Source organism: Methylorubrum rhodinum, assembly GCF_014199935.1.
In the GTDB taxonomy this organism is placed as follows: Bacteria; Pseudomonadota; Alphaproteobacteria; order Rhizobiales; family Beijerinckiaceae; genus Methylobacterium; species Methylobacterium rhodinum.
Genome location: NZ_JACHOP010000003.1, coordinates 1 through 112562, shown reverse-complemented (window position 1 = coordinate 112562; position 112562 = coordinate 1). Strand labels below are relative to the sequence as shown.

The following is a 112562-nucleotide window of genomic DNA, read 5'->3' as shown; positions in this document are numbered from 1 at the left end:
TCCTTGAGCCAGCCCTTGTCGATGGCGACCTGCCACGCCACCCAGCCGGGCCAGTCGCTGTAGCCGATGCGCAGCGGCTCGGCGGCCAATGCCGGGCCTGCGAGCAGGCCTGCGGCGAGCGCCAGGGCGGACAGGCCGCGCCGGGCGCCTGCGAGACAGCCGGTGATCAGGGTCGGGATGCGCATCTCTCGTCTCCACAAGGAACGGGGGGGCGGGCAGGCGCGCGCTCGGAGCCCGGTCGAGAGACCGGGACGCGACAGGCCTGAATGCGAAGGGATCGAGGGCGGCCTAGACGGCGCAGCCCGAGGCCGGGCGCCGGCGCACGCGGCTCTTGGAAGAAGGCAAGATCGAGGACAGCATAGATTCCCTTCCTGAATGAAGGGATTGCACAAGACCACCGCCTGCCAATCCCTTGGCCAGTGAGGTCTCCCGGGCTTTTATCCCGCCGTGCATCCGGGCGGATGTCTCCCGCCGCGGCGACCGCTCTCGGACCGTTCGCATCGCACTCGATGCAGGAACCCTAGCGATCAACTCGGCGTCATTGATAATCTTTCGATAAAGATCAGGTCAATTCGCTTCTGTTTCGCGACTGCATCATTTTTGACATCAGCTGCGCAAATTTTTACCCTTATGCGATCTCGGGCAGCAGAGAGCTTCCGCGCCGCGACGATGCCCGGTTCCGGTGGGCATGAACGGGAATCGCGGCACGATCGGAGGGTTTGCAGCGCAATTGCATTCGCCCTGATCGTAACGGCCTGCAGTTGAACGACAATGTTTCTCCTGATAGTACTATTATTTTTGATTGTGGCCAATGAAATTTGGAGCATAATATTATTCAATTCGGCAAGCCCGGAGCGGTCCTGAATAAAAATTGATGATCGAGCATTGATATGTCGAGATGCTATCTCAGATTATGTTTGACTTGACCTTCAGAGATCGAGCCTTGTTGAAGGGGGCGCGCTCCAAGCCTCACCGTCATCCTGAGGTGCGTAGCCGAAGGGGGCCTTTCGTTCGAAGTGCCCCCGGTGCCAGGGGCGACCACCGCCGCATCTGGCCCGGGACTTGCCCCGTTCCCGCGACTGCATGCAGACCGTGCGCGGAAGGGTCGGGTCGATAGGGCAGGTCACCATGGTCTGCCGCCCCGTCGGCCGGATTCTCGCGGGCCGAGGCATCGAGCACCTGCCAGCGGGGAGGCGGAACGCATCCGTGGACGTCGTATCCGGCCCGACCGCATCGAAGCCGGCGGCTCCAGATCTTTGATTTCCCGCGCAGTCCTGCCACGAATCGAACAGCCGCGTCGTCGGATTGCACTCCCTCGGGCCTGCCCATGGACCTCGACACCATCACCGCCGTCCTGACGCCGCGCGGGCCGGACGAATGGCCCGAATGGCGCGCGGGCGATGCGTGGCTTGCGGGCGGGACCTGGCTGTTCTCCGAGCCGCAGCCGGGGCTAACCCGGCTGATCGACATCGCGGGCCTCGGCTGGCCGGCGATCGAGCGGGACGAGACGGGCCTGCGCTTGTCGGCGACCTGCACCATCGCCGAACTCGACCGGCACGAATGGCCGGCCGCGTGGATCGCCGCGCCGCTCGTCGGGCAATGCTGCCGGGCGCTGCTCGGCTCGTTCAAGATCTGGAACCGGGCGACCGTCGGGGGCAATCTCTGCATGGCGTTGCCCGCCGGGCCGATGATCGCGCTCACGGTCGCCCTCGACGGCACGTGCGTGATCCGGGGCCCGGACGGCGCCGAACGGCGCCTGCCCGTCCTCGATTTCGTGCGCGGGCCGCAAACGACCGCCCTGCGGCCCGGCGAGCTGCTACGCCGCATCGACATGCCGGCGGCGGCGCTGCGGCGCCGCACGGCGTTCCGGCGCCTCTCGCTCTCGCCCAACGGCCGCTCCGGCGCCCTCGTGATCGGCACGCGCGATGCGGACGGCTTCGCCCTGACCGTGACGGCCTCGACGCCGCGGCCCTATCGATGGCGCTTCCCCGGCCTGCCGGAGGCGGCCGGCCTGCGGGCGGCGCTCGCCGCGATTCCCCATGACGGCTGGTACGACGACGTGCACGGCGCGCCGGACTGGCGGGCCCACGTCACCGGGCTCCTCGCCGAGGAGATCAGGCAGGAGCTGTCACGGTGAGGCTGACGGTCAACGGACAGACGCAGGACGCACCATTCCGGCCGGGGCAGTGCCTGCGCACGCTCTTGCGCGATCTCGGCTGGTTCGGGGTCAAGAAGGGATGCGACGCGGGCGATTGCGGTGCCTGCACGGTCCATCTCGACGGCGAGCCGATTCATTCCTGCCTGCTGCCGGCCCACCGGGCGGACGGGCGCAGCGTCACCACCATCGAGGGGCTCGCCGGCCCCTGCGCACCGGGCGCGCCGCCGCCGGAGACGCTGCATCCGATGCAGGCGGCCTTCGTCGCGGCCCAGGGCTTCCAGTGCGGCTTCTGCACGCCGGGCATGGTCATGACGGCCGCCGCCCTCGACCAGGGCCAGCGGCAGGACCTCGCGACCGCGCTCAAGGGCAATCTCTGCCGCTGCACCGGCTACCGGGCGATCCGCGACGCGGTGGCCGGGATCGGCCATGTCGAGACGCAGGGGGATGCGCGCGGGGAAGGGATGGGGCCGGTCGGGTGCAGCCTGCCCGCGCCCGCGAGCCTCGGCGTCGTCTCGGGCCGCGCCGCCTACACCCTCGATCTCGCCTTGGCCGGCCTGCTGCACCTGAAGGTGCTGCGCTCGCCCCATGCCCATGCCGAGATCCAGTCGATCGACCGCGCGGCGGCGCTGGCGGTGCCGGGCGTCGTCGCCGTGTTCACCCACGAGGACGCGCCGAAGACCCGGTTCTCCACCGGGCGCCACGAGGACCCGCGGGACGACGCCGCCGACACGCGGGTGCTCGATTCCGTGATCCGCTTCGTCGGTCAGCGCGTCGCCGCCGTGGTGGCCGAGAGCGAGGCCGCCGCGCAAGCCGGCGTGCGGGCGCTCGTCGTCGAATACCGCCCGCGCCCGGCGGTGTTCGACCCGGAGGAGGCGCTGCGGCCCGGCGCGCCCCTCGTCCACGATCCGGCCGACCACGGCCCGCCTTCCCCCGGCGCCGACGCGCCGCCGCTCCGCGCGCATCCGAACCTCGCGGCGGAGGCGCATGGCGAGGTCGGCGACGTCGAGGCGGGCTTCGCCGCGGCCGACCACGTCTACGAGGCGGACTACGTCTCGCAGCGGGTCCAGCACGCCCATCTCGAGACCCACGGGGCGCTGGGCTGGCGCGACGAGGCCGGGCGCCTCGTCATCCGCGCCTCGACCCAGGTGCCGTTCCTGACCCGCGACGCGCTCTGTGCGCTGTTCGCGCTGCCGCGGGATCGGGTCCGCGTCGTCTGCGGCCGGGTCGGCGGCGGCTTCGGCGGCAAGCAGGAGATGCTGGTCGAGGATCTGGTGGCCCTCGCCGTCCTGAAGATCGGCCGCCCGGTGAAGTACGAGACGACCCGTTCCGAGAATTTCTCCGCCGCCACCACGCGCCATCCGATGCGGGTGCGGGTGAAGATCGGCGCCCGCGCCGACGGCCGGCTCACGGCGATGTCGCTGAACGTTCTCTCGAACACCGGCGCCTACGGCAACCATGCCGGCGGCGTGCTGCATCACGGCTGCAACGAGAGCATCGCCGCCTATGCCTGCCCCAACAAGCGGGTGGAGGGCTATGCGGCCTACACCCACACCCTGCCGGCCGGCGCCTTCCGCGGCTACGGGCTGAGCCAGACGATCTTCGCCGTCGAGTCGGCAGTCGACGAATTGGCCCGCGCCTTGCGGATCGATCCGTTCGCGATGCGCCGCATCAACGCGGTGCGGCCGGGCGATCCCGTGGTCTCGACGAGCCTCGAACCGCACGACGTGCATTACGGCTCCTACGGGCTCGACCAGTGCCTCGACCGGGCGCAGGACGCGCTCTCCGCCGATCCGGGCGCGCCGCCCCCCGGCCCCGACTGGCGCGTCGGCGAGGGCATGGCGATGGCGATGATCGACACGATCCCCCCGCGCGGCCACTTCGCCGACGCCCGCATCCGGCTGGAGCCGGACGGGCATTACGCGCTCGCCGTCGGTACGGCGGAGTTCGGCAACGGCACCAGCACAGTGCACGGGCAGATCGCCGCCCAGGCGCTCGCCACCACGCCGGACCGCATCCGCCTGATCCAGGCCGACACCGACGCCGTGCCCCACGACACCGGCGCCTACGGCAGCACCGGGATCGTCGTGGCCGGACAGGCCAATCTCTTCGCGAGCACGGCGCTCGCGGTCAGGCTCCGGGAGGCGGCCGCGGCGAAGGTCGGGGCCGATCCCGCCGCCTGCCACCTGACCCGCGACGGCGTCGAGACGCCCGCGGGCCGCGTTCCGCTCGCCGCCTTGGCGGAAGGCGGGCCGATCGAGGCCGAGGGCCGCGCCGACGGCACGCCGCGCTCGGTCGCCTTCAACGTCCAGGCGTTCCGCGTGGCCGTGCATCCGCGGACCGGCGAGGTGCGCATCCTCAAGAGCGTCCAGGCGGCGGATGCCGGCGCCGTGATGAATCCGGTGCAGTGCCGCGGTCAGGTCGAGGGCGGCGTCGCCCAGGCGCTCGGCGCCGCGCTCTACGAGGAGGTCCGCCTGGACGACGGCGGCGGCGTCCTGACCCAGACCTTCCGCAACTACCACATTCCGGCCTGCGCCGACGTGCCGGTCACCGAGGTGATCTTCGCCGACACCCACGACGCGGTCGGGCCGCTCGGCGCCAAGTCGATGAGCGAGTCGCCCTACAACCCCGTCGCCGCCGCGCTCGGCAACGCCATCCGCGACGCCACCGGCGCGCGCCTGACCGCGACGCCGTTCGCACCGGATCGGATCTTTCGCGCCGTCATGGCGGCGGGGGCGGGCGCAGGGGACTGAATCGGACGGAGGGTGGCATGGACATGAAGCGGGACGAGATCGCGGCGCCGGGCTCTCCGACCCCGAGCCCTGCGGCGCCGCACCTGCTGGAGCGCCTGTTCAAGCTCTCCGAGCACGGCACGACCGTCCGCACCGAGGTGCTGGCGGGGCTGACCACCTTCCTGACGATGGCCTACATCGTCTTCATCAACCCCAACATCCTGGCGGATGCCGGGATGCCGAAGGGCTCGGTCTTCGTCGCGACCTGCCTCGTCGCGGCGCTCGGCTCGATGGTGATGGCGCTCTACGCCAACTACCCGATCGCGCTGGCGCCGGGCATGGGGCTCAACGCCTACTTCACCTACGTCGTCGTGCTGGGCATGGGCTACACGTGGCAGGCGGCGCTCGGCGCGGTGTTCATCTCCGGCTGCCTGTTCCTGCTCGTCACCCTGACGGGCCTGCGCTCGGTCATCGTCGACGGCATCCCCCGCTCGATGCGCATCGCCATCACGGTCGGCATCGGGCTGTTCCTGGCGATCATCGCGCTCAGGAACGCGGGCGTCGTCGCGGCGAGCCCGGCGACCTTCATCACCATCGGCGACCTGCACAAGCCGTCCACGGTGCTCGCCGTCATCGGCTTCCTGATGGTCGCCACGCTCTCGGTCCGCAAGGTCAAGGGCGCGCTCCTCGCCTCGATCCTGACCATCACGACCTTAAGCTTCCTGTTCGCCGACAACACCTTCCAGGGGATCGTGTCGCTGCCGCCCTCGATCGAGCCGACGCTGTTTTCCCTCGACATCAAGGGCGCGCTCACCGGCGGCATCCTCAACGTCGTGCTGGTGTTCTTTCTCGTCGAGCTGTTCGACGCCACCGGCACGCTGATGGGCGTCGCCAGCCGGGCAGGCCTGCTGACCGAGGGCAAGATGGACCGGCTCAACAAGGCGCTGATGGCCGATTCCTCCTCGATCTTCGCCGGTGCGCTGCTCGGCACGTCGAGCACCACCGCCTATCTGGAGAGCGCGTCGGGCGTCGAGGAGGGCGGGCGCACCGGGCTCACCGCGGCGACCGTGGCCGTGCTGTTCCTGGCGTGCCTGTTCTTTTCGCCGCTCGCCGGCTCGGTGCCGGCCTACGCCACCGCGCCGGCCCTGTTCTACGTCGCCTGCCTGATGCTGCACGAACTGGTCGATCTCGACTGGGACGACCTCACCGAGGTGATCCCGGCCTGCGTGACGGCACTCCTGATGCCGTTCACCTACTCGATCGCCAACGGCGTCTCCTTCGGCTTCATCACCTACGCGGTCCTCAAGCTCCTGACCGGCCGCGCCCGCGACGTGAAGCCGGTCGTCTGGGTCATCGCCGCGGTGTTCCTGTTCAAGTTCGTCGAGAGCGGCGGCGCGCATTGACGGCCATGAGCAGCCGACCTCCCGAATCCGTCCGGGCCCTGCGCGGGCAGGCCGCGAGCCTCACCGGCAACCCGTTCCTGGCCGAGGGCTGCCTGCAGCACATCGCCGACGCGCTGATCCTGATCGAGGACGGGCGCATCGCGGCCGTCGGCGATTTTTCGGAATCCGCCCACCGCATCCCGGCCGGCACCGAGATCGTCGCCTACGAGAACGCCCTGATCCTGCCGGGGCTGATCGACACCCACGTCCACTATCCGCAGCTCCAGATGATCGCCTCCTACGGCGAGCAGCTTCTGGCGTGGCTGGAGAAGTACACGTTTCCCGCCGAGCTGCAGTTCGCCGACCGGGCCCATGCCGAGCGGGTCGCGAAACTGTTCTTCCGCGAGATCCTGGGGGCGGGCACGACCACCGCGATGGTCTATTGCACGGTCCATCCCGGCTCGGTCGAGGCGTTCTTCGCCGAGTCCGAGCGGTTCAACACCCGCATGATCGCCGGCAAGGTTCTGATGGACCGCAACGCCCCGGCGGCGCTCCTCGACACGGCGCAGCGCGGCTACGACGAGAGCAAGGCCCTGATCGCGCGCTGGCACGGGCACGGGCGCCAGCATTACGCCGTCACCCCGCGCTTCGCGCCGAGCTGCACGCAAGCCCAATTGGAGGCCGCCGGCACGCTCCTGAAGGAGCACGAGAACCTCTTCCTGCAGACGCATCTGTGCGAGAACACGGACGAAATCGCCTGGGTGCGCGAACTCTTCCCCGAGCGGAACAGCTACCTCGACGTCTACGCCCAGGCCGGCCTCGTCGGCCCGCGCTCGGTGCTCGGCCACGCGATCCACGTGTCGGAGGAGGATTTCTGCACCTGCCACGCCACCGGCGCGGCGATCGCCCATTGCCCGACCTCGAACGGCTTCCTCGGCAGCGGCCTGTTCCAGCTGTTCGACGCCCTCGATCCGAGACGCCCGGTCCGGGTCGGGCTCGGCACCGATGTGGGGGCCGGCACCACGCTCTCGCTGCTGAAGACGCTCGGCGACGCCTACAAGGTCGCGGCGCTCCGCGGGACAAAGCTCGACGGCACCAAGGCGCTCTGGCTCGCGACGCTCGGCGGGGCCGAGGCCCTGCGCCTCGACGACCGCATCGGGCGGATCGCGCCGGGCTACGACGCCGACCTCTGCGTGCTCGATCTCGCGGCGAGCCCGCTGCTCGGCTTCCGCACCGGCACCTGCACGAGCATCGAGGAATTGCTGTTCGTGCTCCAGACGCTGGGCGACCACCGCACGGTGCGGGCCACCTGGGTCGCGGGCGAGCCGGTCTACGACAACCGGCGCGCAGGCGACCCGCTGCGCTATCCAGAGGCGGCCGCCTGAGCCGGTCGCCGCAGCCTCACGCGGTGCGCTCCGAAAAAATCGCCTTCTTGACGATGGCGTGGACGCCCCAGTTGCCGTCGACGACCTGGGTGATGCCGAAATCGACGGCGATCGACATCAGCGAGACCGCCTCGTCCTCGGTCAGGCCCTTCGCGTGCATCAGGAACTGGCGCATCTTGCGGAAGGCGTCGCGCATGGCGAGGTCGATCGACGACTTCTGGAAGATCGCGCTCTGCGCGTCCGGCCCGAGGTCCTTGAGGTAGTTCGGGTAGCTGAAGCCCGAGAGCACCCAATCGTCCTTGGTCTCGATCATTGGGAAGTCGAGCGCCTCCAGCGAGGTGCCGGCGAGGTCCGTCTTCTTGTGCAGGATGAACTGGAAGGTGCCGGTGAGCGAGCACTCGATGGCGGTGCCGCACAACTCGGAATCGCCCTGGCTGGCATGGGGATCGCCGACCGAGAACAGGGCGCCGGGCACCGCCACGGGGTAGTAGAGCGTCGCCCCCTTGCCGATGCGCCAGTTGTCGATGTTGCCGCCGGTGTAGCTCGGCGGGATCGAGTTGACCCGCTCGGCTTCCGACGGCGCCAGCCCCATCGTGCCGAAATGCGGGCGGATCGGCACGCGGATGCCCTTGAGCACGTCGTAGGTGCGCGTCGTCCGGGTGTGATCGACCGGAAGGCCCGGATAGTCGATCGTCGGATGGTCGAGCCCGTCGGGGTCGGTCACGCCGGGCCAGGGGAAGCTGTAGACCGCCTTGGCCCAGTCGCGCCCTCCCGTGGCGTCGACCTCGTAGATGGTGACGACCTCGCGCTTCTTGCCGCCGAGCATGTCGTTGTAGTGATAGCCCCACCACGCCGCCGCGTTGCTGCCGAAGGTCAGGCCCTTGAACTTCGGGTTGGCGGAAGGCCGCGGCGTCACGTCGAGGATGCGGACCTCCAGCACGTCGCCGGGCTCGGCTCCGCGGATCGCCACCGGGCCGGTGCAGATATGGACGCCCAGTCCTCCGCCGGGGCCGAACTTGGCATCGTCCGGCCCGGCACCGCGGCGGGCGACGCCCTTCCTCTCCTTGGTCCAGAGGAAGACGCTCTCTGCGCCGGGATCGCCCGTCACCATCCGCTCGGCGTCGTCGTTGGCGTGGTGCGTCAGCGTCTCGATGGTGACGAAGTCGCCGGACGCAATCTCGACCTGCGGCTTGAGGCTCTTCGAGAAGTAGCCCCAATGCACGGTCTCGGCGGTGGCCGGCAGGTGGTAGTGGGCGGCCTTCGCGGCGCCCATCCTGGCACCGGCCTCGGCCAGGGCCGGGCTCACCAGCGACAGCCCGCCCGCCGCCATCGCCGCCGCGCCGCCGGTGGCGAAAAAGCCGCTCTTGAGGAAGGCGCGCCGCTCGGGCTCCATGTCGCGCCGGTAGCGCAGCCGGTGCTCGGCGAAGGCGGCGCAATGCGGATCGTCACCCAGACACATGGTTCGTCTCGTTTCCCGACCGAGGAGGCGGGCGGGCGGCATGCAAGGGCACGGCCAAGCCTCACGCCGCCGTGAGCGGCGGCGCGCCCTGCCGCGTCCGTGCGACGCATGGCACGATGCATGCCCGAACCTGCCGAGGACCGAGGGGCACCCGATGACCGACGCGACGCCGCTGAACCGCTTCTCCGTCGAGCCGCTGGCCCGCATGACCCGCCGCCTCGCCGCCGTGGCCGCGGGCCGCGCGGAACCCGACCTCGTGCTGACCGGGGCGCGGGTGCTCTCGACCTATTCCGAGCGCATCCTGACCGAGCGCGAGATCCGCATCGCGGGCGGGCGCATCGCGGCGGTGCTGCCCGCGGGCTCCTACAGGGGCGCCGCGCCCGTCCGCGACGTGGCGGGCGGGCTGATCGCGCCGGGGCTGGTCGATCCGCACCTGCATATCGAGAGCAGCATGGTGACGGCCTGCGCCTATGCGGAAGCGGCGCTGATCAACGGCACCACGACGATCGTCTGCGACAGCCACGAGATCGGCAACGTGCTCGACCGCGACGGCGTCGCATGGATGCTGGAGGATGCGCGCGAGGCCCCGCTCAACATCTACCTCACCGTGCCGAGCACCGTGCCGGCGACGAGCCCCACGATCGAGACCGCGGGCGGCGACCTGACGCCGGAAAAAATCGCGGCCCTGTTCGATGCCTGGCCCGAGGCGCTCGGGCTCGGCGAGAAGATGGATTTCGTCGCGGTGGCCGAGGGCGATCCCCGCGCGCACGCCATCATCGCCGCCGCCCTGGAGCGCGGGCGCCCGGTCTCGGGCCACATCTACGGGCGCGGTTTCGTGGCCGCTTACGCGGCGAGCGGCGTCACCGACACCCACGAGGCGATCGACCGCGACATCGCCGACGACCTCTTGGAGGCCGGCCTCTGGATCTTCCTGCGCGGCGGCCCGCCGACCACGCCCTGGCACTCGCTGCCCGCGGCCATCGGCACGATCACCGATTACGGCGCCGCCTGGAAGCGCGTCTGCGCCTGCACCGACGACCGCGACGCCGACGACCTCCTGGCCTTCGGTCTCGACTGGGTGGTGCGCGAGGCTTTGCGGATGGGCATCCCGAAACCGGCGGCGTGGGCGATGGGCTCGCTGCACCCGGCCACCCGCTACGGCCTCGACGGCGAGATCGGCGGCCTCGGCGGCGGGCGCCGGGCCGACCTCGTGCTGCTCGACGACGACCTCGTCCCGCAGGCGACGTGGTACGGCGGCGAACTCGTCGTCGAGGACCGCAAGCCCACGCCGCGGCTGGAGGCGGCCCTGGCGCGGCCCTACCGCTATCCGGCGCCGGCCTACGCGACCGTGCGCCTGCCCGATCCGCTGCCCGCCCTGGTGCCGCCGCTGCCCACAAGCCCGTGCACGGTCAACGCGATCCGCACGACCTTGCCCGGCATCGAGCTGGTCCACGAGCGCGTCGCGCTTCGTTCCGGACCGGACTGGGCCGCGACGCTGTCCGCACACGATCTCTGCCACGTCGCGGTGGTCGAGCGGCACGGGCGCGGCGGCGGGGTGGCGCACGGGCTGCTCTCCGCCTTCGGCCTCCGGCGCGGGGCGGTGGCGAGCAGCGTCGGCCACGATTCGCACAACCTGATCGTCGCGGGGCTGAACGAGGCCGACATGCGGGTGGCCGTCGCGGCGCTCGCCGAGGCGCAGGGCGGCGTCTGCGTGGTGGAGGACGGAACCGTCGTCGCGATGGTGAAGCTGCCCGTCGCCGGGCTGCTCTCGGACGAGCGGGTGGGCGTGGTCGCCGAGGCGATGCGGGGGCTCAAGGCGGCCTGGGCGGAGGCCGGCTGCGCGATCCCCTATATGGGTTTCAACCTGATCCCGCTCTCGGTCATCCCGCAGATCCGCATCACCGACAAGGGTCTCGTGCTGGTGCCGGAGATGCGGCAGGTGCCGCTGTTCGAGGCGGCGTAGGGCGGGTTTCAGCCCGTGCGCGCCGCGGCCTCGCCCTCGGCCTGCTCGGCGAAGCGGCGGATCAGCCATCGCCCGGCCGGGCCCGGCGGCCGGTCGGTGCGGTAGATCACGGTCAGCGGCAGCCGGCGGCGCTTGGCCTCCGGGATGCGCAGCTCGACGAGCCGGCCGGCGGCGAGATCGGTCTCCACCATGTGGGCCGGCATGCTGCCCCAGCCGATCCCGGCGAGCAGCAGCGTGTGCTTGGCGCTGAGGTCCGACAGCCGCCACGTGCGGGTCGCGACGACGCCGAACTCCTGGCCCTGCGTCAGCGGCGAGCGGTCGGCGATGACGAGCTGGACATGCTCGCGGGCGAGTCCCGGCGGGGCGGTCCCGGCCAAGGCCAGCGGATGCGCGGGCGCCGCCACGGGCAGCATCTCGACCTCGCCGACGGCGATCGTCTCCAGCGGGTCGCTCGCCCGGTTCCAGAGCTCGACGGTGATGCCGATCTCCGCCGTCCCGCCGACGACGAGCTGCTGGACCGCCCCCAGCGCCTCGACGTTGAGCCGCAGGCCCACGGTCGGAAACGCCACCTGAAAGGCGGTCAGCGCGTCGATGAGCCGGGCGCCGGGCATCAGGACGCTCGCCGCGAGCCCGACCTCGGCCTCCAGGCCGCCGAGCATCCCGCCGACTTTGGCGCGCAGCGCGTCGATGCCGTGGGCCACGGTGCGCGCCTCGGCCAGGACCGCGCGCCCGGCCTCGGTGAGCTGGGGCTTGCGGGTCGTCTCGCGGTCGAACAGCGGCAGGCCGAGCTGCGCTTCGAGGTTGGCGATGGTGTAGCTGACGACGGAGGTGGCGCGGTTCAGCCGACGCCCGGCCCCGGCGAAGCTGCCGGCCTCGACGACCGTCAGGAAGACGCGAAGCTGGTCGAGCGTCGGTGTCCCGGGGCCCTGCATGCCGATTTCCTCGAACGGGGCGCCGCGGGGCGCAAGCGCGGTCGATCGACAAGCAAGGGCGGAGCCGTCCGGGCGCTTCACGCGACGAGGCCGGCCCCGCGGCGGCGGGACCGGCCTTCGATCCGGCGAACATGCGCTCCGGGACGGCGCTCAGCGCGCGCGGCGGATCGAACCCGTGGTCTCGACGCGGTCGATCCGGATCGGGCCGACCGTGGCGCGACCCAGGCGCTGCTCGTAGCGCTGCAGGTTGCCGGCGGCGGCGGTGCCTTCGAGGCCGCCGGGCGCGGTGACGGCGGGAATGCCGGCCGGGGCGTTGTAGCTCTGCGCGGAGGCGGTGGAGGACAGCCCGCCGACCAGCGAGAGGGCGAGGGCGGAGGCGGTGACGAGGCGGGACACGAGACGAGACATGGGAAACTCCATCCGGTTCGGGGCGATGCGGCCGGGGGCCGTCATCCGATGGAGAGAAGATGGACCCACTCCACTCTTCTGAAAACCGGAATAATATCGAACGAAACGTTCGATATTATTGAAAAGAAGCCTGCTCGGGACCGAGGCTGAAGCGGTGTCGGAACATGCGAAGGGCCGGCGCCCGTGACGGGCGCCGGCCCTTCGCTGTCATGGACGGTCGCGCAAGCGACGGGTCAGCGCAGGCGCTCGCCGCGCACCGAGCCGGTCGTGAGCGTGCGCTCGTCGACCGGGGCCGGGGCGCCGTAGCGCTCCACGTAGCGCTGGACGTTGCCGGGGGCGGCGGTGCCGGTCAGGCCGCCCGCGGCGGTTGCGGCGGGGATGCCGGCCGGCGCGTTGTAGCTCTGCGCGAGGGCGGCGGTGGAGAGGGTGGCGCCGAGGACGGCGCCGAGAACGATGCGCGTGATCATGACTCGATCCTCAAGTCTCGGAGGACGGAGCCGCAGACGAGCGTGAGCGGACATCCGAGTTCACGAAAATTGAGCACCTGTGCCTGCGAAGACAACAGCATGTGCCGCGAATACGTGCACAATCTGGGTGCAGCGGCGGACGGAGACACCCCGCCGCGACCGGGCCGCGTCGGAAATCATGCTGTTGCGTCAGTCATTTACCGGAGAGGTGCGCCATTTTTCGACGACGCCTCGAACCTGGCACGGTTCTTCCGCGGGGCGTGCCGTTTCGCACGGCCGGGCCTGTCCGAAACGGCCCGCCGAGGCGATCCGGAGGACCGGCGCGCCGGCCGGATCAGCCCCGTCCGATCGTCGCCTCGATCTGCCCGTGCGGCTCGTCGGTCGGCAGGAACACCGTGCCGGAATTCTCCAGGCCGAAGGGGGCGAGGTTGATCGGGACGTAGTGCTTGTTGGGCATCGCGAAGCCGATCTCGGCGATCTCGGGGATCGCGGCGAGCACCGCCTCGCCCATCCGGTACATGCTGTCCTGCACGCCGAGCGAGACGGTGGTGCCGAACACCGCGATCAGCCGGTCGAGCACCCGGGCGTTGGCGGCCGCGTAGTCGGCCGGGACGCCCGACCACGTCCAGGTCGCGTCCATCGCGGTCGCGGCGATGCGGTCGGTGGTGTCGGGCAGGGTGCGGTACTGATCATCGACGAAATCGACCCAGCCCGACCGGGTCGTCTTCATGAAGGTGAAGCCGCGCAGGCCCGATCGCAGCACCGCGCCCGCACGGCTCGCCACGAGCCCGACATAGCCGGTGCCGTTGCCGTCGAGGGTGAAGGTGTGCCCGTGCGGCGCGCCGTCGACGGAATGGCGCAGCCAGCGCGTCTCGGTCGCGTCCACGTGCAGTTCCTCGATCTGCGGGTAGGTGTCGAGGAAGGTTTTCGCCAGCGCCTCGACGAACGCCTCCTTGTCGAGCGAGAGGTTTTTGGCCGCCACCACGTTGCAGATGTTCTTGACGCTGTCGGTGGCCACGCAGGCCCGGTTGTCGCCGGACGTCCAGGCCGCATCGAAGGCGCCCTTCATCAGCACCGTGAGGTTCAGCTCGCGCGGGGTGTGGTGGTCGCCCTCGCGGGTGAGGCGCATCACCCGCACGCGGCCCTTGCCGTATCTCGAGGCGGTCAGCGGCATTCTCGTCTCCTGGATGGCTCCCGCTTCAGTGCGCCTCGGCGGTCTTGGCCTGCCGCACCGCCGCGTCCCGTGCCTCCGCCGTGCTGCCGAGCCCGTTGAAGAACAGGTTCAGGAGCACCGCGACGATGGCGGTCAGCAGGATGCCGGACTCGAGCAGCGGGTGGAGCGCGTGCGGCATCTGCTTGAAGAAGGCCGGCGCGACGAGCGGGATCATGCCGAAGCCGACCGAGACCGCGACGATGAACAGGTTGTTGCGGTTGCCCGCGAAATCGACCGCGCCGAGGATGCGTGCGCCGGTCGCGCCGACCATGCCGAACATCACGAGCCCGGCGCCGCCGAGCACGCAGGGCGGCACCGCCTCGACGAGTGCGGCGAGCTTCGGGATCAGGCCGAGCCCCAGCATGATGCAGCCGCCGACCACCGTGACCATCCGCGAGCGCACGCCGGTGACGCCGACGAGGCCGATGTTCTGCGAGAACGAGGTGTAGGGAAACGTGTTGAAGATGCCGCCGACCAGCGTGCCGAGACCGTCGGCGCGCAGGCCCTTCGTCAGCCGCTTCTCGTCGACGGGGTCAGCGGTGATCTCGGCGAGCGCCAGGAACATGCCGGTCGACTCGATCATGACCACGATCATCACGATGCACAGCGTGATCGCCGAGACGAGATCGAAGCGCGGCCAGCCGAAGTGGAACGGCCGGATCACGTCGAACCAGGGCGCCGCGCCGACCTTGGCCAGATCGACGAGGCCGAACGCGGCCGCCACCAGCATGCCGACGACGATGCCGATGAGGACGGAGGCCGAGTTGACGAAGCCGGTGGCGTAGCGGGTGATCGCGAGGATCGTCACGAGCACGAAGGCGCTGATGCCGAGATAGAGCGGCGCGCCGTAATTCGGGTTGCCGACGCCGCCCGCGGCCCAGTTCACCCCGACCTTCATCAGCGAGATGCCGATCACCAGGATGATCGTGCCGGTGACGACCGGCGGGAACAGCGGCAGCAGCCGCCCGATCATCGGCGCGACGAGGAGGCCGAACAGGCCGGCCGCGATCACCGAGCCGTAGATCGTCGCGAGCCCGAGCTCCGGGTTGGCCCCCATGGCGATCATCGGCGTCACCGAGGCGAAGGTGACGCCCATCATCACCGGCATGCGGATGCCGATGCCCGGCAGGCCCCAGCTCTGGATCAGGGTGGCGATGCCGCAGGCGAACAGGTCGGCACTCACCAGGATCGCGATGTCCTCCGGCGACAGCTTGAGCGCCCGCCCGACGATGAGCGGCACCGCGACCGCGCCCGCATACATCACCAGCACGTGCTGGAGGCCGAGCAGGCCCAGCACGGTCGGGGGGACGGGGGCGGTCGCGACCGGCTCCTCGGGCACGGCCGCGGAAGGAGACGCCGTCGTCGCTGCACGCTCGCCCATGCACGTATCCTTTCCGTGCCCGCTCGGTCGCAATCCTCAGGGCAAGGCATGTGCCAGCTTGTCCGTGAGGCCGGCCTCTCCCGATGGCCCGGTGCCTGCTAGGGCATCGTCCTCTTCCGAAAGCCGGAAACCACCCTTCGGAACGAGGCTCTCAGAGCCGCCAGCCCGCACGCTTCGAGGCGACCGCGATGACCCTGACCCTCTCCGCCCTGAACGCGGCCTCGCTGCCGGATTTCGTCGCCGCTCTCGGAGCGGTGTTCGAACACGCGCCCTGGGTCGCGGAGGGCGCAGCAGGGGCCCGGCCGTTCGCGACGGTCGAGGCGCTGTTCTGCGCGATGCGCGCGACCGTCGAGACCGCGGACGACGCCCGGCGGCTCGCGCTGCTGACCGGCCATCCCGAACTCGCCGGACGCGCGGCCCGCGCCGGCACCATCGCCCCGGACTCGATCGCCGAGCAGGCGGCGGCGGGCCTCGACCGGCTGTCGGAGAACGAGGTGGCCCGCTTCGAGGCGCTGAACGCCGCCTACCGCGAAAAATTCGGCATCCCCTTCATCGCCTGCGTCAAGCGGCACGGGCGCGCCGCGCTGCTGGCGACCTTCGAGGCCCGGCTTGCTTCGAGCCCGGAGATCGAGCGGCAGACCGCCGAGACGGAAGTGATGCGCATCGCTGCGATCCGCCTGAACGCCCTCGTCTCCGGGGAGGGGCCGCTGCGCACGACCGGCCGCATCTCGACGCACGTGCTCGACACCGTGCGCGGCCGGCCGGCGGCGGGGGTGGCGCTGGAGCTGTTCGAGATCGTCTCGCCCACCGAGGCGGCGCTCGTCGCCCGCGCGGTAACCAATGCGGACGGGCGCACCGACGCGCCGCTGATCGGCGGTCGGCCGGTGCCGATCGCGGCCTACGAGCTGCGCTTCGGCCTCGGCGACCATTTCCGCCGCCTCGGGCTCGACCTGCCCGAACCGCCCTTCCTCGACATCGTCCCGATCCGCTTCGGCGTCGCCGACCCGGAGGGGCATTACCACGTGCCGCTCGTGGCGACCCCGTGGAGCTATCAGACCTATCGCGGGAGCTGAGTCTGAGCCACGCGACCGGCTGCCGTGGATGCATGGTCCCGAAGGGAAGGCCCGGCACAACCTTTGCTGCGCCCGGACGTTGAACAGGGCTGCCGCCCTCAAGGATACGACCGCCATGCGTTGTCTCAAGGCCGGGCTCGGGCTCGGCGTCGTCCTCGCAGCCTGGCTCGCCGTGGCCGGCTTGTCGGCGGGCGGCCTCGTCGCCACAGCGAACGGCGCAGCGGCCCAGAGCCTGACGCCGCCGGCCGGCCAGCCCCGCGTCACGGCGCCCGGAGGCCGGCGCGGCAAGGCCGCGCTCCGGCACCGCAAGCGCCATCGGTAACGGCCCCTCGATCCTCCCCTTGCCTGGAAAGCCTCTCGACATGTCCGTCAGAAAGACCCTCGCGCTCGCCCTCTGTGCCGGCCTCGGCCTGGGCGGCGGCGCCTTCGCCCAATCGGTCGGCGCGCCCGCCGGCCAACCGTCCGTGACCGCGCCCGGCGGCACCGAGGGCATGGCCGGCCCGGCCAACGAGCGGCGGGCGATCGAGCGCGGCGACGCCATCCCGGCCCCGCCGGGCGTCGGCGTGCCGGTCGAGACGCCGCCCCCGCCGCCGGAGGAGCGCCCGGCTCCGCCGCCCCCGCCGCGGCCCTGAACACCGTCCGAACGACAGGCGCCGCCGGATCCCTCCGGCGGCGTTTCTTATGGAGCGTCTCTCTCGGAGCGTCGGCTATTGCGTCAGCCGGTCGTCGATGCCCTTCACGTACCAGTTCATCCCGAGGATCATCGGATCGGGCGCCTGCTCGCCCTCCTTCACCGCGACCGTGCCGTCCTGCTTGAGCACCGGCCCCTGGAACGGATGGATCTTGCCCTCGACGATCCCCTTCGTGGTCTCCTCGGCCAGTTCCTTCACGTCGTCGGGCATGTTGGTGAAGGGCGCGAGCACGACCATGCCGTCCTTGATGCCGCCCCAGGTGTCGTGGCTCTTCCACGTGCCGTCGAGGACGGCCTTGGCCTCCGCGATCACGTAGCCGTTCCAGTCGTCGACGATCGAGGTGAGCTGCGCCTTCGGGGCGAAGCGGAACTGGTCGGAGGACTGGCCGAAGGCGAGCTTTCCGGCCTTCTCGGCTTCCTGAAGCGGCGCGGCCGAGTCGGTGTGTTGGGTGAGGATGTCGGCGTCCTGCGCCAGCAACGCCTTGGCGGCCTCGGCCTCCTTGCCCGGATCGAACCACGTGTTCACCCAAACGATCTTGACCTTGATGTTCGGGTTGACCGATTGCGCGCCGAGCATGAACGCGTTGATGCCGCTGACGACTTCCGGAATCGGGAACGAGGCGATGTAGCCGACGGTGCCGGACTTCGACATCTTGCCGGCGATCTTGCCGCAGACGTAGCGGCCCTCGTAGAACCGGGCCGAGTAGGTCGCCACGTTGTCCGAGCGCTTGTAGCCGGTGGCGTGCTCGAACTTCACCTTCGGGAACTTCTTCGCGACCTTCAGGGTCGGCTCCATGAAGCCGAACGAGGTGGTGAAGATCAGCCCGGCGCCGGAGCGGGCGAGCTTCTCGATGGAGCGCTCGCTGTCGGCCTCCGGCACGTTCTCGAGGAAGGTGGTCTCGACCTTGTCGGGCAAAGCCTCGGCCAGCGCCTTGCGGCTGAGGTCGTGCTGGTAGGAATAGCCGTAATCGGCCACCGGGCCGACATAGACGAAGCCGACCTTGAGCTTGTCGGCGGCGAGCGCCGGGCCGGCGGCCAGCGCGACCCCCATCGCCGCGCCGGCCCATCGCGTCAGAACCTTGCGAACCATCGGACTTACGCCCCCTGTCCGGCGCCGCCCGCGGCCGCTCATCGGCTCGTCGTGACGTTTGCGCCAGCTGAACGGGAGCAAGACCAGGGCCAGCCCGGTTCAGTGGTGCCCGGCCATGTGCCGGCCGATGGTGCCCGAATCGGCCGTCACGGCGGGGGTCTCGTAGACGAGGCGCCCCTCGGACATCACGACGATGCGGTCGGACAGCTCCAGGATCTCGTCCAAGTCCTCGCTGATCAGCAGCACGGCGGCGCCCGCGTTGCGGGCCGCGACGATGCGGTTGCGGATCTCGGCGATGGCCGAGAAGTCGAGGCCGAAGCACGGGTTGACCACGATCAGCAGATCGACCGGGTCGGTCAGTTCACGGGCCAGCACCGCGCGCTGGACGTTGCCGCCGGACAGCGTGGCGATCGGCGCCTCGGACGAGGCGGTCTTCACCTTGAAGCGGGCGATCAGGTCCTTGGCCCGCCGGCCCATGCCGCGCCGGTCGAGCCAGAAGGTGGGCCGGGCCTGGATGTCCTCGCCGCGGCGGTCGAAGGCGCGGAAGGCGAGGTTTTCCGACACCGACATCCGCGGGGCGCAGGCGTTGCGCAGGGGCTCCTCGGGGATGAAGCGCACCCGATGGCGGCGGCTCTCGGCCCGGCTGCCGCGATAGGGCTCGCCCTGGACCACGACGCGCCCGCCGGTCGCCCGGATCTGGCCGCCGAGCACGTCGGCGAGTTCCTTCTGGCCGTTGCCCGAGACGCCGGCGATGCCGACGATCTCGCGCCGCCGCACGCGAAGGTCGGCAATGTCGATCCGGCGCAGGCCCGAGACGTCGGTCGCGGTCACACCCTCCACCCGCAGCACGTCGTGGGCCGCCTCCGGCTCGCCGATGCGGGCGGCGAGGGTGCGCACGGAGCGCTCGCCCACCATCATCGCCGCCATGTCGTCGCGCGAGACCGCGCCGACCGTGCCGCCGCCGACGAGGCGCCCGCGGCGCAGGACGCTGAACGAGCGGGCGAAGGCCTCGACCTCGCGGAACTTGTGGCTGATCATCAGCACCGAGAGCGCGCCCGCATCGCACAGGCCGCGCAGCAGCCCCAGCACCTCCTCGGCCTCATCGGGCGTCAGCACCGAAGTCGGCTCGTCGAGGATCAGGAAGCGGGCCTTGAGGGCGAGCTGCTTGACGATTTCGAGCTTCTGCTTCTCGCCGGCCGCGAGTTCGGCCACCGGTCGGTCGAGATCGAGCCGGAACGGCATCCGCTCCATGAAGGCGGCGAGTTTCGCGCGCTCGCTCTTCCAGTCGAGGATCGCGGGGGCGTCGGCGCGCGCGATGACGAGGTTCTCCGCCCCCGTCAGCGACGGCACCAGGGTGAAGTGCTGGTAGACCATGCCGAGGCCCGCGCCCTGCGCGCCCTTCGGCCCGTCGATCTCGGCCTCGCGCCCGTCGATCAGCACGGAGCCGGAAGTCGGGGCGTAGAAGCCCATCACGCATTTGACGAGCGTCGACTTGCCCGCGCCGTTCTCGCCGAGCAACGCGTGGAAGCCGCCCGGCGGCACGAGGATCGACACGTCGTCGAGCGCGGTGAAGCCGCCGAAGCGCTTGGTCATGCCGACCGTCTCGACGCCGATGGCGCCCTCAGACCGCGGGGCGGGCGGGGGGATCGTCACCATGGCGCTTACCCGATCGCCCGCAGGATCGCCTCGGAGGAGGCGACCGCGCCGAACACGCCGCCCTGCATCGTCACCATCTTCAGCGCCGCCGCGTGGTTGCCCGGATCGGTCGCCGCGGTGCCGTCCGAGACGATGAGGCATTCGAAGCCGCGGTCGTTGGCCTCGCGCATCGTGGTGTGGACGCAGACGTCGGTGGTGATGCCGGTGAGGATCAGGTTGCGGATGCCCCGGGTCGTCAGGATCAGTTCGAGGTCGGTGGCGCAGAACGAGCCCTTGCCGGGCTTGTCGATCACCGGCTCGTCGGGCCGCGGCGCCAACTCCGGGATGATCTCCCAGCCGGGTTCGCCGCGCACCAACACCCGCCCGCAGGGACCGGGATCGCCGATGCCGGCCCCGATCCGGCGCGAGCGCCAGCGCTTGTTCGCCGGCAGGTCGGCGAGGTCCGGCCGATGGCCCTCGCGGGTGTGGATGACATGGAAGCCGCCTTTTCGCGCAGCGGTCAGCAGGCGGGAGATCGGCCCGATCGGCGCGCGGGTGAGCGCGAGGTCGTAGCCCATGGCATCGACGTAGCCGCCCTGGCCGCAGAAATCGGTCTGCATGTCGATGATGACGAGCGCCGTGTTGCCCGGGCGCAGGTCGCCGTCGAACGGCCAGGGATAGGGCTCGGCCTCGACCGTGAGGCCGGCCTCGGGCGCCGCGGCGGTGGGGGCGAGAACGACGCTCATGCGGCCTCCGGTCGGTGGCTTGCCCGACGTGAATGTCGTAACAATTTTGTGGTGACGACCCGATTCGAATGGGACTCGGCCAAGGCCGAGTCGAACCTGCGCAAGCATGGCGTCAGCTTCGAATACGCACTCCGCGTCTTCGCCGACCCGTTCCTCATGACGGCACCCGACGGCATCGAGGGCGGCGAGCTACGCTGGAAGGCGGTCGGCTCCATGGGGGATTTCACGGTGATCGTGGTCGTCCATACCGTGCGCGAGAGGAACGAGGATGGCAGCGAAATCGAGATCGTCCGCATCATCTCGGCCCGGCGTGCCGACCGCACCGAGCGACGCCGCTACGAGCGGGAAACTCGTGAGTTTTGAGGTCGATCTGACGAACCTTCCGCCGCTGACCGAGGCGCAGAAGGCCGAACTCGCCGCGCTCGACGCCCTGCCCGACGAGGCGATCGACACCAGCGACATCCCGCCCCTGACGGAGGAATTCTGGAGCGAGGCGGTGCGTGGAAAATACTACCGCCCGACCAAGACCGCGACCACGGTCCGCATCGATTCCGACGTGTTGGCGTGGCTGCGCCGCCAGGGCCCCGGCTACCAGACGCGCCTGAACGCGATCCTGCGCCGCGAGATGCTCGCGGCGCTGAAGAAGGGCTGAGGCGGCACTCACTCCGCCGCCTCCCGCCTCGGCCCCGCGCCGTAGACCCGCGTCGGCGCCGCAAAACCGCAGCCCGTGCCGTCGGTGACCTTCACGGTCTCCTCCCACGGCAGGCGGTAGCGTCCCGCGGCGAGGTCGTGCATGTAGGTGTAGGGGCAGTCGCCCGCGCCGCCCTTCACCGCCGTGTAGCCGCGGTGGCCGAGCTGGTAGATGTTGTTCTCGACGCCCCAATGCGCGCGGGCCTCGCGCACGAGGTCGGGCCGCACCTCCGCCGTGATGATCTCGTCGACGCGCCCCGTGGTGCCGTGGGCGATGACGGTGCCGTCGAAGTCGACGATCATGCCCTCGCCCATCGAGTCGAAGCTGCCGTCGGAGCCGCAGAGGCAGACGTTGGCCGTCACCATCAGGTTGCAGAAGGCGTTCGACTGGTTGGTGAAGCGCCAGGATTCGCGGATCGGCGCGGTGTAGCCGGCGGTGCGGATCATGATCTCGGCGCCCTTGTAGGCGCATTCGCGCGCCATCTCCGGGAACATGCCGTCGTGGCAGATGATGAGGCCGAGCTTGGCCCCCTTCGGCCCCTCGATCACCGGGATGCCGAGATCGCCCGGCTCCCACGGCTCGACCGGCACCCAGGGGTGCATCTTGCGGTAATAGAGCTTCAGCTCCCCCGTATCGTCGATGATGAGGCCGGAATTGTACGGGTTGCCGTGGGGGTTGGCCTCCATGATCGAGAAGCAGCCCCAGATGCGGTGATCGCGGCAGGCCTGTTTGAAGGCGGCCACCTCCGGCCCGTCGAGGGAGACCATGATCTCCGGGTTGGTGTCCATCGACAGGCCGTGGAGCGCGTATTCGGGGAAGACGACGAGGTCCATCGTGCCGAGATTGGCCCGCGCCTTCCCGACCATCGCGACGATGCGGTCGGTCTGCGCCTTGAGATCAGCCTTGGTGACGACCGTCGGCAGCTGGAGTTGCACGAGGCCGATGACGACGCCGTTCGGGGATTTGTTCAGTCCGCCGAGACCGTTCATGCGATGTCCTTCACTTGAGCGACAGTTCGCCCGGTGCGCCGGCCAGCGCCCGGTCGGGAGACGAAGTGGCGATCAGCAGCGCCAGGGTGAGCACGTAGGGGGCTGCGTAGAACAGGTAATAGCCCTGGGAGATGCCGACCGATTGCAGCGCCGGCCCCAGCGCCCCGGCGCCGCCGAACAGCAGGGCCGCGCCGAAGCAGGCGAGCGGGTTCCAGCGGGCGAAGATGACGAGCGCCACCGCCATCAGGCCCTGGCCCGACGAGATGCCCTCGTTCCACGAGCCCGGATAGTAGAGCGACAGATAGGCGCCGCCGATGCCGGCCAAGACGCCGCCGGCGGCCGTGGAGAGCAGCCGCACGCGGTCGACGTCGTAGCCCATGGCGCGAGCCGCATCCGCGCTGTCGCCGACGACGCGCACGATCAGCCCGGCCTTGGTGTTGCGAAAACCCCACCACAGGGCGACGCTGAGCGCGGCGCCGACGAGGAACAGCACGTTGACGCGAAGCGCCGCCTGCACCTGCGGCAGGTCCGACCAGAAGCCGAAGGGAATCGCGGGCAAGGGCGGCGCCGAGGGCTGGATGAACGGCTTGCCGAGGAAGAAGGCCAGCCCTGAGCCGAACAGCATCAGGGCGATGCCGACCGCCACGTCGTTGACCCTGGGAAAGCGGCAGATGACGCCGTGGAGCAACCCGAAGGCGCCGCCCGCGAGGCCCGCCACCGCCACGCCGGCCCAGGGGCTCTCGGTCATGACCGCGGTGGCGTAGGCCGACATCGCGCCGAAGACGAGGGTACCCTCCAGGCCGAGATTGATTCGTCCCGAGCGCTCGGTGAGGGTCTCGCCGAGGCTGACGAACAGGAACGGCGTCGAGACGCGGATCGCACCGCCGATCACCGCGAGCAGGACGGTCCAGAGGCCGAGGTCGTCGCTCATGCCGTCGCCTCGCGCTTCTCGGCCCAGAGATGGGGATTGAACGGCTTGAATCGGCCGTAGAGCGTCTCGCTCGTCAGCACGACGAGGAACAGCAGCCCTTCCAGCACCAGCACGGTCGCGTCGGGCAATTGCATCCGCCGCTGGATCAGCCCGCTTGACGCCTCGATGCCGCCGAGCAGGAAGGCCACCGGCAGGATCGCCAGCGGGTTCTGGCGGGCGAGGAACGCGACGAGGATGCCGGTATAGCCGAAGCCCGCATTGAGCGAGGCGTTGGCGTTGCCGTGCACCGCCGTCACCTCGAAGAATCCCGCGAGCGCCGCGCAGGCACCGCCGAGCGCGGTGAATCCGACGACGAGGCGCCCGACGGGCAACCCCTGGATCTGCGCCGCCCGGACGTTGCCGCCGGCGATGCGGGCGGCGAAGCCCAACGTCGTGCGCTCGGTGAGGAGATAAGCGAGGAGGCAGGCGAGCACGCCGATGCCGAGCCCCCAGTGGACGTCGAGGCCGGGCAGCGGGCCGACCGCGAAGGCCTCGCCGATCGGCGGGGTCGAGGGCTTGTTGAGGCTCGCCGGGTCGCGCAGCACCGCCTCGATCATGTGGTTGGTGAGCGCGATGGCGATGTAGGACATCAGCAGGCTGGCGATGGTCTCGTTGACGCCGCGAGTGGCCCGCAGCGCGCCGACGCCGCCGATCCAGGCGGCCCCGGCGAGCGCGGCGGCGAGCGCCATCAGCGGCACGGCGAGGAACGGCGGCGCGCCCTGGAGCGGGATCGCCGCGGCGGCGGCGGCGAGGCCGCCCAGCACGATCGCCCCCTCGCCGCCGATCACCACGAGGCCGAGGCGTGCCGGCAGCGCCACGCAGAGTGCGGCGAACAGCAAGGGGGCGGCCCGCTGCAGGCTGTTCTGCAGGGCGAAGGACGAGCCGAACCCGCCGCGCCAGACGAGATCGAGGAAGGCGAGCGGGCTCTTGCCCAGCGCCAGCAGGAACAGCGAGAACAGCAGGAAGCCGACGACCACCGCGCCGACCGGGATCGCCACCACCTCGGCCCGGCGCGCGAGCCACGCCCGGAGCTGAAGCGCCGCCGAGGGGCGGTGTTCAGAGAGCGGCAGGGCGGGCGCGGCGGTGTCAGCGCTCGTGGACATCGCGTGTCATTCTCGTTCCTCGCCTCTCGGTCAGCGCGGCAGAAACCGTGCCAGCCCGCGTCAGGCCGAGCCCTTCACGCCCTCGACGAGGTAGTTGGTCTTCTCCAGCTCGGCGGCGTTCTCGGCCAGCGCCTTGCCGGAGCCGGCGATCTCGTTGCCCTTGTTGTCCTTCAGCGGACCCTTGATGATGGCAAAGCCCCCCTTCATCATCTCGGCCTTGACCGCGTCGGCGTTCTTCCGCGCCTCCTCGGAGACGGCGGGGCCGTAGGGGCTCATCTTCACGAACCCATCGGGCAGGCCGCCGCGCAAGAAATTCGGCGGGGCCTTGCCGGCCTGCATGTCGACGACGAAGCCCTTGTAGATCGAGGCCCAGTTCCACTCGGCGCCGGTGAGGTACTTCCCCTTGGCCAACGCCGACTGGTCGGCGTGGTAGCCGCAGACGAAGGCGCCGCGGCGCGCCGCGGTCTCGACCACGACCTTCGGGCTGTCGACGTGGCAGGTGACGACGTCGGCGCCGCCGTCGATCAGGGCGTTGGTCGCCTCCGCCTCCTTGACCGCGAGCGACCACTCGCCGGTGAAGATGACCTGCACGGTGATCGACGGATCGACGCTGCGGGCGCCGAGCAGGAAGCCGTTGACGTTGTTGAGCACCTGCGGAATGGGCTTCGCTGCAACGAAGCCGAGCTTCTTCGACTTCGAGGCATGCGCCGCGACGATGCCGTTCAGGTACTGGCCCTGCGCGATGTAGCCGAAATACGAGCCGGCGTTCTTCGGGTTCGCCTCGGTCCAGAGGCCGCCGCAATGGCGGAACTGCACCTTGGGGTTCTTCTTGGCCTCGATCAGCACGTGCGGATCGAAATAGCCGAACGAGGTCGGGAAGATCAGGCCGGCGCCGTCCAGGTTGATCATGCTCTCCATGGTCTTCTGGACGTCGGTGGTCTCGCGGACGTTCTCCTCCTCGACCACCTGCACGCCGGGCAGCGCCTTCAGCGCGGCGGCGCCTTGCGCGTGGGCTTGGTTGTAGCCGTAATCGTCCTTGGGCCCGACATAGATGAAGCCGACCGTGAGCGGGCCGGCCGCCCGTGCGCGACCGAACGGCAGGGCGCCGAGCGAGAGCGCGGCCGCGCCGCCGAGAAGATGCCTGCGGGAGAGGGGAGGGACTGCCACGGTTTTCGATCCGTCTCGACTGCGCTGACACCTGCCCTGCAAGAGCCGGACCTGTGCCTGCACCGATCGAACCGGAATCGTTCCGCTGTCATGATCGCCGGTCCGTCCCGCGTGAGCGGGGACGCGACGGCCGATGCGCCCAACACGTCATCGGTGCATGCACGATTAAGCGCCAATTCGATGCGGTGCATGCATCTCGGAGGCAGGCGACCGTGGCTCGCGGTTCAGGTCACCGGCTCGGCGTGAACACCTGTCCCAAGGCGGCCGGGGCGAGCGAGCCGCCCTGGCGCCGGCCGAGCGACAGGAGGACCAGGGCCAGGATCGTCGCGAGGTAGGGCATCGCGGACAGGAGCTGGCCCGGCAGGCCGAGTCCGGCGGCCTGGGCGTGGAGCTGGAGCACGGTGGCCCCGCCGAAGAGCAGCGCCCCGGCCGCGACCCGCAGCGGGCGCCAGGAGGCGAAGACGACGAGCGCCAGCGCGATCCAGCCGCGCCCGGCCGTCATCGCCGGGGCCCAGAACGGCGTGTAGGCGAGCGAGAGATAGGCGCCCCCGAGCCCGGCGCAGGCGCCGCCGAACAGCACCGCCAGGAAGCGGACCCGGCGCACCTTGAGGCCCAGCGCGTGGGTCGCGCCGGGATCGTCGCCGATGGCGCGCAGCGCGAGACCCGCCCGCGTACGCCACAGGAACCACCAGACGCCCGCCACCAGCGCCAAGGCCGCGTAGACGAAGGCGTCCTGCCCGAACAGCAGGTGCCCGACCCCCGGCAGGTCGGTGAGGCCGGGAAGGTGGAGATGGGGCGCCGGATCGCGCTTCATGCCGACATAGGACGCCCCGACGAGCCCGGAGAGGCCGAGGCCGAGGATCGTCAGCGACAGGCCCGCGGCGACCTGATTGGCCGCGAGCCCGACCGTCAGGATGCCGAACAGGGCGGCGAGCCCGAGGCCCGCGCCGGCCCCGGCCCCTGCGCCGAGGGCGGTCGATCCGGTCTCGACGGCGACCGCGAAGCCGGCGGCGGCACCGAGCACCATCATGCCCTCGACGCCGAGATTGAGCACGCCGGAGCGCTCGACGACGAGTTCGCCGATGCCGGCCAGGATCAGCGGCGTGGCCGCCGTCAGCACCGTGACGAGCACCATCTGGACGATGTCGGGAGTCATCGCTCCTCCTACGGCGTGGCGCCCGCCGCGCCGCCCGGCACGATCCGGACATGGTAGCGGGCGAGCACGTCGGCGCCGAGCACGAGGCCGAGCAGCAGCCCCTGGAAGGCCCGGGTGAGGTCGAGGGGCAGCTTGAGGTCGATCTGCGCGCCCTCGCCGCCGATCGTCGTGAGGGCGATGACGAGGGCGGCGATCAGGATGCCCGGCGGTGAGAGGCGCCCGAGGAAGGCGACGATGATCGCGGTGAAGCCGTAGCCCGGCGAGATCTCCGGCTGGAGCTGGCCGATCCGGCCGGCCACTTCGAGGATGCCGGCGAGCCCGGCCGCGCCGCCGGAGATCGCGAAGACCGCGAGCGTCAGCTGTCCCTTCGAGAAGCCGGCGAAGCGCGCCGCCCGTGGGCTCGCCCCGACGAGGCGAACCTCGAAGCCGAACAGGGTGCGGGACAGCACGAGCCCGGCGAGCGCCAGCGCCAGGGCGACGACCAGCACGCCCGCATGCAACGATTCCCCCTCCGCGAGGTAGGGGAGCCGGGCCGCCGCGTCGAAGCTCACGCTCTGGGGAAAGTTGTAGCCCTGGGGATCGCGCAAGGGCCCGCGGACCATGTAGTCGAGCCCGAGCTGGGCGACGTAGACCAGCATCAGGCTGGTCAGGATCTCGGACACGCCGAGCCTGACCTTCAGCAGCGCCGGGATCATCGCGTAGGCGAGGCCGGCCAGGGTCCCGGCGGCGAGCATCGCGGGCAGGATCCAGAGGGTGAACCCCTCCGCGCCGTGGGTCGCGATGGCGACCCAGCCGCCCGCGAGGCCGCCGACGACGTACTGGCCTTCCGCGCCGATGTTCCACAGGCCGGCGCGGTAGCAGAAGGTCAGCCCCGTCGCGATCAGCGCCAGGGGCGCGGCTTTCAGGACCACCTCCTGCAGGGACCAGACCTCGCTCAAGGGCGCGACGAAGTAGGTCAGGAAGGCCGCCCCCGGGGAGACGCCGAGCGCCGACACGGCCAGTCCGCCGACGAGCACCGCGGCGGCGAAGGCGAGCACGGGGGAGAGCGCGTCGAGCCAGGGCGAGCGGCGGGCGCGGGGGACGAGGTCAAGGCGCATGGGCCGCCTCCCGGATCGCCGCGCGGGCGGGCAGCGCGACCGTGTCCGCGCCGGGCTCGTCCGCGCCGCCCATCAGCAGGCCCACCGCCGCGCGGCTGGTCCGCCCGGTCGGCACCGGGGCCGAGAGCGTGCCGGCATGCAGCACGGCGATGGCATCGGCGATCTCGAACAACTCGTCGAGATCCTGGCTGATCACGAGGATGGCGGCGCCGCGCCCGGCCAGATCGATCACCGCCTGCCGGATCTGCGCGGCGGCGGCCGCATCGACGCCCCAGGTCGGCTGGTTGACGACGAGGAGGCCGGGCTCGGCCAGGATCTCGCGCCCGACCACGAATTTCTGGAGGTTGCCGCCCGAGAGCGTGCCCGCCGCCGGATCGGGCCCGGCCTTGCGCACGTCGAAGGCCTCGATCACCCGCCGGGCGAGGTCCTGCGCTGCGCCGCGCTGCAGCAGGCCGAGCCGGGCCAACGGCGCGGTGGCGTGGCGCGACAGCAGCGCATTCTCCGACAGGCGCATCGACGGGGCGGCGGCGTGGCCGTTGCGCTCCTCGGGCACGAAGGCCGCGCCGCAGCGGCGGCGGGCGTTGATGCCGCGGCGCCCCACCGGCGCGCCGTCGATCCGGACCGAATCCGGCCGGGGCGCCGGGGTCTCGCCGGAGAGCGCGGCGAACAGTTCCGCCTGCCCGTTGCCGGCGATGCCCGCGATGCCGAGGATCTCGCCGCCCGCCACGCTCAGGGACACGTCGCGCAGCGGCGTGGCGTGCAGGCCCGGCGCGGGCAGGTCGAGGCGCTCGACGCGCAGCCGTTCGCGGCCCCCGGCGGGCGGCGCCTTCGGCGTCACGGCGCGCACCTGCGTGCCGACCATCAGGGCGGCGAGCGAGCGGGCGGTCTCGTCTTGCGGGTTGCAGGCGCCGACGACCCGCCCCCCTCGCAGGATGGTGGCGCGGGTGCAGAGGCGGCGCACCTCGTCGAGGCGGTGCGAGATGTAGAGCAGCGCCCGGCCCTCGTCGCGCAGCCGCTCCAGCACCGTGAACAACCCTTCCGCCTCGCCCGGCGTCAGCACCGAGGTCGGCTCGTCGAGGATGATCAGCTTGGGGTCCTGCAACAGGCAGCGCACGATCTCGATGCGCTGGCGCTCGCCCGCCGAGAGCGACCAGACCGGCCGATCGGGATCGAGATGCAGGCCGTACTCGCGTCCGAGCCGGGCGATGCGCTCAGGCAGCGCCCGGCCGCCCAGGGACTTCGGCATGACGAGCGCGATGTTCTCGGCGACCGTCAGGTTCTCGCACAGCGAGAAGTGCTGGAACACCATGCCGATGCCGAGCGCGCGGGCGGCCTCGGGGCTCGCCAGCCGCACGACGTCGCCGCGATGCGTGACGACGCCCTCGCTCGGCTCCAGCAGGCCGTAGAGGATCTTCATCAGGGTCGACTTGCCCGCGCCGTTCTCGCCGAGCAGCGCGTGGATCTCGCCGGCCCTGATCTCCAGGTCGACGCCGTCGTTGGCCGTGAAGGCGCCGAAGCGCTTGACGATGCCGTAGGCGGCAAACAGCGGCGTCGGCCCCGATCCGCTCACCGTCAGAACACGTGGACGGAGATGCCGGCGAGGAACGACTTCTCCTCCGCGCCCGGACCGGCGCCGCCCTGCGCGAAGCCGATGTCCTTGTCGACGCCGAACTTGTTGCGCCAGTACTGGAAGCCGACGAAGGCATCGAGCTTGCCCGGCTGGTTCCAGACCAGCTTGCCGATGTCGAGCACGAGGTTGGTGCGCGACAGGAACTCGACGTTGGTCGGCGCGGTGCCGGGGATGCCGCCGTTGCCTTTCGGCAGGACGATGTTGTTGAAGCCCGCGAGCTTCAGCGGAAAGCCGCCGAGGAACCCGTCGAGGGGGAAGCTGTAGACGATCTCGAACTCGGGAACCGTGTTGAACTCGACGCTGCGGAACGGCTCCGGCACGAAGCCGTTCCGGTTCCACTCCTTGTAGGCGTGCACCGCGACGTTGAGGAAGCCGGCCGGAACGTCGATGGCGAAGGAGAGGCCGCCGACCACGTCGCGCTTCATCGGCCCGAACACGGTGTTCTTGGCGTTCATGTCGAAGCCGAAGGACAGCGACACGTCCTTGATCAGGCCGGGATAGGCGAAGAACGTCGCCCCCGTCAGCTTGGTGAGGCTGAGCGTGCCGCGATACAGGCCGTAAGCCTCGGTCGCCCCGTAATCGTAGACGACGTTCGCGCCGCCCGGACCGTTCGAGGTCCCGGCCGGGTCCTGGCTGCCCGACTTCAGGATATCGAGGGAGAAGAAGTTGGTGCCGTATTCCCACGCGTCGGCGTGGGAGATGTTGAGGATGTGCTTGGGGATGTCGCGCCCGGCGAGCGGGTCGGCGCTCTTGGTGCTGGGGATGCCCGGCTCCGAGGCCGGGAACGAGTAGCGGTAGCTGACCTGCGTGTCGGCGAAGAGGAAGAACGACACCGGCTTCACCGGCACGGCCTCGACCGGCGCGACCGTCTTGCGGACCTTGTCCATCCCCGGATCGGCCGCGAATCCCTGCCCGGCCATGGCCAGCGACATCGCCGCCGCCAATCCGGCTGTGAGCCCCCTCGCGAGCATTGTCGCACTCCTTCTTCGAAAAGCCTGAGGCGGCGGGCAGCAACCGATATGCCACCGGATCACGTCGCCGCGAACTTGGGGCGGCGCGTCACATAATCGCAACAATTCGGCTCGGGACGGGCGCAAGGCCGTGAAAAGTCCGTCGCGGACGCGCCGCAGGGCGCGATAATCCAGATGTCGACCCCGCGACGAGGCGGAATGTCGTGCCTGAAATTCGGCCAATACTCTGCCGAATCCGCGCGCTTCCGCGCCGTTGCCCGCCGCGATGCGGACACGCGCCCGGCCCGACGACGAAACCCGCAGGCTCCGCCGGTCAATCGCTTCCGGCCGGGGAGCGACGCGCTTGCGGGACCGGCGAAACTCGGCTTTACCGGGCGTGTTCCGCGTCCGTCCGGGGAGGCCCGCCGCGCCGCCGGGGCCCGAACGGACGCTGCGGGAACGGGCGCCTGGCACCCGGTCGGCGCATCCGCATCCGCATCACGAGGCGAGATCAGAGTGCCCGCGTCCCGAACCCGCGCCGAGAGCCTCTCCGACGCGATCGCCGACGCCATCCTCTCGGGCACCTTCCCGCCGGGCACGCATCTCGACGAGAAGGTCCTGGCCGCGCGCTTCGGCGTCTCGCGCACGCCCGTGCGCGACGCGCTGCGCCTGCTCAACGGGACCGGACTGATCGTCCTGCGCCACCGCTTCGGCGCCACGGTGCGCACGATCACGCCCGACGAGCTCGACATGATGTTCATCGCCATGGGCGAGATCGAGGCGAGCTGCGCCCGCCTCTCGACGCTCGCCATGACGCCCGGCGAGCGCGGCGCCCTCCAGAACCTCCACGAGCGGATGGGCCTGATGGCTCAAGGGGAGGAGCGGGAGGCCTACATCGCCGCCAATCAGGAGTTCCACGAACGCCTCTACGAGGGGGCGCACAACGCGGTGGTCGAGGAGATGGCCCGCGGCCTGCGCCGGCGGCTGACGCCCTACCGGAAGGCCCAGTTCCGCGCCCCGGGCCGGCTCGCCCGCTCGCATGCGGAGCACGGCCTCGTGGTGCGCGCCGTCCTCGCCCGCGAGCCGGCCGCGGCCAACACCGCGATGCTCGTCCACATGAGCGTGGTCGAGGACGTGTTCGAGACGGTCGATGCGGCCGATGCCCTCGCCCGCGGGGCCGCGGCGGAGACCGCGCGGGCGCCACGCGCCCGGACCCTCGCGAACCGGCCCGGCGCGACGGCCCGCGATCGGCGCTGACGCCCCGGAGGATCGCCCCGTCCGAGGACCGTCACCCACCGCGCGGGCCGGTGACCGCAAGGCTGCTTACGCGGGCGCCATTCCGTCGCAACTTCGCGCAGCCGAGTGCATGGTTTGGGCACTGATTTTCCGGTTCGTGCATACATGATGAGGGCGATTCGGGCCCGTCCGAACGGCCCGCGAGACTGCCCATGCCCGTCCTCGACGCCGAACCGTCCCCGCTGCCGATCGACCTCGCGACTACGGCGCTCGTCATCATCGACATGCAGCGCGACTTCCTGGAGCCCGGCGGGTTCGGGGAGAGCCTCGGCAACAACGTCTCCCTGCTCGCCGCCGCCGTCCCGCCGACGCGGGCGCTGCTCGACGCCGCGCGGGCGGCCGGCCTCCTCGTCGTGCACACACGGGAGGGCCACAAGCCCGACCTCTCCGACGCGCCGCCGGCCAAGCGGGAGCGCGGCGAGCCGACCGTCCGGATCGGCGAGCCGGGCCCGATGGGCCGCATCCTGATCCGCGGCGAGCCCGGCCACGACATCATCCCGGAACTGGCGCCCCGCGACGGCGAGCCGGTCATCGACAAGCCGGGCAAGGGCGCCTTCTACGCCACCGGCCTCGCGGGCGTTCTGGAAGCGCGCTCCGTCGCCACGCTGCTCGTCTGCGGCGTCACCACCGAGGTCTGCGTGCACACCACCGTGCGCGAGGCCAATGACCGCGGCTACCGCTGCGTCGTCGTAGCCGACGCCTGCGGCTCGTACATCCCGGCCTTCCACGAGGCCGGGCTGGCCATGATCAAGGCCCAGGGCGGCATCTTCGGCTGGGTTTCCGATTCCACCTCGGTGATCGCCGCCCTCGGCGCCCGCTGACCCGTTCTCCGGCCCTTCAGCGGCCAGACCTCACGAGGAGAGCATCATGGCCGAGACGATCGCCCCGACGGGCCAAAGGTCGAGCGGAGGCGGGGGAGGCCCCGCGCTCTGGGTCGCGGGCGACTGGAACGCCTTCTTCGGCTTCGGCACCAACATCCTCGTCAACATGCTGGTGCTCACCGGCCTGCTGCGCTTCGTGCTGGGCATGCCGGACGCGATCACCTTCGGGCGCATCCTGCCGGCGATCGGCCTGATGCTGTGCCTCTCGACCGCCTATTACGGCTGGCTCGGCTACCGCCTCGCCAAGGCAACGGGACGCGACGACGTCTGCGCGCTGCCCTCAGGGATCAGCGTGCCGCACATGTTCATCGTCGTGTTCGTGATCATGCTGCCGATCAAGCTCGCGACCGGCGATCCGGTGAAGGCCTGGGAGGCGGGGCTGACCTGGGTGTTCATCCAGAGCTTCATCCTGATGATCGGCGGCTTCGTCGCCCCGGTGATCCGCCGCATCACCCCGCGCGCCGCGCTGCTCGGCACGCTCGCGGGCGTCTCGGTGACCTTCATCGCGATGCGACCGGCGCTCGAGATGATCCAGACCCCGGTCATCGGCCTCGTCGCGTTCAGCCTGATCCTGCTCGCGTGGTTCGGCGGCCTGCGCTATCCCGGCCGCCTGCCCGCCGGCCTCGTGGCGATCCTGTTCGGGATGGCGGTGGCCTGGGGCGCCAAGCTGTTCGGGCTCGATCTCGGCGGCGTCTCGGGGCCCGGCCTGACGAGCGCGCTGTCGGGCATCGGCTTCGCGGTGCCGATGCCGGCGGTGGGCCACGTCTTCTCCGGCTTCGAGTTCATCGGGATCATCCTCGTCACGGCGATCCCGTTCGGCATCTACGATCTCGTCGAGGCGATGGACAACGTCGAGAGCGCCGAGGTCGCGGGCGACGCCTACCCGACGACGCGGGTGCTCACCGCCGACGGCGTGGTCAGCCTGATCGGCTGCCTGATGGGCAACCCCTTCATCAACGCGGTCTATATCGGCCATCCCGGCTGGAAGGCGATGGGCGGGCGGATCGGCTACTCCTTCGCCACCGGCATCGTGATCCTGCTGCTGGCGTGGCTGAACCTCGTCTCGCTGCTCTCCAGCCTCGTGCCCGTCGTCGCGATCTCGCCGATCCTGCTCTACATCGGCATGCTGATCGGCGCGCAGGCCTTCCAGGAGACGCCGCACCGGCACGCCCCCGCGATCGTGCTCGCCTTCGCGCCGCATCTCGCCGCCTGGGCCAAGACCCTGATCGACGGGGCACTCGGCGCGGCCGGCACCAGCGCGGCGGCGGTCGGCCTCGACAAGCTGGGGCAGGTCGGCGTGCTCTATCACGGCCTCGAAGTGCTCGGCGAGGGGGCGATCCTCGGCGGGCTGGTCCTCGGGGCGATCGCCGCCTGCATCATCGACCGCGACTTCCTCAAGGCCTCGGCCTTCGCGGCGACGGGCGGCGTCCTGACCTTCTTCGGCTTCATGCACGGGCCCGCGGTCGGCTTCGCGGTGATGCCGGGCCTCGCGCTCGCCTACCTGATGGTCGCCGGGCTGCTGTTCGCGGCGGCCCGCGGCGTCTCCGTCCCGGCGATGGCGCGGCCGGTGCATGCGCCGGCGGAGTGACGGCGGAACGGTGGAGCGGCGAGCGGCATGAGCGACGGACCCGACGAGCCGGCCTTCGATCCGGAGGCCTACGCCGCCGCCGCGTCCGGTGCCCTCGGACTGAGGCTCGATCCCGTCTGGATCGCGCCGGTCGCGGCCAACCTGCGGGTGCTGCACGCCGCGGCCGGTCTGGTCGGCGCCTTCCCGCTGCCTGACGAGGCCGAAGCCGCGCCGGTCTACGAGGCGTGAGCGCGATGACGGACGTGACGGACTGGGGCACGGCCCCGGCGGCGGGGATCGCCGAGGCGGTCGCGGCCGGCCATGTCGCCGCCCGCACCGTGACCGCCGCCGCGCTGGAGCGCATCGCCCGCCTCGACGGGCGCGTGAACGCCTTCACCGACGTGCTGGCCGAGCGGGCGCTCGCCCGGGCCGATACGATCGACGCGGCCCGCGCCCGCGGCGCGGCGCTCGGGGCGCTGGCCGGCGTGCCGTTCGCGGTCAAGAACCTGTTCGACGTCGCCGGCCTGCCGACGCGGGCGGGCGCCCGGATCAACCGCGAACGGGCGCCCGCGACCCGCGACGCCGCGCTGATCGCGCGCCTGGAAGCGGCGGGCGCGGTGCTCGTCGGTGCCCTCAACATGGGCGAGTACGCCTACGACTTCACCGGCGAGAACGTCCACGACGGCGCGAGCCGCAACCCGCACGACCTCGGCCACATGTCCGGCGGCTCGTCGGGCGGCTCGGGCGGGGCTCTCGCCGCCGGCCTCGTGCCGCTGGCGCTCGCCTCGGACACCAACGGCTCGATCCGGGTGCCGTCGGCCTTCTGCGGCTGCTTCGGGCTGAAACCCACCTACGGCCGGCTCAGCCGGGCCGGCACCTTCCCCTTCGTCGGCAGCCTCGACCATCTCGGGCCGATGGCGCGCTCGGCCCGCGATCTCGCGCTGGCCTACGACGCCATGCAGGGGCCGGACGCCGCCGACCCGGTCTGCACCGCGCGCGCGCCGGACCCCGTCGCCCCGCGCCTCGGCGAGGGCGTGTCCGGCCTGCGCATCGCGGTGGCGGGGGGATACTTCGCCCGAGGCGGGGAGGCGGACGCCTTCGAGGCCGTCGCCCGCCTCGCCCAGGCTCTCGGCGTCACCCGCACGGTCGAGATCCCGGAGGCGGCGCGCGCCCGCGCGGCGGCCTACCTGATCACCGCCGCCGAGGGCGCCGCGCTCCATCTCGACCGGCTGCGGTCGCGGGCGCAGGATTTCGACCCGGCGGTGCGCGACCGGCTGCTCGCGGGCGCGATGCTGCCCGCCCCCTTCGTCGAGCGGGCGCAGCGCTTCCGCCGCTGGTACCGCGCCGCCGTGCTCGCGCTGTTCGAGGAGGTCGACGTGATCCTCGCCCCCTCGACGCCGTGCCGGGCGCCGCGCTCGGGCCAGACGACCTTCGTGCTCGACGGCGTCGAATGGCCGGTGCGGCCGAATATCGGCCTGTTCACCCAGCCGATCTCGTTCATCGGCCTGCCGGTCGCCGCGGTGCCGGTGCGGCTCGACGACGGCCTGCCGCTCGGCGTGCAGGTGATCGCGGCGCCCTGGCGCGAGGACGTCGCCCTGCGAGTGGCGCACCATCTGGAACGCGAGGGTCTTTCGCGCGCGCCCGTGGCGGTGCTGGCGTGAGCGCGATGGTCATCGACGATCCCGCGGTGAAGGCCGAGGTCGAGGCCGTGTTCGCGCTCTACGAGGCGGCGCTGGTCGGCAACGACGTGGCGACGCTGGAGCGCCTGTTCCACGACGATCCCCGTACGATCCGCTACGGTGCCGCCGAGAACCTCCACGGCATGGAGGCGATCCGCGCCTTCCGCCGCGCGCGGCCTCCGCAGGGGCTCGCCCGCACCCTCGAAGGGACGGTCATCACCACCTACGGGCGCGATCTCGCCGTGGCGATGACGCTGTTCCGGCGCGATGCCGCCCCCGGCCGGATCGGGCGCCAGAGTCAGACCTGGATCCGCTTCCCCGACGGCTGGAAGGTCGTCGCCGCCCATGTCAGCGTCATCGACGAGCCCGCCTGAAGGCTCGATCCGAACGGGCCGGCGCGCGTCCCGGCCCCGAGGGCTCGGCCGACCCATGCTTCGGACTGCGAACCTTACCCTTATAGCGATCGGTGCGGGCGGGGACTCACGGGTTTCCGGGGGAGGGGCGGGTGTGATGCGATGCGGCGGGCCAGGAGGTTCGCCATGTCGAAGGTCTTGGACCTGCGCGAGGATTTCGATGCCGATGGTCTATGTTTCTGTGCCGCATCGTCTTTTTCCGAAAGCCAAAAAACCACCTTTCGGAACGATGCTCTAGCGGCGCTGGGCGCGGCTCAGCGGCCGAGTCCACCGGCCGGCGCGGGGGCGAGCGCCCCTCGTCGAGGCGCCTCGATCCGGAACATCCGGCCGGTCGTGAAGGCGAAGGCGTTGACGAGGCCCATCGCGACGAAGCCCGCCGCCAGGGCGGCGAAGGTGCCGCCGGGGCCGGGCACGGCAGCCGCCGCGATCCAGGCCCCGCCCAGCGCGACGCCCATCCGAAGCAGGCTGGCGGCGACCGGCCAGCCGACGCGGCCGGCTCCCTGGGCGGCGAAGTACAGGGCCAGGGCGAAACCGAAGAACCCGTAGAACGGGCCGACGATGCGCAGGTAGAGCGCGCCCGAGGCGAGCATCGCCGGATCGCTCCCGAACAGGCCGAGCCACGCGGCCGGATGCAGGGCGGCCGTCAGCCCGATGGCCTCCGTCAGGAGTCCGGCCACGACGGCGCCGGTCAGGGCGGCGCGGCGCGCGCGGGCGTGGTCCCCGGCGCCCAGAGCCGTGCCGACGATGGCCGCGATGGGCGAGCCCAGGCCGAACACGAGGGGAACCAGGAGGTATTCGAGCCGCGCGCCCGTCCCGTAGCCCGCGACGGTGGCCGGCCCCGCCGCTCCGACGAAGGCGGTCGCCGCGATGACGGTGACGTTCGAGGTCACGGTGGCGATGCCGGAGAGCGCGCCGATGCGAAGGATCTCCCGGGAGGGCGCCCAGGTCAGGCGCGGCGGTCGCCGGCTCGGGGCGAGCACGCCGCGGCCCGACCAGAGATAGGCGGCGAAGACCGCCGAGCCGACGGCGTAGTAGGCCACGAAGGCGAGGCCGCCGCCCGCGATGCCGAGGGCGGGGAGCGGCCCCCAGCCGAAGATCAGCGCGGGCGAGAGCGGGATCAGCACGAGCGCCCCGGCGCAGGTGACGGCGGCCGGGAGCCCCATGTTGCCGGTGCCGCGGATCACCGCGGACAGCGCGTTGAACAGCCAGATCAGGACGGCTCCGCCGAGGACGACCTCGGCGTAGGCGGTGGCCGCCGCCAGCGAGCCGCCGCTTCCGCCCATCAGCGCGTAGAGCGGCGGTCCGAGGGTCAGGGCGAGGAGCGTCGTCACGAGGCCGAGCCCGAGCGCGATGCCGAGGGCGTGCCAGGCGAGCAGGCCGGCCGGGACCGGCCGCCCGGCCCCCAGGGTCCGCGCGACCGCGGACTGGATGCCGCCGCCGATGCCGCCCGCGGAGATCATCTGGACGAGCATCACCACTGGGAAGACGATGGCCATGCCGGCCAGGGCATCCGTGCCGAGCGCGGCGACGAAGTAGGTCTCGATGAGGCCGACCGAGGTCTGGACCAGCATCACGAGGATGTTCGGCGCGGCCATCCGCGCCATCAGCGGCAGGATCGGCGCGTCGAGGAGGCGCCGTGTCCGGATGTCCATCGCCGGTCGGTCGTGGACGACTTCGCCCGAGGGCGACGCCTTCAGGGGCGCCGTGACAGGGTCGCCCGCTTCGTCGCGTCCGGTGAACGAACGGGTCATGGTCATGTCTCCGCTTGTCCGGGCGGCTGCCCACGTGGATCGGGCGAGGCAACGGGTCCGGCGCGACGGGTGAGCGCTAGAGCATCGTGCTGGATATCGGATCCAGCACGATGCTCTAATTTCCTGTGCCGCATCGGCTTTTTCCGAAAGCCGGTTCCCACCTTTCGGGCCGATGCTCTATTCCGCGTCGGCGGCGCGCAGGTGGAAGCTCGGCATCGCGGAGTTGCCCTTGGCGACCTCGGCGACGACACCGAGCTGCCCTTCGGCGACCCAGATCCGTCCGCCGACCGCCGTCAGCCCCGTCGGCCCGGCGAACTGCCGCAAGGTGTCGATCCTGGCCACGTCGCCGTTGACCGTGACCCGGCTCAGGGCGCCGCTGCCCTCGACCATCAGGAATCCGTCCCCGTAGGCGCGCAGGCCATCCGGAAAGGTCAGGGATCGGCTGGTCCCGAGTTGCCTGACCGCGCCGGCCCGTCCGTCCTTCACCTCGATGCGGAACAACTCGCCGCCCAGGAAGGTGTTGACGTAGAGGTTCCCGTCGGCGCCGAAGGCGATGCCGTCGAGCCCCTTCTTCAGGGCCTCGTTCTCCACGAACACGTCGAGCGTCGTGGCGCCCGGCGTCAGCCGCAGGATCCGCGGGGCGAAGGTGTCGGTGACGTAGAGCGTCCCGTCCTTGCCCACGGCGAAATCGTTGGCGAGGGTTCGGTCGCCCGGCAGTCGAACGCTTCGCTCGAGTGCGCCCGTCGCGAGATCGAAGGCCTTGACCCACCCGCCTTCCGTCGTGGTCGGCCCCGTCGCCCCGAGGGCGGTCGCGTCGTTCGAGGCGACCCAGAGGAGGCCGCGCGCCGCGTCGGCCAGGAGGCCGAAGGTCGAGCGCGTCCCATGATCGCCGGGCTTCAGGAAGGCGGTCGTGACCGCCCCGTTTCCCGTGATCTTGAGCACGCCCCCGTCGGCGATGCTGCTCACGAACAGGGTCCCATCCGCGAGCGAGGTCACGCTCTCCGGGAACCGGCTGCTGTCCGGCAGGCGGATCGCGTCCGCCCGGTCCTGGGCGGCGGCGGGCACGCTCAGCCACGCCAGGGCGACCGACAGGATCGCGGCCCCGACGGCGTGCCTCGAACCGACCCGGCGCCTGAACGGATCCGACGGCGCGTCGGCGGATCGACGGGGCGCGAGACCGCGATGCGCGTCGGCCGCCGCGCGCCCTTCGCTCGACGGAGTCCGGATCGGGTCGGTCATGGGTGTCGAACTCCCGTGGTGATCCGGTTCGGCCCGAGCCCATGCCGGGTCGTTACAGGCATATAAATTACGATTGAAATTTATTTCTGCAAGGTGCCGCTGTCAATGGCTCTCGCGCGCCCGCCCGAAAAGCCTGCAGTCAGGTGGTCGGCGCCGGTGCCGAAACCGACCGACTCGGCCGGCGGGGCTCGGCGGCGTCACGCCGCCGTGACGGTCACTTGGTGACGGCGTCTCGGGCGGCCTCGATCAGGTCGTTCGCCAGCACCTCGTCATCGACCGCCCGCGCGAGGACGACCGCACCGACCAGTGTCGACAGGTGGGCCAGGGACCGCTGACGGCGGCGCTCCCTGGAGGCCTTCGGGATCAGGTCCGCCAGGAGGCCGGCGAGGTGCCGGACACCTTGGGTGAAGCGTGAGCGCACCGCGCTGCCCGATGGCTCCCGGGCGACGTCGTTCGCGAGCGCCGCGAGGGGACATCCCTTCCCGGGAGTCCGGACGTGGCCGAGGGACAGGTAGTTCGAAACCAGGGCGTGCTGCGTGCCGCGGTACTCCTCGGCGAGCGCTGCGTCGAACGCCTCGACGGCCAGGGCGTCCTTGTTGGTGAATTGCCCGTAGAATCCGCCATGGGTGAGGCCGGCGGCGGCCATGATGTCGGCGACCCCGACGCCGTGGATGCCGCGCTCCCGGAAGAGGGCCGCGGCGACCTCCACCACGCGCTGACGATTGAGCTTGGCCTGCTCCTGCGAGACTCTCGGCATACCCGCGTCCTTCCGCCTTTCTCTCCCTGTACATATATATGTAAATCATCATGTAAACAGGGGTGGTTCGAGAAAGAGCGAGGCAAAAGAGGCGTCGGGGTCCTGGCCGATCCCGACGGAAATGTCCGGTCGCAACGGGGCGAGGTCGTCGATGCGGCCGACCGTGCGATGCCCGTCTCGGGGCGGGCCTGCGAGTGCGATCACAGCATTCCGTATCTCATCGGCAAGGCGACAACCGCACGCGCCCTCGAAGGCGCGTGCGATCGCGTTCCGAGCCTCTCCGTCGGAGGGGCCTCAGATCGTGGGAAGTGCCGCGGGCGCAGCCTCGACGGAATCGACGGCCTGCGCCTCGCCCGGCCGACGCACCCGAAACCAGAGGGCGTAGAGGGCGGGCAGGAACAGCAGCGTCAGCAGCGTGCCGACGCCGACGCCGCCGATCAGCACGTAGGCCAGCGCCCCCCAGAACACCGAATGGGTCAGCGGGATGAAGGCCAGCATCGCGGCGGCCGCCGTCAGGATGACGGGGCGCGCCCGCCGCACGGTCGATTCGACGATGGCGTCGTAATCCTCGAGACCCACCGCCTGGTCGTGATGGATCTCGTCCACCAGGATCAGGGTGTTGCGCATCAGGATGCCCGACAGGGCGATCAGGCCGAGGATCGCGTTGAAGCCGAAGGGCTGCTGGAAGATCAGCAGCGTCGGCACGGCCCCCACCAGCCCGAGCGGGGCGGTGGCGAACACCATGAACATGGTCGTGAACGAGCGCACCTGCAGCATGATGACGGTGAGCGTCACGATCAGCATGATCGGGAACACCGCGACGAGGGCCGTCATCGCCTTGCCGCTCTCCTCGACCGATCCGGCCGTGTCGATGCGGTATCCCGGCGGCAGTTTGGCCTTGATCGGGTCGAGCAGGGGGACGACCTGGGCGTGGATGTCCGGCGGCTGGAGGCCGTCGAGCACGTCGCCCTGGACGCGGATATAGGTCTCGCGGTTGTAGCGCTTCAGGACCGCGTCCTCGTTGCTGCTCTCCAGCCGCGCCACCTGCGAGACCGGCACCTGCCGTCCGTCCTTGGTGGTGAGCGTCAGGTCGCCGATGTCGCCGAGGGAGCGCCGCTCGGGGCCGGGGCTGCGCAGGACGACATCGACGGAGCGCAGGTTCTCGCGCACCTGGGTCGCGGGCGTGCCGTTGAGGTAGCTCTGCAATTGCTGGCCGGCCTCCTTCGGCGTCAGGCCGATCAGGCGCAGGCGCTCCTGGTCGAAGGCGAGGCGCAGGGTCGGGGTCTTGTTGCCCCAGTCGAGATGCACCATCCGCATGTTGGGATTGCGCATCATCGCGCCCCGCACCTCCTCCGCGATGCCGCGGATCACGTCGAGGTCGGGTCCGACCACGCGGAAGGCGACCGGAAAGCGCACGGGGGGGCCGAACACGATCTGCAGCACCCGCACCCGTGCCTCGGGGAAGCGGCCCTCCTCGACGAGCGCGCGCACCTTCACGCGCAGCGCGTCGCGGGCGTGGGAATCGGCGGTCTGGACCACGATCTGCGCGAAGGCGGGATCGGGCAGTTCGGGATCGAACGAGAGCACGAAGCGCGGCATGCCCTGGCCGATGTAGCTCGTGATCTCCCTGGCTTCGGGTAGGTCGCGCACGGCTGCCTCGATCGTCTTCACCGTGGCCTCGGTGGTCGCGAAGGCGGAGCCGGCCGGCAGCGTCACCTCGACGATGAGTTCGGGCCGCTCGGAGTTCGGAAAGAACTGCTGCTCGACACGGCCCATCCCGACCACGGCCAGCCCGAACAGCCCGACCGTGATGCCGGCGGCGATCCACTTGTGATCGACCGAGAGCCGCACGATCCGGCGCAGGCGCTGGTAGTTCCTCGTGGCGTAGATCGCCCCGTGCCCGCCTTCCACTCGTCTGATGTTCGGCAGCAGCTTGACGCCGAGATAGGGCGTGAAGGTCACCGCCACGATCCAGGAAATGATCAGCGAGAAGGCCACCACCCAGAAGATGTTGCCGGCATACTCGCCCGCCGTGGAGGCGGCGAAGCCGACGGGCAGGAAGCCCGCGATGGTGACGACGGTGCCGGTCAGCATCGGCGCGGCGGTCGAGCTCCAGGCATGGGTCGCCGCCTCGATCCGGTCGTAGCCCTCCTCCATGCGCACGACCATCATCTCGATGGCGATGATGGCGTCGTCCACGAGCAGGCCGAGCGAGATGATCAGGGCGCCGAGCGTGATGCGGTCGAAGTCGCGGCCCGTCAGCAGCATCACCACGAACACCGCCGAGAGCGTCAGCGGCACGGCGAGCGCCACCACGATGCCGACGCGGAAGCCGAGCGCCACGAGGCTGACGAAGATCACCACGCCGAGGGCGGTGAAGAATTTCACCATGAACTCGTGGATGGCCTCGTCGATGACCTTCGCCTGATCGGTGATCTTGGTGAAGCCGAGGCCGGTGGGCATCTCATGATGGATCGCCACCTCCTCGGCGTTGAGGGCCGCGCCGAGGGTCAGCCCGTTGTAGCCGGGCTTCATCACGAGACCGAGGATCAGGGCCGGCTCGCCGTCGTTGCGGATCTCGAAGGCCTTGGGGTCCTCGTAGCCGCGCTTGACCTCGGCGATGTCGCCGAGCTTGAGGCTGCGGTCGCCCGCCGCCACCGGCAGGTTGCGGATCGCGTCGAGCCCGTCGATGGCGCCGTCCAGGCGCAGGTACACGCGCGGGCCCGCGGCCTCGACGAAGCCCGCGGGGGTGACGTCGTTCTGGCTGGCCAGCGAGGCCAGGAGTTGCTGGCCGGTGATCCCGAGGGTGGCGAGACGCTGATAGGAGATCTCGACGAAGATCTTCTGGGCCTGCTCGCCGAGGATGTTGATCTTCTCGACGCCCGGCACCCGCAGCAGGCGCTGGCGCAGATCCTCGGCGCGCAGCACGAGGGTGCGGTGCGGCAGGCCCTTGGCCTGGAGCGCGTAGAGGGAGAAGTAGACGTCCGAGAACTCGTCGTTGAACAGCGGCCCGAGCACGCCGCGGGGCAGGCTGGCGGTCTGATCGGAGAGCTTCTTGCGCGTCTGGTAGAACTCCGCCTGCAGCTTGGCCGGCGGCATGTTGTCCTTGAAGAAGACCTTCATCAGCATCAGGCCGGGCCGCACGGTCGTCTCGACGCGGTCGTAGTAGACGAGTTCCTGCAGCCGCTTCTCTAGCGGGTCGGCGACCTGCCGCTGCATCTCGTCGGTGGTGGCACCCGGCCACGCGGCCGAGACGGTCATCGTCTTCACCGCGAAGCTCGGATCCTCGGCGCGGCCGAGCCGCTCGAAGGCGAAGAAGCCCGCCCCGGTCAGCGCGATGAGCAGGAACAGCGTGACCGCGCGCTCGCGCACGGCCAGAGCCGAGAGGTTGAACCCGCTCATTTGGCCCCCCCCGTCATGCTGGAGGGCGCCTGACGCACGATCTGCCCCGCCCTGAGGAGGTGGGCGCCGAGGGCCACGATCCGGTCGCCGGGGCTCAGGCCGGAGGCGACCTCCGCGCTCTCCTCGGACAGGCGGGCGATGGCGACGGGCTGCGCCTCGACCGTGCCCGTCGCCGCGTCGAGCCGCCACACGGCCGAGCCCGACCCTGCATCGAACAGGGCGCCGAGCGGCACCGCCACGGAGGCCGGGCGCCCGGCCTCGGCAGGCTTGAGCCGGAGCGTCACGGTGGCGCCCAGCGGCGCGTCCTCGCCGCCGCCGGAGAGGATGTAGCGGGCCCGGTAGGTGCGGGTCGCCGGGTCGGCGGTGGCGGAGAGTTCCCGCAGGCGCGCCGGGTAGGTGGCCTCGCCCTCGGCGTAGAGCGTGGCGGAGGCGATGCCCGTCGCGAGGCGGCGGCTCGCCTCGGGCAGGAAGACTTCCGCCTCGCGGGCGCCGTCACGGGCGAGGCGCACCACGGTCTGGCCGGCGGCGACGACCTGGCCGGGCTCGGAGGGCACCTCCATCACCACCCCGTCGGCGTCGGCCTGAAGCTCGGAATAGCCGGCTTGGTTGGCGATCTGGCTCGCCTGGGCCTCGGCGGAAGCGAACTGGGCGATGGCCGCATCCGCCGCCGCCTTGTTCTGATCGTAGGTCTGGCGCGAGGTCCAGCCCTCGCCGACGAGCTTGCGGCTGCGCTCCTCGTCGGCCCTGGCCTTGATCATCTGGGCCCGTGCGGCCTCGACCGAGGCCCGCGCGGCGTTGAGGGCGAGGGTGAAGTCGGTCCGGTCGAGCCGCATCAGCGGCTGGCCGCGTCGCACGTGGTCCCCCGGATCGACGAGGCGCTCGAAGATCTTGCCGCCGACGCGGAAGCCGAGATTGCTCTCCGTGCGCGCCCGGACGACACCGGTGTAGCGCGCGATCCCGGCCGCGGCCGGGGCGACCTCGACGGTCTGAACCAGCGGCGGGTCGGGCGCCACCGCCGTCTCGCCCGGCGTGCATCCGGCCAGCGCCAAGCCACCGAGCAGAACGAACCATCTCGTGTCCATCGAACGCCTCCCCACCCACGTCCTCGACAAAAAAGATTACGATAAAAATCTATTATGAGGGGGTGGCGGCGTCAATGGAACTCTGTCGAGCGCCCCTCGTCCGGTGCGATGGGACACGTCCCACGATGAGACGGTTGAGGATGGCCCGGGCGCGCTCCTCCATGCTCGATTAAATTAATTATATCATGTATAAAGACCGACCGACACCGCTGTTGAGCTGACGGAAAGGAGCGTCTGAAGTTTCAGGCAATGGCCCGGAACAAGCGGGCAAGGTGGCTCCCCGCCAGTCCGACCCTTCCTTTCGCGAATTTGCAGGGCATTCGGCCTTCCGGGACCGAGCGAGTCCCCTTTCGTTTCCGGACATCCTTTGCGGCGATCGTCCTCCCGCGCGGTGTGGGCCCGCGCGGGAGGACGATCGCCCGGGAATGGCCGGCGACGATCGCGGCCTCCGCTTTCCGTTTCCCTGTCGGGCCGAAACTCAAGACGTCGCGGGCCGGCCCGTTCGGGCTTGAGTCGTCGACACAATCCAAGATAGAGTTCCTCCGCATCGATTCGCGGCGGCGACCCTGCGGGCTCTTCATCCGCAGCACGCGTGCGCAAAACCCTACGGGAACCCGTAGTGCCGGACGCGCACCTGTTCTGGGACGACTTCTTCGGATTTCCGAAGAGGTGCTCCCATGATCCATGTCGTGACTGCGGACAACATGCAAGATTACGCCGGTGCCATGGATCAGGCCTTCCGCCTGAGGCATCGGGTCTTCGTCGAGGAACTCGGCTGGAGCAACCTCGCCCGCCCGGACCGGCGCGAGATCGACGAGTTCGACGACGAGCACGCCGTGCATCTCCTGGCCCTCGACGAGAGCGAGACCGTGATCGGCTATTCGCGCCTCCTGCCCACCACCCGTCCCTACCTGCTGCCGATGGTGCTGCCGCAGCTCTGCGAGGGCGCGCCGCCCTCCGGCGCGCACGTGGTCGAGTGGGGCCGCATCTGCGTGGCCGAGAGCGCCCGCACCTCGGGCCGGCGCCTCAACCCGACCGCCCTCGCGCTGATGACCGGCATCGTCGAGTGGGGCCTGCCGCGGGGGGTGTCGAGCTTCGTCTCCGAGATGCCGACGAGCTGGATCCTGCGCCTGCTGCAGCTCCATCTGCGGGCGATCCCGCTCGGCCTGCCGCACGAGATCGAGGGCGAGGAGATCGTGGCGGTCGAGGCCGCCTTCGACCGGCGCTCCCTGCGCCAGCTCCAGAACAAGCGCGGCGATGCGCGCTCCGTGCTGGCGCCCCCGCGCACGAGCGTGGCGCAGCTGGCCTCGTGACGACGGAACAGGCCCGGAACCGCCGCGCACCGGCACCGCCGGCACGCCGCGGCGGCATCGGGCTTCCGATTTCCTTCAACCTGACGCATCCTGCGCGGGGAGAATTGACGTGAAACGCAGACGCAGTGGTGCAGCGCAGGGCGCGGTGCCGGGATTCGTCAGGACCCTGGCCGAGGCCGGGCTGGTGGGAACCTGGGAATGGGACCCGCCCTCGGGACGCTTCCTCCTCGACGAGGGGGCGGCGGCGCTGATGGCGGGCGATCCGGGGCTCGCCGGACGGCCGCTGCAGAGCGAGCGGGCGACGGCGGGCCTCGAGGGGTCGGATGTCGAGCGCTTCCTCGGCGAGGTCCGCCGCGCCACGGAAGAGGACGACGTCGTTCTCATCGAGCTGTGCGCCGCCGCCCGGCCGCGGCCGCGCCGGCTGCTGTGCCGGGGCCGCATCCTTCGCGATGCTCTGGGCCGTCCGATCCGCGGGGAGGGGACCCTCGTGGACGCCGCCGAGGTCGGGACCGAGGCCCGCGCCGTGCTCGGCCTCGCCGAAGACGCCGCCGGGGCGGCGATCGACGAGGCGGCGGGCCTGCTCATCGCGGCCCGGCGCGCCATCGACGCGAGCGGCAATCCCCGCCTGCGCGATCTCGTCGATGTCGTGCTGCTCGAAGTGGCCCGGGAGATCGCGAGCCGCTCCCAGCCGGCGATGCCGGTGCGGCATTAGCGATCGGCCCGAAACGTCGTTTCCGGCTCTCGGAAAAAGTCGATGCGGCACGAGGATCCGGAGCCTCGTCCGTGACGGCGGCGGGACGGGGGTCGCGTCGCCGCCGCCGCTCCGATCCGTCACCGTTCCGCCGAACGGGAGCGAGCGAGCCCGTGTCGCCTGTTCCTGCAAAGCGTTCTAAGGAGGTCCGGCCGGCGTCTCCACGGGCGCGCTGAAGCCGGACCTTTTCGGCCCGCACGGTGTTCCGGCTCCGCACGACGATCCGCCCGAGAGCCGAAGCCCGAGACCCCATGCCCGCGCGCCCCGTCGCCGTCGACCTGACCCGCCTCATCACGCGTCTGCGCCACGCCAGCCCCACCGGAATCGATCGGGTCGACCTCGCCTATGCCCGGCACATGCTCGGGGGAGCCGAGGGGGACGGCCAGCGGTTCGGCCTCGTCTCGACCGAGATCGGGCCGCGCATCCTCGAACGCGCAGCGGCCCTGGAGGTCGTCGAGGCCGTGGCGGCGGGTTGGGTCGAGGACGTCACGGCGGAGGACGACCCGGTCTATCGCGCCCTCAGCGGCACGTTCGAGACCGGCGGTCCCCTCGGGCAGGGGGCCCGGTCGCCGACGGGACACGAGGGGCGGGCGGCGTCCTGGCGCCGCCGCCGTCTGCAAGCCGAGACGACGCTGCGCGCCTGGCGCGCCGCCGGCCTCGAGCGCCTGCCGGAGGGGGCGGTCTATCTCCACACCTCGCATCTGCGGCTCGACCGTCCGGGGCGGTTCGATTGGCTCTACGGGCGCCGCGACGTGCGGCCGGTCTTCTTCGTCCACGACCTGATCCCGATCTCGCATCCCGAATACGGCCGCCCGGGCGAGGCGGAGCGCCACGAGGCCCGCATGGAGACGGTGGCGCGCCATGCCGCCCACGTCGTCGTCAATTCAGGGGACGTCGGCGAGCGCTTCACCCGCTACACGCTCGACCGGGGGCTGGGCCGAAAGCCGCTGACGGTGGCGCCGCTCGGGGTCGAGCCGGTCTTCACCGCCGCCGGGGAGGAGGCGGGCGAGGCGCGCCGCCCGACCTTCGTCGTCATCGGCACGATCGAGCCGCGCAAGAACCACCTGCTGCTGCTCAACCTCTGGCGCGACCTCGCCGAGCGGCTGGGAGAGGGCACGCCCCGCCTCGTGCTGGTGGGCCGCCGCGGCTGGGAGATCGAGAACGTCGCCGACATGCTCGACCGCTGCCCGGCGGTGCGCGCCCATGTCCGCGAGGTGGTCGGGCTGACCACCCACGGCCTCGCCCGGCTGATGCGCGACGCCACCGCGCTCCTGATGCCCTCCTTCATCGAGGGCTACGGCCTGCCGGTGGTCGAGGCGGCGGCGAGCGGCCTGCCGGTGATCGCCTCCGACATCCCGGTCCACCGCGAGATCGCAGGGAGCTTCGCCCACTTCCTCGATCCCCTCGACGGGCCCGGCTGGACGCAGGCGGTGCTGGCGCTCTCGGAACCGGGCTCGCGGCTGCGGGCGGAGCTGGCCGGGCGGCTCGCGGGCTACGCGGCGCCGACCTGGGCCGCGCATTTCGAGCGGGTCGAGGCGGCGCTCGCCGCGCTGCCGGGGGCGTAGGGCAGAAACCTGATCGGCGGGACCTTATGGAGGGCCGTGTCCGCCCATTTGCGGACCGTCCATGAGTCAAGGATTTTGACACGGCACAGGTCTGTGTGATCCGTCTCACAGTTCTCCGGACCGGGTGGGGTTATCCCTTGGTCATCGGCCGGCGAGAGAGCGGGCCGACCAACCGGATCGGCGGGGCGCTCAGACAGGCACCGCCTCCCTCACCCCGACAGGAGACCGTGTCATGTTCAAGAAGTCCCTCACCGCCGCCGTGGCCGCCCTCACCCTCTCGGCTGCCACCCTCACCCCCACCTCCCAGGCTCAGGCCGGCAACCTCGGCAAGGTGGTCGCCATCGGCATCCTTGGCACGGCGGTCGCTGCCATCGCCGGTGCGGCCAGCTCCCGCGCCCAGGAGAACGAGTATCGCTCCGACTACCGCCCGGTTCGCGGCGGCTATGACGGCGGTTTCCGTCAGGTGCGCGGTGGCCACGAAAGCACCTACGGCGGCTGTGGCTTCCGCAACAGCCCGATCTTCGACGAGGACGGCATCCGGATCGGCTCGCGCCGCGTTCCCGCCTGCTGATCAGGTCTCACCGACAGCGCCGGAGCGATCCGTTCGAGCGCCCCTCGCCTCGGCGCTTCAGCCCCGTCTCCGACAAGGAGGCGGGGCTTCTTCGTTGGCCATCCCGTGCAGAAATCAGGAATTTCGCAAATCGTACTGGCCCCTTCCCTGCCGGGGCGTCACCTCAAGAACTCGATAGGACGGGCCTGCGTGACCCCGCCGCATTCTTGCGGTCACTGTTCGTCGATTGAAGCACCCAAGCTCTTCATCATCTTCTCCATCTCATCGGCGTATTCCTTATCACCGTCCGGCGAAGCCCAATAGCAGACGAGAAGGTGCCGCTTTTCCTCGGATCGCGGCACGACCGAGAGGTATCGCAGTACGGTCGGCTTGCCTTCATATGTTGCAGGATAATCTGATTTCTTGATAACGAAATTAGTGTAGGCTTTTTCGTCCTGCTTCGGCTCTCCTGTTATTTTCACACCCTGCTCGTCGAAGTATTTTTTATGTTCGTCCAGAATTTTTTCGAATTGATTTGGCTTGTAGTTCTCAAACCAAATATAAACCTCTTCATCGGCCGTACTGGCTTGAATGCCGCGCTTGCTGTCCGTCACATCCCAAGCCGCGGGGATATCGACCGTGATCGGCGGGTCACCGGGTACAACTTTGTACTTTTTCGCCATAGTCGGCTCATTGGCCCACAGGAAAAAAGCAATGGCACCGACTGCAACGCGTCCAAAACGACCGTGAAACACAGCAAACTCCCTCGTCGCGACAGGAATGACTTCCCCTAAAAATCCGATTCCTGCAATACACAAATCGGATACCCATCCCCAGCCGAGTGCTTCCTAGTGGGATCGGCTCTCAACGTGGAAAAAACTTATGGTGTGCGATCCGCGGCACAACGATCGGCCAGCGGCGGGCTGGACATTCTGAACAAATGGCACCTGCGCTCGATTTCCCTTGCGCATCCATGGACAGGGGTTCGCCCCGTTGCAGGGCGGGTGGTCGCCGGCCATACATCCCGGCATCGGCCGCCGGACGCCGGGCGGCGACAGGGCGCATCTCAAGCCCGGGGCCGCGATTGCCAGGCGGCCGAAATCGGCCTTAAAGGTCAAAATACTCCTTGTCGGCGTCGCGCATCTCGGCTCGACCGAACCTGCCGCGGCGCCTTCCTTCCCAGGAAAGTTGCGCGACGATGCAGGTGATCGATCTCGACCGGGACACGGTCAAGCGGGGCATTGCGGACGGCACGCTGCTGCTCATCGACGTGCGCGAGGACCACGAATTCGCCCGTGGCCACATCCCCGGCTCGGTCTCGTTCCCGCTCTCGACCTTCGATCCGGAGGCCCTGAAGGCGCTGGTCGAGGCGGACGGGCGCCGGCCGGTCTTCTCCTGTGCCTCGGGGGTCCGCTCGGTCAACGCGCTCGCCGCCGCGCAGGGAGCCGGGCTCGACATCACCGAGCATTACAAGGGCGCCTTCAAGGATTGGTACGGCGCGGGCGAGCCGATCGAGGCGTGAGGCGTCTTGGGAGGACGCGCCTTGGCGGGGATGCGCCCTGGGGGAAGGCGTTTGGCCGCCGGGCACCTACAGCATTGTGCCGCATCGGCTTTTTCCGAAAGCCGGTTTCCACCCTTCGGACCGATGCTCCAGGGTTCTGAACGAATTGTGAATGCCATGTGCGCGAGCGCACGCCCGATCCCGCACCGCACGGATTAGGCCGCGCCATGCAGGGAACCGAATGATGCGCAGCCTCCGGCCTCTTTTCCTCGCCTCGCCGCTGATCGCCGCCCTGCTCGGGGGCGGCGGCGCGCTCGCGCAGGCGCCCGGCGCGCCGCCGCCGGGCGTCACCGTGGCCAAGCCCGTCGTGAAGGAGATCGTCGAGCAGGACCAGTATACCGGCCGCTTCGACCCGATCGAGTTCGTCGAGGTGCGCGCCCGCGTCACCGGCTATCTCGACAAGATCCTGTTCCAGGACGGCGCCAACGTGAAGAAGGGCGACGTGCTCTTCCTCATCGACCGCCGGCCCTACAAGGCGGCGCTGGAGCAGGCCCAGGCCGCGCTCACCTCGGCCAAGGCCCGCCTCTCCTTCACCCAGACCGATCTGGAGCGCGCGCAGGTGCTCTCGCGCGGCGGCAACATCTCCGAGCAGGTCACCGACCAGCGCCGCCAGGCCTCGCAGACCGCCCAGGCCGACGTGGACAGCGCCGAAGCCGCGCTCCGCAACGCCCAGCTCAACTACGATTTCACGGAAGTGAAGTCGCCGATCAACGGGCGCATCAGCCAGCGCCTCGTCACCGAGGGCAACATCGTCATCACCGACCAGACGATGCTGACCACGATCGTCTCGCTCGATCCGATCTATTTCGGCTACACCGTCGATGAGAAGTCGTTCCTGAAGTACCAGGGCACGCTCAAGATCGGCATGGGCCAGACCCAGCGCGGCAAGGGCGCGCCGATCCTCATCGCGCTCGCCGGCGAGGAGAAGCCGACCCGCAAGGGCACGCTCGACTTCGTCGACAACCGCGTCGACAACCAGACCGGCACGGTGCTCCTGCGCGCCACCGTCGACAACCCCGACGGCTTCATCAAGCCGGGCCTGTTCGGCATCGTCTCGATGCCGGCGACCAAGCCCTACCAGGGCGTCCTGATCCCCGACGAGGCGGTCTCGGCCAACCAGGACAAGCGCATCGTCTACGTGCTCGGCGAGGGCGACAAGGTCGCGGCCAAGACCGTCAAGCTGGGCCCACTGGTCGACGGCTACCGCGTCATCCGCGAGGGGCTGAAGGGCGACGAGAGCGTGGTGGTCAACGGCGTCGCCAAGGTCCGCCCCGGCGCGCAGGTGAAGCCCGAGACGACGCAGCTGCCGCCGACCAAGAGCTGATCCGCGCCGGGGGCGCGCGCGGACGGCGGGGCCGGTACGCAAAGAGATTCGTGTCGACGCCGCCCGGCGCCGGCCTGGACGAGGACGGCACGCCTCCGCCAGCGCGACCTGCGCTCCGCGGCGGCCAGAGGTTTGATCGATGCGTTTCGCTCACTTCTTCGTCGACCGGCCGATCTTCGCTTCGGTGACGTCGATCATCTTCCTGATCATCGGCTTCGTCGCCTACGAGAAGCTGCCGGTCTCGCAATACCCGGAGATCGTGCCGCCGACCGTGACGGTGCGCGCGAGCTTCCCCGGCGCCAACGCCGAGACGGTGGCGGCCACCATCGCGACGCCGCTCGAACAGGAGATTAACGGCGTCGACAACATGCTCTACATGACGTCGCTGTCGACCAACGACGGCGCGATGCTGCTGACCGTGACCTTCAAGGTCGGCACCAACCTCGATATCGCCAACGTGCTGGTGCAGAACCGCCTCTCGGTCGCCCAGCCGCGCCTGCCGCCGGACGTGCGCAACCTCGGCGTCATCGTCCGCAAGGCCTCGCCCGACCTGATGCTGGTCGTGCACCTGCTCTCGCCCAACCGCACCTACGACCAGAACTATCTGGCCAACTACATCTACCTCAACATCCGCGACGAGATGCTGCGCCTGGAGGGCGTGGGCGACATCACGATCTTCGGCGGCAACGAGTATGCCGAGCGGATCTGGATCGATCCGCAGAAGATGGCCGCCTACGGCCTGACCACCACCGACATCACGAGCGCGCTGCAGGAGCAGAACGTGCAGGTCGCCGCCGGCCAGCTCAACGGCCCGCCGGCCGCGCCGGGGGCCGCGTTCCAGCTCGTGGTGCAGTCGCAGGGCCGCTTCCAGTCGCCGGAGGAGTTCGCCGACGTCATCGTCAAGGCGAGCCAGGGCCGGCTGGTCCGCGTGCGCGACGTCGCCCGCGTCGAGATGGGCCAGAAGGACTACACGACGAACTCGTTCCTCAACGCCACGCCCGCGGTCGGCATCGGCGCGTTCCAGCGCCCCGGCACCAACGCGCTCGACGCCGCCGCGACGGTGAAGGCGACGATGGAGCAGCTGAAGAAGAATTTTCCGCCGGACGTCGAGTACCGCATCGCCTACAACCCGACCGAGTTCATCGAGGAATCGATCCACGAGGTCTACAAGACGCTGTTCGAGGCGGTGCTCCTCGTCGTCATCGTGGTGCTGGTGTTCCTCCAGAGCTGGCGCACGGCGCTGATCCCGGTGATCGCGATCCCCGTGTCGCTCGTCGGCACCTTCGCGGTGATGTCGGCGCTCGGGTTCTCGCTCAACAACCTGACCCTGTTCGGGCTCGTGCTCGCCATCGGCATCGTCGTCGACGACGCCATCGTCGTGGTGGAGAACGTCGAGCGCAACATGGCCGAGGGCCTCTCGCCGGGTGAAGCCGCCCACAAGACCATGGACGAGGTGGGGTCCGCGGTCATCGCCATCGCGCTGGTACTGGCGGCGGTGTTCATCCCGACCGCCTTCATCCCCGGCATCTCGGGCCAGTTCTACAAGCAGTTCGCGCTCACCATCGCGGCCTCGACCATCATCTCGGCCTTCAACTCGCTCACCCTCTCGCCCGCGCTCTGCAAGATCCTCTTGAAGCCGCACCACGAGCACAAGAAGCCCAAGTTCTTCCTCACCCGCTTCGTCAGTTGGCTCGCCGACCTGTTCAACCGCGGCTTCGACAAGCTCTCGAACGGCTACGGCCACACCATCCGCTTCCTCACGAGTACGGCTTTCGGCATCATCGCGATGCTGATCCTGTATGCCGGCGTCATCGCGGGCACGCTGCATCTGGCGCGCACCACGCCGACGGGCTTCATCCCGGATCAGGACCAGGGCTACCTCATCGGCGTGGTGCAGCTCCCCGCTGGCGCCTCGCTCGACCGCACGACGGCGGTGGTCAACCACGCCGCCGAGATCGCCCGCGGGGTCGACGGCGTCACCAACACCGTCATCATCGCCGGCTTCGACGGCGCGACCTTCACCAACACCACCAACGCGGCGGTGATGTTCCTCACGCTCAAGGGCGCCAAGGAGCGGGCCGCCGAGGGCCGCAGCGCCGCGGTCATCACCGGCGACGTGCTCAAGGCGACCGCGGGCATCCAGGAGGCGCGCGTCATCGTCATCCCGCCGCCGCCGGTGCGGGGCCTCGGCCAGGGCGGCGGCTTCAAGATGCAGATCGAGAGCCGCCAATCCTCGGAGATCGGCCCGCTGCTGGCGGCCGTCGGCGAGGTGCTGGGGCAGGCCAACCAGAGCAAGGAGGTGCAGCGGGTCTTCACCACCTTCGCCAACGACACGCCTCAGCTCTACCTCGACATCGACCGCACGGTGGCGCGCATGCTCAACGTGCCGTTGGCCAACGTCTTCTCGACGGTGCAGGCGGCGCTCGGCGGCACCTACGTCAACGACTTCAACACCCTGGGCCGCATCTATCAGGTGCGCGTGCAGGGCGACGCGGTCTACCGCATGTCCAAGCGCGACATCGAGCAGCTCAAGGTCCGCTCCTCCACCGGCGCCCTGGTGCCGATGGGCACGCTCGCCACGATCCGCGAGATCACCGGCCCGCAGATCGTGCAGCGGTTCAACCTCTACTACTCGGTGCCGGTGCAGGGCGTGGCGCAGGCCGGAATCTCGACCGGTCAGGCGCTCGACGCGATGGAGGCGATCGCCCAGAAGGCGCTGCCCGATGGCTACGCCTACGACTGGACCGAGATCGCCTATCAGCAGAAGGCGGCGGGCGACACGGCCATCTACGTCTTCGCGCTGGGCGTCCTGCTCGTCTTCCTCGTGCTCGCGGCGCAGTACGAATCCTGGGCCTTGCCGCTGGCGATCCTGCTGGTGGTGCCGACCGGCGTGCTCTCCGCCCTGTTCGGGGTGCAGCTCAGGGGGCAGGACAACAACATCTTGACCCAGATCGGCCTGATCGTGCTGATCGGCCTGGCCGCCAAGAACGCCATCCTGATCGTCGAGTTCGCCAACGACATCGAGGAGAGCGAGCACAAGGGCCCGGTCGATGCCGCGGTTCAGGCCTGTCGCCTGCGGCTTCGCCCGATCCTGATGACGGCCTTCGCCTTCATCCTCGGCGTGCTGCCGCTCGTCATCGCCACCGGCCCCGGCGCCGAGATGCGTCAGGCGCTCGGCACCGCGGTGTTCTTCGGCATGATCGGCGCGACCTTCTTCGGCCTGTTCCTCACCCCGGTCTTCTACGTCGTGATCCGCAAGATCGTGATCTGGATCGGAGGCAAGCGCGGCAAGGGCCGGGAATCCGAGCCGCACGGCGCGCCGGCCCACGGCTGACCATTTGCCCGAGAGCTGCGCCCGACCACGTTGGGTCGGACGCAGCTCTCGATTCTTGTCTTGCCGCGCTTTCTCGCGACGAACCGGTGTCCACTTCGTCGGAAAGCGCTCCGAGGGGATGCAGAGACGGCCGGAAGCCCTAGCTTCCGGCCGTTGTCATTTGTCGCGACAGGATCGCCCGTGCCCGGTTACCTGCCCTTCGCGGGCGCCCTGAAGCTTCCCGCCTACGCTTGCGACAATTGCGGGTTCTGGCAGCGCCATTTCGAGGCCCCGCCCTCCTGCCCGATGTGCCTCGACGCCCGCCACGTCGTGCCGCAGGACGGCTGGCGCTTCCGCTCGGAGCGGGAGGCGCAGGACGCGTTTCCCTGCCACTGGCAGGAACTGGAGCCGGGCGTCTGGCGCTTCTGGAACGAGCCGGTCTCCGGCATCGGCCCGAGCGCCTACCTCGTGCGGACCGACAACGGAAACATGGGTTTCGAGGGCTGCCCGGTCTTCAGCGAGGCGGCGCTGGACCAGATCGAGCGGCTGGGCGGCATGCAGGTGCTCTCGGCCTCGCACCCGCATTCCTACGGGGCGCTGGTGCAGTTGCAGGACCGGTTCGACCCGGAACTGTGCCTGCCGGCGGCCGACTTCACCTGGAGCGCCGCGCTCCAGGTTTCCTGGCCCTACGACGACTTTCTGGAGCCCCTGCCGGGCCTGGAGCTGCACCGGACGGCGGGCCATTTCGACGGCCACGCGGTGCTGTTCGATCGAACCCGAAAAATCTGCTTCTGCGGCGATGCCTTGAAGTTCGAACTCGATCCAAAGGATTTCCGCCGGGCGACGACGATCTCGGCGCACAAGGCGTTCGTGCGCGGGGTGCCGCTGACCGTGAACGAGTTGCGCCATTACCGCGACGTGTTCGAGCGGCTCGACTTCACCCAGACCTGGACGCCGTTCGAGCCGGCGGCGAATGTCGGCCGCACCGAGGTCCTGGCGTTGATCGACGCGATGCTGGGCACGAGGCCCCACGCAGCCCCGGTGCCGCTCGACCGATTGCCCATCGCCAAGCGGTGAGAGCTGGCTCGACGGGCTCGTCCTATCCAATCCCCTCATCCTGTGAGGTACCGCGTCAGCGACCCCGAAGGAGGGCTCCGTTAGACGCGCGATCCCTGGAGCCCTCCTTCGAGGGCGGCGCTTCGCGCCGCCACGTCAGGATGAGGGTGAGGATGGGATCAATCGCATAATCGAACCGTTTCCGGCTCGAGCCGCAGGGACATCGCGTCGATTCGCGCGTTCGGACCAGGCCATCCGGCCGAAGTGAGTCCGACCCTCTGCACTCCGACACTCAGTCAATTCCTTCAAGGATTTGGACGGACGCGTCTTCGAAAATATCAAATGATAAGTTTACTGGATTTCCTCGCTACTTAATCGCGTCTTAACCTACATGATCAAACATTCGTGAGGAGGCGGCGAACGCGGACCGAAAGCAGCATCGGCGGCTTCGGCGCCTCATGATCGACAGGTGATCCTCGGCGCAACGACGTCCGCGGTTCGCCATTGCTGGGGCTAAGCGGATGTTCCGGAAACCGACCTACAACGAAGCCCAGGCGCGGCTCGACGCCCTCGACCGATCGCTGGCCACCATCGAGTTCGCCATGGACGGGACGGTCCTGAACGCCAACCGCAACTTCCTCGCGGTGGTCGGCTACGCGCTCGACGAGATCAAAGGCAAGCACCACCGGATGTTCTGCGACGCCGATTACGTCGCCAGCGCCGAATACGCCACCTTCTGGACCAAGCTCCGCGACGGCGAATACGCCTCGGGCGAGTTCGCGCGCCGCGACAGGACCGGCAGGCGCGTCTGGCTGGAGGCGACCTACAACCCGATCCTCGATGCCGCGGGCAAGCCGACGCGGGTGGTGAAGTTCGCCGCCGACATCACCGCCAAGAAGAACGAGACCAGCCGGCTGATGACGATGATCGACGGCATGCCCGTCGCCGTCATGACCGCCGACCCGAAGGACGACTTCAAGATCAACTACCTCAACAAGACCTCGCAGGTGACGCTCGGCTCGATCGAGCAACACCTGCCGATCAAGGTCGCGCAGATGCTGGGCTCGTCCTTCGACGTGTTCCACAAGAACCCCCACCATCAGCGCACCATGCTGGCGGATGCGAGCCGCCTGCCGCACCGGACCAAGATCAAGGTCGGGCCCGAGACCCTCGACCTGCGCGTCTCGGCGATCAACGGGCCGGACGGGCGCTATGTCGGGCCGATGCTGACGTGGTCGGTGGTGACCGCGGAGGTGCAGATGGCGGCCGAAGTGAAGCGCGTCGTCGAGGCCGTCGGCACGGCGGTCGGCGAGATGCAGCGCTCCGCCGAGGGCCTGACCCGCTCGGCCGAGCAGGCGCGCCACCGCGCCTCCTCGGTCGCCGCCGGCTCCGAGCAGATGACCGCCTCGATCCAAGAGATTTCGGGTCAGGTCGGCAGCGTTTCCGAGCGCGCCAAGCGCATCGCCACCCAGGCCGAGGCCACCGACACCACCGTGCGCTTGCTCGCCGAGAGCGCCCGCAAAGTCGATGCGGTCGTCGCCATGATCAAGTCGATCGCCGACCAGACCAACCTTCTCGCGCTCAATGCCACCATCGAGGCGGCGCGCGCCGGCGCGGCGGGCCGGGGCTTCGCCGTGGTCGCGACCGAGGTGAAGGCGCTGGCCGAGCAGACCGCGCGGGCGACCGGCGAGATCACCGGCCAGATCGCGGCGATTCAGAGCGCCACCGGCGAGGCGGTCGATGCCATCGGCGGCATCACCGCCGCGGTCTCGGAACTGTCGAACCTCACGGTGGCCATGGCGAGCGCGGTCGAGGAGCAGGCGGCCTCGACCCACGAGATGTCGGGCAACATCGGCGGCGTCTCGGCGGCGGCCAACGCCACCGGCGAGTTCGCCGAGTCGGTGCGCGGCATCGCCGACAACCTCGCCGGCCATTCGGCCAGCCTCGGCGGCAGCGTCGAGCGCTTCCTCAAGGCGAACTGATCCGGTTTTTCTCCCCTACGCATTCCGACGGAAGGTGGCCCGTTTCGTCGGAATGCGCTCCGGCTCCCCAACCGAGGCTGGCTCGCCGTCGGATGGGACGCGGACTACGCCTCCACGTCTATGAATTTCCACTTGTAATTCGCGTCATTCTGCCAAGTCCAAAACAGTATTCGGACACCATCGGCGTATGGCAGGTTTCCGGCAAGATCCAAGTTGTTGTCCTGATCCTGCAGTCCTCTCACGATCCTGTATCCCTCCGGATCGTTCCCGACGATGTTGAGCACCGCCGACGGGTCGGGCAGCTTGTTCTGATTCTCGATCGTATTCGGAACGAGAAGGGCTGGATTGTTCCCGGCCGGCACCGCGATCAGGTTGCCGCTCTCCTTGTTCCTGAGGCTGACGCCGCCACTGTTGGGATTGTACAGGGCCTGCCAGAGCTGGCTGCTCCTAAACTGGCCGCCTTGCTTCGTCGTCCCGGTCAGCTCCGGGTACGAGTCGGTGACGTACAGCTTCTCCTGAGATCCTGTCGTGGCTAAGCACTCGATGGCATAATACATGGCATATATTCCTTTAAGTGTATTTCAATCTTGTTCGCCGAAAGAAATTCAACTTAAGGAAATTTTTGTCAATTCACGTAACCGTTACGTGTGGCAACGCCCATCCGCCAGCCGGGAGCCGGCTCGCGTGCTCCGCGAACGCCCGCTCCATCGCCGAGACCGAACGCGGCTTCAAAACCGCGTGCCGGGCGACACGCGATTCGAATCCGCGATGCAACCGATGGAGCGGTTGCGACTTGGTGTTTCCACAGGCGCCCTGCGCGACCGTCCGAGGGACGGCGGCGGGGCGCGTTTCACGCTCCCGCTGCGGGCCTTCCCCGTCACGCCATGATCGAAACCGTCAACCTCCTCCCGCCCGGCTTCGGCCCCAGGGCGGACCCTCTGCTCTTCGGCGTGTCCGAGGGCCTGTTGCGCCTGTTCCCGCTCCCGGCCGCCGACCAGCGGGCCGCTGGCGGGGGCGAGGTACCCCGCGACGCGCGCCCGGATTCCGATCCGGCACCGGTGCTTGCGGCAGCCGAGGCCTGACGCCGCGGGCGAAAAAAACTGCCCTGTTACGGCCACGTTCCTCGCGACAGTGCCCCGCACGATTCGCGGAGAGTTTTCATCCATGTCCTTTCTGCAAGGGCTGCCGATTGGCGATCTGATCGCGCATTACGGCTATCTCGCCATCTTCGTCATCATCACCCTGGAAAGCGCGGGCCTGCCGCTGCCGGGAGAGACGATCCTGCTGACCTCGGCGATCTATGCCGGCAGCACGGGCGGGCTGAACATCGTCCTCGTCGTGGCCGCCGCGGCGGCCGCCGCGATCATCGGCGACAACCTCGGCTACTGGGTCGGACGCCGCTGGGGCATGCCGCTGCTGCTCCGCTACGGCCACCTCATCGCCCTCGACCACGGGCGGCTCAAGCTCGGGCAGTACCTGTTCCGCGAGCACGGCGGCAAGATCGTGTTCTTCGGACGCTTCACTGCGATGCTGCGCGCCTACGCGGCCGTGCTGGCTGGCGTGAACAAGCTCGATGCCCGCCGCTTCTTCATCTTCAACGGGCTCGGCGGCGTCGCCTGGGCCTCGATCATGGGCTTCGGCGCCTATTGGTGCGGCCGCTCCATCGAGCACATCATCGGCCCGATCGGCCTCGGTCTCCTCGCCTTCGTGGTGTTCGGCGGCCTCGCCCTCTGGCTCTTCATGAAGCGCCACGAGGAGCGCCTGCTGATCAAGGCCGAGGCGGCGATTCCGGGGCCTCTGACGACGCATTGAGCCGGAACACGGATAGGAAAAAGGGCGCCGCTCGGCGCCCTTTTTCATGTCACCCGCCGCCGTCGTTCCGGAGCCGCGCGGCGGAACCCGGACTCCACCCGCGATGCGCGGCCACTCACACCGTCGCGGCCCGTCGTGGATTCCGGGTTCGCTTATCGGCGCCCCGGAACGACGGCAGTGGGTGAAGAATGAGGAACTCCGTCACCCACGTGGTGCCCGGGCTCGACCCTACGCAACCGCGCCCTTGATAGCGGCGGCGACGCGCTTGACGCCGGTCATCACGTCGCCGCCCTTGAGGTGGATGCGGAGCGCCCGCCGCTTGCGCTCGGCCAGGACGGCGAAATCACCTCGCGCCTGGGCCGCGATCACCGTCTTGAAGCCGAGCTTGCGGCCGGGGATCGCGAGGTCGGACGACGGGTCCGCGGTGATCTGGAGGAACACGCCGGAGGCCGGCCCGCCCTTGTAGGCCTGCCCCGTCGAGTGGAGGAAGCGCGGGCCGAATTCCAGGCAGGTCGCCACCTGCCGGGCGTCACGCACGGCGAGCCGTGCCTCCTGCAACGCCGCGTGATGCGCCGCATTGCGCTCGACATAAGCGAGCAACGCGACGTAGTCGCCGGCCTTCACCCGGCCGAGATGGGCCGCGACGAGCGCCTCGAACCCTTCGCCCTGGCGCAGGGCCTCGGTGTTGGCGGCATCCGCGTAGAGCGCGACCGTCTCGTCCTCGAAGATCGGCGTCTCGGCCGGGAGCGCACCGGTCTCCTCGGCGCTCGCGAACAGCTTCTTGGTCTCGACCTTGCTGGCCTCGACGTCCGGCTGATCGAACGGATTGATGCCGAGCACCGCGCCCGCCACCGCCGTGGCGATCTCGAACCGGAAGAACTCCTGGGGCAGCTGCTCGACCTTCTCCAGATCGATGCGCACCACCGGCTGCGCCTCGCTCTCCAGGATCTTCACCGCCTCGTCCTGGCGCGCATCCGCGCGGCTCGTCAGGCGCAGGTACACGAACAGCCGGTCCTCGCCGTAGACCGCCGGCACGCCGACGGGCTCGCCCTCGACCGGGATGATGCCGTGACCCTCCTTGCCGGTCGATTCGGCGATGAGCTGCTCGGCCCAGGCGCCGAAGGTGTCGAGGCCGGGCGAGGCGATGAAGGTGATCTTGTCGCGCCCGAACTCCTTGGCCGCGACGCCCATGGCCGCGCCCAGCCGCACGCCGGGATTGGCCGCCGGCGGCACCGCCGGCCCGCAGGAGCGCACCATCATCCGCGCCGCGTCGAGGAACTCGCGGATCTCGACGCCCGCCGCCGCCGCCGGCACGAGCCCGAAGGCGGAGAGAACGGAATAGCGCCCGCCGATCTGCGGCACGCCCAGGAAGATCGTGCGGAAGCCGTCGTCCTTGGCCGCCGTCTCCATGGCCGAGCCCGGATCGGTCACGGCGACGAAGTGGCGGCCCGCCTTGTCCGCGCCGACCACCTCCTTCATCCGGCCAAGGAAGTAATCGCGAAACACGTTGGGCTCCAGCGTCGAGCCGGACTTCGAGGCGACAATGAAGAGCGTCGTCGGCAGGTTCACCGCCGCCTCGACGGCGCGCACCTCGTCCGGGTCGGTCGAGTCGAGGATGCGGAGCTTCGGAAAGCCCTCGCGATGGCCGTAGGTCGCGGAAATCACCTCCGGCCCGAGGCTGGAGCCGCCCATGCCGAGCACCACCGCATCGGTGAAACCTTCCGAGCGCACTTCCTCGGCGAAGCTTTCGTAACGCTCCACCTTCTCCAATTCGTCCTCGACGATGCGCAGCCAGCCGAGCCACTTCGCCTCGTCACGTCCGGTCCAGACGGTGGCGTCGTGCGCCCAGAGCCGACGGATCGCGCCGCTCGCGCGCCAGGACTCGATCGCCTTGTCGGTCGCCGCCTGCATCGCGTCGCCGAGCTTGCAGGTCTGGCTGTCGAGGCGCGCGCCGAGCAAGGCCGCGCGCTTGCCCGCCACCGCGCCGAGCAGCGCGTCGGCGGCATCGACGAAGAGTTGGACGCCCTCATCGACAAGCTGGCGGGCCACCGCCTCGATGTCGATGCCGGCCTGGGCCAGCCGGTCCATCACGGCCTTGGCCTCGTCGAGATTGTCCTCCAGCGAGGCGCGGACCTTCCCGTGGTCGCGGAACGCGTCCATGGTCGCCGGCGGCATGGTGTTGACGGTGTTCTTGCCGATCAGTTCCTCGACGTAGAGCACGTCGGAATAGGCCTTGTTCTTGGTGCCGGTGGAGGCCCAGAGCAGGCGCTGCGCCTTGGCGCCCTTCGCCTCCAAGGCGTCCCATCGGGCGCCCGAGAAGATGCGCTTGTAGCGCTGGTAGGCGAGCTTGGCGTTCGCCACCGCGACCTTGCCCTTCAGGTCCTCGTAGCCGCCGACCTCGTCGAGCCGCTTGTCCACCAGCGTGTCGATGCGGCTGATGAAGAAGCTCGCCACCGACGCCACCTTCGAGACGTCGCCGCCCTTGTTTCCGAACTCGGTCAGGCCGTCGATGAAGGCGTGGGCGACGGCCTCGTAGGTCTCCTGCGAGAACAGCAGGGTGACGTTGATGGAAATCCCCTCCGCCGTGAGCTGGCGGATCGCCGGGATGCCGGCCGGAGTCGCCGGTACCTTCACCATCAGGTTGTCGCGGGCGACCGCCTTGTGCAGGCGGCGGGCCTCGGCCAGCGTCTCCTCGGTGTCCAGCGCAAGGTAAGGGGAGACTTCAAGGCTCACGTAGCCGTCGGCGCCGTCGCTGGTGTCGTAGACCCGGCGCAGCACGTCGGCGGCGGCCTGGATGTCGGCGATCGCGAGCCCCTCGTAGAGATCGATCACGCGGGCATCGCCCCCGTCGAGGGCGGCCTTGAGGCTGTCGTCGTACTCGTTCGAGTGGCCGATCGCCTTCTCGAAGATCGACGGGTTGGAGGTGACGCCGCGCAGGTCGTCGCGCTCGACCAAGGCCTGAAGCTCCCCCTTGGCGACGAAGCCGCGGGCCACGAAGTCGAGCCAGACCGCCTGCTCGTGCTCGGCGAAGAGGGCGTTCAGCGCGTTCATCTCGGTCGTCCTCGCGTTTTTTGTCCCGCACCCGGTAGATAGGGCGCGCCTGCCCACGCAACGCCCCCATGGGACGCGCAGGAGCGTCCGACGCAGCGCACATCGAGGCGTGACGGTGATGGTGCGGGGAGGGCGCCTCGGCAAGATGCAAGCCGGGCTTTATCGGACGAACTACGGCTCGACCCGCTCGAAGGTGAGGTAGCTCGGCAGCCGTCCGGCCGCGAGCGCCTTGGCCTCGTAGCGGGTCCCCGGCCAGCCGGGAAACGGCGTGCGCCAGTCGTCGGCGCCTCTCGCGGTCCAGCGCAAGCTTGGGCAGCGGGCGGCCCGCACCAGGGTCCAGCCGGCATAGTCGTCGATGTCGGAGGCGAAGCGGAAATGCCCGCCCGGCCGCAGCACGCGGGCGATCTCGGCGAGCGACCCATCGGAGACGAAGCGGCGCTTGCGCTGGCGGCGCTTCGGCCAGGGGTCGGGGTAGAGCAGGTAGACCCGCGCCAGGCAGGCATCGGGCAGCGCGGCGAGCAGCGCGGTCGCGTCCTCGTCCCAGACGCGGACGTTGCGAAGCCCGCCGTCGTCCACCGCGCGCAACAGCTTGACCACGCCGTTGACGAAGGGCTCGCAGCCGATGATGCCGGCTCGGCGGTGCGCCGCGGCCTGGGCGGCGAGGTGCTCGCCGCCGCCGAAGCCGATCTCGAGCCAGACCTCGTCCACCGGCACCGGAAACAGGGCAGGGGGATCGAGAGAGGCGCCGCGCTCGGGCAGCGCGACACGGAGTTGCGGAAGCAGCGCTTCGAGGCGCTGCTCCTGGCCCGGCCGCAGCCGCTTGCCCTTGCGGCGCCCGTAGAAGGCGCGCTCGTCGCTCCCGCCCGCCTCGGGAGGGATGGTCTCATCCCTCCCCATGGCGGTTCAGGATCAGAAGGCCGACTTCAGCTTGTCGGCCAGATCGGTCTTCTCCCAGGAGAAGCCGCCGTCGGCATCGGGCTCGCGGCCGAAATGGCCGTAGGCCGCGGTGCGGGCGTAGATCGGCTTGTTGAGCTGGAGCGCCGTGCGGATGCCGCGGGGCGACAGGTCGAGGGCGTCCATCAGGACCGCCTCGAGCTTGGCCTCGTCGACAGTGCCGGTGCCGTGCAGGTCGACGTAGATCGACAGGGGCTTGGCCACGCCGATGGCGTAGGAGAGCTGGATCGTGGCGCGGCGGGCGAGGCCGGCGGCGACGACGTTCTTGGCGAGGTAGCGGGCCGCGTAGGCCGCCGAGCGGTCGACCTTGGTCGGGTCCTTGCCCGAGAAGGCGCCGCCGCCGTGGGGCGCCGCGCCGCCGTAGGTGTCGACGATGATCTTGCGGCCGGTGAGGCCCGCGTCACCATCGGGGCCGCCGATCACGAACTTGCCGGTCGGGTTGACGTGCCACACCGTCTTGTCGGTGACCCAATCCTGCGGCAGGGCCGCGCGGATATAAGGCTCGACGATGGCGCGCACGTCGGCCGAGTCGAGGGACTCGTCGATATGCTGGGTCGAGAGCACGATCTGGGTCGCCTCGACCGGGCGGCCGTCGGCGTAGCGCACGGTCACCTGGCTCTTGGCGTCGGGGCCGAGCTTGGCGGCGTCACCCTGCTTGGCCTTGCGGGCGTCGGCGAGGTCCTTGAGGATCTTGTGGGCGTAGTAGATCGGGGCCGGCATCAGCGCCGGGGTCTCGTCCGATGCGTAGCCGAACATGATGCCCTGGTCGCCCGCGCCCTCGTCCTTGTTGCCGGAGGCGTCCACGCCCTGGGCGATGTCGGCGGACTGCGCGTGCAGGCGAATGTCGATCTGGTTGTTCTTCCAGTGGAAGCCGGACTGCTCGTAGCCGATGTCCTTCACGGCCTCGCGGGTCAGTTCCTCCAGATCCTTGAAGGTCACGGAATCGGGGCCGCGCACCTCGCCGGCGATCACGATGTAGTTCGTCGTGGTCAGCGTCTCGACACCGAGACGGGCCTCCGGCATCGCCGCGATGTAGGCGTCGACCACAGTGTCGGAGATCCGATCGCTCACCTTGTCGGGGTGACCTTCGGACACGGATTCGCTGGTGAACAGGAAGTCTGAACGCGGCATCGAATGCACCCCCAAGCGACGGGCGCGCAGCTCCGCGGCAGCGCTTGACCCGTTCATAAAGGAGTGCGGCTTGTCGCACCGCGAGTCAGGAGGGTCAAGCCGGAACGGCGGAAACGTCCGTTATATCGAACGGGCGCCGGTCCGTCAGCCCTTCAACTCGCGGCCGAACGCCTCGATCGCGGCGGAGATGTCCCGCCGCTGCTCCTCGCTGAAGCTCTCGGAGATCTGGCGGGCGAAAGCGCGGGCGAGGTTCGACCAGGGCTCGGCGACGAGCGGCGGCTGCGGCGTCTCGGCGAAGCCGCGCTCGACCGCCTCGTCCGGGTGCGGAATACCGTCGAGGAATTCGGAGATCGGCGTCCCGGTCATCCGGCTGAAGACGGCGAGATGGATCGCACTGATCCGGTTGACGCCCTTCTCGTATTTCTGGAGCTGCGCCGCCGACATCCCGAAGCTGTCGGCAACGGCACGCTGGGTCAGGCGCGATCGCTTGCGCTGCTCGGCGATGCGCTGCCCCAGGAGAACGTCGCGCTCGTCGGTCTTCTGGCCTGCCATCTGGTTCCGCGCGACTCCGACTTCGCAGTCTGGTTCGACCGAATCGTTCCAGGGCGCAAGCCTCGGGGATCGAGGCGAGTGCGACGACCCACAGAGAATCTCATTTGTTATAAAATATCAACAGGTCCGAGCCCGGATCACGGGATGATCGGAGCGGCCCGAGCGACCGCCCGCGTTGCGGCTTCCCGGCCGGGATCGAGCGTCCGGCTCGGTGCGAGCTTCCGGCTCGGCGGACGGGACTTCGACGGATGTGACTTCGACGGAGAGCGGCTGCTCGTCCCGCGCCGACGGCTCGTAGCCGCACCAGACGCAGGTGCCGAGGGCGGCCATCCGCTCGCCGTTGCGTTGCGAGCAGAGGGGGCAGACCAGAAGGGTGAGCCGGTCGCGCGAGCGCAGGGCGAGGCCGCGTCCGAGGAAGGTGACGGGGCGGGGTTTCGTCGTCGCGCTGGTCGTGTCGTCGCCCATACCGGTCCCTGCCGGCAACGGCGCCGGATCGGCGGACCAACGGCCGAGCCTCGCGCGGGTTGCACGGCGGACGCGAACGGGGTGGACGATGGCGTCCCCGGGAGGAATCGAACCTCCGACCCCAGGTTTAGGAAACCTGTGCTCTGTCCGGCTGAGCTACGGAGACGTTGAGCACGACACCTAGCATCGATGCGGAGCAGCGCCAACCCGACGCCGCCGCTCCGTGTTCGGACTGCGCTCAGACCGCCCGCTCGACCATCATCTTCTTGATCTCGGCGATGGCTTTCGCCGGGTTCAAGTTCTTCGGGCAGGTGTTGGCGCAGTTCATGATCGTGTGGCAGCGATAGAGCCGGAACGGGTCGTGCAGCGCGTCGAGGCGCTCGCCGGTGTTCTCGTCGCGGGAATCGATCAGCCAGCGATAGGCCTGGAGCAGGGCCGCCGGCCCCAGGAACTTGTCGCCGTTCCACCAGTAGCTCGGACAGCTCGTGGTGCAGCAGGCGCACAGGATGCACTCGTAGAGGCCGTCGAGCCGGGCGCGGTCCTCCGGGGTCTGCTTCCACTCCTTCTCGGGCGACGGCGTCTCGGTCTGGAGCCAGGGCTCGATCGCGGCGTGCTGGGCGTAGAAGTTGGTCAGGTCCGGCACGAGATCCTTTAGCACCGGCATGTGCGGCAGCGGATAGATGCGCACCGCGCCGTCCTTGTCCTTGCGGGTCAGGAACGGGAGGGCGTTGTCGGGGGTGCGGCACTCGTCGATGCCCATGGTGCAGGCGAGCGCGTTCTGCCCCTCGATGTTCATGGCGCAGGAACCGCAGATGCCCTCGCGGCAGGAGCGGCGGAAGACGAGCGTCGGATCGACCTTGTTCTTGATCCACAGGAGCGCGTCGAGCACCATCGGCCCGCAATCGTCGCGGTCGACCCGGTAGGTGTCGATGCGCGGGTTCTTTCCGTCGTCGGGGTTCCAGCGATAGATGCGGAACACCTGCAGGTTCCTGGCGCCCTCGGGGGCGGGCCAGGACTTGCCTTCGGTCACCTGGGAGTTCTTGGGGAGATTGAACTGGGCCATGGCCGGCTTTCGCTTGCGAAACGTCAGGAGAGGGTGCGGTGGCCGACGGTGAGCGCTCGCGGCGGCGGCTTCCGCCGCCGCTCGAACACCACCATGCTGTCGTGGAAGGCGATGCCCTGCGTCGCGTCGGCAAATCCGGGATCGCGCGGGAACGGGTCGGGATCGAGCACGTAGCGGGCGTGGAGCCGGTCGAGCAGACGCTTGGCGTATTCCATGAAGGCGCCGGGCGCGCGCAGGCCGCCGCCGAGGTCCGGCCAGTAGGAGGCATGGACGTCCTCGACGAAGTAGACCCCGTCGGGGGCCATCAGCGGGTACAGGGTTTCGAAGCTCGCGATCTGATCGGGGCTGATGTGGCCCGCATCGTCGATCACGACGTCGATGCCGCCCATCGCCTCGGCGATGCGCCGCAGGAGCCCGGCATCGGACTGGCTGCCGATATGGACGGTGATGCCGGGCTCGTCGATCTGCGTGCAGGCCTCGTTGATGTCGAGACCGTGGATCACCGCATCCGGCCCGAAATAGCGCCGCCACATCTGCAGGGACCCGCCCTGGAAGATGCCGAGCTCGAGGATGCGGACCGGCTTGCCGCGATAGCGCGACAGATGGCGGTCGTAGACCTCGAGATAGTGGTGCCACTTGGTGGCGAGCCGGTCCTCCTGCGCGAAGAACGCGGCCTCAGCCGGGTTGGTCGCGCGCGCGAGCTCGACCGCCGGATCGATCCAGGCTCCATGGCGCTCCATGATCTCCTGCCAGGAGGAAGGCGGCTCCGCCGGGGCGCCGCTGCGGAGGAGGCCGGACCCGTCCGGCGCCCCCTTAGGCTGCTTCCGCTTGAACACGCGACACGGTCCTCATCTCAATACACCCGCGCCTTCGGCTCGATGTACTGGATCTCGTTCGACATCGTGTAGGTATGCACCGGGCGGTAATCGATGTTGGTCGCGTGCGCGTTCGGATCGAGCCACGCGAGCGTGTGCTTCATCCACTCCTTGTCGTCGCGCTCGGAAAAGTCCTCGCGGGCGTGGGCACCACGGCTTTCCTTGCGGTTGGCCGCCGAGTCCATGGTGACCACCGCCTGACCGATCAGGTTGTCGAATTCCAGGGTTTCGAGAAGGTCGGTGTTCCACACGAGCGAGCGGTCGGAGACCTTCACGTCGGCAATGCCGCGCCAGACGTCGTGGATCAGGTTCTGGCCCTCTTCCAGCACCTCGCCGGTGCGGAAAACCGCGCAGTTGTTCTGCATGGTCCGCTGCATCCGGTCGCGCAGTTCCGCGGTGGGGGTGCCGCCGTCGGCGGTGCGGAAGCGGTCGAGGCGCGAGAGCGCCTTCTCGGCCGAATCCCGCGGCAGCTCCGGCTGGCGGGCGTCGGGCTCGACGATGTCGGCGCAGCGCAGGCCCGCGGCACGGCCGAACACCACGAGGTCGATCAGCGAGTTGGAGCCCAGGCGGTTGGCGCCGTGGACCGAGACGCAGGCCGCCTCGCCGAGCGCCATCAGGCCGGGGACCACGGTGTCGGGGTCGCCGTTCTTCAAGGTCAGCACCTCGCCGTGATAGTTCGTCGGGATGCCGCCCATGTTGTAGTGGACCGTCGGCAGGACCGGGATCGGCTCCTTGGTCACGTCCACGCCCGCGAAGATTTTTGCCGATTCTGAGATGCCGGGTAGGCGCTCGTGCAGGATCTTCGGGTCGAGGTGGTCGAGGTGCAGGAAGATGTGGTCCTTGTTCTTGCCGACGCCGCGGCCGTCGCGGATTTCCATGGTCATGGAGCGCGAGACCACGTCGCGCGAGGCGAGGTCTTTTGCCGACGGCGCATAGCGCTCCATGAAGCGCTCACCCTCGGAGTTGGTGAGGTAGCCGCCTTCGCCGCGCGCGCCTTCGGTGATGAGGCAGCCGGCGCCGTAGATGCCGGTCGGGTGGAACTGCACGAACTCCATGTCCTGCAGCGGCAGGCCGGCGCGCAGCACCATGGCGTTGCCGTCGCCGGTGCAGGTGTGCGCCGAGGTCGCCGAGAAATAGGCGCGGCCGTAGCCGCCGGTGGCCAGGATCGTCTGCTGGGCGCGGAAGCGATGGATCTCGCCGGTCGCCTGATCGATGGCGATGACGCCGCGGCAGCGCCCGTCCTCGTCCATGATCAGGTCGAGGGCGAAGTACTCGATGAAGAACTGGGTCTTGTTCTTCACCGCCTGCCCGTAGAGGGTGTGGAGCATGGCATGCCCCGTGCGGTCGGCCGCGGCGCAGGTGCGCTGCGCGGTGCCCTTGCCGTAATCGGTGGTCATGCCGCCGAAGGGCCGCTGGTAGATCTTGCCCTCTTCCGTGCGGGAGAACGGGACGCCCCAGTGCTCCAGCTCGTAGACCGCGGCGGGGGCGTTGCGGACGAGGTACTCGATCGCGTCCTGATCGCCGAGCCAGTCCGAGCCCTTCACGGTGTCGTACATGTGCCAGCGCCAGTCGTCCGGGCCCATGTTGCCGAGCGAGGCCGAGATGCCGCCCTGCGCTGCCACCGTGTGCGAGCGGGTCGGAAACACCTTGGTGATGCAGGCGGTGCGCAAGCCAGCCTGCGAGCAGCCGACGGTGGCACGCAGACCCGCGCCGCCCGCGCCGACGATCACCACGTCGAAGGTGTGGTCGGTGATGGCATAGGCCGGGGCGCCGCTGCCGTTCGATCCGTTGGAGGCCATGGGGTCAGTCCTCGAAGCTGAAGGAAGCGATCTAAAGCCCGCCCAGGCCCACGCGGATGATCGCGTAGAGGCAGGCGGCGGCGACCGCGACGGCGTAGAAGGTGTTGGCGACGAGCGCCGCGTATTTCAGGCCGTGGCCGTGCACGTAGTCCTCGATCACGGTCTGCATGCCGAGCCGCATGTGCAGGGTCACCGAGACGACGGCGAGGATCAGGATGATCGCCACGAGCGGGTGCGCGACGAGCGCCACCGCCTCGGGGTAGGTCCGGCCGGCCATCTTGGCGATGATCACCACGAAGGCGAGCATCAGGAGCGCGTTGGCAGCCCCCGTGAGGCGCTGGAGCCAGAAATGGTCGGCGCCGTGGCCGGAGGCGCCGAGCCCCTTCACCCGAGCGCGGGGGGTGCGCATGGAGAGCGCGGGATTCTGGCGGTTGTCGACCTGGGACATGGCGGCGGCTCTCAGCGCAGGACGAGGGCAAGCGCCCAGATGACGATCGTGAGGACGATCGAGCCGATCAGCGTCGCGCGGGCGAGCCCGAGGCGCCGGTCGCGGTCGAAGCCGTAGCCGAAGTCCCAGACGAAGTGGCGCAGGCCGCCCAGCATGTGGTGCATCAGCACCCAGGTGTAGCCGAACAGGATCGTACGCCCGATCCACGAGCCGAAGAACCACGCCACCGTGTCGTAGGCTTTGGGGCCCGACGCCAAAGCCACGAGCCAGATCGCGACGAGGGCAGTGCCGCCGTAGAGCGCGGTGCCGGTGATGCGGTGGAACACCGACATCGCCATGGTCCAGGTCCAGCGGTAGATCTGGAGATGGGGCGAGAGCGGCTGGGCGACCGTCGGTCTCACGGTTGGGGCCATCGCGGTCAGTGTCCTCGCGTCCGGTGCGGAATCGGAGATTGGATTTTTTCGAATGAAGGGTTAGGGCGCCGGGCTTTGCCGGGCAATGCCCCATGCTGCGCCGCAGCATGAAGCGAAATGACGAAACGGTCGATCTGTCTCACGCTCACGCCAACCTCCCGGCCAGGCGAAACCAGAGATAGGCCAGGGGCACCGCGACGATCAGGGAGGCGAGGCCGCTCACGGCTGTCAGCTTCGTCGCATCCTTCAACGTGAGGCCGGCGAGATCCATCGCCATGACGATCGGCGGCGCCTGATAGGGCAGGAACAGGGTCGAGTAGCCGACCACCTGCACCATCAGCACGCTCATCAGGTCGAGGCCGGAACCGGCGGAGAACTCTCCCGCCAAAGCCGTGTAGAGCGCGGGCGCGCCGTTGGCGGTGCCGGCGAACAGGAAGCCGATCGACAGCCCGACGAGGGTGGCGAAATTCTTCGCATGCGCGCCCGGCTCCAGGGGCGCGACGGCGAGCAATGCGTGGCCGATCCTGGCGCCGAGGCCGGTCTCGTTGACGACGGCCGTGAGCCCGAACAGGGCGGCGATATAGAAACAGGTCCGCAGCGGGATGTCCGAGAAACTCGCCGCCGACACGACGCCGACGCCCGGCAGCAGGCAGATCACCGCCGCCGCGAGCCCGATCCAGGCCGGGGCGATCCCGTGCCAGCCGTCGGTGAGCCAGAGCCCCAGCATGATCGCGAGGATGACCGACAGCCGCCGCTCTTCCGCAGACAGCGGCGGCAGCGGGGGGAGGGTGGGACGCGCCCCGTCGAGCCGGTCGGGGAAGATCAGCACGGTGCAGGCGACGAGGATCGCGCCCTTGACGAAGCCCAGCACCGGCGCGTGCAGGAACAGGTAGGGCAGGTAGGAGAGATGCACGCCGTAGAGCGTCTCGGCGGTACCGGCCATGACGAGGTTCGGCACGTTGGCCGGCAGGATCGCCGCCGACAGCATCGGCGTGGCGATGCCGAACGCCAGGATCGCTCCCGTCCGGCCGGGCCGCCCGGCCCTGAGGCCGAAGGCGTCGCAGAGCGCGATCAGCACCGGCACCATCACGGCGATGCGCCCGAGATTGGACGGCATCACGAAGGCCAGCGCGAAGGAGAAGGCGACGAGGCCGGCCACGAACCCGGGATAGGAGGCGGGCAGCCGGGCCGCGAGCATCCGGGCGAGCCGGTCGCCCAGCCCGGTGCGGTTCATGGCGAGCCCGACCACCATGCCGCCGGTCACCAGCCAGAAGGCGGACGACGCGAAGCCGGAAAACACCGTCTGGGCCGGGGCGAGCTTCAGCAGCATCGCGACGGCGAAGAACAGCAGCGCGGTCACGACCTCGGCCACCAGCCCGGTCGCCCACAGGCCCATGCACAGCACGAGGAGAGCGCCGGTCGCCGCGACCGTGCCCTGCGCTCCCATGATCTGTGCCGCGGCGCCCATGGGCGGGGTTCAAACGCGAATTTGAATTGTTCGCAATTCGGCTTTCGTGGTGGGAGGCTTCGCCGACGGCGAAGGCTGGTGGGGAAGGCGCCCTCTCGTATAGAGCAGGGCCGATGGAGTCGCTGCTCGAACGGCGAACGCGGAGGGTTCAGGATGGCCGCAAACGGCGCTGCGCGTTCCCCTCTCCCCTCCGCGGGAGAGGGTGGCCCCCGAAGGGGGTCGGGTGAGGGGCTGGCTCCGCACTTTCCGGAAGCGTCGCTCCCCTCTCCCGCCTGCTTCGCAGGCACCCTCCCCCGCAGAGGGGGGAGGGGTTTTTTCCGATGATGCGCTTCGACCTCGTCGATCTGAACCTGTTCCGCCACGTGGTCGAGGCCGGCTCGATCACCCATGGGGCCGAGCGGGCGAATCTCGCGCTCGCCGCCGCCTCGACCCGCATCCGGGCGATGGAGGACTCGCTCGGCGCAGCCCTTCTGGTCCGCGGGCGCCAGGGCGTGAGCCCGACCCAGGCCGGACGCACCCTACTGGCCCATGCCCGCGAGCTGCTGGCCCAGATCGAGCGGATGCAGGGCGACCTGTCCGTCTTCGCCGGCGGGGCGGTGGGCCAGATCCGAGTGCTCTCGAACACCAACGCGCTCACCGAATTCCTGCCCGAGGCGCTCTCGGCCTATCTCGCGCTCCATACCGGCGTCAGCGTCGATATCGAGGAGCGAACGTCCGACGAGATCGTCGGCATGGTGGCCGACGGGGCGGCCGATCTCGGCATCGTCGCCGGCACCGTCGATACCGGCCGGCTCCAGACCTTCCCGTTCCGGCACGACCGCTTCGTGGCGGTCGTCGCGCCCGGCCATCCGCTCGCGGCTCGAGAGACCCTCGACTTCGCCGAGGTGCTGGAGCACGACCTCGTCGGCCTCGATCGGCCGAGCGCGCTCACCCGCTTCCTCGCCGACAAGGCCGCCCGGATCGGCCGGCCGATGCGGCTGCGGGTGCAGTTGCGCAGCTTCGATGCGGTGTGCCGCTTGGTGGAATGCGGGGTGGGCCTCGGCATCGTGCCGGAGACGACGGCGCGGCGGGCGCGGCGCGTCATGGACATCGCGATCGTGCCGCTGCGCGATCCCTGGGCCGCCCGCGACCTGATGCTGTGCCTGCGCGACCTCGAGGCGCTTCCGCCCTTCGCGCAGGAATTCGTGGCGCATCTGCAGGCCGCCACGGAGTGAGCGCCCCTCGCGCGACGGCCGCCGGGCCCGACGGCGGGCGGCGGCGCTTCCACGCTCGGGCGGCCTGTGCCACCCTCGCCCCGATTCGGGCGGACCGCACGTCGCAGCAGATCTCCGCTCGTTCGGCTGGGAGGAGCGCATGTTCAAACGGATCGCCGCCGAGGCCATGGGCCTGAGCGACATCGGCGTCATCGTGCCGCCCTCCGACTACGCCAGGGTCGATGCCGACGATTACCTGTTTCACGAGGACGGCGAGAAGATCTACTTCCTGATCAAGTCCAAGAAGGACGAATACTGCTTCACCAACCTCGCGTTGATCCACGTGGACGGCGACTCGGCCGTCTCGTCCAAGCGCTCGATCAGGCGCTACGAGTTCGCGCATTACGGCGTGAACGCCGTTTCGATCGAGACGGCCGGCACCGTCGACCGGGACATCGAGCTCAAGTTCCAGATCGGCTCGGCCTCCTTCAGCATCGACGTGCGCAAGGATTTCATCGAGGCGCTGAAGGACGTCTACAAGGCGCTGATCGCGATCAGCCATCAGCAGATGCGGGATCAGGTCGCCCGCAACAACGTCCAGCCCTGCCTGTCCGCCGTGGCCTCGGCCTTCAAGATCGGGGCCGCCGCGGACGAGGACGCTCTCTCTCGCCAGTTCCAGGCGCTGCTGGCCGCGACCAACGCGGCGTCGAGCAACACGCGGGACTTCGGCAGCTTCTTCGAGCGCTACATCCGCGCCTGACGATGGCCACCGGTCGGCGGCGGGCGCCCGAGCCCGTCAGCCGCCCAGGACGGTGTCGACCAGCAGCTTGACGTTCAGCACCACGATCACGCCCGCGATCCCCCAGGCCAGCGCCGCCAGCCAGCGCGGAATGACAAAAGAACCCATCAGCCCGCGATCGGAGACGAAGCGCACCAGCGGGATCACCGCGAAGGGCAACTGCATCGACAGCACGACCTGACTCAGCACGAGGAGCTTGGCCGTCCCCTGATCGCCGTAGAGCGCGGTGACGATCACCACCGGCACGATGGCGATGCCCCGCGTCACGAGGCGGCGCGCCCAGTCGGGCAGGCGCAACCGCAAGAAGCCTTCCATGACGATCTGGCCGGCGAGCGTCGCGGTCACCGTCGAGTTGAGGCCGGACGCCAGCAGGGCCACGGCGAACAGCGTCGAGGCGAGGCCGACGCCGAGCAGCGGCGAGAGCAGTTCGTGCGCCTGCTCGATCTCCTCGACATCGGTGCGCCCGCCCGCGTGGAACACGGCGGCGGCCAGGATCAGGATCGCGGCGTTGACGAAGAGCGCCAGCATCAGGGCGATGGTCGAATCGGTCACCGCGAAGCGCAGGGCCTCGCGCCGGCCGGTCTCGGTGCGCGGGTAGGCCCGGGTCTGCACGATGGACGAGTGGAGGTAGAGGTTGTGGGGCATCACGGTGGCGCCGATGATGCCGATGGCGATGTAGAGCGCGGCCGGGTTGGTCACGATCTCGCGGGACGGCACGAAGCCGCCGAGCACCGCCTGGACCGGGGGCGCGGCCAGCACGATCTGGATCGCGAAGCAGACGAAGATGATGACGAGAAGCCCGATCACGAAGGCTTCGAGCGCGCGAAACCCCCGGCGCAGCAGCAGCAGCACCACGAACACGTCGAGCGCGGTGATGACGGCGCCGAGCGTCAGCGGGATGCCGAACAGGAGCTTGAGGGCGATCGCCGTGCCGATCACCTCGGCGAGGTCGCAGGCGATGATCGCCGCCTCGCAGATCAGCCACAGCGCGAAGCCCACGGGCCGCGGGTAGCGCGCGCGGCAGGCCTGGGCGAGGTCGAGGCCGGTGGCGATGCCCAGCCGCGCGGCGAGCGCCTGCAGCACGATCGCCATCAGGTTCGAGAGCAGGATGACGGCGAGCAGGGTGTAGCCGAACTGAGCGCCGCCCGCGATGTCGGTGGCCCAGTTGCCGGGGTCCATGTAGCCGACCGAGACCATGTAGCCGGGGCCGAGGAAGGCGACGAGGCGGCGCAGCCACGAGCCGCCGGCCAGCACCGGCACACTGCCGTTGAGCGCGCCGAGGCTCGGGCCTGCGTCACGGGCCTCGGAAGCGGGCGGGGAAACACGATCCATGACGGTGTCCATTCGCATCGGCGGCCGAACCCTATCCCAAGGCCTCTCCCTCCGCCCGGCCCGCACCCGGCCGCGCCTCCGGCGAGCGGGGGAGGGCGGCGTGAGGTGGCGAGCCGGAGAGGCGAACCCGGCCGGGAGCGCCGGGTTCGTTTATAGCATCAGCTATAAAGCTGCGCCGGTGCTTTCATCAAGGGGTGCCGATCCCTCGACCGCGGGATTCCCGCTTCGCCCCGGCTTGCGCTAGAGAGGAACTCCGCGATGCGGCCCTCGTGCCGCAGCCGAACCAGCCCCTGCCGAGGAGAGCGCCGTCCATCATGCAGGAATCGCCGCGCGAGTCCGCCGAGCCCGATGACGGGACGCCGCTCGTCGATCCGGAGGTCCATGTCGAGAGCTTCCGGCAGGCGCGGGAGGCGCGTCGGCTGGAACTCGTGGAGGATTACGTCGAGCTGATCGCCGACCTGATCGGCGACGGCGGCGAGGCGCGGCAGGTCGACATCGCCGCCCGCCTCGGCGTCGCCCAGCCGACGGTGGCCAAGATGCTCAAGCGGCTGGCCGAGGAAGGGCTCGTGCAGCAGCGGCCCTATCGCGGCGTGTTCCTCACGGCGGCGGGTCAGGCGCTGGCCGAGCAGTCGCGGGAGCGCCACCGCATCGTCGAGCGCTTCCTCTGCGCCCTCGGCGTCAGCGCCGAGACGGCGCGGCGCGACGCGGAGGGCATCGAGCACCATGTCAGCGCCGAGACCCTGGAGGCGTTCCGCCGCTTCGCCGACGCGCGCCTGGGGTCCTGAGGGATAACGGATGGAACTGAACCAGCAACTCGCCGCGCTCGCCGCCGTCAGCGCCCGGCACGACGCGGCGGTGACCAACCTCGCCGAGAGCGTGGCCGATCTCGGCGCCAAGCAGGTGGCCCACCAGATGGCGGTCGGGTTCCTGGCCAGCGTGCTGCGCTCGATCGATTCCGACCATTACGACGAGCGGCTGGAGGGCTACCTTGCCATGCTGCGCGACGCCCTGTTCCGCGACGATCCCGACGCGGCGCTCGCCAACACCGTGCTGGAGACACTGGAGCGCTCCCTGCGCCCGGCGCAAGAGCCGGACGACGCGTGAGGGCGCGGCCCGATCGATCGGGATCGGCCTCCAGGCGTCGGGACGGCGCGGTCTCGCTTGGATCGCGCGCGACGCCATGGCACAATGGGGTATGGCCGAGCGGACCACCCACCCCTATTCCATCGACGTCAGGCGGTGCTGGCGCGTGCCGGACCGCTTCGTCTGCTCGATCCTCGAGAAGGGCACGCCGCGGCGCCACAGCCCGCAGAGCTACGCCACCTTCGACGAGGCCCGCCAGGCCGCCCAGGAACGCCTGCGCCAACTCGTGTTCGAGTGGCAGTTGATGGGGCGGGAGCCACGATAGGCCGGCTCAGCCGGAACTCGATCCATCGCTCTGTGACCCTTCGCTGATCGTGTATTCGGTGTCCGAACCGGCCTCGGTTCGGATCTCCTCGCCGTCGATCCAGGCGAACAGCAAGGCGAAGGCGGCGTGCGCCACGATCAGGACGACCGTGGCGATCATCCAGGGCAGGCTGACCGGCTCCCTGACGCCGAGCAGGAACACCGCGAGCCCCTGCACCGTGATCAGGCACAGGACGTCGATGCCCAGCAGATAGTGGACGAGCAGGCAGAGCGGGCGCTCCGTGACGGCGTCGCCGCCGGTCCAGATCGAGACCCACATGGTCCGACGTCCCTCGGCTGACCGATCGGCCACCGCCAACCGAGGCCGGAGCGAGCCTCAGCCGCGCTCGCCGTCGGTAGTTTGGGCGTATTGGACGAGCGCCGCCATCTGTGCGGGCGCGCGAAAAACCCGGCCGTCCTCCGTCTCCACGTAGACGTCCGAGGCGCCCATGCTGGCGAAGGTCATGGCCCGCTCCGCCGCCCGGACGCCGACGGCGTGGGGCTCGGCGGAGGACGACCCCGCGGGGCCGGTCCAGTGTACGGTGTAGCGCATGGATGAGATCTCCTCCCGTATTCATCATACGCCAGAGAGGACACGCGCGCGAGGGCGGGCCGGAACGGACCGGCGCCGCTGTCTCCATTGATGTTCGCAGCGCTTACGGGAGAAGACGAGGCCGCTTGCGGTGGCGCTTGCAGTGCCTGCGGATTCGGACCGAGGCGAACCGCCGATTTTATTGCCGAGATCGCGTCCGGGACTTGATTCCCTGCGGGCGGTATGCGCTCCATCGTTTGTTAAGAAACAATGAACCATCCTCGGGGGAGATGGCCGTGTCGTTCGTGGTCTGTGGGGTCGCCTGTTTCGGCGTTCTGTGCGTGGCGTTCCTGATCCACGAGATCAGGAACGCGCCCTACGAGGATTGCATCGACGCCGAGGCGATTCTAGCCGAGATCGACCGGCAGCGGCTGGAACTGTAATCGAGCCGCTGATCAGTACACGTCGGCCTGATAGCGGCCCGCCTTCTTGAGCGCGGCGAGGTAGGCCACCGCCTCGTCGGGATTCTTGCCACCGTGGCTCGCGGCGACGTCGATGATCGCGCGCTCCACGTCCTTGGCCATGCGCTTGGCATCGCCGCAGACGTAGAAGTGGGCGCCGCCCTCCAGCCACTTCCACAGCTCGGCGCCGTTCTCGCGCATCCGGTCCTGCACGTAGGTCTTTTCCGCACCGTCGCGCGACCACGCGAGCGACAGGCGGGTCAGAACCTTGTCCTCCTTCAGGCCGTTCAGCTCGTCCCGGTAGAAGAAGTCCGAGGCCTGCCGCTGGTGGCCGTAGAACAGCCAGTTGCGGCCGGGCGCCTGCGTGGCGGCACGCTCGCGCAGGAAGGCGCGGAACGGGGCGATGCCGGTGCCCGGCCCGCACATGATGACGTCCTTGGAAAGATCCTCCGGCAGGGCGAAGCCGTGCGCCTTCTGCAGGTAGATTTTGACTTTGGTCTGCTCCGGCATGCGCTCGCCGAGATGGGTCGAGGCGACGCCGAGGCGAAGGCGGGAGCGGTGGTTGTAGCGCACCGCATCGACCGTGAGCGAGACGCGGCCCACATCCATCTTCGGCGAGGACGAGATCGAGTAGAGCCGCGGCTGCAACTCGTCGAGGGCTTCGAGGAAGACTTCCGCGTCGGGGCGCGCGCCGGGGAACTTGTGGAGCGCGCCGAGCACGTCGAGATGGGCGGCGTCGCCGTCCGGGTCCTCGCCCGCGGCGAGCGCCTGCGCTTTCTTCCGCTGCTCGCCCGCGGTGAGGAGCGAGAGGAGCTGGTAGAGGTTGTCGGGCGCAGCGCCCAGCGCGTACTCGGTCATCAGGCGGTCGCGCAGGGTCTTGCCGCCGATCTTGCGTTCGGGGCGGGCGCCGAGTTCGGCGATCACCGCATCGACGAGCGCCGGGGCGTTGGCCGGAAAAAGCCCGAGGGAATCGCCGACCTCGTAGGTGATCGGCGTGTCCTTCAGATCGATCTCGATGTGCCACGTCTCCTTCTCGCCGCCCGGCGCATTGAGCCGGGTGCGCGACAGGAAGGTCGCCTCGACCGGGTTCTCGCGGCAGAAGCCCAGCGGCCCGAGTTCCGGCTCTTTCTTCGGCGCATCCCCCGCATCCGCCTTCGGAGCCGCGGCGCCGCCCGAGGCGCCGAACTCCTCGTCCAGCCGCTTGAGCATGCGCATCGTCTCTTTGCCGCCGGGCTGGCAAAGGTTCAGGCGCTCCTCGCTCTTGAGGAAGATGGCGTTGGCGTAGTCGGCGCAGTTGTAGCCGCACTGGCCGCAATCCTGCTGGGCCATGGCCGCCATCAGCTTCTGCGGCTCGGGCCTGTCCTTGGCCAGATCCATCCGATCGCCGATCGGCATCGACGGGTCGTGCCAGGGCGCGTCGTCGTTGTCGGCGAGTTTCGGACCGGTCGAGGGCCCCTCGCCGGGCGCCAGCGCGGTGGCACCTTCCACCGCCGGGCCGAGGAGTGCGGCGAAATAGCCCGACAGCCAGGAGCGCTGGTCGGGGCTGAAGGGGGCGTTTTCCGGGATCAGGACGAGCGGGGGCGTGACGTGCTGGGTCATGGGCAGACCTGAGAAGCGAGACGGACCGTGATTCCCTCCCCCCTGCGGGGAGGGGTGGGGGTCGGGCAGGAGGCACCGGGTCGCTCAATCCTGAACCACCCCCACCTCCGGCTCCTCCCCGCAAGGGGGAGGAGAGACTACGCCGCGGCCTTCAGGACCGGCTGTTCCTGCGCCGCGTCGCGCAGGGCCTCGGGGCCCTTGCGCGCCGTAAACGACTGGAAGCTCTCGTCCTTGTTCTCGCGCAAGGCGAGGTAGGTCTTGAGCAGGGCCTCGACGCGGGCCGGCGCGTCCTCGGCCTTCACGGCCTTCCAGATCTCGGTGCCGATCTTCGGGTTCTCGGCGAAACCGCCGCCGACGACGATGTCGTAGCCCTCGACGGTGTCGCCCTCTTCCGAGACCACGACCTTGGCGCCGATCAGGCCGATATCGCCGATGTAGTGCTGGGCGCACGAGTGATGGCAGCCGGTGAGGTGGACGTTCACCGGCACGTCGAGGCCGGGCACCGCCTGTTCCACATGGTCGGCGATGATCAGCGCGTGGCCCTTGGTGTCGGAGGCCGCGAACTTGCAGCCGCGGGCGCCGGTGCAGGCGACGAGCCCGGAGCGGATGCCCGCGGCCTCGACCGTGAGGCCGAGCGCCTTCACCCGCGCCTCGACCTCGGCGACCTTGGCGTCCGGCACGCCGGAGAAGATGAAGTTCTGCCAGACGGTGAGGCGGATCTGGCCATCGCCGCACTCGACGGAGATTTTTGCGAGTTCGCGCATCTGGTCGGTGGTCATCTTGCCGACCGGCAGGACGACGCCGACCCAGTTGAGGCCGGGCTGCACCTGCCGGTGCACGCCGACATGAGCGAACCGGTCGGTGGGCTTCCTCGGCGCGACATGCTCCGGCGCGACCCGGTCGAGCTTGCGCCCCAGCTTTTCCTCGACGGCAGCGAGGTACTTGTCGAAGCCCCAGGCGTCGAGGACGTATTTCATCCGGCTCTTGTTGCGGTTGGTCCGGTCGCCGTTCTCGATGAAGACGCGGATGATCGCGTCCGCCACCTTGTTGCAATCCTCGGGCTTCAGGACGATGCCGGTGTCGCGGGCGAGATCCTTGTGGCCGGAGATGCCGCCCAGCACGAGGCGCATCCACACGCCGGCCGGCACCGCGGCGCCCTCCAACACCTCGATCGCCTGGAAGCCGATGTCGTTGGTCTCCTCGAGCACCGGCATCACGCCGCCGCCGTCGAAGGCGACGTTGAACTTGCGCGGCAGGCCGTAGAGCGAGCGGTCGTTGATGATCCAGTTGTGCCAGGACTTGGCCAAGGGCCGCGTGTCCAGCAGCTCCTGCGCGTCGATGCCGGCGGTGGGCGAGCCGGTGACGTTGCGGATGTTGTCCGCACCCGAGCCGCGGGCGGTCAGACCGAGATCGGTCAGCCCGTCGAGGAAGGCCTGGCCGTGCTCGGGCGAAATCTCGCGCACCTGAAGGTTGGCGCGGGTGGTGACGTGGCTGTAGGGGCCGCCATGGGCGTCGGCCAGATCGGCGATGCCGGAAAACTGCCAGTGATGCAGGATGCCGTTGGGGATGCGCAGGCGGCACATGTAGGAGGTCTGGGTCGGCGCGACCCAGAACAGGCCGTGATAGCGCCAGCGGAAATTGTCCTCGGGCTTCGGCGCCTTGCCGGTCGCGGCCTCCGCGATCAGGCGGTTGTGGCCCTCGAACGGGTTCTCGGCCCGCTTCCACTTCTCCTGATCGCAGAGCTTGCCGCCCGCCTTCACGGTGGCCTCCTGCGCCTTGATGTGGATCGCGTCCGGGCCGGTCGGCTCGGTGACGCCGCCCGCGGGGGCTTGTCCGATCGCGAGCCCGCCGGTCATCCGGGCGGCGGCGATCCCCGAGGCGAAGCCTTCGAGATAGCGCTTCTGCTCGGCGTTGAAGTCGTCTGCCATCGCTGCCTCACTCACGCTGCGAGGGATGTGGGGGCCGGGCCGAACATCAGGTCGTCCCGGTCGTTCGGATCGAGCGGCGTGCGGTCGCGGATCAGCGCCTTGCAGCGCGCCTGCTCGGAGATGTCGCCGACGAAGACCGCGCCCAACAGGCACCCGTCGGCGATGATCAGCTTGCGGTAGAGCCCGGCGGACGCGTCGTGCATCACCACCGCCTCGGCGCCTTCCGGCGTGTCGACCACGCCGGCCGAAAACACCGGCAGGCCCGACACCTTCAGGCTCGTGGCAAGGGACGTGCCGGGATAGGTGGCCTGCTCGCCGACGAGGTGTCGCGCCAGCACCTCGGCCTGCTCGTAGGCCGGCTCGACGAGGCCGTAGACGAACCCGCGATGCTCGGCGCATTCGCCGAGGGCGAAGACGGCCGGGTCCGAGGTGGTCATCCGGTCGTCGACCGTGATGCCGCGCCCGCAGGCCAGCCCGCAGGATTGCGCCAGCGCCGTCGAGGCGCGGATGCCGACGGACATCACCACGAGGTCGGCGGGGATCACGCTGCCGTCCTTCATGCGGAGGCGCTCGACCTTGCCCTCGCCCTCGATCGCCGCGGTGTTGGCGGACAGCATCACCTTGACGCCGCGGGCCTCCATCGCGGCCCGCACGAGGCGGGCGGCGGTATGATCGAGCTGGCGCTCCATCACCCGGTCCATCACGTGGACGAGGGTCGTATCCACACCGAGCCGGGCGAGCCCGACCGCGGCCTCCAACCCGAGCAACCCGCCGCCGATGACGACGGCCTTGGCATGCTCCACCGCGGCCTTGCGGATCGCCGCCACGTCGGCGAAATCGCGGAAGGTGAGCACGCCGGGCAGGTCGATGCCCGGCAGCGGCAGGCGGATCGGCAGCGAGCCCACCGCCAGCACCAGCCGGTCGTAGGGCAGCACATGCGCCGAGCCGACGATCGCCAGCCGGTTGGCCCGGTCGATCTCGGTGACCGGCGCGCCGGTGACGAGGCGGATGCCGTGCTCCTCGTACCAGGGGAGGGGGCGGAAGCCGCAGGCGGCCTCGTCCACCTCGCCGCCGAGCAGCGAGGACAGCAGCACCCGGTTGTAGGCTGCCACCGGCTCGGCGCCGACCACGCTCACGTCGAACCGGCCCGGCGCGCGCTCGGTCAGCCGCTCGAGGAAGCGGAGCGAGGCCATGCCGTTGCCGACGACGACGAGCCTTTCCTTCGGTTTTCGGGTTTCTGTCGGCATCGCGATGCTTTTCTTGGGATGTCCTACCCTGGCCCTCATCCTGAGGTGCCGGAGCGAAGCGGAGGGCTTTGAGAGAGCCCTCCGGTCTGCTTGCGATCCCTGGAGCCCGCCTTCGAGGCCCGCTCGCGCGGGCACCTCAGGATGAGGGGGAGGGTGGGATCGGGGTTAGGCCGCCATGGCCGGCTTGGCGTGGCGGGCGTAGAGGAACTCCAGCACGGCGGCGCGGGCGTGGACGTAGGTGGCGTCCTCCACCAGATCGAGCCGGCGGCGGGGACGGGCCAGCGGCACGGGCAGGATCTCGCCGATGGTGGCCGAGGGCCCGTTCGTCATCATCACGATGCGGTCGGAGAGCAGCACCGCCTCGTCCACGTCGTGGGTGATCATGATGACGGTGTTCCTGAGGCGGATCTGGATCTCCATGAGCTGGTCCTGGAGATGGGCGCGGGTCAGGGCGTCGAGCGCGCCGAACGGCTCGTCCATCAAGAGCACGGTCGGCTCCATGGCGAGCGCGCGGGCGATGCCGACGCGCTGCTTCATGCCCCCCGAAATTTCCGCCGGGCGCTTGTCGGCGGCGTGCATCATGTTCACCAGCGCGAGGTTGTGCTCGATCCACTCAGTGCGCTCGGCGCGGGTCTTCTTGCCCTTCGCGACCTTGTCGACGGCGAGCGCCACGTTCTCGCGCACCGTCAGCCAGGGCAGGAGCGAGTGGTTCTGGAACACCACCGCGCGGTCGGGACCGGGCGCGTTCACTTCACGTCCGTCGAGCAGCACGCCGCCGGTCGAGGCCTTGAGCAGGCCGGCGACGATGTTGAGCACCGTCGACTTGCCGCAGCCGGAATGCCCGATGATCGAGACGAACTCGCCCTTGGCGATGTCGAGGTTCACGTCGCGCAGCACTTCCGACGTCTTGCCGCCGCGGCGGAACGAGATGCCGACCTGGGAGAGGGAGAGATGGGCCATGGGTTCGCTCCTCAGGCTGCGCTGGTGCCGCGGGTGACGAGCACGCCGAGCCCCGCGACCACACGGTCGAGGACGAAGCCGATGAGCCCGACATAGACGAGGGCGACGATGATCTCGCTGATATGCGACGAGTTCCACGCGTCCCAGATGAAGAAGCCGATGCCGACGCCGCCGATCAGCATCTCGGCCGCGACGATGGCGAGCCAGGACAGGCCGACGCCGATGCGCAGACCGGTGAAGATGTACGGCGCGGCCGAGGGCAGCATGATCTTGTAGAAGAACTCGATCGGATTGAGCCGGATGACCGCCGAGACGTTGCGATAATCCTGCGGGATGTTGCGGATGCCGACCGCGGTGTTGATGATGATCGGCCAGATCGAGGTGATGAAGATCACGAAGATCGCCGAGGGCTGGCCGTCGCGGAAGGCGGCGAGCGAGAGCGGGAGCCAGGCGAGCGGCGGGATCGTGCGCAGCACCTGGAAGATCGGGTCGAGGCCGCGCATCGCCCATTCGGACTGGCCCACCAGCGTGCCGAGCAGCACGCCCGCGATGACGGCCAACGAGAAGCCGAGCGCCACGCGCTGGAGGCTCGCCGTGATGTGCCAGAACAGGCCCTTGTCGGTGCCGCCGTTGTCGAAGAACGGATCGGCGATGATGTCCCAGGCGTCCGTCACCACGCGCGAGGGCGGCGGCAGGCCGGCGGTGGGGGAGGAGCACAACACCTCCCACAGGAGCAGGAATCCCGCCAGCACGACGACCGGAGGGACAATGCGGGCGGCGATCCCGCGCAGGCCCGCCTTGGTGATCAGGGGACCGCGCGCCTTGACCGCGAGGCGGTCACGCACGGCCGTTCCGAGGGTTGCACCGAGAGCCATCACGCGACCTTCTTGATGCCGAGGCTGTTGAGGTAGGCGGCGGGGTCCGCCGGATCGAAGACCTTGCCGTCGAAGAAGGTCTCGACGCCCCGCGAGGTCGAGGCCGGGCCCGAGACGCCGAGCGCCTTGGCGGCCTCGCGCCAGAGGTCCTCGCGGTTGACCTTGGCGATCAGCGCCTTCGTATCGGTCTGGGCGTCGAACTTGCCCCAGCGGATGTCCTCGGTGAGGAACCAGAGGTCGTGGGACTGGTAGGGGTACGAGGCGTGATCGTCCCAGTACTTCATCATGACGGGGCTGTTCTCGACGACGCGGCCGGTGCCGTAATCGAACTTGCCCTTCATCCGGTCGATCACGTCGGCGACCGGTACGTTGATCCACTGGCGCTTGGCGACGATTGTCGCGAGTTCCTCGCGGTTCTCCGGCTTCTCGCACCAGGCCTGCGCCTCCATCACGGCCATCAGCAGGGCTTTGGCCGCGTTGGGATACTTGTCGACGAAGGCCGCGCGCATCGCGAAGGACTTTTCCGGGTGGTCCTTCCACAATTCGCCGGTGGTGAGCGCGGTGTAGCCGATGCCCTGGTTGATGAGCTGCGCGTTCCACGGCTCGCAGACGCAGAAGCAGTCCATCGTGCCGACCTTCATGTTCGCCACCATCTGGGCGGGCGGCACCACGATGGTCTCGATGTCCTTGTCGGGATCGATGCCGCCGGCGGCGAGCCAGTAGCGGATCCAGAGGTCGTGGGTGCCGCCGGGGAAGGTCATGGCGGCCTTGATCGCCTTGCCCGACGCCTTCTTGGCCTCCAGGGCCGTCTTGAACGGCTTGGTGTCGAGGCCGATCTTCTTGTCGAGATATTCCTTGGCGACCGAGATGCACTGCCCGTTCAGGTTCAGCCGGGCCATGATGTACATCGGCACCGGGACGTTGTTCTGCGTCACCCGGCCGGCCGAGATCAGGTAGGGCATCGGCGTGAGGATGTGGGCGCCGTCGATGCCGTTGCCCTCCGAGCCCAGCACGAGGTTGTCGCGGGTCGTGCCCCAGGAGGCCTGCTTGAGCACCTCCGTGTCGGGCATCCCGTACTTCGCGAACAGGCCCTTTTCCTTGGCGACGAACAGCGGGCCGGCATCGGTGAGCGCGATGAAGCCGAGCTTGGCTCCCTTCACCTCCGGCCCGGCGCCTTGCGCGAACGCCCCGCCCGGCAGCGCGGCGCGGGCCGCGCCGGCCAGCGCCAGCGCGGCGGCGGCGCCCTTGAGGATGCCGCGGCGGGTCGTGTTGCCGTGATCGATGCTCATCCGCTTCCTCGTCCCCAGCGCACCCTGAGAGCGCATGAAAAAAGCCGCCGTCCGGGATCGCCTGCGCGATCGAATCGCCGCGTGCGAGTGGTCCGGATCAGCGGCTCTGCTGACTGTCGGGCGCGTCGTCGTTGACGGGCCCATGCGGTGGCAGTTGCAGGGACCGTGCCAAGTGGAGTGGGAAGGTCGATGGCGGCGGCTGCCGCGTGAGTTCAGCGCGCCGAAGACGGCCGGCCCCCTCTCCCCACACGCGGAGAGAGGAAGAGCGCGGGCGGCAGTCGCCGGTCCTGAAATATCGCGGCAGCGCCAATGCCTCGTTTGCAGGCACTGAGGTTGCGCTGCACAAAATGCGGGCGATCTGGGTTCCGATGCACACGGACCGGACATCCTGCTCCGAAAGGCCGCGGCTTCTCCGCCGAGCGTCAACAGCGACGGACGCTGCGCTCAGCCCCCCGTTGCCTCGTCGAACATGTCCGGCCGGTAGAGCGCCGCCGCCCGCTCGGCCAAGTCGTCGCCCTGCGCCTGCCCGCAGGCCGCCATCTGCGCCGCGAACCACCGCGCATGATCCGGGTCCGGCCGATAGACCGCCGCGTCGAGGCGCAGATAGGCCGGCGCACTCCGCGTCGCGCCCGCGGCGTCGAGGATCAGGTCGCCGCCCAGCGTCCGGGCGAGGAGCGCTCGGTCGGGGCCGAGGCCGGCCTCTTCGCCCAGCAGGGCGGCGAGCGCCGGGCGGTTCTCGGGCTGCGCGCACCACAGGCCGGCGCGGTGGACCGCGCGGATCAGGGCGGGCGCGAAACCCGCCCCCGTTGCCGGCAGGGCCAGCACCTTCTCCGGGCAGTCGGGGGCGATGTCGCAGCCCAGCGCCGCGATGCGCCCCAAACCGGCGGCAACCGCGACGGCGTTCCAGGGCGCGCCGACGCAGAAGCCGTCGATCAGGCCGCGGCGCAGCGCATCCACCGTATCGGGCGGCGGCACCACGACGAGGCGCACGTGCCGATCGAGATCGAGTCCGCCCGCTCGCGCGAACAGGCGCAACTGGTAGGAATGCGACGAGAACGGATGGACCGTGCCGAGCGTCAGCGGCCGGCCTTCCGCGGCGCGGGCCTGCGCCACCGTGGCGAAGGCGGCGGCCACCTCGGGCAGGGCGTCGCTCTTCGGCGCCATCTCGGCCCAGAGCGCGTTCGAGACGGTGAGGGCGTTGCCGTTGAGGTTGAGCGCCATCGGCACGCAGAGATCGGCCAACGGCCCCGACAGCCCGAGCGCGCTGGCGATGGCCAGCGGCCCGAGCATGTGGGCGGCGTCGAGATGGCCGAGCGCGAGCCGGTCGCGGAGCGTCGCCCAGGACGGCTCGCGCGACAGCGCGAGGTCGAGCCCCTCGTCGCGGGCAAAGCCCAGGGCCGCGGCGGCGATCACCGGGGCGGCGTCCGCGAGCGGGACGTATCCGAGGGTGAGCCTCATCCGAGCAGGTCCGCGGCGGTGACGATCGCGCGGGCGATGTCGACGATCTTGCGCTTCTCGTTCATGGCCTGGCGCCGCAACAGCTTGTAGGCCTCGTCCTCGCTGAGGGACTTGCGCGCCATCAGGATGCCCTTGGCCCGCTCGATCAGCTTGCGGTCGGCCAGTTCCGAGCGCGCCTCCTCCAGTTCCCGCTGGAGTCTCGCGAAGGCGTTGAAGCGCAGGATGGCGATGTCGAGGATCGAGCGGATACGGTCGGCGCGCAGGCCGTCCACCACGTAGGCCGAGATGCCGGCATCGACCGCGGCCTGCATCATGGTCTGGTCGGAGCGGTCCACGAACATCGCCACCGGCCGCTCGGCCTGCCGCGACAGGCCGGACATCTGCTCCAGCACGTCCCGGCTCGGGCTCTCCAAGTGGACCACGATCACGTCGGGCTTGAGCGCGGCGACGCGGGCCTGGAGGCCCGGCCCGTCGGGGATGACCGCGACGTGCTCGACGCCCGAGGCGCGCAGACCCTCTTCGAGGATCGCCGCGCGGGCGGGGCTCGGGTCGATCACGGCGACGGTGAGGCTGGTCTCGGTCATCGAGGCCCGGGTTCCGAGGGGTCCGGTGGTCGGCGAGGCAAGCGATATGCCCGCTCTCCGCGAAATCGGCGCGACTCCGTAACAAATCCGAAAAGCGTCGGCCCCGCTTCCGCCGCAAACCGGGCAGAACACTCGAAGACCACGCGACGTCATCGGGAGGGCTCATGCGCACCGTCGATCCGCTCCGTCAACCGGAGGGAACCGCGACGCATCGCTCGGTGGTGCCGCCCTTCCTGCCGACGCTCGGCCTCGCCCTCGTGGCCGGCCTGCTCTCCCTCGTCTGCCGCGAGCCCGCCGAGGCGCCCAAGGTCGCGCCGGAGCGCCCGCCGGTGATGTCGCTGGCGCCGGGCCTCTCGACCTTCGATCCGGGCCGCGCCCTTCTCACCGCCGAACTCGATCCGGTGCCCGCGAGCGAGGCCTTCGCCCGCCTGACGCCGCTGGTAACGGGCAGCATCGAGCCCGCAAGCCGCCCGGCGCGCTTCGCCAACACCAGCCGGGCCGAGCGCCGCAAGGCGCCGCCGAGCCGGATCGCGGTTGGCCATCCCCCCGCCGGCCAGCCGCCGGCCGCGACGCAGACGGCGGCCAAGCCGGTTCCGTCACCGTTCGCGGAAGTCGAGGCCGAGAACGACCGCTTCCTGCCGCGGGGTGCGCTGCCGTTTGCCGACACGGCCGACGCCGTGGTCGACGCCGCCCGCGGCCTCGGCACCCGGGTGACGACCCTCGGCAGCTCGGTCAGTACGCTGGTCACGTCCTTGCGCTGAACCGTTGCATTGAATCCTCGCACTGCACCCTTGCGCTGACCGCAGCCCGGCCCGGCGAACGGGCCGGTATCTCGCATTTGCCGGCTGTGCCGCCTTGCGAAGCGCGGCCGTCGCGCCACTTCGCCGGGTCAGCGCACCCGAAGCGAGACCCGCGGCCCGCATCCCCCCGTGCCGTCCGGCTCGAAGGACCGGAGGCGGGAGACCAGCATGGCGGGACGGATCGAGGATTACGCGCTGATCGGCGACGGGCGCACGGCGGCGCTCGTCGGGCGCGACGGCAGCATCGACTGGCTGTGCATGCCGCGCTTCGACGCCGCCGCCCTGTTCGCGAGCCTGCTCGGAACGGAGGAGCACGGCTTCTGGAAGCTCGCACCGCTGGCCGAGGACGCCGAGCATTCCTGGCGCTACCGCGGCGGCTCGCTCGTTCTCGAGACGACGCATAAGACCCGCGAGGGCGAGGTGCGGGTCACCGACTTCATGCCGGTCGGCGACGGTTCCCACGTCATCCGCCTCGTCGAGGGCGTGCGCGGGCGCATGGCCATGCGGATGGATCTCGCCGTGCGGTTCGATTACGGCTCGGCGGTGCCGTGGGTGTCGCGCAGCGAACTCGGGGATCTCCGCGCCATCTCCGGCCCGCACAAGGTGGTCTTGCGCACCAACGCACCGCTGCGGGGCTCGACCCACCAGACCACGGTCTCGGAATTCACCGTCTACAAGGGCGACGCGATCCGCTTCGTCCTCAGCTACGGCGCCTCGCACGAGGACGATCCGCCGCCGATCGAGCCGCGCCGCTGGCTCGACGACACCAACCGGTTCTGGCGCGACTGGTCGAGCCGCTGCACGCTGGAGACGCCCTGGAACGACGTCTTCCGCCGCTCGCTGCTGACGCTGAAGGCGCTGATCTACCGCCCGACCGGCGGGATCGTGGCGGCGCCCACCACCTCGCTGCCGGAAGACCTCGGCGGGGTGCGCAACTGGGATTACCGCTTCTGCTGGCTGCGCGACTCGACCTTCACGCTGCTGGCGCTGATGGATTCGGGCTACATCGACGAGGCGCGGGCGTGGCGCGACTGGCTGACCCGCGCGGTCGCGGGCAACCCGGAGCAGGCGCATATCCTCTACGGCATCGCGGGCGAGCGGCTGCTGCCGGAGATCGAACTCGACTGGCTGCCCGGCTACGAGGGCTCGCGGCCGGTCCGCGTCGGCAACGCCGCGATCTCGCAGTTCCAGCTCGACGTCTACGGCGAGTTGTTCGACGCCCTGTTCCAGGCCCGCGCCCGCGGCATGGCGGAGGACGACGAGGGGCGGCGCGTCGGCCGGGCGCTCATCGAGCACCTGGAGGAGGCGTGGCGCCAGCCCGACGAGGGCATCTGGGAGGTGCGCGGCGGCCGGCGCCACTTCGTCCATTCCAAGGTGATGGCCTGGGTCGCCTTCGACCGGGCGCTGCGCAGCGTCGATCTGATGCAGAACGACGCCGCACGCCCGCCCGACGCGACGCTGGCCCATTGGCGGGCCCTGCGCGACGAGATTCACGAGGAGGTGTGCGAGCGGGGTTTCGACCCGGAGCTGAACAGCTTCGTCCAGAGCTACGGCAGCAAGGCGCTCGACGCGAGCCTGCTGCTGATCGCCCATATGGGCTTCCTGCCCCAGGACGACCCGCGGGTGGTCGGCACCGTCGCGGCGGTAGAGAAGCACCTGATGCGCGAGGGCTTTATCCTGCGCTACGAGACCGAGGGGACCGACGCCGACGGCCTGCCGGGCAACGAGGGCGCCTTCCTGCCCTGCAGCTTCTGGTACGCCGACAACCTGATCGGACTCGGCCGCTGCGACGAGGCCCGCGCGCTGATCGAGCGGCTGATCGGCATCTGCAACGATCTCGGATTGGTCTCCGAGGAATACGACGTGCGCGCCAAACGGCAGGTGGGCAACTTCCCCCAGGCGTTCACGCATGTTGCACTCGTCAACACAATCCTCAATTACAGCCGCGCGATCGGTCCTGCGAAGGAACGGGGCGGCGGCGCGGACCATTCCGAGTCGAGGGCAGGCGAATCCATCGCGGCGCAATAAGTGCCACCACCCCTGCGTGGCCGATGGAAGCGAGAGAGACGGTAGACTGATGAGCGGTGCAGACACGAGCCCCAAGGCGGCTCTCGCTGAGGGCGACAAGCTCGCGATCGACACGATCCGGACGCTGGCCATCGACGCGGTGCAGAAGGCGAATTCCGGCCATGCCGGCGCGCCGATGGCGCTGGCGCCCGTGGCCTACACCCTGTGGAACCGGTATCTGCGCTACGATCCGGCCCATCCGCACTGGCCGAACCGCGACCGGTTCGTGCTCTCGGCGGGCCACGCCTCGATGCTGCTCTACGCGCTGCTGCATCTGGCCCGCGTCGCCGAGAAGGACGGGGCCAACGCCCCCGCCATCGCGCTGGACGACATCAAGAAGTTCAGGCAGCTCGACAGCCGCACGCCGGGGCATCCCGAATACCACTTCACCACCGGCGTCGAGACCACCACCGGCCCCCTCGGCCAGGGCGTGGCGAACTCGGTCGGCATGGCGATCGGCGGGCGCTTCAAGGGCGAGCGCCTGAACCGGCCCGACCTGCCGCTGTTCGACTACAACGTCTACGCCATCTGCTCGGACGGCGACCTGATGGAGGGCGTCAGCCAGGAGGCCGCCTCGATCGCAGGCCACCTGCGCCTGTCGAACCTGTGCTGGATCTACGACAACAACACCATCACCATCGAGGGCCACACCGAACTCGCCTTCTCGGAGGAGGTCGCGACCCGCTTCCTGGCCTATGGCTGGCAGGTGCTGCGCGTGGCGGATGCCAACGACACTCACGCCATCTCGGCGGCCCTGGAGACCTTCCTCCAGTCGAGCGACCGCCCGACCCTGATCGTCGTCAACTCGATCATCGGATACGGCGCGCCGAAGAAACAGAACACGGCCAAGGCCCACTCGGACGCGCTCGGCGAGGACGAGGTGAAGGGCGCCAAGCGCGCCTACGGCTGGCCCGAGGACGCGCAGTTCCTCGTGCCGGACGGCGTCTACGACACGTTCGCAGACGGCATCGGCAAGCGGGGCGCGGCGCTCCATGCCCAGTGGCAGGGCTTCTTCGACGCCGCCACGGCGGCCGACCCGGAGCATGCCGAGGAGTTGTCCGCCTTCCTCGAAGGCCGGCTGCCGAAGGGGTGGGATCGGGACATCCCGGTGTTCGAGCCCGACGCCAAGGGCCTCGCGACCCGCGAATCCTCGGGTAAGGTCCTCAACGCCATCGCCCAGCACGTGCCGTTCCTGCTCGGCGGCTCGGCCGATCTGGCGCCGTCGAACAAGTCGAACCTGACCTTCGAGGGTGCGGGCTCGCTGACGCCGTTCGAGCCGGGCGGGCGCAACATCCATTTCGGCGTGCGCGAGCACGCCATGGGCTCGATCGTCAACGGCCTCGGCCTCGTGGGCCTCAGGGCCTACGGCGCGACCTTCCTCGTGTTCGCCGACTACATGCGCCCGCCGATCCGGCTCGCCGCGCTGATGGAACTGCCGATCTTCCACATCTTCACCCACGACTCGATCGGCGTGGGCGAGGACGGGCCGACCCACCAGCCGGTGGAGCAGATTCTCTCGCTCCGCTGCATCCCCGGCCTCGTGACGCTGCGGCCTGCCGACGCCAACGAGGTGGCGGAGGCCTACCGGGTCATCTTCTCGCTCAAGGACCAGCCGGCGGTGCTCGCGCTCTCGCGCCAGCCGCTGCCGACCCTCGACCGCACGAAGTATGCGCCGGCCTCCGGCACCGCGAAGGGCGCCTACGTCCTGGCCGATTGCGACGGCACGCCGGACGTCATCCTGATCGGCACCGGCTCGGAGGTGCAGCTTTGCCTCTCGGCCCACGAGACGCTGACCGCTGAGGGCGTGAAGGCGCGCGTCGTCTCGATGCCGTCCTGGGACCTGTTCGAGCGCCAGGATCAGGCCTACCGCGACAGCGTCCTGCCGCCCGACGTGCTCGGCCGCGTGGCGGTGGAGCAGGGCAGCGTGATCGGCTGGGACCGCTACGCCGGCTCCACGGGCGCCATCGTCGGCATGCACACCTTCGGGGCGTCGGCGCCGATCAAGGACCTGCTCGGCAAGTTCGGCTTCACCGCCGAGAAGGTCGTGGAGGCCGCCCGCGCGCAGGCCGCGCGGCATCGGAAGTAGGCTGCGTCCCCTCCCGCCCGCGGGCGGGAGGGGCACGTGCCGACGGCCGTATCGGTCGCGGATCGTATTCAAGAGAACGATCGCCGCATTCCGGCCGATCCTCAAGGAACGGCCTTCCGCGTCGGCACCGAAAAAAGCCCGATCATTCCTTTGACGGAGCGGTGGCGCAGGGTGATGATTTCGTAACGCCGGAACAAGACTGGATGAGGACGGACATTCCGTCGTCCGATGCTTCCGGCGACCGCAACGAAATCGAGCGACGACGCCCATGACCCTCCGCGCCTCCTCCGAGCCGATCCGCTTCGCCTACTGGGTGCCGAACGTCTCGGGCGGCCTCGTCATCAGCAAGATCCCCCAGCGCACGAGCTGGGACGCCGACTACAATCGCAAGCTCGCCCGGATCGCCGAGGACGCCGGCTTCGACTACGCGCTGACGCAGATCCGCTTCACGGCGGGCTACGGCGCCGAGTACCAGCACGAATCGGTCGCCTTCAGCCACGCGCTCGCCGCCGCGACCACCCGGCTCACCGTCATCGCCGCGATCCTGCCGGGCCCCTGGAACCCGACGCTAGCCGCCAAGCAGATCGCCACGATCTCGGAGCTGACCGAGGGGCGCATCGCCATCAACCTCGTCTCGGGCTGGTTCTCCGGCGAGTTCCGGGCCATCGGCGAGCCCTGGCTCGACCACGACGAGCGCTATCGCCGCTCGGAGGAGTTCCTCCGTAGCCTTCGCGGGATCTGGACCCAGGACAACTTCACCTTTCGCGGCGATTTCTACCGCTACACCGACTACACCCTGAAGCCGAAGCCGGGGCGCCTGCCCGAGATCTTCCAGGGCGGCTCCTCGCGCGCCGCCCGCGACATGGCGGCCCGCGTCTCCGACTGGTATTTTACCAACGGCAACACACCCGAGGGCATCAAGGCTCAGGTCGCCGACCTCCAGGCCAAGGCCCGCGCGAACGGCCACGCGGTCAAGGTCGGCGTCAACGCCTTCGTCATCGCCCGCGAGACGGAAGCGGAGGCCCGCGCCGTCCTGCAGGAGATCATCGACCACGCCGACCCGGACGCCGTGAAGGCGTTCGGCCACGAGGTGAAGAACGCCGGCAAGGCTTCCCCCGAGGGCGAGGGCAACTGGGCCAAATCCACCTTCGAGGACCTCGTCCAGTACAACGACGGCTTCAAGACCAACCTGATCGGCACGCCGGACCAGATCGCCGAACGCATCGTCGCGCTCAAGGAAGTCGGCGTCGACCTCGCGCTGCTCGCCTTCCTGCACTTCCAGGAAGAGGTGAAATACTTCGGCGACGAGGTGATCCCGCGGGTGCGGGCGCTGGAGGCGGCGAAGGCCGAGCGGGCGGAAGCCGCCTGAGCCAACCCATCCTCCCACCCACTCCCTCATCCTGAGGTGCCGGAGCGAAGCGGAGGCCTCGAAGGAGGGCTCCAGCTCGCGCGCGATCCCTGGAGCCCTCCTTCGAGGCCCACCGAGGCGGGCACCTCAGGATGAGGGGGATGGGTGGGACTTCGCAGTGTCTCTCCAACGACGGAGCCCCCTCATGACCATCGCCGTCAGCCCCACCACGGCCGAAGCCGGCAGCCGGCTGCAGGGCGTACCCGGACCCGCGCGGCCCGAAGCCCCCGCCCACGTCATCCGCGACGACGCGGAGGCGATCCGCGTCGCCCACGAACTCGCACAACACTTCCGCGAGGGCGCGTCCGAGCGCGACCGCACCAACGCGCGCCCGCTCGCCGAGCTCGACGCCTTCTCGCAAAGCGGCCTGTGGTCGATCAACGTGCCCAAAATCCATGGCGGGCCGGAGGTGTCGTACCGGACGCTGGCGCAGGTGATCGCGATCCTGGCGGCGGCCGATCCGTCGATCGCCCAGATCGCCCAGAACCATCTCGGCATCGTCGCGGCGATCCGCACTGTTTCCGATGAGGCGCAGCAAGCCGAGCTGTTCGCCGAGGTGCTGGCCGGCACCCGGTTCGGCAACGCCTTCTCCGAGAAGGGCACGAAGCGCGCCGCCGAGTTCGAGACCCGCTTCACCGACCACGGCGACCACGTGATCGTGCGGGGGAAGAAATTCTACGCGTCGGGGGCGCTGCTCGCCCATCTGGTACCGATCGTCGCCCTCGATGGGGAGGGCCGCGCATGGTACGCCATCGCGGAGCGCGACGCGCCGGGGCTGACCGTGATCGACGACTGGTCGAGCTTCGGCCAGCGCGGCACCGCCAGCGGCACCGTTATCATCGACGACGTGCGCGTAGAGAAGCACCGCCTCGTGCCGGCCTGGCGCGGCTACGCGCATCCGAGCGCGGACGGCGCGATCTTCCAGATCATCCAGGCGGCGGTCGATGCCGGCATCGGCCGGGAGGCGCTCGACGAGACGGTTCGCTTCGTGCGGGAGAAGACCCGCCCCTGGATCGATTCCGGCCAGGAGCGCGCCTCGGACGACCCCTACACCATCCGCGCCATCGGCGACCTGACGATCCGCCAGCACGCGGCGGAAGCACTGCTTGAGCGTGCCGGCCTCGCCATCGACACGGCGGTGGCGAACCCGACCGCGGAAAGCGTCGCGGCGGCGCAGATCGCGACCGCCGAGGCCAAGGTGCTCACCACCGAAGTCGCGCTCGCCGCCGCCAACACCCTGTTCGAGTTGTCCGGCACCCGCTCGACGCTGGCCGAGCACAACCTCGACCGTCACTGGCGCAACGCCCGCACCCACACGCTGCACGATCCGGTGCGCTGGAAGGTGGCGATCGTCGGCAACCACGCGCTCAACGGCGTGAACCCGCCCTTCCACGCCTGGAGCTAGGCCAGCACGGCGGGCCGCTTGCCGAAGCGGCCCGCCCGCCCGATCCTGGGACTCGCCCAACACGCGGAGCCGGGACATGAGGCGACGAACCTGGATGCCGGGCCTGATGACCAAGGCGAAGCCGGCCCTGCCCGACGAGCGAGAGAAGCTGGAGATCGTCGCGGCCTGCGACGCGTTCATCCGCGACGTGCTCAAGCCGCGCTTCCTGCCCGAAATCCGGCCGAGCGACTGGACTTACGTCATCGACATCCGCGGCGCCTGGGCCGGGGGCCGCTACCGCTTCCTGAAGCGCTACCGCGTCGGGTCTGGCGAGAATGCGGGCGAGGAGTTCGACGCGCCCTTCGCCCGCCTCGTCCGGACGGGCCGCGACCGGTTCGACATCGACTGGATGCGCCATACCGGCCAGTGGTGGCCGCTCCACGAGGGCCGGAGCCTCGCCCAAGCCTTGCACATCCTGGAAACCGATGGCGTCCTGCACCCCCATTGCTAAAGCCGCCGCCTGATCGCATCAGCCGGCGACGCTCGCTGCTTGTTTGGCCGGGCATTCTCGCGACGAACCGGTGTCCCCTTCGTCGGAGAGCGCTCTCGATCGAGGTTTCGAAAGGACGAGTCCTTTCGCGGGTCCAGGGTGGAACCCTGGAATCGGCGGCACCGTCCGCCCGTCAGAAGCGCTCCACCCAGGGCCGCACCGCGACCTCGTCGCTCCAGGCGCTGCGGTCCTGCCGCAGCAGGGCGAGGTAGGTCTTCGCGATGGCCGCCGGATCGAGGGTGGCGTCGGGCCTATCCTCCGGGTCGGGTCGGGCGGCGGAGCGGATCGCGCCGTCGACGACGACGTGCGCCACGTGAATGCCGTTGGGCTGCAATTCCCGCGACAGGCTCTGGGCGAGGCCGCGCAGCGCGAACTTGCCCATGGCGAAGGGGGCGGATTCCGAAAAACCCTTCACGCTCGCCGAGGCGCCGGTGAACAGGATCGCGCCGTGACGCTGGGGCCGCATCCGCCGCGCCGCCGCCTGGGCGACGTGGAAGCCGCCCAGGGCCGTGACCGAGAGGGCGCGCGCCACGGCCTCGGGATCGAGATCGGCGATGGAGCCGCGCAGCCGGGCGCTGGCGTTGTAGATCACCACGTCGGGCGAACCGCCGAGCGCCGGTTCGAGCCGGGCGAACAGGGCCTCGACCGCGCCGGCATCGGTGGCGTCGCAGACGTGGAGCGCGGCACCGGTCTCGGCCGCGAGGTCTTGGAGTTTTTCGGTGTTGCGCGCCGCGAGGGCGACCGACAATCCTTCCGCGGCGAGGAGCCGGGCCAGGGCCGCGCTCAGGCCGAGGCCGGCGCCGACGATCAGGGCGCGCCGATAGGTCGGGACCATGGGCTTCCTCCTTGCTCGCCGGTCGAAGGGCGCGGGCCGGTCCGGCGGCGCCGGTGTCCGAGGTTACGCCGCCCGCTCCTGCACCAGCGCGACGATGTCGTCCCAGCGCGACAGGAAGGCGGCGACGCAGGCCGGATCGAAATGGCGGCCGGCTTCCGCCTCGATATGGGCGCGGGCCTTCTCCAGCGGCCAGGCCTGCTTGTAGGTGCGGGCCGAGATCAGCGCGTCGAACACGTCGGCGACGGCGACGATCCGGCCGGAGCGGGGGATCTCCTCGCCCTTCAGGCCGCGGGGATAGCCGGTGCCGTCCCAGCGCTCGTGGTGCGTCAGCGCCACCTCGGCGGCGATCTGGAGCAGGCGCAAGGGGCTGTCGTGCAGCATGCGGTAGCCGCGCAGCGCGTGCTGGCGCATCTCGGTCCACTCGTCGGGCGTGAGGGGGCCGGCCTTGAGCAGGATGTGGTCGGGCACGCCGATCTTGCCGATGTCGTGCATGGTCGAGGCGAGCGCGATGTCGTCGGCTTCGGCCTGGCCGAGGCCGAGGCCCTCGGCGACCGCGATCACGCAGCCCGCGACGCGGGTGAGGTGGTCGCCGGCCTGATCGTCGCGGAACTCGGCCGCCAGCATCAGGCGGCGGATGATCTCGCGCTCGTGGGCCGCGGCTTCGGCGAGGGCGCGGGCCGCGTCGCGGCGCATGGCGAGCGCCCGGCGCTCGCTGTCCGCGCGGGCCTGGGCCAGTTCGGTCAGCACGCCGACCCGGTCCTGGAGCTCGAACCCGTCGAAGGGCTTGGCGAGCACATCGCTGGCCCCGACCTCGCGGGCGAGCCGCCGCAGGGCCCGCGGCTCGCCCTCCGCCACCAGCAGCACGGGGGTGCGGGCGAAGTCCTCGCGCTCGCGCAGGGCGCGGATCAGGGCGGGCGCGTCGAAGCGCTCGGGCTCGGCCTCGACCACGATGACGTCGGGCGCCTGCGCGGTCAGGTCCTCGATCACCCGGGCGCCGACCGCGACGATGCCGGTGGTGCAGGGCAGGCCGTGAAGCGCCAGCACCAGGGGGGCGGGAGTGCGCGCCGCCACCACGGCGATGAGGGCGCCGGGCGATCCCTCCGCTCCGGCGGTCTCGATCGGGGGAGCCTCCGCCGCCGGGGCCGGGCGCGACGGGTGGACGGGAGCCGGATCGGTGACCGGGGCGGCGGTCGGGACGATGCGCCGGGTCTCGAGCGCCGCGGTGAGCCGCGCGAGAACCCGCTGGACGGGAGCCGGGATCATTCCGCCTCGGCCCCGGTCGAGACCCGGCGGATCGATCTTTTGCGGGAACCGGTGGCCTCCTTCGGGGCCGGTGCTCTAGATCCCCCCGGCATGAGCGACGACTTCTCCCTCGACCCGCGGCTGATCGCCGACACCCACGCGATCGGCGACCTCGCCCTGTGCTCGGTTCTGCTGATGGACGACGCGCGCTTCCCGTGGCTGATCCTCGTGCCGCGCCGAAGAGACGCGAGCGAGCTGACCGACCTGAACGACGCGGACGCGGTGGCCTTGACCGAGGAGATTCGCTTGACCGTCAGGGTGATACAATCGCTCGCACGGCCCGACAAGGTGAACGTCGCCGCGCTCGGCAACGTGGTGGCGCAGCTCCACGTCCACGTGATCGCCCGCTTCCGGTCCGATCCCGCCTGGCCCGATCCGGTCTGGGGCCGCGGCGAACGCACGCCCTACCCGCCGCATGCCCGCGCCCAGATCCTGGAGCGCGCCGCCCAGCTCTTCGCGGCCGCCTGATGGCGCGGGGGGAGGAGAGCGGGCGCGCAGCCCTGGCCTATGTCGAGAGCCGCCTCGTGCGCCATTCGGCGGAGGCCGGCGCCGCCCCGGCGCTGTCCGAGGCGGGGGAGGGGGCCGGGCTCGTCCTGATGGCGGGCGAGCGGGTGATTCTTCGCGCGCAGGCCGGAGCGGCGACGGTCCTGCTCGCCCCGCGCGACGGCGCGCGGGCCGGCGCGCTCAGCCACGAGGTCTTTCTCGGGCGGATCGAGGAGCGGCCGGTCTTCGCCGCCGCGGCAGCGGCCGAGGCGGCGGAGCGGTTTCCCGAGCCCGACTACCGGGCGGTCGACCTGCGGGCGCTCGCCGGCGAGGGGAGCGTCGCGCCGGCCGAACTCGGCCTCGCCGCGACCGCCAAGTCGCTGCTGGCGTGGCACGCCCGGCACGGCTTCTGCGGCCGCTGCGGCGGCCCGACCACGATCGGGGCCGGCGGCTTCCGGCGCGAATGCCCGGCTTGCGGCCTGCATCACTTCCCGCGCACCGATCCGGTGGCGATCATGCTGGTGCGGCGGGGCTCGTCCTGCCTGCTCGGGCGCAGCCCGCATTTCAAGCCGGGGATGTTCTCGTGCCTGGCCGGCTTCATCGAGCCCGGCGAGACGCTCGAGGACGCGGTGCGCCGCGAGACCTTCGAGGAGACCGGCGTGCGGGTGGGCAGCGTGGCCTACCACGCCTCGCAGCCCTGGCCGTTTCCCGCCTCGCTGATGCTCGGCTGCGTCGGCGACGCCGTCTCGGACGCGATCGCGACCGACCCGGCCGAACTGGAGGACGCGCGCTGGTTCTCGCGCGAGGATGCGGCGCGGATGCTGGCGGGCACGCATCCGGAGGGTTTCAGCGTGCCGCCGGCCACCGCCATCGCCCACCTGCTGGTGCGCGACTGGGTCGAGGGGCGGCTCTGAACGCCGCCTCGATCTCACCAAGACAAGAAAAACAGGGAATAAGCGCGCCCCTCGAACGTGCAAACGCGCCCTCGGCGAGCCCCGCAGCACACCTTCAGCCGTTTTTGAAGCGCGGCCATGGATGCGTATAAATTCTTGATGAAAAATCCGATTCCGGTCCCTCCTGCCCTCTTCTGTCGCAGGGCGTCTTGACATAGCGTCCCCGCACACCACGAGCGGTGTCAAGAAACAAATTTAGACTTGGAGGAACGCCTGATGGCGACAGGAGCCGCAGTTCCGCGGACGGAAGCGGACGTCAGACCGATGACCGGCAACGAGAAGAAGGTCATCCTGGCCTCCTCGCTCGGCACCGTCTTCGAGTGGTACGATTTCTATCTCTACGGTTCGCTGGCCGCGATCATCGGCGCCCAGTTCTTCTCGGCCTATCCGGAAGCGACCCGCAACGTGTTCGCGCTGCTCGCCTTCGCGGCGGGCTTCCTCGTGCGCCCGTTCGGCGCGCTGGTGTTCGGCCGCCTCGGCGATCTCGTCGGCCGCAAGTACACCTTCCTCGTCACCATCCTGATCATGGGCATCTCGACCTTCTGCGTCGGCCTGCTGCCCTCCTACACCACCCTCAACGCCTACGGCGTCGGCTGGATCGCCCCGGTGACGCTGCTTGCGCTACGCATGCTCCAGGGCCTCGCGCTCGGCGGCGAGTACGGCGGCGCCGCGGTCTACGTGGCCGAGCACGCGCCCAAGGGCCGTCGCGGCTTCTACACCGCCTTCATCCAGACGACCGCCACGCTCGGCCTGCTGCTGTCGCTGATGGTGATCCTGTTCACGCAGATCTACGTCAACGCCAACTACGCGCCGGTGCCGGTCACCGCCGCCGACGGCACCGCCTCGACCATCACCCCGTTCGCCGCCTGGGGCTGGCGCATCCCGTTCCTGGTCTCGATCGTGCTGCTCGGCATCTCGGTCTGGATCCGGATGCAGATGCAGGAGAGCCCGGCCTTCAAGAAGATGAAGGAGGAGGGCACCGGCTCCAAGGCGCCGCTGTCCGAGGCCTTCGGCCAGTGGAAGAACGCCCGCTGGGCGCTGCTGGCGCTGCTCGGCCTCACCGCCGGCCAGGCCGTGGTCTGGTACACCGGCCAGTTCTACGCCCTGTTCTTCCTGCAATCGATCCTGAAGGTCGATCAGTTCACGGCCAACGTTCTCATCGCGTGGTCGCTGATCCTGGCCACCGGCGGGTTCCTGTTCTTCGGTTCGCTCTCGGACAGGATCGGCCGCAAGCCGATCATCCTGGGCGGCTGCGTGATCGCGGCGCTGACCTTCTTCCCGCTGTTCAAGGCGCTGACGGCCGCGGCCAACCCGGCGCTCGCCGCCGCGCAGCAGAACACGCAGGTGATCGTCAAGGCCGACCCGGCGGATTGCTCGTTCCAGTTCAATCCGGTCGGCACCGCCAAGTTCACCAACTCGTGCGACATCGCCAAGGCGCTGCTCGCCCGCGGCGCGGTGAACTACACGACGCAGGACGCCCCGGCCGGCACCAAGGCCACCGTCAGCGTCGCCGGGAAGGAATTCGCCGCCGCCGACCCGACCTTCGCCAAGGACATCGGCGCGGCGCTCACCGCGGCGGGCTATCCGGACGCCAAGAACCCGGAGATCGTGAAGATCGCCATCGACCCGAAGGACGGCCTGTCGAACTTCGCCAAGGTGGTCGACATCTTCTCGGCCCAGAAGCTGACGATCATCGCCATCCTGACGATCCTCGTCCTCTACGTGACGATGGTCTACGGGCCGATCGCGGCGGCGCTGGTGGAGCTGTTCCCCACCCGTATCCGCTACACCTCGATGTCGCTGCCCTACCACATCGGCAACGGCTGGTTCGGCGGTCTCCTGCCCGCCACCGCCTTCGCCATGGTGGCCCAGACCGGCGACATCTATTTCGGCCTCTGGTACCCGATCGTCATCGCGCTGATGACGGCCGTCATCGGCCTGCTGTTCCTGCCCGAGACCAAGGACCGGGACATCTTCGCCGACGACTGATCCTCGACCGTCGTTTTTCGAGGGACAAAAAGGGGGTTCCGCCGCGAGGCGGGGCCCCTTTCGCGTTCGGGGACCAGCGACGACGCCTGTTCGCGGCGGCCCGCTTGGCCTATTGCCCGGAGCGGCGGGGGCCGGGAGCGTCGGACGGACAGGTGGAAGAGATCCTCACCCGGTGGCTCGGGCAGACCGCCGCGATCCGCACCGACCTCATCGCGGCCTTCGGCCTCGCGGTCTCGCTCTGCGTGTCGATCCACGTGCTGCTGCGCAAGCGCGTGGTCGGGGCGGCCATGGCCTGGATCGGGCTGGTGTGGCTGTCGCCGGTCTTCGGCACGGCCCTCTACCTCACCTTCGGCATCAACCGGGTCGAGCGCCGCGCGCGCAAGCTCAAGCGGCGGCCCTCGCTCCAATACGACGAGACACCCCAGGCGCCGGCGGCCGTGCCGGAAGCCTATGCGCCGCTCGACCGGGCGGTGCGCGCGATCACCGGCCTGCCGATGGTGGCCGGCACCGGCATCACCGTGTTCCGCAACGGCGACGAGGCCTATCCGGCGATGCTGGCGGCGATTCAGCAGGCGCGCCGCAGCGTCGCCCTGTCGAGCTTCATCTTCCTCGACGACGAGATCGGACAGACCTTCATCGCAGCGCTGAAAGAGGCCGTCGATCGGGGCTGCGAGGTGCGCGTCATCCTCGACGGCATCGGCAGCGGCTACTTCTTCCCGGCGGCATGGCGGCGGCTGCGGCGGCTCGGGGTGCCGGCGGGGCTGTTCATGCACTCGGTGCTGCCCTGGCGGATGCCGTTCCTCAACCTGCGCACCCACAAGAAGCTGCTGATCCTCGACGGGTGCATCGCCTTCACCGGCGGCGTTAACATCTCCGACGGCAACCGCGTCGAGCGGAAGCCGAGTTTCCCGATCCGCGACACGCATTTCCGGATCGAGGGCCCGGTGGTCGAACAGCTCGCCCAGGCCTTCATCGTCGATTGGGCCTTCGTCTCCGGGGAGGAACTGGAGGGCGCGGCGTGGCTGCCGCCGCTCGCGCCCGCGGGCGACATCACCGCCCGCGTGGTCACATCGGGGCCCGACGCGGATATCGAAAAGATCGCCACCGTCGTGCTGCAGGCGATCGCCTGCGCGCGCCGCTCGATCCGGCTGACGACGCCCTACTTCCTGCCCAACGACATCATCGTTGGCGCGCTGTGCCTCGCCGCGACCCGCGGCATCGAGGTCGACGTGGTCATCCCCCGCCGCAGCGATCACCGCATCGTCGACTGGGCGACGCGCGCCCATATCGACCCGCTCTTGGAGAGCGGCGTGCGGATCTGGCTCGACGAGCCGCCCTTCGACCATTCGAAGGCGCTCTCGATCGATCGCGAATGGTGCTTCATCGGCAGCGCCAACTGGGATTCGCGCAGCTTCCGCCTCAACTTCGAACTCAACGTCGAGGTCTACGATGCCGCGCTCGCCCGGCGGCTCGACACCTTCATCCAGGGGAAGTGCGAGACCCGGCTGACGCAGGCCGACCTCGCCGCGCGCTCCCATCCCGTGCGCCTGCGCGACGCAGCCGTGCGACTGCTGCTGCCATACCTCTGAGCCGTCCGACCGAGGCCGTCCCCTCGGGCGCGGGCGAGAGCCGCACCGCGATCGGGTGATGGTCGGACAGCCCGCGGGGCAGCACCGTGCGCTCGTGGCAGACGAGACCGCGCACGAGGCAGCGGTCGAGCCGCAGCGGCAGCACCTCGACCATGGCGTGGGTCGGACGCCGCGGCCCGACATCGCGGAAGCCGGGCAGCAGGGCGGGGCCGACGATGTTGTAGTCGCCGAGCACCGCCGCGCGGGCCGGCAGATGGCTCTCGATCCGTCGAAGCTGGCGCCGGTTCAGCACCTGCCCGTGCGACAGATGCACGTTGCCGACGCCGAAGCCGCCCCAGTCGAGCACCTGGCACACCCGGTCGATCAGCACGCCCGGCGGCAGGGGCACGATCTCGGGCTCGCGCTCCCAGGGGGTCGGGCTCCACATCGCCAGCCCGTGGATGCGCCCCGGCAATTGCGCCCAGGCATAGACCCCGCCGACCCGCTCCGGCAGCGCCCCGATCTCGCGGGTCGCCTCCTGCATCAGCAGCAAATCGGGCCGCTCCCGCTCGATCAGCGCGACGAGGCATTCCACCGCCGCGCCGGTGCGGCGCAGCAGGTTCCAGCTCACGATCTTTTTGGCGTTCGGGCCGGGCTCGGGGAGGAGAGGGCGTCGCAGGAGCATGGGATGACCGTTCTCGCGCGCCTTCTGTCCGCTTCGAGGCACCGGGCAGGCAATGCGCGGATCGCCGATCGGTTCGCCTCCCGTCAGCGTCCCTTCCGGTTCAGGAAGGCGCCGATGCCGTCCTCAGCCGACCGCGCCAGCATGTTCTGCGCCATCACCCGGCCGGCATGGGCGTAGGCGTCGGCCAGCGGCATCTCGATCTGCTCGTAGAAGGCGCGCTTGCCCACCCGCACCGTGTAGGCGCTGCGCGCCGCGATTTTTCGCGCGAGATCCTGCGCGTGGGCGAGCGCCCCGCCGGCCTGCGCCACGTCGCTGACGAGGCCCAGCGTGCGGGCTTCCTCCGCCCCGACCCTGTCGGCGGTGAGCAGCATCCGCATCGCCGCCTTGCGCGACAGGTTGCGCGAGAGCGCCACCATCGGGGTCGAGCAGAACAGGCCGATCTGGACGCCGGGCGTGGCGAAGCGCGCCTCCGCCCCCGCCACCGCGAGATCGCACGAGGCGACGAGCTGGCAGCCCGCGGCGGTCGCCACGCCCTCCACCGCCGCGATCACCGGCTGGGGCAGGGCGGGGATCGCCATCATCACCGCCGAGCACAGCCCGAACAGTTGTTCGAACTGTTGTGCGCCCCGGTCGGGCTCGGCCCGGTAGCAGGTCATCTCCTTGAGGTCGTGGCCGGCACAGAAGACCGGCCCCGCCGCGGCCAGCACCACGGCGCGCACGGATTCGTCTTCGGCCAGAGCCGCGAAGGCGTCGCGCAGGGCCTCCAGCAGGGCGAAGGACAGGGCGTTGCGGGCAGAAGGCCGGTTCAGCGTCAGCGTCGCGACGCCGTCGCGGTCCTCGCGCAGCAGAAGGCTGGGTTCGGCAGGGTCGGCCATGGAGGTCTCCGGGGCGTGTCGGTCCCTGTCTATCACGGTCCGCCGCAGCCGCCCGAACCGGCGACATGCGCGTCGAAGCTCCGGGCGAGTTCGGCAAGGCTGATCCGGCCGAGCCGGGCGACGAGTAGCGCCTCGGCCTCGCCGAGCGCGTCCTCGATCGCCGCGTTGACGACCTTCTCGACCGCGCAATCGGGGTTCGGGCGGTCGTTGCCGATCGCGAAGAGACGCGGACCGCCCACCGCCCGGTGGATGTCGAGGAGCGACACCGTGTCGAGGTCGGCGGCGATGGCCCAGCCGCCGCCATGGCCCTTGTCGGAGCGCACGTAGCCCGCCTCGCGCAGGCCCGCCATCGTGCGGCGGACCACCACGGGGTTGGTGCCGAGCATCGACCCGATCGCCTCGGACGTCATCGGCCGATCGTGCCGCGCCATGTGGAGCAGCACGTGGAGCATCCGGGAAAGGCGGCTGTCGCTTCGCACGATCGCGATCCTTCGCATGCGAGCCGGGATTGGCAAGCGCATCGACTCACGATACTCGTGAAGTTACATGATGTGGGAGAGATGGCGATGCGCGGCTACGAGGACCCGGAGCGGTGGGACGCGGTCGCCCGGCACTACGCGACGACCGCCCACCCCTTCACCGCGCGCTACGCCGAGGCCGCGCTGGCCGGCGTGGGGCTCGGGCCCGGGACCCGCGTCCTCGACGTGGCCGCCGGCACCGGAGCGCTCGCCCTGGCGGCGGCGCGCACGGGCGCGCAGGTGCTGGCGATCGACTTCTCGCCCGGCATGGTCGCCCGGATCGTGGAGGCCGGGCTGCCCAACGTCGAGGCGCGGGTGATGGACGGGCAGGCGCTCGATCTGCCCGATGGCGCGTTCGACGCGGTCTTCTCGATCTTCGGCGTGATCATGTTCCCCGACTGGCGGAAGGGCCTTTCCGAGATGGCGCGGGTGACGAAGGCGGGCGGGGTCGGCGTCGTCGCCACATGGCAGCGGGGTGGGGCGGCGACCTTCCTGCTGCTCGGCGAGGTGCGGAGCCGGCTGTTTCCCGAGATCGAGCCGATGCCGATGCCCGAGGGCGTCCTGGCCTTGAGCGATCCGGATGATTTCGCGCGCGCACTCAAGGCGGCCGGCTATCGCGATCCGCAGGTTACCGTCGTCACCCACGATTACGAACTCGACGTCGCCGCCCTCGACGAGCCCGAGGCCCTGTTCGGGATGTCGCAGGACTGGGCGCGCCTGAGCGAGGCCGAGCGGGCCGCCGTCGTCGGCGAGGTGCGCCGGATGGCCGAGGGGCGCCCGGTCCTGCCGGTGCCCTCGACCGCCCTGATCGGCGTGGCGCGGCGCTGAAGGCCTGCCCGCTCACGCCGCCTGCGGGATGCGGGCGATCACCTTGATCTCGAAGTCGAAGCCCGCGAGCCACGTCACCCCGACCGCGGTCCAGTTCGGATAGGGCGGGGCACCGATCACCGTGTCGCGCACCGCCATCATGGTCTCGAACTGCGCCTCCGGATCGGTGTGGAAGGTGGTCACGTCCACCACGTCGTCGAAGCTGCACCCCGCTTCCCGGAGCACCGCGTCGAGCCGCGTGAAGGCCTGCCGCACCTGGGCCGCGTAGTCCGGCTCCGGCGAGCCGTCCTCGCGGCTGCCGACCTGCCCCGAGACGAACAGCAGATCGCCGGAGCGGATCGCCGCGGAATAGCGGTGCTTGTCATAGAGCGCCTGCCGGCCGGGCGGGACGATCGCGTCGCGCTTGCCCATGGTGTCATCCTCTCTGCTCCGCGCCGGAGCCACTTCCCCGGCGCCGCGGCACGGTTCATATACGCGCCGTATGCGAGAGATGTGTTCGCATACGCTCCGTATGTCAATCCACATACGCGATGCCTATGAAGGATGGGAGACCACGATGGCGGCCGGGCAGCGCGCGCGGATGATGGAGGAGACGAGGGCCAAGCTGCTGCGGGCGGCGCGAGAAGCCTTCGCCGAGAAGGGTTTTGCGGAAGCCTCGATGGATGAGCTGACCGCCGCGGCCGGGCTGACGCGGGGCGCGCTCTATCACAACTTCGGCGACAAGAAGGGCCTGCTGCACGCGGTGATCGAACAGCTCGACGCCGAGATGGTGGAGAAGGCGCGCGAAACGGGCCGCCGCGCGGCGACGCCGTGGGCGGGCTTCCTGGAGGAATGCGTCGCCTATATCGAACTGGCGCTGGAGCCCGAGATCCAGCGAATCATGCTGCTCGACGGGCCGGCGGTGCTCGGCGATCCCTCGCGCTGGCCGGGCCAGACGGCGTGCCTGCGCACCACCACGGAGACGATCCAGGCTCTGATCGAGGCCGGCACGCTGCGGCCGGTCGATGCCGAGGCCGCCGCCCGGCTCGTCAACGGCGCGGCCCTCGACGCCGCCCTCTGGGTCGCCGCCGCGGACGAGCCCCGCGCCGTCCTGCCGAAAGCCATCGAAGCGTTTCGTTGTCTCGCCTCCGGCCTGCTGAAGGAGGGTGGCTAGCGCTCTTTTGCAGCGCAGCGCGCGGTGCCATACCTCGTCAAGCACAGGGCGCCTCAGGGCGCCCGACGAGGCAGGAGCCCGCGACCCCGTGACGACCGATTCCGAGCGCCCGACCACCCGCACGCCTGAGCACGCGATCGAACCGCTCTTCCATGAGCGCTGGTCGCCCCGCGCCTTCACCGGGGAGGCGTTGCCGGAGGCCGAGCTGATGCGGATGTTCGAGGCGGCGCGCTGGTCGCCCTCCTCCTACAATTCGCAGCCCTGGCGCTTCCTCTACGCGCTGCGCGACACGCCCGACTGGCCGGTCTTCCTCGACCTGCTGACGCCGGGCAACCGCAAGTGGGCGGTGGATACGGGGGCGCTGGTCTTCCTCGTCTCCAACAGCCGGATGAAGGTCGGCGACGAATTCAAGCCCGCCCCCAGCCACTCGCTCGATGCGGGTGCGGCCTCGCTCGCCTTCGCGCTCCAGGCCAACCGCCTGGGCTGGCACGTCCACGGCATGGGCGGGTTCGACCGCGAGCGCGCGCCGGGCGTGCTGAACGTGCCCGAGCACCATCGGATCGAGGCCGCCTACGCCGTCGGCCGCGCGAAGCTCTGGGCCGAGCTGACCGAGGAGCAGCGGGAGAAGGAGCGCCCCAGCGCCCGGCGCCCGATCACCGACTTCATCCATGAAGGCGGCTTTCCGAAGCGGGATTGAGCCGAAGGTCCGGGTTGCGGCGGGGCGGCGGGCGCGGCGAGAAGCCGGCCCACCATGGACGAGGAGACGCGGGGTCCGGCGACACGGAAGCCCCGCGAGGGTCGAGGAACGATGCCGTGCTGCAGCCGGCCGCCAGCTACGACGAACTGACCGACCATTTCCGCTGGGAGATCCCCGAGCGCTACAACATCGCCGCCGATGTCTGCGACCGCTGGGCGATCCCCGAGCCGGAGCGCCCGGCGATCCTCGAGGTCGCCCTCGACGGAACGGTGGCGACGATCACCCACGGCGCGTTGCGCGCCCGCTCCCTGGCGCTGGCCGCCGGCCTGTCGGCCCGCGGCGTCGCGCCGGAGGACAGGGTTGCGGTGCTGCTGCCGCAATCGGCCCACGTGGTCGTGGCACATCTCGCCGCCTACCGGCTCGGCGCGGTGGCGCTTCCGCTCGCCGGCCTGTTCGGGGCCGACGCCCTGCGCTACCGCCTCGCGGATTCCGGCGCGCGGGCGATCGTCACCGATGCGGCCGGGCTCGCCAAGCTCGCGCCCCTGCGCGAGGCACTGCCCGATCTCACCCTCGTCGTCAGCGTCGACGGCCCCGCGGACGGGGCCGAAGCGCTCTCCGAGATCGAGGCCGAGGGACAAAAAACAAAAAAGTTCGAGACGTGCGTCACGGGGCCCGACGATCCGGCGCTGATGATCTACACCTCCGGCACGACCGGGCTCGCCAAGGGGGCGCTGCACGGGCACCGGGTGCTGCTCGGCCACATGCCGGGCTTCCTGATGATGCACGACTTCCCCGGCCCCACCGACGGGCCGGTCTGGACGCCGTCCGACTGGGCCTGGGCCGGGGGGCTGCTCAACGTGGTGATGCCGAGCCTGCGCCTCGGCATGGCCGTCGTGGCCCGTCCCTTCGCCCGGTTCGAGCCGGAGGCCGCCTTCCGGCTGATGGCCGACCTCTGGGTGAGCCACGCCTTCCTGCCGCCGACGGCTTTGCGGATGCTGCGCGCGGTCGCGGCGCCCCGCGAGCGCTTCGACCTCTCGGGCCTTCGCAACATCGCCTCGGCGGGCGAGGCGCTCGGCCCCGAGACCTTCGCCTGGGCGCGCGACGCGCTGAGGCTGACCATCGGCGAGGCCTACGGCCAGACCGAGTGCAACCTCGTGCTCGCCGCCTGCCGCCGGGCCGGGGTCGCGCGCCCCGGCTCGACCGGCCGGCCGGTGCCGGGCCACCGCGTCGCGGTGCTGCGGGCGGACGGCAGCGAGGCGGGGGTGGACGAGCCCGGCGAGATCGCCGTGAAGGCGCCCGACCCGGTTCTGTTCCTCGGCTACTGGAACCAGCCGGAGGCGACCGCCAAAAAATTCCGGGACGGCTGGTGGCTCACCGGCGACACCGCGCGGCGCGACGCCGACGGCTACGTCCACTTCGTCGGGCGCGAGGACGACCTGATCACGTCCGCCGCCTACCGCATCGGCCCGACCGAGATCGAGGATTGCCTGCTGCGCCATCCGGCGGTGGCGCTCGCCGCCGCGGTCGGCGTGCCGGATTCTTTGCGCACCGAGATCGTGAAGGCCTTTGTCGTGCCGCGCGAAGGGTTCACCCCCTCCGACGATCTCGCTGCCGACATCCTCGCCTTCGCCAAGCGGCATCTCTCGGCCCACGAGGTGCCCCGGTCTCTGGATTTTCGCGAAACCCTGCCGATGACGACGACGGGCAAGATCATCCGCCGGGCCCTGCGTGACGGGACGGCGTGAGCGGTTCCGGGGAATCGCCTTTTGGCCTTGAGGCGTCACGGGCGCTTGAATTCCACCGGAATTGGGTGATGACGGCCTGGGACGATGGGAAAAACGGGAGACGCCATGTGTTGCGCCGCTTGATCGGGACGGCCGGCCTGACCGCGCGCGCCGCGGATCGGGACGACACGCGCGGCCTCAAATGGTACTTCGCCAGCAACCAGCAGCGCCTCGACAGCGGGCACGGCCTGAACCTGCGGCTCGCCGTGCTCTCGGCCCGGCGCAACACCCGCCTGCGACCCCACCTGATCACCACGGGCTTCCGCAACGACCTGACCGAGTGGATGGAGGCCCACGGCGTCACCGTCATCCCCGGGCGCCAGCCGATGGCCGAGACGATCCGCGCGGGCGAGGCGGCGGGGCGCTACCACACGCGCTACCTCGGCCATTGGCTGCGCTGCGAAGTGCCGATGCTGGAGGAGGAGGATCCGTTCGTCCTCTACACCGACTTCGACGTGGTGTTCCTGCGCGACGTGCCCCTGCCGTCGCGTCCGCCGCGCTACATCGCCTGCGCGCCCGAGTTCCGCCCCGACGGTTGGCACTACTTCAACAGCGGCGCAATGGTGATGAACGTCGCCAACATGCGCCGGAGCTTCCCGGAGTTCCTGCGCTCGGCCAAGCACCAGATCGACACCCTCGACGGCAGGATCCTCAACGACCAATACGCCTACAACAACTTCTACGCCGGTCGCTGGAACCGGCTCGATCTGCGTTACAACTGGAAGCCGTACTGGGGCGATCCGTCCGAGGCGCGCATCCTGCACTTCCACGGCCCCAAGCTCCACAACGTGCGGGCCATGTACACGCAGCCGCTTCCCTGGGAGCAACCGTACTGGCGCACCCTCGCCTCCCTCGTCGCGAGCTTCCCCGACGGCTACCGCGCGGCCTTCGAGGCGGTGTTCGCCGCGACGGAGGGCACGGACCTGCCCGAACGCGCCTGGATCAGGGAGATCGCCGACCGGCTCGCGACGCAGCCGCCGCCGGTCCCGCCGGAGATCGTCGATCTCGGCTTCTTCAACAACGATTACGGCAAGCTCGGCTTCGACGCCCGCTGGCCCCTCGACGAGCGCATCCACTACGCGATCCGGCGCTGGCGCCTCCGGCGGCGGCAAAACGCATAAAGACATCTTTATGTCTTGATTGCTCGCTAGCACGGGTCCTGCTACAGGGACGGCCGACGCGCCGGTCTGCCGGCGCAGAGGGCCGCCAGGGCCCCGAATCCAGAGGGACATCACATGGCTGCAGCCAACGATTACATCGTCCGCGACATCGGCCTGGCCGATTACGGCCGCAAGGAGATCTCGATCGCCGAGACCGAGATGCCGGGCCTGATGGCCACCCGCGAGGAATACGGCGCGAGCCAGCCGCTCAAGGGCGCCAAGATCGCCGGCTCGCTGCACATGACGATCCAGACCGCGGTGCTGATCGAGACGCTCAAGGCTCTCGGCGCCGACATCCGCTGGGTGTCCTGCAACATCTACTCAACCCAGGATCACGCCGCCGCCGCCATCGCCGCCGCCGGCATCCCGGTCTTCGCCGTGAAGGGCGAGACGCTGACCGAGTACTGGGACTACACCTCGAAGCTGTTCGACTGGCATGACGGCTCCATGCCGAACATGATCCTCGACGACGGCGGCGACGCCACCATGTTCGTCCACCTGGGACTGCGCGCCGAGAACGGCGACACCGCCTTCCTCGACAAGCCGGAATCCGAGGAGGAGGAGGTGTTCTTCGCCCTCCTCAAGAAGAAGCTCGCCGAGAAGCCGAAGGGCTGGTTCGCGGGGCTCGCCGACTCGATCAAGGGCGTCTCCGAGGAGACCACCACGGGCGTGCACCGCCTCTACAACCTCGCCAAGGAGGGCAAGCTGCTCTTCCCGGCGATCAACGTGAACGACTCGGTGACGAAGTCGAAGTTCGACAACCTCTACGGCTGCAAGGAGTCGCTGGTCGACGGCATCCGCCGCGGCACCGACGTGATGATGGCCGGCAAGGTCGCCATGGTCGCGGGCTTCGGCGACGTCGGCAAGGGCTCGGCCGCCTCGCTGCGGAACGCCGGCTGCCGCGTGCTCGTCTCGGAGATCGACCCGATCTGCGCGCTCCAGGCCGCGATGGAGGGCTACGAGGTCGTCACGATGGAAGACGCGGCACCCCGCGCCGACATCTTCGTGACCGCGACCGGCAACAAGGACATCATCACGATCGAGCACATGCGCGCCATGAAGGACCGCGCGATCGTGTGCAACATCGGCCACTTCGACAACGAGATCCAGGTCGCGGGCCTGAAGAACCTCAAGTGGCAGAACATCAAGCCGCAGGTGGACGAGATCACCTTCGCCGACGGCCACCGCATCATCCTCCTGTCGGAGGGTCGTCTGGTGAACCTCGGCAACGCGACCGGCCACCCGTCCTTCGTGATGTCGGCCTCGTTCACCAACCAGACGCTGGCCCAGATCGAGCTCTGGACCAACCCCGGCAAGTACGAGCGTCAGGTCTACACGCTGCCCAAGACCCTCGACGAGAAGGTCGCGGCGCTGCATCTCGAGAAGATCGGCGTGCGGCTCTCCAAGCTCCGCCCCGATCAGGCCGCCTATATCGGCGTCGCCGAGACCGGCCCGTTCAAGCCGGATCACTACCGCTATTGAGCCGCGGGCGCCGACGCGATCGGCGTTCCGACGGGACGAACCAGGGAGCCCGGCCGCAAGGCCGGGCTCCTTTTTTCGTATGGGCCGACCGAAGTCGCTCGAAGGGTGAAGGCAGGAACATCCGTATGGCCGGGCGCGAAGAGCGCCCCGCGCAGCGGCCTCGGCGTGAGCCGAGGCGTCTAGTGCTCTGTCACGGCTCTGTTGTCGGGTAGAGTTTGCGGAGCTTGATGCGGGCATCCTTCGTGGTGAAGCGCCAGTCGGCACCGACACCGCG

103 protein-coding genes, 1 tRNA gene and 1 riboswitch (1 of these 105 running past the window's edge) are annotated in these 112562 nt (G+C 69.9%); of the genes, 50 read left to right on the top strand and 54 right to left on the bottom strand.

Translation table 11 applies throughout. From position 1 onward, the window contains the following. On the bottom strand, nt 1-185 hold the start of the coding sequence (locus tag HNR00_RS04925; protein WP_183565790.1) for an ABC transporter substrate-binding protein. The gene continues 823 nt to the left of window position 1, outside the view; only the first 185 of its 1008 coding nucleotides appear in the window; its start codon is at nt 183-185; its stop codon lies beyond the left edge, outside the window. A gap of 239 nt (nt 186-424) precedes the next feature. Next, nucleotides 425-535, bottom strand: a riboswitch (guanidine-I (ykkC/yxkD leader). Between the two features lie 792 nt (nt 536-1327). On the opposite strand from HNR00_RS04925, the gene HNR00_RS04920 reads away from it, so the two are divergent. From HNR00_RS04920 to guaD, 4 genes are read left to right on the top strand one after another with little or no spacing between them, the layout of a single operon-like run. Continuing rightward, nucleotides 1328-2137 carry an FAD binding domain-containing protein gene (locus HNR00_RS04920; protein ID WP_183565787.1) on the top strand — a complete coding sequence of 270 codons (810 nt, stop codon included), beginning with the start codon at nt 1328-1330 and terminating at the stop codon, nt 2135-2137. Next, nucleotides 2134-4908, top strand: coding sequence for a molybdopterin-dependent oxidoreductase (locus tag HNR00_RS04915; RefSeq protein ID WP_183565784.1), 2775 nt, complete (start codon nt 2134-2136; stop codon nt 4906-4908). The genes HNR00_RS04920 and HNR00_RS04915 overlap by 4 nt, the downstream gene beginning before the upstream one ends. Nucleotides 4909-4925: 17 nt before the next feature. Then, on the top strand, nt 4926-6290 hold the full coding sequence (locus HNR00_RS04910) for an NCS2 family permease (RefSeq protein ID WP_183565780.1): 1365 nt from the start codon (nt 4926-4928) through the stop codon (nt 6288-6290). Nucleotides 6291-6295: 5 nt separating this feature from the next. Next, nucleotides 6296-7654: a guanine deaminase gene (gene guaD, locus HNR00_RS04905; RefSeq protein ID WP_183565777.1), complete on the top strand. Its 1359-nt coding sequence runs from the start codon at nt 6296-6298 to the stop codon at nt 7652-7654. A 16-nt stretch (nt 7655-7670) separates the two neighbouring features. On the opposite strand, the gene HNR00_RS04900 is transcribed toward guaD, so the two are convergent. Next, entirely contained in the window at nt 7671-9113 is a 1443-nt protein-coding gene (locus tag HNR00_RS04900) for an acetamidase/formamidase family protein (protein WP_183565774.1), read from the bottom strand. A gap of 154 nt (nt 9114-9267) precedes the next feature. On the opposite strand from HNR00_RS04900, the gene HNR00_RS04895 reads away from it, so the two are divergent. Next, nucleotides 9268-11076 (top strand): adenine deaminase C-terminal domain-containing protein, encoded by a 1809-nt coding sequence (locus tag HNR00_RS04895; protein WP_183565771.1) that lies wholly within the window; start codon nt 9268-9270, stop codon nt 11074-11076. A gap of 8 nt (nt 11077-11084) precedes the next feature. Here the strand turns inward: HNR00_RS04895 and HNR00_RS04890 are convergent, their stop codons facing one another. The 5 genes from HNR00_RS04890 to HNR00_RS04870 form a co-directional block, all read right to left on the bottom strand. After that, nucleotides 11085-12008, bottom strand: coding sequence for a LysR family transcriptional regulator (locus HNR00_RS04890; protein WP_183565768.1), 924 nt, complete (start codon nt 12006-12008; stop codon nt 11085-11087). Nucleotides 12009-12158: 150 nt separating this feature from the next. Further along, complete coding sequence (locus tag HNR00_RS04885; RefSeq protein ID WP_183565765.1) at nt 12159-12416, bottom strand: hypothetical protein; 258 nt, start codon at nt 12414-12416, stop codon at nt 12159-12161. Between the two features lie 233 nt (nt 12417-12649). Continuing rightward, nucleotides 12650-12883 carry a hypothetical protein gene (locus HNR00_RS04880; RefSeq protein WP_183566506.1) on the bottom strand — a complete coding sequence of 78 codons (234 nt, stop codon included), beginning with the start codon at nt 12881-12883 and terminating at the stop codon, nt 12650-12652. A gap of 334 nt (nt 12884-13217) precedes the next feature. Next, nucleotides 13218-14057, bottom strand: a complete 840-nt coding sequence (pucL, locus tag HNR00_RS04875; protein WP_183565762.1) for a factor-independent urate hydroxylase — start codon at nt 14055-14057, stop codon at nt 13218-13220. 25 nt (nt 14058-14082) lie between these two features. Then, nucleotides 14083-15477, bottom strand: coding sequence for a nucleobase:cation symporter-2 family protein (locus tag HNR00_RS04870; RefSeq protein ID WP_183565759.1), 1395 nt, complete (start codon nt 15475-15477; stop codon nt 14083-14085). A gap of 188 nt (nt 15478-15665) precedes the next feature. On the opposite strand from HNR00_RS04870, the gene uraD reads away from it, so the two are divergent. The 3 genes from uraD (at nt 15666) to HNR00_RS04855 (ending at nt 17182) form a co-directional block, all read left to right on the top strand. After that, a complete protein-coding gene (uraD, locus tag HNR00_RS04865) occupies nt 15666-16550 on the top strand; it encodes a 2-oxo-4-hydroxy-4-carboxy-5-ureidoimidazoline decarboxylase (protein WP_183565756.1) in 885 nt (294 codons plus the stop codon). 115 nt (nt 16551-16665) lie between these two features. Then, nucleotides 16666-16872 (top strand): hypothetical protein, encoded by a 207-nt coding sequence (locus HNR00_RS04860; RefSeq protein ID WP_183566503.1) that lies wholly within the window; start codon nt 16666-16668, stop codon nt 16870-16872. Nucleotides 16873-16912: 40 nt separating this feature from the next. After that, a complete protein-coding gene (locus HNR00_RS04855) occupies nt 16913-17182 on the top strand; it encodes a hypothetical protein (RefSeq protein WP_183565753.1) in 270 nt (89 codons plus the stop codon). A gap of 75 nt (nt 17183-17257) precedes the next feature. Here HNR00_RS04855 and HNR00_RS04850 read toward each other — a convergent pair whose 3' ends face one another. The 3 genes from HNR00_RS04850 to biuH form a co-directional block, all read right to left on the bottom strand. Beyond that, the gene (locus tag HNR00_RS04850; protein WP_183565750.1) at nt 17258-18331 is read right to left on the bottom strand and encodes a BMP family ABC transporter substrate-binding protein; all 1074 of its coding nucleotides are present in this window, start codon (nt 18329-18331) and stop codon (nt 17258-17260) included. Nucleotides 18332-18430: 99 nt separating this feature from the next. Continuing rightward, the gene (locus tag HNR00_RS04845; protein ID WP_183565747.1) at nt 18431-19987 is read right to left on the bottom strand and encodes an ABC transporter ATP-binding protein; all 1557 of its coding nucleotides are present in this window, start codon (nt 19985-19987) and stop codon (nt 18431-18433) included. A 5-nt stretch (nt 19988-19992) separates the two neighbouring features. Continuing rightward, a complete protein-coding gene (gene biuH, locus HNR00_RS04840) occupies nt 19993-20712 on the bottom strand; it encodes a biuret amidohydrolase (RefSeq protein WP_183565744.1) in 720 nt (239 codons plus the stop codon). Between the two features lie 51 nt (nt 20713-20763). On the opposite strand from biuH, the gene HNR00_RS04835 reads away from it, so the two are divergent. Next, on the top strand, nt 20764-21075 hold the full coding sequence (locus HNR00_RS04835; protein WP_183565742.1) for a BrnT family toxin: 312 nt from the start codon (nt 20764-20766) through the stop codon (nt 21073-21075). Then, nucleotides 21065-21364: a BrnA antitoxin family protein gene (locus HNR00_RS04830; protein WP_312885998.1), complete on the top strand. Its 300-nt coding sequence runs from the start codon at nt 21065-21067 to the stop codon at nt 21362-21364. Before HNR00_RS04835 ends, HNR00_RS04830 begins: the two co-directional genes overlap by 11 nt. An 8-nt stretch (nt 21365-21372) precedes the next feature. Here the strand turns inward: HNR00_RS04830 and HNR00_RS04825 are convergent, their stop codons facing one another. From HNR00_RS04825 to HNR00_RS04790, 8 genes are all read right to left on the bottom strand, one after another. Next, nucleotides 21373-22392 (bottom strand): formamidase, encoded by a 1020-nt coding sequence (locus HNR00_RS04825; protein WP_183565733.1) that lies wholly within the window; start codon nt 22390-22392, stop codon nt 21373-21375. Nucleotides 22393-22402: 10 nt separating this feature from the next. Next, nucleotides 22403-23323, bottom strand: coding sequence for an ABC transporter permease (locus tag HNR00_RS04820; RefSeq protein ID WP_183565730.1), 921 nt, complete (start codon nt 23321-23323; stop codon nt 22403-22405). Beyond that, complete coding sequence (locus HNR00_RS04815; protein ID WP_183565727.1) at nt 23320-24465, bottom strand: ABC transporter permease; 1146 nt, start codon at nt 24463-24465, stop codon at nt 23320-23322. Before HNR00_RS04815 ends, HNR00_RS04820 begins: the two co-directional genes overlap by 4 nt. Before the next feature lie 60 nt (nt 24466-24525). Continuing rightward, entirely contained in the window at nt 24526-25632 is a 1107-nt protein-coding gene (locus HNR00_RS04810) for a BMP family ABC transporter substrate-binding protein (protein ID WP_183565724.1), read from the bottom strand. 229 nt (nt 25633-25861) lie between these two features. After that, nucleotides 25862-26788, bottom strand: coding sequence for an ABC transporter permease (locus HNR00_RS04805; protein ID WP_183565721.1), 927 nt, complete (start codon nt 26786-26788; stop codon nt 25862-25864). A gap of 8 nt (nt 26789-26796) precedes the next feature. Further along, entirely contained in the window at nt 26797-27885 is a 1089-nt protein-coding gene (locus HNR00_RS04800; RefSeq protein ID WP_183565718.1) for an ABC transporter permease, read from the bottom strand. Then, nucleotides 27875-29455 carry an ABC transporter ATP-binding protein gene (locus HNR00_RS04795; protein ID WP_312885997.1) on the bottom strand — a complete coding sequence of 527 codons (1581 nt, stop codon included), beginning with the start codon at nt 29453-29455 and terminating at the stop codon, nt 27875-27877. The genes HNR00_RS04800 and HNR00_RS04795 overlap by 11 nt, the downstream gene beginning before the upstream one ends. Nucleotides 29456-29457: 2 nt before the next feature. Continuing rightward, nucleotides 29458-30486, bottom strand: a complete 1029-nt coding sequence (locus HNR00_RS04790) for a hypothetical protein (protein ID WP_376770355.1) — start codon at nt 30484-30486, stop codon at nt 29458-29460. 495 nt (nt 30487-30981) lie between these two features. Here HNR00_RS04790 and HNR00_RS04785 point away from each other — a divergent pair, with 495 nt between their 5' ends. The 6 genes from HNR00_RS04785 (at nt 30982) to hpxZ (ending at nt 36262) form a co-directional block, all read left to right on the top strand. Further along, on the top strand, nt 30982-31722 hold the full coding sequence (locus tag HNR00_RS04785; RefSeq protein WP_183565715.1) for a GntR family transcriptional regulator: 741 nt from the start codon (nt 30982-30984) through the stop codon (nt 31720-31722). A 191-nt stretch (nt 31723-31913) separates the two neighbouring features. Then, entirely contained in the window at nt 31914-32582 is a 669-nt protein-coding gene (locus HNR00_RS04780) for a cysteine hydrolase family protein (RefSeq protein WP_183565712.1), read from the top strand. Nucleotides 32583-32628: 46 nt separating this feature from the next. Then, nucleotides 32629-34230, top strand: a complete 1602-nt coding sequence (locus HNR00_RS04775; RefSeq protein WP_183565709.1) for a regulator — start codon at nt 32629-32631, stop codon at nt 34228-34230. A gap of 27 nt (nt 34231-34257) precedes the next feature. After that, nucleotides 34258-34458, top strand: coding sequence for a DUF4089 domain-containing protein (locus HNR00_RS04770; protein ID WP_183565706.1), 201 nt, complete (start codon nt 34258-34260; stop codon nt 34456-34458). Between the two features lie 5 nt (nt 34459-34463). Further along, nucleotides 34464-35870 (top strand): AtzE family amidohydrolase, encoded by a 1407-nt coding sequence (locus HNR00_RS04765; RefSeq protein WP_183565703.1) that lies wholly within the window; start codon nt 34464-34466, stop codon nt 35868-35870. Between the two features lie 5 nt (nt 35871-35875). Beyond that, on the top strand, nt 35876-36262 hold the full coding sequence (gene hpxZ / locus HNR00_RS04760; RefSeq protein WP_183566445.1) for an oxalurate catabolism protein HpxZ: 387 nt from the start codon (nt 35876-35878) through the stop codon (nt 36260-36262). A gap of 293 nt (nt 36263-36555) precedes the next feature. Here hpxZ and HNR00_RS04755 read toward each other — a convergent pair whose 3' ends face one another. The 5 genes from HNR00_RS04755 to HNR00_RS04735 all read right to left on the bottom strand — a co-directional run bounded on the left by HNR00_RS04755 (nt 36556) and on the right by HNR00_RS04735 (nt 44532). Next, complete coding sequence (locus HNR00_RS04755) at nt 36556-37953, bottom strand: MATE family efflux transporter (protein WP_183566441.1); 1398 nt, start codon at nt 37951-37953, stop codon at nt 36556-36558. Nucleotides 37954-38229: 276 nt separating this feature from the next. Next, on the bottom strand, nt 38230-39291 hold the full coding sequence (locus tag HNR00_RS25425) for a Vgb family protein (RefSeq protein WP_246390299.1): 1062 nt from the start codon (nt 39289-39291) through the stop codon (nt 38230-38232). A gap of 214 nt (nt 39292-39505) precedes the next feature. Next, complete coding sequence (locus HNR00_RS04745) at nt 39506-40048, bottom strand: TetR/AcrR family transcriptional regulator (RefSeq protein WP_183565700.1); 543 nt, start codon at nt 40046-40048, stop codon at nt 39506-39508. 294 nt (nt 40049-40342) lie between these two features. Next, the gene (locus HNR00_RS04740) at nt 40343-43450 is read right to left on the bottom strand and encodes an efflux RND transporter permease subunit (protein ID WP_183565697.1); all 3108 of its coding nucleotides are present in this window, start codon (nt 43448-43450) and stop codon (nt 40343-40345) included. Further along, a complete protein-coding gene (locus tag HNR00_RS04735) occupies nt 43447-44532 on the bottom strand; it encodes an efflux RND transporter periplasmic adaptor subunit (RefSeq protein ID WP_183565694.1) in 1086 nt (361 codons plus the stop codon). Before HNR00_RS04735 ends, HNR00_RS04740 begins: the two co-directional genes overlap by 4 nt. A 677-nt stretch (nt 44533-45209) precedes the next feature. Between HNR00_RS04735 and HNR00_RS04730 the strand changes: the two genes are divergently transcribed. The 4 genes from HNR00_RS04730 to HNR00_RS04715 all read left to right on the top strand — a co-directional run bounded on the left by HNR00_RS04730 (nt 45210) and on the right by HNR00_RS04715 (nt 48732). After that, the gene (locus HNR00_RS04730) at nt 45210-45845 is read left to right on the top strand and encodes an acyl-homoserine-lactone synthase (RefSeq protein ID WP_183565691.1); all 636 of its coding nucleotides are present in this window, start codon (nt 45210-45212) and stop codon (nt 45843-45845) included. A gap of 109 nt (nt 45846-45954) precedes the next feature. Next, a complete protein-coding gene (locus tag HNR00_RS04725; RefSeq protein ID WP_312885996.1) occupies nt 45955-46557 on the top strand; it encodes a hypothetical protein in 603 nt (200 codons plus the stop codon). 290 nt (nt 46558-46847) lie between these two features. Further along, entirely contained in the window at nt 46848-48161 is a 1314-nt protein-coding gene (locus tag HNR00_RS04720) for a glycosyltransferase family 4 protein (protein ID WP_183565688.1), read from the top strand. Nucleotides 48162-48393: 232 nt separating this feature from the next. Beyond that, complete coding sequence (locus tag HNR00_RS04715; protein WP_183565685.1) at nt 48394-48732, top strand: hypothetical protein; 339 nt, start codon at nt 48394-48396, stop codon at nt 48730-48732. Nucleotides 48733-48944: 212 nt separating this feature from the next. On the opposite strand, the gene HNR00_RS04710 is transcribed toward HNR00_RS04715, so the two are convergent. After that, nucleotides 48945-49466 carry a hypothetical protein gene (locus HNR00_RS04710; protein ID WP_183565682.1) on the bottom strand — a complete coding sequence of 174 codons (522 nt, stop codon included), beginning with the start codon at nt 49464-49466 and terminating at the stop codon, nt 48945-48947. Between the two features lie 443 nt (nt 49467-49909). Here HNR00_RS04710 and HNR00_RS04705 point away from each other — a divergent pair, with 443 nt between their 5' ends. The 5 genes from HNR00_RS04705 (at nt 49910) to HNR00_RS04685 (ending at nt 57947) form a co-directional block, all read left to right on the top strand. Beyond that, complete coding sequence (locus HNR00_RS04705; protein WP_183565678.1) at nt 49910-50233, top strand: rhodanese-like domain-containing protein; 324 nt, start codon at nt 49910-49912, stop codon at nt 50231-50233. A 220-nt stretch (nt 50234-50453) separates the two neighbouring features. After that, nucleotides 50454-51596 carry an efflux RND transporter periplasmic adaptor subunit gene (locus HNR00_RS04700; protein WP_246390297.1) on the top strand — a complete coding sequence of 381 codons (1143 nt, stop codon included), beginning with the start codon at nt 50454-50456 and terminating at the stop codon, nt 51594-51596. Between the two features lie 139 nt (nt 51597-51735). Further along, nucleotides 51736-54930, top strand: coding sequence for an efflux RND transporter permease subunit (locus tag HNR00_RS04695; protein WP_183565675.1), 3195 nt, complete (start codon nt 51736-51738; stop codon nt 54928-54930). Between the two features lie 180 nt (nt 54931-55110). Then, nucleotides 55111-55986 carry an MBL fold metallo-hydrolase gene (locus tag HNR00_RS04690; RefSeq protein ID WP_183565671.1) on the top strand — a complete coding sequence of 292 codons (876 nt, stop codon included), beginning with the start codon at nt 55111-55113 and terminating at the stop codon, nt 55984-55986. Nucleotides 55987-56486: 500 nt separating this feature from the next. Then, nucleotides 56487-57947, top strand: a complete 1461-nt coding sequence (locus HNR00_RS04685; protein WP_183565668.1) for a methyl-accepting chemotaxis protein — start codon at nt 56487-56489, stop codon at nt 57945-57947. 104 nt (nt 57948-58051) lie between these two features. Here HNR00_RS04685 and HNR00_RS04680 read toward each other — a convergent pair whose 3' ends face one another. Next, nucleotides 58052-58504 (bottom strand): ricin-type beta-trefoil lectin domain protein, encoded by a 453-nt coding sequence (locus HNR00_RS04680; RefSeq protein WP_183565665.1) that lies wholly within the window; start codon nt 58502-58504, stop codon nt 58052-58054. 327 nt (nt 58505-58831) lie between these two features. On the opposite strand from HNR00_RS04680, the gene HNR00_RS04675 reads away from it, so the two are divergent. Next, nucleotides 58832-59029, top strand: a complete 198-nt coding sequence (locus tag HNR00_RS04675; RefSeq protein ID WP_183566500.1) for a hypothetical protein — start codon at nt 58832-58834, stop codon at nt 59027-59029. 82 nt (nt 59030-59111) lie between these two features. After that, nucleotides 59112-59759: a DedA family protein gene (locus HNR00_RS04670; RefSeq protein WP_183565662.1), complete on the top strand. Its 648-nt coding sequence runs from the start codon at nt 59112-59114 to the stop codon at nt 59757-59759. A 228-nt stretch (nt 59760-59987) separates the two neighbouring features. On the opposite strand, the gene HNR00_RS04665 is transcribed toward HNR00_RS04670, so the two are convergent. The 12 genes from HNR00_RS04665 to HNR00_RS04610 form a co-directional block, all read right to left on the bottom strand. Next, entirely contained in the window at nt 59988-62810 is a 2823-nt protein-coding gene (locus HNR00_RS04665) for a bifunctional transaldolase/phosoglucose isomerase (protein WP_183565660.1), read from the bottom strand. A gap of 171 nt (nt 62811-62981) precedes the next feature. Continuing rightward, on the bottom strand, nt 62982-63707 hold the full coding sequence (trmB, locus tag HNR00_RS04660) for a tRNA (guanine(46)-N(7))-methyltransferase TrmB (protein ID WP_183565657.1): 726 nt from the start codon (nt 63705-63707) through the stop codon (nt 62982-62984). A gap of 12 nt (nt 63708-63719) precedes the next feature. Further along, nucleotides 63720-64895: a methionine adenosyltransferase gene (gene metK / locus HNR00_RS04655; RefSeq protein WP_183565654.1), complete on the bottom strand. Its 1176-nt coding sequence runs from the start codon at nt 64893-64895 to the stop codon at nt 63720-63722. A 144-nt stretch (nt 64896-65039) separates the two neighbouring features. Continuing rightward, a complete protein-coding gene (locus HNR00_RS04650) occupies nt 65040-65447 on the bottom strand; it encodes a helix-turn-helix domain-containing protein (protein ID WP_183565651.1) in 408 nt (135 codons plus the stop codon). A 117-nt stretch (nt 65448-65564) separates the two neighbouring features. Then, nucleotides 65565-65912 (bottom strand): hypothetical protein, encoded by a 348-nt coding sequence (locus tag HNR00_RS25915; protein WP_312885995.1) that lies wholly within the window; start codon nt 65910-65912, stop codon nt 65565-65567. 89 nt (nt 65913-66001) lie between these two features. Further along, nucleotides 66002-66078: transfer RNA gene (locus HNR00_RS04640), tRNA-Arg, on the bottom strand. Between the two features lie 72 nt (nt 66079-66150). Further along, entirely contained in the window at nt 66151-66975 is an 825-nt protein-coding gene (locus HNR00_RS04635; protein WP_183565648.1) for a succinate dehydrogenase iron-sulfur subunit, read from the bottom strand. Between the two features lie 23 nt (nt 66976-66998). Continuing rightward, nucleotides 66999-67715: an O-methyltransferase gene (locus HNR00_RS04630; protein WP_246390295.1), complete on the bottom strand. Its 717-nt coding sequence runs from the start codon at nt 67713-67715 to the stop codon at nt 66999-67001. A 113-nt stretch (nt 67716-67828) separates the two neighbouring features. Next, nucleotides 67829-69649 carry a succinate dehydrogenase flavoprotein subunit gene (gene sdhA / locus HNR00_RS04625; RefSeq protein ID WP_183565640.1) on the bottom strand — a complete coding sequence of 607 codons (1821 nt, stop codon included), beginning with the start codon at nt 69647-69649 and terminating at the stop codon, nt 67829-67831. Nucleotides 69650-69680: 31 nt separating this feature from the next. After that, the gene (gene sdhD / locus HNR00_RS04620; protein ID WP_183565637.1) at nt 69681-70097 is read right to left on the bottom strand and encodes a succinate dehydrogenase, hydrophobic membrane anchor protein; all 417 of its coding nucleotides are present in this window, start codon (nt 70095-70097) and stop codon (nt 69681-69683) included. Nucleotides 70098-70108: 11 nt separating this feature from the next. After that, nucleotides 70109-70510, bottom strand: a complete 402-nt coding sequence (gene sdhC, locus HNR00_RS04615; RefSeq protein ID WP_183565635.1) for a succinate dehydrogenase, cytochrome b556 subunit — start codon at nt 70508-70510, stop codon at nt 70109-70111. Nucleotides 70511-70655: 145 nt separating this feature from the next. Further along, nucleotides 70656-71978 (bottom strand): SLC13 family permease, encoded by a 1323-nt coding sequence (locus HNR00_RS04610; RefSeq protein WP_183565632.1) that lies wholly within the window; start codon nt 71976-71978, stop codon nt 70656-70658. Between the two features lie 320 nt (nt 71979-72298). On the opposite strand from HNR00_RS04610, the gene HNR00_RS04605 reads away from it, so the two are divergent. Next, nucleotides 72299-73192, top strand: a complete 894-nt coding sequence (locus tag HNR00_RS04605) for a LysR family transcriptional regulator (RefSeq protein ID WP_183565629.1) — start codon at nt 72299-72301, stop codon at nt 73190-73192. A gap of 139 nt (nt 73193-73331) precedes the next feature. Then, nucleotides 73332-73931 (top strand): PH domain-containing protein, encoded by a 600-nt coding sequence (locus HNR00_RS04600; protein ID WP_183565626.1) that lies wholly within the window; start codon nt 73332-73334, stop codon nt 73929-73931. A gap of 36 nt (nt 73932-73967) precedes the next feature. On the opposite strand, the gene HNR00_RS04595 is transcribed toward HNR00_RS04600, so the two are convergent. Then, nucleotides 73968-75302 carry an Nramp family divalent metal transporter gene (locus HNR00_RS04595; RefSeq protein ID WP_183565623.1) on the bottom strand — a complete coding sequence of 445 codons (1335 nt, stop codon included), beginning with the start codon at nt 75300-75302 and terminating at the stop codon, nt 73968-73970. A 314-nt stretch (nt 75303-75616) separates the two neighbouring features. Here HNR00_RS04595 and mntR point away from each other — a divergent pair, with 314 nt between their 5' ends. From mntR to HNR00_RS04580, 3 genes are all read left to right on the top strand, one after another. After that, entirely contained in the window at nt 75617-76087 is a 471-nt protein-coding gene (mntR, locus tag HNR00_RS04590; protein WP_183565620.1) for a manganese-binding transcriptional regulator MntR, read from the top strand. 10 nt (nt 76088-76097) lie between these two features. Next, nucleotides 76098-76406, top strand: coding sequence for a hypothetical protein (locus tag HNR00_RS04585; RefSeq protein WP_183565617.1), 309 nt, complete (start codon nt 76098-76100; stop codon nt 76404-76406). A 91-nt stretch (nt 76407-76497) separates the two neighbouring features. After that, nucleotides 76498-76710, top strand: coding sequence for a hypothetical protein (locus tag HNR00_RS04580; RefSeq protein WP_183565615.1), 213 nt, complete (start codon nt 76498-76500; stop codon nt 76708-76710). Nucleotides 76711-76716: 6 nt separating this feature from the next. Here the strand turns inward: HNR00_RS04580 and HNR00_RS04575 are convergent, their stop codons facing one another. Continuing rightward, nucleotides 76717-77028, bottom strand: a complete 312-nt coding sequence (locus tag HNR00_RS04575) for a hypothetical protein (RefSeq protein ID WP_183565612.1) — start codon at nt 77026-77028, stop codon at nt 76717-76719. Nucleotides 77029-77085: 57 nt separating this feature from the next. Then, the gene (locus tag HNR00_RS04570; protein ID WP_183565609.1) at nt 77086-77301 is read right to left on the bottom strand and encodes a hypothetical protein; all 216 of its coding nucleotides are present in this window, start codon (nt 77299-77301) and stop codon (nt 77086-77088) included. Nucleotides 77302-77576: 275 nt separating this feature from the next. Here HNR00_RS04570 and HNR00_RS04565 point away from each other — a divergent pair, with 275 nt between their 5' ends. Beyond that, nucleotides 77577-77723, top strand: coding sequence for a hypothetical protein (locus tag HNR00_RS04565; RefSeq protein WP_183565606.1), 147 nt, complete (start codon nt 77577-77579; stop codon nt 77721-77723). 12 nt (nt 77724-77735) lie between these two features. Here HNR00_RS04565 and HNR00_RS04560 read toward each other — a convergent pair whose 3' ends face one another. From HNR00_RS04560 to HNR00_RS04525, 8 genes are all read right to left on the bottom strand, one after another. Further along, nucleotides 77736-79340 carry a sulfite reductase subunit alpha gene (locus HNR00_RS04560; RefSeq protein ID WP_183565603.1) on the bottom strand — a complete coding sequence of 535 codons (1605 nt, stop codon included), beginning with the start codon at nt 79338-79340 and terminating at the stop codon, nt 77736-77738. Nucleotides 79341-79477: 137 nt separating this feature from the next. Continuing rightward, a complete protein-coding gene (locus HNR00_RS04555; protein ID WP_183565599.1) occupies nt 79478-81268 on the bottom strand; it encodes a NirA family protein in 1791 nt (596 codons plus the stop codon). 11 nt (nt 81269-81279) lie between these two features. After that, nucleotides 81280-82515, bottom strand: a complete 1236-nt coding sequence (locus tag HNR00_RS04550; RefSeq protein WP_183565596.1) for an NAD(P)/FAD-dependent oxidoreductase — start codon at nt 82513-82515, stop codon at nt 81280-81282. A 165-nt stretch (nt 82516-82680) separates the two neighbouring features. Then, complete coding sequence (locus HNR00_RS04545) at nt 82681-83475, bottom strand: ABC transporter ATP-binding protein (protein ID WP_183565593.1); 795 nt, start codon at nt 83473-83475, stop codon at nt 82681-82683. A gap of 11 nt (nt 83476-83486) precedes the next feature. Next, nucleotides 83487-84350 carry a nitrate ABC transporter permease gene (gene ntrB / locus HNR00_RS04540; protein ID WP_183565590.1) on the bottom strand — a complete coding sequence of 288 codons (864 nt, stop codon included), beginning with the start codon at nt 84348-84350 and terminating at the stop codon, nt 83487-83489. Continuing rightward, complete coding sequence (locus HNR00_RS04535; RefSeq protein ID WP_183565587.1) at nt 84350-85639, bottom strand: CmpA/NrtA family ABC transporter substrate-binding protein; 1290 nt, start codon at nt 85637-85639, stop codon at nt 84350-84352. The genes ntrB and HNR00_RS04535 overlap by 1 nt, the downstream gene beginning before the upstream one ends. 444 nt (nt 85640-86083) lie before the next feature. After that, nucleotides 86084-87097: a CmpA/NrtA family ABC transporter substrate-binding protein gene (locus tag HNR00_RS04530; protein ID WP_183565584.1), complete on the bottom strand. Its 1014-nt coding sequence runs from the start codon at nt 87095-87097 to the stop codon at nt 86084-86086. Then, nucleotides 87094-87681, bottom strand: coding sequence for an ANTAR domain-containing response regulator (locus HNR00_RS04525; protein ID WP_183565581.1), 588 nt, complete (start codon nt 87679-87681; stop codon nt 87094-87096). The genes HNR00_RS04530 and HNR00_RS04525 overlap by 4 nt, the downstream gene beginning before the upstream one ends. A 164-nt stretch (nt 87682-87845) precedes the next feature. Here HNR00_RS04525 and HNR00_RS04520 point away from each other — a divergent pair, with 164 nt between their 5' ends. The 7 genes from HNR00_RS04520 (at nt 87846) to HNR00_RS04490 (ending at nt 95937) form a co-directional block, all read left to right on the top strand. Then, nucleotides 87846-88442, top strand: coding sequence for a hypothetical protein (locus HNR00_RS04520; RefSeq protein WP_183565577.1), 597 nt, complete (start codon nt 87846-87848; stop codon nt 88440-88442). 207 nt (nt 88443-88649) lie between these two features. After that, entirely contained in the window at nt 88650-90509 is a 1860-nt protein-coding gene (locus HNR00_RS04515) for a glycoside hydrolase family 15 protein (RefSeq protein ID WP_183565574.1), read from the top strand. Nucleotides 90510-90558: 49 nt separating this feature from the next. Next, the gene (tkt, locus tag HNR00_RS04510; protein WP_183565571.1) at nt 90559-92634 is read left to right on the top strand and encodes a transketolase; all 2076 of its coding nucleotides are present in this window, start codon (nt 90559-90561) and stop codon (nt 92632-92634) included. Between the two features lie 36 nt (nt 92635-92670). Beyond that, nucleotides 92671-92820: a hypothetical protein gene (locus HNR00_RS04505; protein WP_183565568.1), complete on the top strand. Its 150-nt coding sequence runs from the start codon at nt 92671-92673 to the stop codon at nt 92818-92820. Between the two features lie 82 nt (nt 92821-92902). After that, complete coding sequence (gene sfnG / locus HNR00_RS04500) at nt 92903-94003, top strand: dimethylsulfone monooxygenase SfnG (RefSeq protein WP_183565565.1); 1101 nt, start codon at nt 92903-92905, stop codon at nt 94001-94003. A 184-nt stretch (nt 94004-94187) separates the two neighbouring features. Beyond that, nucleotides 94188-95447, top strand: a complete 1260-nt coding sequence (locus HNR00_RS04495; protein WP_183565561.1) for an SfnB family sulfur acquisition oxidoreductase — start codon at nt 94188-94190, stop codon at nt 95445-95447. Between the two features lie 76 nt (nt 95448-95523). Next, nucleotides 95524-95937 (top strand): DUF3024 domain-containing protein, encoded by a 414-nt coding sequence (locus HNR00_RS04490; protein WP_246390293.1) that lies wholly within the window; start codon nt 95524-95526, stop codon nt 95935-95937. 172 nt (nt 95938-96109) lie between these two features. On the opposite strand, the gene HNR00_RS04485 is transcribed toward HNR00_RS04490, so the two are convergent. Both HNR00_RS04485 and HNR00_RS04480 read right to left on the bottom strand, forming a co-directional pair. After that, nucleotides 96110-96811, bottom strand: coding sequence for an SDR family NAD(P)-dependent oxidoreductase (locus HNR00_RS04485; protein ID WP_183565558.1), 702 nt, complete (start codon nt 96809-96811; stop codon nt 96110-96112). Nucleotides 96812-96874: 63 nt separating this feature from the next. Next, nucleotides 96875-98074, bottom strand: coding sequence for an HD-GYP domain-containing protein (locus tag HNR00_RS04480; RefSeq protein ID WP_183565555.1), 1200 nt, complete (start codon nt 98072-98074; stop codon nt 96875-96877). A 90-nt stretch (nt 98075-98164) separates the two neighbouring features. Here HNR00_RS04480 and HNR00_RS04475 point away from each other — a divergent pair, with 90 nt between their 5' ends. From HNR00_RS04475 to cls, 4 genes are all read left to right on the top strand, one after another. Further along, nucleotides 98165-98581 (top strand): HIT domain-containing protein, encoded by a 417-nt coding sequence (locus HNR00_RS04475; RefSeq protein ID WP_183565552.1) that lies wholly within the window; start codon nt 98165-98167, stop codon nt 98579-98581. Further along, nucleotides 98581-99510, top strand: coding sequence for an NAD(+) diphosphatase (gene nudC, locus HNR00_RS04470; RefSeq protein ID WP_183565549.1), 930 nt, complete (start codon nt 98581-98583; stop codon nt 99508-99510). Before HNR00_RS04475 ends, nudC begins: the two co-directional genes overlap by 1 nt. 255 nt (nt 99511-99765) lie before the next feature. Further along, on the top strand, nt 99766-101538 hold the full coding sequence (locus HNR00_RS04465) for an MFS transporter (RefSeq protein WP_376770354.1): 1773 nt from the start codon (nt 99766-99768) through the stop codon (nt 101536-101538). Nucleotides 101539-101690: 152 nt separating this feature from the next. After that, a complete protein-coding gene (gene cls, locus HNR00_RS04460) occupies nt 101691-103127 on the top strand; it encodes a cardiolipin synthase (RefSeq protein ID WP_183565545.1) in 1437 nt (478 codons plus the stop codon). On the opposite strand, the gene HNR00_RS04455 is transcribed toward cls, so the two are convergent. The 3 genes from HNR00_RS04455 to HNR00_RS04445 all read right to left on the bottom strand — a co-directional run bounded on the left by HNR00_RS04455 (nt 103018) and on the right by HNR00_RS04445 (nt 105145). Then, nucleotides 103018-103791, bottom strand: a complete 774-nt coding sequence (locus HNR00_RS04455) for an endonuclease/exonuclease/phosphatase family protein (protein WP_183565541.1) — start codon at nt 103789-103791, stop codon at nt 103018-103020. The two genes, cls and HNR00_RS04455, sit on opposite strands and share 110 nt — an antisense overlap. Before the next feature lie 83 nt (nt 103792-103874). Continuing rightward, nucleotides 103875-104666, bottom strand: a complete 792-nt coding sequence (locus HNR00_RS04450) for an enoyl-CoA hydratase (protein WP_183565538.1) — start codon at nt 104664-104666, stop codon at nt 103875-103877. 32 nt (nt 104667-104698) lie between these two features. Continuing rightward, a complete protein-coding gene (locus HNR00_RS04445; protein ID WP_183565535.1) occupies nt 104699-105145 on the bottom strand; it encodes an Rrf2 family transcriptional regulator in 447 nt (148 codons plus the stop codon). Nucleotides 105146-105232: 87 nt separating this feature from the next. Here HNR00_RS04445 and HNR00_RS04440 point away from each other — a divergent pair, with 87 nt between their 5' ends. Beyond that, nucleotides 105233-106012 carry a class I SAM-dependent methyltransferase gene (locus HNR00_RS04440; RefSeq protein ID WP_183565532.1) on the top strand — a complete coding sequence of 260 codons (780 nt, stop codon included), beginning with the start codon at nt 105233-105235 and terminating at the stop codon, nt 106010-106012. A gap of 12 nt (nt 106013-106024) precedes the next feature. Here HNR00_RS04440 and HNR00_RS04435 read toward each other — a convergent pair whose 3' ends face one another. Further along, the gene (locus HNR00_RS04435) at nt 106025-106423 is read right to left on the bottom strand and encodes a RidA family protein (protein WP_183565529.1); all 399 of its coding nucleotides are present in this window, start codon (nt 106421-106423) and stop codon (nt 106025-106027) included. 145 nt (nt 106424-106568) lie between these two features. Here HNR00_RS04435 and HNR00_RS04430 point away from each other — a divergent pair, with 145 nt between their 5' ends. From HNR00_RS04430 to ahcY, 5 genes are all read left to right on the top strand, one after another. Further along, nucleotides 106569-107165 carry a TetR/AcrR family transcriptional regulator gene (locus HNR00_RS04430; protein WP_183565526.1) on the top strand — a complete coding sequence of 199 codons (597 nt, stop codon included), beginning with the start codon at nt 106569-106571 and terminating at the stop codon, nt 107163-107165. Nucleotides 107166-107253: 88 nt separating this feature from the next. Continuing rightward, complete coding sequence (locus tag HNR00_RS04425; protein ID WP_183565523.1) at nt 107254-107862, top strand: nitroreductase family protein; 609 nt, start codon at nt 107254-107256, stop codon at nt 107860-107862. Between the two features lie 116 nt (nt 107863-107978). Continuing rightward, on the top strand, nt 107979-109607 hold the full coding sequence (locus HNR00_RS04420; RefSeq protein ID WP_183565520.1) for an AMP-binding protein: 1629 nt from the start codon (nt 107979-107981) through the stop codon (nt 109605-109607). Nucleotides 109608-109717: 110 nt separating this feature from the next. Further along, complete coding sequence (locus HNR00_RS04415; protein WP_183565517.1) at nt 109718-110767, top strand: glycosyltransferase family protein; 1050 nt, start codon at nt 109718-109720, stop codon at nt 110765-110767. 114 nt (nt 110768-110881) lie between these two features. Beyond that, nucleotides 110882-112288 carry an adenosylhomocysteinase gene (gene ahcY, locus HNR00_RS04410; RefSeq protein ID WP_183565514.1) on the top strand — a complete coding sequence of 469 codons (1407 nt, stop codon included), beginning with the start codon at nt 110882-110884 and terminating at the stop codon, nt 112286-112288. Nucleotides 112289-112562: the final 274 nt, after the last annotated feature.

Excerpts from the sequence above, each read along its gene's own strand:
- HNR00_RS04920 (WP_183565787.1), top strand. The coding sequence starts at position 1,328 with ATGGACCTCGACACCATCACCGCCGTCCTGACGCCGCGCGGGCCGGAC.
- HNR00_RS04910 (WP_183565780.1), top strand. The coding sequence starts at position 4,926 with ATGGACATGAAGCGGGACGAGATCGCGGCGCCGGGCTCTCCGACCCCG.
- guaD (WP_183565777.1), top strand. The coding sequence starts at position 6,296 with ATGAGCAGCCGACCTCCCGAATCCGTCCGGGCCCTGCGCGGGCAGGCC.
- HNR00_RS04900 (WP_183565774.1), bottom strand. The coding sequence starts at position 9,113 with ATGTGTCTGGGTGACGATCCGCATTGCGCCGCCTTCGCCGAGCACCGG.
- HNR00_RS04895 (WP_183565771.1), top strand. The coding sequence starts at position 9,268 with ATGACCGACGCGACGCCGCTGAACCGCTTCTCCGTCGAGCCGCTGGCC.
- HNR00_RS04890 (WP_183565768.1), bottom strand. The coding sequence starts at position 12,008 with ATGCAGGGCCCCGGGACACCGACGCTCGACCAGCTTCGCGTCTTCCTG.
- HNR00_RS04885 (WP_183565765.1), bottom strand. The coding sequence starts at position 12,416 with ATGTCTCGTCTCGTGTCCCGCCTCGTCACCGCCTCCGCCCTCGCCCTC.
- HNR00_RS04880 (WP_183566506.1), bottom strand. The coding sequence starts at position 12,883 with ATGATCACGCGCATCGTTCTCGGCGCCGTCCTCGGCGCCACCCTCTCC.
- pucL (WP_183565762.1), bottom strand. The coding sequence starts at position 14,057 with ATGCCGCTGACCGCCTCGAGATACGGCAAGGGCCGCGTGCGGGTGATG.
- HNR00_RS04870 (WP_183565759.1), bottom strand. The coding sequence starts at position 15,477 with ATGGGCGAGCGTGCAGCGACGACGGCGTCTCCTTCCGCGGCCGTGCCC.
- uraD (WP_183565756.1), top strand. The coding sequence starts at position 15,666 with ATGACCCTGACCCTCTCCGCCCTGAACGCGGCCTCGCTGCCGGATTTC.
- HNR00_RS04860 (WP_183566503.1), top strand. The coding sequence starts at position 16,666 with ATGCGTTGTCTCAAGGCCGGGCTCGGGCTCGGCGTCGTCCTCGCAGCC.
- HNR00_RS04855 (WP_183565753.1), top strand. The coding sequence starts at position 16,913 with ATGTCCGTCAGAAAGACCCTCGCGCTCGCCCTCTGTGCCGGCCTCGGC.
- HNR00_RS04850 (WP_183565750.1), bottom strand. The coding sequence starts at position 18,331 with ATGGTTCGCAAGGTTCTGACGCGATGGGCCGGCGCGGCGATGGGGGTC.
- HNR00_RS04845 (WP_183565747.1), bottom strand. The coding sequence starts at position 19,987 with ATGGTGACGATCCCCCCGCCCGCCCCGCGGTCTGAGGGCGCCATCGGC.
- biuH (WP_183565744.1), bottom strand. The coding sequence starts at position 20,712 with ATGAGCGTCGTTCTCGCCCCCACCGCCGCGGCGCCCGAGGCCGGCCTC.
- HNR00_RS04825 (WP_183565733.1), bottom strand. The coding sequence starts at position 22,392 with ATGAACGGTCTCGGCGGACTGAACAAATCCCCGAACGGCGTCGTCATC.
- HNR00_RS04820 (WP_183565730.1), bottom strand. The coding sequence starts at position 23,323 with ATGAGCGACGACCTCGGCCTCTGGACCGTCCTGCTCGCGGTGATCGGC.
- HNR00_RS04815 (WP_183565727.1), bottom strand. The coding sequence starts at position 24,465 with ATGTCCACGAGCGCTGACACCGCCGCGCCCGCCCTGCCGCTCTCTGAA.
- HNR00_RS04805 (WP_183565721.1), bottom strand. The coding sequence starts at position 26,788 with ATGACTCCCGACATCGTCCAGATGGTGCTCGTCACGGTGCTGACGGCG.
- HNR00_RS04800 (WP_183565718.1), bottom strand. The coding sequence starts at position 27,885 with ATGCGCCTTGACCTCGTCCCCCGCGCCCGCCGCTCGCCCTGGCTCGAC.
- HNR00_RS04790 (WP_376770355.1), bottom strand. The coding sequence starts at position 30,486 with ATGCTCGCGAGGGGGCTCACAGCCGGATTGGCGGCGGCGATGTCGCTG.
- HNR00_RS04780 (WP_183565712.1), top strand. The coding sequence starts at position 31,914 with ATGCCCGTCCTCGACGCCGAACCGTCCCCGCTGCCGATCGACCTCGCG.
- HNR00_RS04775 (WP_183565709.1), top strand. The coding sequence starts at position 32,629 with ATGGCCGAGACGATCGCCCCGACGGGCCAAAGGTCGAGCGGAGGCGGG.
- HNR00_RS04770 (WP_183565706.1), top strand. The coding sequence starts at position 34,258 with ATGAGCGACGGACCCGACGAGCCGGCCTTCGATCCGGAGGCCTACGCC.
- HNR00_RS04765 (WP_183565703.1), top strand. The coding sequence starts at position 34,464 with ATGACGGACGTGACGGACTGGGGCACGGCCCCGGCGGCGGGGATCGCC.
- hpxZ (WP_183566445.1), top strand. The coding sequence starts at position 35,876 with ATGGTCATCGACGATCCCGCGGTGAAGGCCGAGGTCGAGGCCGTGTTC.
- HNR00_RS04755 (WP_183566441.1), bottom strand. The coding sequence starts at position 37,953 with ATGGACATCCGGACACGGCGCCTCCTCGACGCGCCGATCCTGCCGCTG.
- HNR00_RS25425 (WP_246390299.1), bottom strand. The coding sequence starts at position 39,291 with ATGACCGACCCGATCCGGACTCCGTCGAGCGAAGGGCGCGCGGCGGCC.
- HNR00_RS04745 (WP_183565700.1), bottom strand. The coding sequence starts at position 40,048 with ATGCCGAGAGTCTCGCAGGAGCAGGCCAAGCTCAATCGTCAGCGCGTG.
- HNR00_RS04740 (WP_183565697.1), bottom strand. The coding sequence starts at position 43,450 with ATGAGCGGGTTCAACCTCTCGGCTCTGGCCGTGCGCGAGCGCGCGGTC.
- HNR00_RS04735 (WP_183565694.1), bottom strand. The coding sequence starts at position 44,532 with ATGGACACGAGATGGTTCGTTCTGCTCGGTGGCTTGGCGCTGGCCGGA.
- HNR00_RS04730 (WP_183565691.1), top strand. The coding sequence starts at position 45,210 with ATGATCCATGTCGTGACTGCGGACAACATGCAAGATTACGCCGGTGCC.
- HNR00_RS04720 (WP_183565688.1), top strand. The coding sequence starts at position 46,848 with ATGCCCGCGCGCCCCGTCGCCGTCGACCTGACCCGCCTCATCACGCGT.
- HNR00_RS04715 (WP_183565685.1), top strand. The coding sequence starts at position 48,394 with ATGTTCAAGAAGTCCCTCACCGCCGCCGTGGCCGCCCTCACCCTCTCG.
- HNR00_RS04705 (WP_183565678.1), top strand. The coding sequence starts at position 49,910 with ATGCAGGTGATCGATCTCGACCGGGACACGGTCAAGCGGGGCATTGCG.
- HNR00_RS04700 (WP_246390297.1), top strand. The coding sequence starts at position 50,454 with ATGATGCGCAGCCTCCGGCCTCTTTTCCTCGCCTCGCCGCTGATCGCC.
- HNR00_RS04695 (WP_183565675.1), top strand. The coding sequence starts at position 51,736 with ATGCGTTTCGCTCACTTCTTCGTCGACCGGCCGATCTTCGCTTCGGTG.
- HNR00_RS04685 (WP_183565668.1), top strand. The coding sequence starts at position 56,487 with ATGTTCCGGAAACCGACCTACAACGAAGCCCAGGCGCGGCTCGACGCC.
- HNR00_RS04680 (WP_183565665.1), bottom strand. The coding sequence starts at position 58,504 with ATGTATTATGCCATCGAGTGCTTAGCCACGACAGGATCTCAGGAGAAG.
- HNR00_RS04675 (WP_183566500.1), top strand. The coding sequence starts at position 58,832 with ATGATCGAAACCGTCAACCTCCTCCCGCCCGGCTTCGGCCCCAGGGCG.
- HNR00_RS04670 (WP_183565662.1), top strand. The coding sequence starts at position 59,112 with ATGTCCTTTCTGCAAGGGCTGCCGATTGGCGATCTGATCGCGCATTAC.
- HNR00_RS04665 (WP_183565660.1), bottom strand. The coding sequence starts at position 62,810 with ATGAACGCGCTGAACGCCCTCTTCGCCGAGCACGAGCAGGCGGTCTGG.
- trmB (WP_183565657.1), bottom strand. The coding sequence starts at position 63,707 with ATGGGGAGGGATGAGACCATCCCTCCCGAGGCGGGCGGGAGCGACGAG.
- metK (WP_183565654.1), bottom strand. The coding sequence starts at position 64,895 with ATGCCGCGTTCAGACTTCCTGTTCACCAGCGAATCCGTGTCCGAAGGT.
- HNR00_RS04650 (WP_183565651.1), bottom strand. The coding sequence starts at position 65,447 with ATGGCAGGCCAGAAGACCGACGAGCGCGACGTTCTCCTGGGGCAGCGC.
- HNR00_RS25915 (WP_312885995.1), bottom strand. The coding sequence starts at position 65,912 with ATGGGCGACGACACGACCAGCGCGACGACGAAACCCCGCCCCGTCACC.
- HNR00_RS04635 (WP_183565648.1), bottom strand. The coding sequence starts at position 66,975 with ATGGCCCAGTTCAATCTCCCCAAGAACTCCCAGGTGACCGAAGGCAAG.
- HNR00_RS04630 (WP_246390295.1), bottom strand. The coding sequence starts at position 67,715 with ATGGAGCGCCATGGAGCCTGGATCGATCCGGCGGTCGAGCTCGCGCGC.
- sdhA (WP_183565640.1), bottom strand. The coding sequence starts at position 69,649 with ATGGCCTCCAACGGATCGAACGGCAGCGGCGCCCCGGCCTATGCCATC.
- sdhD (WP_183565637.1), bottom strand. The coding sequence starts at position 70,097 with ATGTCCCAGGTCGACAACCGCCAGAATCCCGCGCTCTCCATGCGCACC.
- sdhC (WP_183565635.1), bottom strand. The coding sequence starts at position 70,510 with ATGGCCCCAACCGTGAGACCGACGGTCGCCCAGCCGCTCTCGCCCCAT.
- HNR00_RS04610 (WP_183565632.1), bottom strand. The coding sequence starts at position 71,978 with ATGGGCGCCGCGGCACAGATCATGGGAGCGCAGGGCACGGTCGCGGCG.
- HNR00_RS04605 (WP_183565629.1), top strand. The coding sequence starts at position 72,299 with ATGATGCGCTTCGACCTCGTCGATCTGAACCTGTTCCGCCACGTGGTC.
- HNR00_RS04600 (WP_183565626.1), top strand. The coding sequence starts at position 73,332 with ATGTTCAAACGGATCGCCGCCGAGGCCATGGGCCTGAGCGACATCGGC.
- HNR00_RS04595 (WP_183565623.1), bottom strand. The coding sequence starts at position 75,302 with ATGGATCGTGTTTCCCCGCCCGCTTCCGAGGCCCGTGACGCAGGCCCG.
- mntR (WP_183565620.1), top strand. The coding sequence starts at position 75,617 with ATGCAGGAATCGCCGCGCGAGTCCGCCGAGCCCGATGACGGGACGCCG.
- HNR00_RS04585 (WP_183565617.1), top strand. The coding sequence starts at position 76,098 with ATGGAACTGAACCAGCAACTCGCCGCGCTCGCCGCCGTCAGCGCCCGG.
- HNR00_RS04580 (WP_183565615.1), top strand. The coding sequence starts at position 76,498 with ATGGCCGAGCGGACCACCCACCCCTATTCCATCGACGTCAGGCGGTGC.
- HNR00_RS04575 (WP_183565612.1), bottom strand. The coding sequence starts at position 77,028 with ATGTGGGTCTCGATCTGGACCGGCGGCGACGCCGTCACGGAGCGCCCG.
- HNR00_RS04570 (WP_183565609.1), bottom strand. The coding sequence starts at position 77,301 with ATGCGCTACACCGTACACTGGACCGGCCCCGCGGGGTCGTCCTCCGCC.
- HNR00_RS04560 (WP_183565603.1), bottom strand. The coding sequence starts at position 79,340 with ATGACCCAGCACGTCACGCCCCCGCTCGTCCTGATCCCGGAAAACGCC.
- HNR00_RS04555 (WP_183565599.1), bottom strand. The coding sequence starts at position 81,268 with ATGGCAGACGACTTCAACGCCGAGCAGAAGCGCTATCTCGAAGGCTTC.
- HNR00_RS04550 (WP_183565596.1), bottom strand. The coding sequence starts at position 82,515 with ATGCCGACAGAAACCCGAAAACCGAAGGAAAGGCTCGTCGTCGTCGGC.
- HNR00_RS04545 (WP_183565593.1), bottom strand. The coding sequence starts at position 83,475 with ATGGCCCATCTCTCCCTCTCCCAGGTCGGCATCTCGTTCCGCCGCGGC.
- ntrB (WP_183565590.1), bottom strand. The coding sequence starts at position 84,350 with ATGGCTCTCGGTGCAACCCTCGGAACGGCCGTGCGTGACCGCCTCGCG.
- HNR00_RS04535 (WP_183565587.1), bottom strand. The coding sequence starts at position 85,639 with ATGAGCATCGATCACGGCAACACGACCCGCCGCGGCATCCTCAAGGGC.
- HNR00_RS04530 (WP_183565584.1), bottom strand. The coding sequence starts at position 87,097 with ATGAGGCTCACCCTCGGATACGTCCCGCTCGCGGACGCCGCCCCGGTG.
- HNR00_RS04525 (WP_183565581.1), bottom strand. The coding sequence starts at position 87,681 with ATGACCGAGACCAGCCTCACCGTCGCCGTGATCGACCCGAGCCCCGCC.
- HNR00_RS04520 (WP_183565577.1), top strand. The coding sequence starts at position 87,846 with ATGCGCACCGTCGATCCGCTCCGTCAACCGGAGGGAACCGCGACGCAT.
- HNR00_RS04515 (WP_183565574.1), top strand. The coding sequence starts at position 88,650 with ATGGCGGGACGGATCGAGGATTACGCGCTGATCGGCGACGGGCGCACG.
- tkt (WP_183565571.1), top strand. The coding sequence starts at position 90,559 with ATGAGCGGTGCAGACACGAGCCCCAAGGCGGCTCTCGCTGAGGGCGAC.
- sfnG (WP_183565565.1), top strand. The coding sequence starts at position 92,903 with ATGACCCTCCGCGCCTCCTCCGAGCCGATCCGCTTCGCCTACTGGGTG.
- HNR00_RS04495 (WP_183565561.1), top strand. The coding sequence starts at position 94,188 with ATGACCATCGCCGTCAGCCCCACCACGGCCGAAGCCGGCAGCCGGCTG.
- HNR00_RS04490 (WP_246390293.1), top strand. The coding sequence starts at position 95,524 with ATGAGGCGACGAACCTGGATGCCGGGCCTGATGACCAAGGCGAAGCCG.
- HNR00_RS04485 (WP_183565558.1), bottom strand. The coding sequence starts at position 96,811 with ATGGTCCCGACCTATCGGCGCGCCCTGATCGTCGGCGCCGGCCTCGGC.
- HNR00_RS04480 (WP_183565555.1), bottom strand. The coding sequence starts at position 98,074 with ATGATCCCGGCTCCCGTCCAGCGGGTTCTCGCGCGGCTCACCGCGGCG.
- HNR00_RS04475 (WP_183565552.1), top strand. The coding sequence starts at position 98,165 with ATGAGCGACGACTTCTCCCTCGACCCGCGGCTGATCGCCGACACCCAC.
- nudC (WP_183565549.1), top strand. The coding sequence starts at position 98,581 with ATGGCGCGGGGGGAGGAGAGCGGGCGCGCAGCCCTGGCCTATGTCGAG.
- HNR00_RS04465 (WP_376770354.1), top strand. The coding sequence starts at position 99,766 with ATGGCGACAGGAGCCGCAGTTCCGCGGACGGAAGCGGACGTCAGACCG.
- HNR00_RS04455 (WP_183565541.1), bottom strand. The coding sequence starts at position 103,791 with ATGCTCCTGCGACGCCCTCTCCTCCCCGAGCCCGGCCCGAACGCCAAA.
- HNR00_RS04450 (WP_183565538.1), bottom strand. The coding sequence starts at position 104,666 with ATGGCCGACCCTGCCGAACCCAGCCTTCTGCTGCGCGAGGACCGCGAC.
- HNR00_RS04440 (WP_183565532.1), top strand. The coding sequence starts at position 105,233 with ATGCGCGGCTACGAGGACCCGGAGCGGTGGGACGCGGTCGCCCGGCAC.
- HNR00_RS04435 (WP_183565529.1), bottom strand. The coding sequence starts at position 106,423 with ATGGGCAAGCGCGACGCGATCGTCCCGCCCGGCCGGCAGGCGCTCTAT.
- HNR00_RS04430 (WP_183565526.1), top strand. The coding sequence starts at position 106,569 with ATGGCGGCCGGGCAGCGCGCGCGGATGATGGAGGAGACGAGGGCCAAG.
- ahcY (WP_183565514.1), top strand. The coding sequence starts at position 110,882 with ATGGCTGCAGCCAACGATTACATCGTCCGCGACATCGGCCTGGCCGAT.